Origin of the sequence: Pseudomonas abietaniphila (genome assembly GCF_900100795.1) — a bacterium.
In the GTDB taxonomy this organism is placed as follows: Bacteria; Pseudomonadota; Gammaproteobacteria; order Pseudomonadales; family Pseudomonadaceae; genus Aquipseudomonas; species Aquipseudomonas abietaniphila.
This window is the reverse complement of sequence record NZ_FNCO01000007.1, coordinates 53,900-165,552: the sequence shown is the minus strand read 5'-3', so window position 1 is coordinate 165,552 and position 111,653 is coordinate 53,900. Positions and strand designations below refer to the sequence as shown.

Annotated in this window: 110 protein-coding genes and 2 tRNA genes (2 of these 112 running past the window's edge); 60 read left to right on the top strand and 52 right to left on the bottom strand. The window is 60.3% G+C overall.

Annotated features, from left to right (window positions below; genetic code table 11):
* The 3 genes in view from BLS87_RS15340 to BLS87_RS15330 are tightly spaced (at most 16 nt apart) and all read left to right on the top strand, a layout consistent with a single transcriptional unit that may run on beyond the window.
* Nucleotides 1-268: the final stretch of an SDR family oxidoreductase gene (locus BLS87_RS15340; RefSeq protein WP_074753336.1), read on the top strand. The gene continues 533 nt to the left of window position 1, outside the view; the window shows 268 of its 801 coding nt (coding positions 534-801); the start codon falls outside the window, past its left edge; its stop codon occupies nt 266-268.
* A complete protein-coding gene (locus tag BLS87_RS15335) occupies nt 261-2,120 on the top strand; it encodes a glycoside hydrolase family 15 protein (protein WP_074753335.1) in 1,860 nt (619 codons plus the stop codon). Before BLS87_RS15340 ends, BLS87_RS15335 begins: the two co-directional genes overlap by 8 nt.
* A 16-nt stretch (nt 2,121-2,136) precedes the next feature.
* Nucleotides 2,137-2,334: a hypervirulence associated TUDOR domain-containing protein gene (locus BLS87_RS15330; RefSeq protein WP_074753334.1), complete on the top strand. Its 198-nt coding sequence runs from the start codon at nt 2,137-2,139 to the stop codon at nt 2,332-2,334.
* Nucleotides 2,335-3,108: 774 nt separating this feature from the next.
* Here the strand turns inward: BLS87_RS15330 and BLS87_RS15325 are convergent.
* From BLS87_RS15325 to BLS87_RS15300, 6 genes are all read right to left on the bottom strand, one after another.
* The gene (locus tag BLS87_RS15325; protein ID WP_074753333.1) at nt 3,109-4,539 is read right to left on the bottom strand and encodes a DUF2723 domain-containing protein; all 1,431 of its coding nucleotides are present in this window, start codon (nt 4,537-4,539) and stop codon (nt 3,109-3,111) included.
* A 27-nt stretch (nt 4,540-4,566) separates the two neighbouring features.
* Nucleotides 4,567-5,565 carry a lysylphosphatidylglycerol synthase transmembrane domain-containing protein gene (locus tag BLS87_RS15320; RefSeq protein ID WP_074753332.1) on the bottom strand — a complete coding sequence of 333 codons (999 nt, stop codon included), beginning with the start codon at nt 5,563-5,565 and terminating at the stop codon, nt 4,567-4,569.
* Nucleotides 5,562-6,314 carry an SDR family oxidoreductase gene (locus BLS87_RS15315; protein ID WP_074753331.1) on the bottom strand — a complete coding sequence of 251 codons (753 nt, stop codon included), beginning with the start codon at nt 6,312-6,314 and terminating at the stop codon, nt 5,562-5,564. The genes BLS87_RS15320 and BLS87_RS15315 overlap by 4 nt, the downstream gene beginning before the upstream one ends.
* Nucleotides 6,311-7,627: an FAD-binding oxidoreductase gene (locus tag BLS87_RS15310; protein ID WP_074753330.1), complete on the bottom strand. Its 1,317-nt coding sequence runs from the start codon at nt 7,625-7,627 to the stop codon at nt 6,311-6,313. Before BLS87_RS15310 ends, BLS87_RS15315 begins: the two co-directional genes overlap by 4 nt.
* The gene (locus BLS87_RS15305) at nt 7,624-9,075 is read right to left on the bottom strand and encodes a UbiA family prenyltransferase (RefSeq protein WP_074753329.1); all 1,452 of its coding nucleotides are present in this window, start codon (nt 9,073-9,075) and stop codon (nt 7,624-7,626) included. The genes BLS87_RS15310 and BLS87_RS15305 overlap by 4 nt, the downstream gene beginning before the upstream one ends.
* Before the next feature lie 174 nt (nt 9,076-9,249).
* On the bottom strand, nt 9,250-9,519 hold the full coding sequence (locus BLS87_RS15300; RefSeq protein WP_074753328.1) for a transmembrane sensor/regulator PpyR: 270 nt from the start codon (nt 9,517-9,519) through the stop codon (nt 9,250-9,252).
* A 216-nt stretch (nt 9,520-9,735) separates the two neighbouring features.
* On the opposite strand from BLS87_RS15300, the gene norR reads away from it, so the two are divergent.
* Complete coding sequence (norR, locus tag BLS87_RS15295; RefSeq protein WP_074753327.1) at nt 9,736-11,295, top strand: nitric oxide reductase transcriptional regulator NorR; 1,560 nt, start codon at nt 9,736-9,738, stop codon at nt 11,293-11,295.
* 156 nt (nt 11,296-11,451) lie between these two features.
* On the opposite strand, the gene BLS87_RS15290 is transcribed toward norR, so the two are convergent.
* Together BLS87_RS15290 and BLS87_RS15285 are read right to left on the bottom strand one after the other, a co-directional pair.
* Nucleotides 11,452-11,640: a hypothetical protein gene (locus BLS87_RS15290; protein ID WP_074753326.1), complete on the bottom strand. Its 189-nt coding sequence runs from the start codon at nt 11,638-11,640 to the stop codon at nt 11,452-11,454.
* A gap of 75 nt (nt 11,641-11,715) precedes the next feature.
* Nucleotides 11,716-13,161, bottom strand: a complete 1,446-nt coding sequence (locus BLS87_RS15285; RefSeq protein ID WP_074753325.1) for an MFS transporter — start codon at nt 13,159-13,161, stop codon at nt 11,716-11,718.
* A 115-nt stretch (nt 13,162-13,276) separates the two neighbouring features.
* Between BLS87_RS15285 and BLS87_RS15280 the strand changes: the two genes are divergently transcribed.
* Nucleotides 13,277-14,596: an Nramp family divalent metal transporter gene (locus tag BLS87_RS15280; protein WP_074753324.1), complete on the top strand. Its 1,320-nt coding sequence runs from the start codon at nt 13,277-13,279 to the stop codon at nt 14,594-14,596.
* A 187-nt stretch (nt 14,597-14,783) separates the two neighbouring features.
* On the opposite strand, the gene BLS87_RS15275 is transcribed toward BLS87_RS15280, so the two are convergent.
* Nucleotides 14,784-15,242: a DUF2214 family protein gene (locus BLS87_RS15275; protein ID WP_074753323.1), complete on the bottom strand. Its 459-nt coding sequence runs from the start codon at nt 15,240-15,242 to the stop codon at nt 14,784-14,786.
* Nucleotides 15,243-15,604: 362 nt separating this feature from the next.
* A complete protein-coding gene (locus BLS87_RS15270) occupies nt 15,605-16,714 on the bottom strand; it encodes a GNAT family N-acetyltransferase/peptidase C39 family protein (RefSeq protein ID WP_074753322.1) in 1,110 nt (369 codons plus the stop codon).
* 90 nt (nt 16,715-16,804) lie between these two features.
* Here BLS87_RS15270 and BLS87_RS15265 point away from each other — a divergent pair, with 90 nt between their 5' ends.
* A complete protein-coding gene (locus tag BLS87_RS15265; protein WP_074753321.1) occupies nt 16,805-18,385 on the top strand; it encodes a RimK family protein in 1,581 nt (526 codons plus the stop codon).
* A gap of 4 nt (nt 18,386-18,389) precedes the next feature.
* Complete coding sequence (locus BLS87_RS15260) at nt 18,390-19,322, top strand: magnesium transporter CorA family protein (protein ID WP_074753320.1); 933 nt, start codon at nt 18,390-18,392, stop codon at nt 19,320-19,322.
* 15 nt (nt 19,323-19,337) lie between these two features.
* Here the strand turns inward: BLS87_RS15260 and ehuA are convergent, their stop codons facing one another.
* The 4 genes from ehuA to ehuB form a co-directional block, all read right to left on the bottom strand.
* Nucleotides 19,338-20,132 carry an ectoine/hydroxyectoine ABC transporter ATP-binding protein EhuA gene (gene ehuA, locus BLS87_RS15255; protein WP_074753493.1) on the bottom strand — a complete coding sequence of 265 codons (795 nt, stop codon included), beginning with the start codon at nt 20,130-20,132 and terminating at the stop codon, nt 19,338-19,340.
* An 86-nt stretch (nt 20,133-20,218) separates the two neighbouring features.
* Nucleotides 20,219-20,878: an ectoine/hydroxyectoine ABC transporter permease subunit EhuD gene (ehuD, locus tag BLS87_RS15250; RefSeq protein WP_074753319.1), complete on the bottom strand. Its 660-nt coding sequence runs from the start codon at nt 20,876-20,878 to the stop codon at nt 20,219-20,221.
* Nucleotides 20,875-21,534 (bottom strand): ectoine/hydroxyectoine ABC transporter permease subunit EhuC, encoded by a 660-nt coding sequence (gene ehuC / locus BLS87_RS15245; protein ID WP_074753318.1) that lies wholly within the window; start codon nt 21,532-21,534, stop codon nt 20,875-20,877. Before ehuC ends, ehuD begins: the two co-directional genes overlap by 4 nt.
* Before the next feature lie 82 nt (nt 21,535-21,616).
* Nucleotides 21,617-22,474 carry an ectoine/hydroxyectoine ABC transporter substrate-binding protein EhuB gene (gene ehuB / locus BLS87_RS15240; protein WP_074753317.1) on the bottom strand — a complete coding sequence of 286 codons (858 nt, stop codon included), beginning with the start codon at nt 22,472-22,474 and terminating at the stop codon, nt 21,617-21,619.
* Nucleotides 22,475-22,790: 316 nt separating this feature from the next.
* On the opposite strand from ehuB, the gene ehuR reads away from it, so the two are divergent.
* The 5 genes from ehuR (at nt 22,791) to doeB (ending at nt 28,854) form a co-directional block, all read left to right on the top strand.
* Entirely contained in the window at nt 22,791-24,185 is a 1,395-nt protein-coding gene (gene ehuR, locus BLS87_RS15235) for a MocR-like ectoine utilization transcription factor EhuR (RefSeq protein WP_074753492.1), read from the top strand.
* 464 nt (nt 24,186-24,649) lie between these two features.
* Nucleotides 24,650-25,621, top strand: a complete 972-nt coding sequence (gene eutB / locus BLS87_RS15230) for a hydroxyectoine utilization dehydratase EutB (protein WP_074753316.1) — start codon at nt 24,650-24,652, stop codon at nt 25,619-25,621.
* Nucleotides 25,618-26,610 (top strand): ectoine utilization protein EutC, encoded by a 993-nt coding sequence (eutC, locus tag BLS87_RS15225; protein ID WP_074753315.1) that lies wholly within the window; start codon nt 25,618-25,620, stop codon nt 26,608-26,610. The genes eutB and eutC overlap by 4 nt, the downstream gene beginning before the upstream one ends.
* A 48-nt stretch (nt 26,611-26,658) precedes the next feature.
* Entirely contained in the window at nt 26,659-27,849 is a 1,191-nt protein-coding gene (gene doeA, locus BLS87_RS15220; RefSeq protein ID WP_074753314.1) for an ectoine hydrolase DoeA, read from the top strand.
* Between the two features lie 3 nt (nt 27,850-27,852).
* The gene (gene doeB / locus BLS87_RS15215) at nt 27,853-28,854 is read left to right on the top strand and encodes a N(2)-acetyl-L-2,4-diaminobutanoate deacetylase DoeB (RefSeq protein ID WP_074753313.1); all 1,002 of its coding nucleotides are present in this window, start codon (nt 27,853-27,855) and stop codon (nt 28,852-28,854) included.
* 83 nt (nt 28,855-28,937) lie between these two features.
* Here the strand turns inward: doeB and pbpG are convergent, their stop codons facing one another.
* Nucleotides 28,938-29,873 carry a D-alanyl-D-alanine endopeptidase gene (pbpG, locus tag BLS87_RS15210; protein WP_074753312.1) on the bottom strand — a complete coding sequence of 312 codons (936 nt, stop codon included), beginning with the start codon at nt 29,871-29,873 and terminating at the stop codon, nt 28,938-28,940.
* Nucleotides 29,874-30,154: 281 nt separating this feature from the next.
* On the opposite strand from pbpG, the gene BLS87_RS15205 reads away from it, so the two are divergent.
* Nucleotides 30,155-30,715: a DUF5336 domain-containing protein gene (locus BLS87_RS15205; protein ID WP_074753311.1), complete on the top strand. Its 561-nt coding sequence runs from the start codon at nt 30,155-30,157 to the stop codon at nt 30,713-30,715.
* Nucleotides 30,716-30,817: 102 nt separating this feature from the next.
* On the opposite strand, the gene BLS87_RS15200 is transcribed toward BLS87_RS15205, so the two are convergent.
* The 3 genes from BLS87_RS15200 to BLS87_RS15190 form a co-directional block, all read right to left on the bottom strand.
* Nucleotides 30,818-31,000, bottom strand: a complete 183-nt coding sequence (locus tag BLS87_RS15200; RefSeq protein WP_074753310.1) for a hypothetical protein — start codon at nt 30,998-31,000, stop codon at nt 30,818-30,820.
* 207 nt (nt 31,001-31,207) lie between these two features.
* Nucleotides 31,208-31,402 carry a hypothetical protein gene (locus tag BLS87_RS15195; RefSeq protein WP_074753309.1) on the bottom strand — a complete coding sequence of 65 codons (195 nt, stop codon included), beginning with the start codon at nt 31,400-31,402 and terminating at the stop codon, nt 31,208-31,210.
* 309 nt (nt 31,403-31,711) lie between these two features.
* Nucleotides 31,712-32,077 (bottom strand): hypothetical protein, encoded by a 366-nt coding sequence (locus BLS87_RS15190; RefSeq protein WP_074753308.1) that lies wholly within the window; start codon nt 32,075-32,077, stop codon nt 31,712-31,714.
* Nucleotides 32,078-32,300: 223 nt separating this feature from the next.
* On the opposite strand from BLS87_RS15190, the gene BLS87_RS15185 reads away from it, so the two are divergent.
* Nucleotides 32,301-33,116, top strand: coding sequence for a shikimate 5-dehydrogenase (locus tag BLS87_RS15185; protein ID WP_074753307.1), 816 nt, complete (start codon nt 32,301-32,303; stop codon nt 33,114-33,116).
* Nucleotides 33,117-33,145: 29 nt separating this feature from the next.
* Here BLS87_RS15185 and BLS87_RS15180 read toward each other — a convergent pair whose 3' ends face one another.
* Nucleotides 33,146-33,826 carry a YceH family protein gene (locus BLS87_RS15180; RefSeq protein ID WP_074753306.1) on the bottom strand — a complete coding sequence of 227 codons (681 nt, stop codon included), beginning with the start codon at nt 33,824-33,826 and terminating at the stop codon, nt 33,146-33,148.
* Between the two features lie 119 nt (nt 33,827-33,945).
* Between BLS87_RS15180 and BLS87_RS15175 the strand changes: the two genes are divergently transcribed.
* On the top strand, nt 33,946-34,455 hold the full coding sequence (locus BLS87_RS15175; RefSeq protein WP_074753305.1) for a DUF1993 domain-containing protein: 510 nt from the start codon (nt 33,946-33,948) through the stop codon (nt 34,453-34,455).
* Nucleotides 34,456-34,650: 195 nt separating this feature from the next.
* Complete coding sequence (locus tag BLS87_RS15170) at nt 34,651-35,808, top strand: MFS transporter (RefSeq protein ID WP_074753304.1); 1,158 nt, start codon at nt 34,651-34,653, stop codon at nt 35,806-35,808.
* A 1-nt stretch (nt 35,809) separates the two neighbouring features.
* Here BLS87_RS15170 and nhaR read toward each other — a convergent pair whose 3' ends face one another.
* Entirely contained in the window at nt 35,810-36,706 is an 897-nt protein-coding gene (gene nhaR / locus BLS87_RS15165; protein WP_074753303.1) for a transcriptional activator NhaR, read from the bottom strand.
* 130 nt (nt 36,707-36,836) lie between these two features.
* Here nhaR and BLS87_RS15160 point away from each other — a divergent pair, with 130 nt between their 5' ends.
* Entirely contained in the window at nt 36,837-37,601 is a 765-nt protein-coding gene (locus BLS87_RS15160; RefSeq protein ID WP_074753302.1) for a TerC family protein, read from the top strand.
* Between the two features lie 102 nt (nt 37,602-37,703).
* Here the strand turns inward: BLS87_RS15160 and BLS87_RS34190 are convergent, their stop codons facing one another.
* Nucleotides 37,704-37,880: a hypothetical protein gene (locus BLS87_RS34190; protein WP_167362071.1), complete on the bottom strand. Its 177-nt coding sequence runs from the start codon at nt 37,878-37,880 to the stop codon at nt 37,704-37,706.
* A 218-nt stretch (nt 37,881-38,098) separates the two neighbouring features.
* Between BLS87_RS34190 and BLS87_RS15155 the strand changes: the two genes are divergently transcribed.
* Nucleotides 38,099-38,794, top strand: a complete 696-nt coding sequence (locus BLS87_RS15155; protein WP_074753301.1) for a hypothetical protein — start codon at nt 38,099-38,101, stop codon at nt 38,792-38,794.
* Between the two features lie 30 nt (nt 38,795-38,824).
* Here the strand turns inward: BLS87_RS15155 and BLS87_RS15150 are convergent, their stop codons facing one another.
* Complete coding sequence (locus BLS87_RS15150; protein ID WP_074753300.1) at nt 38,825-40,108, bottom strand: NAD(P)/FAD-dependent oxidoreductase; 1,284 nt, start codon at nt 40,106-40,108, stop codon at nt 38,825-38,827.
* Between the two features lie 204 nt (nt 40,109-40,312).
* Here BLS87_RS15150 and BLS87_RS15145 point away from each other — a divergent pair.
* A tRNA-Val gene (locus BLS87_RS15145) sits at nt 40,313-40,389 on the top strand.
* 90 nt (nt 40,390-40,479) lie between these two features.
* Here BLS87_RS15145 and BLS87_RS15140 read toward each other — a convergent pair.
* The 4 genes from BLS87_RS15140 to BLS87_RS34935 form a co-directional block, all read right to left on the bottom strand.
* A complete protein-coding gene (locus BLS87_RS15140; protein ID WP_244165842.1) occupies nt 40,480-40,713 on the bottom strand; it encodes a hypothetical protein in 234 nt (77 codons plus the stop codon).
* Nucleotides 40,714-40,876: 163 nt separating this feature from the next.
* Complete coding sequence (locus BLS87_RS15135; protein WP_074753299.1) at nt 40,877-41,224, bottom strand: hypothetical protein; 348 nt, start codon at nt 41,222-41,224, stop codon at nt 40,877-40,879.
* Between the two features lie 99 nt (nt 41,225-41,323).
* Entirely contained in the window at nt 41,324-42,343 is a 1,020-nt protein-coding gene (locus BLS87_RS15130) for a hypothetical protein (RefSeq protein WP_143024389.1), read from the bottom strand.
* A complete protein-coding gene (locus tag BLS87_RS34935; protein WP_279616215.1) occupies nt 42,340-42,474 on the bottom strand; it encodes a hypothetical protein in 135 nt (44 codons plus the stop codon). The genes BLS87_RS15130 and BLS87_RS34935 overlap by 4 nt, the downstream gene beginning before the upstream one ends.
* A gap of 102 nt (nt 42,475-42,576) precedes the next feature.
* On the opposite strand from BLS87_RS34935, the gene BLS87_RS15125 reads away from it, so the two are divergent.
* From BLS87_RS15125 to BLS87_RS15115, 3 genes are all read left to right on the top strand, one after another.
* Nucleotides 42,577-42,653: transfer RNA gene (locus tag BLS87_RS15125), tRNA-Val, on the top strand.
* 243 nt (nt 42,654-42,896) lie between these two features.
* A complete protein-coding gene (locus BLS87_RS15120) occupies nt 42,897-43,454 on the top strand; it encodes a DUF4174 domain-containing protein (protein WP_074753298.1) in 558 nt (185 codons plus the stop codon).
* A gap of 81 nt (nt 43,455-43,535) precedes the next feature.
* Nucleotides 43,536-43,880, top strand: a complete 345-nt coding sequence (locus BLS87_RS15115) for a hypothetical protein (protein WP_074753297.1) — start codon at nt 43,536-43,538, stop codon at nt 43,878-43,880.
* A gap of 166 nt (nt 43,881-44,046) precedes the next feature.
* On the opposite strand, the gene BLS87_RS15110 is transcribed toward BLS87_RS15115, so the two are convergent.
* Together BLS87_RS15110 and dacB are read right to left on the bottom strand one after the other, a co-directional pair.
* A complete protein-coding gene (locus BLS87_RS15110) occupies nt 44,047-44,679 on the bottom strand; it encodes a DUF5666 domain-containing protein (protein ID WP_074753296.1) in 633 nt (210 codons plus the stop codon).
* A gap of 263 nt (nt 44,680-44,942) precedes the next feature.
* Nucleotides 44,943-46,409: a D-alanyl-D-alanine carboxypeptidase/D-alanyl-D-alanine endopeptidase gene (dacB, locus tag BLS87_RS15105; protein ID WP_074753295.1), complete on the bottom strand. Its 1,467-nt coding sequence runs from the start codon at nt 46,407-46,409 to the stop codon at nt 44,943-44,945.
* Nucleotides 46,410-46,730: 321 nt separating this feature from the next.
* Here dacB and BLS87_RS15100 point away from each other — a divergent pair, with 321 nt between their 5' ends.
* The gene (locus BLS87_RS15100; protein ID WP_074753294.1) at nt 46,731-47,075 is read left to right on the top strand and encodes a YggL family protein; all 345 of its coding nucleotides are present in this window, start codon (nt 46,731-46,733) and stop codon (nt 47,073-47,075) included.
* 58 nt (nt 47,076-47,133) lie between these two features.
* Here BLS87_RS15100 and BLS87_RS15095 read toward each other — a convergent pair whose 3' ends face one another.
* The 8 genes from BLS87_RS15095 to BLS87_RS15060 all read right to left on the bottom strand — a co-directional run bounded on the left by BLS87_RS15095 (nt 47,134) and on the right by BLS87_RS15060 (nt 56,288).
* On the bottom strand, nt 47,134-50,790 hold the full coding sequence (locus tag BLS87_RS15095) for a transporter substrate-binding domain-containing protein (protein WP_074753293.1): 3,657 nt from the start codon (nt 50,788-50,790) through the stop codon (nt 47,134-47,136).
* Between the two features lie 8 nt (nt 50,791-50,798).
* Nucleotides 50,799-51,425 (bottom strand): response regulator transcription factor, encoded by a 627-nt coding sequence (locus BLS87_RS15090; protein ID WP_074753292.1) that lies wholly within the window; start codon nt 51,423-51,425, stop codon nt 50,799-50,801.
* Between the two features lie 379 nt (nt 51,426-51,804).
* Nucleotides 51,805-52,203, bottom strand: a complete 399-nt coding sequence (locus tag BLS87_RS15085) for a response regulator (protein WP_074753291.1) — start codon at nt 52,201-52,203, stop codon at nt 51,805-51,807.
* 303 nt (nt 52,204-52,506) lie between these two features.
* Nucleotides 52,507-53,838 (bottom strand): deoxyguanosinetriphosphate triphosphohydrolase, encoded by a 1,332-nt coding sequence (locus BLS87_RS15080; protein WP_074753290.1) that lies wholly within the window; start codon nt 53,836-53,838, stop codon nt 52,507-52,509.
* 85 nt (nt 53,839-53,923) lie between these two features.
* Nucleotides 53,924-55,087 carry an EAL domain-containing protein gene (locus BLS87_RS15075; RefSeq protein ID WP_074753289.1) on the bottom strand — a complete coding sequence of 388 codons (1,164 nt, stop codon included), beginning with the start codon at nt 55,085-55,087 and terminating at the stop codon, nt 53,924-53,926.
* Between the two features lie 156 nt (nt 55,088-55,243).
* A complete protein-coding gene (locus BLS87_RS15070; protein ID WP_074753288.1) occupies nt 55,244-55,585 on the bottom strand; it encodes a hypothetical protein in 342 nt (113 codons plus the stop codon).
* The gene (locus BLS87_RS15065) at nt 55,582-55,968 is read right to left on the bottom strand and encodes a phage holin family protein (RefSeq protein ID WP_074753287.1); all 387 of its coding nucleotides are present in this window, start codon (nt 55,966-55,968) and stop codon (nt 55,582-55,584) included. The genes BLS87_RS15070 and BLS87_RS15065 overlap by 4 nt, the downstream gene beginning before the upstream one ends.
* Nucleotides 55,969-55,973: 5 nt before the next feature.
* Complete coding sequence (locus tag BLS87_RS15060; RefSeq protein ID WP_074753286.1) at nt 55,974-56,288, bottom strand: ElaB/YgaM/YqjD family protein; 315 nt, start codon at nt 56,286-56,288, stop codon at nt 55,974-55,976.
* A 357-nt stretch (nt 56,289-56,645) separates the two neighbouring features.
* Here BLS87_RS15060 and BLS87_RS15055 point away from each other — a divergent pair, with 357 nt between their 5' ends.
* From BLS87_RS15055 to BLS87_RS15045, 3 genes are all read left to right on the top strand, one after another.
* Nucleotides 56,646-57,854 (top strand): ammonium transporter, encoded by a 1,209-nt coding sequence (locus BLS87_RS15055; RefSeq protein ID WP_074753285.1) that lies wholly within the window; start codon nt 56,646-56,648, stop codon nt 57,852-57,854.
* Nucleotides 57,855-57,992: 138 nt separating this feature from the next.
* A complete protein-coding gene (locus BLS87_RS15050) occupies nt 57,993-59,078 on the top strand; it encodes an acyltransferase family protein (RefSeq protein WP_074753284.1) in 1,086 nt (361 codons plus the stop codon).
* A gap of 36 nt (nt 59,079-59,114) precedes the next feature.
* Nucleotides 59,115-59,351 (top strand): glutaredoxin family protein, encoded by a 237-nt coding sequence (locus BLS87_RS15045; RefSeq protein WP_074753283.1) that lies wholly within the window; start codon nt 59,115-59,117, stop codon nt 59,349-59,351.
* A 27-nt stretch (nt 59,352-59,378) separates the two neighbouring features.
* On the opposite strand, the gene BLS87_RS15040 is transcribed toward BLS87_RS15045, so the two are convergent.
* Nucleotides 59,379-59,645, bottom strand: a complete 267-nt coding sequence (locus tag BLS87_RS15040) for a hypothetical protein (protein WP_074753282.1) — start codon at nt 59,643-59,645, stop codon at nt 59,379-59,381.
* Between BLS87_RS15040 and BLS87_RS33765 the strand changes: the two genes are divergently transcribed.
* Nucleotides 59,625-59,903, top strand: coding sequence for a hypothetical protein (locus BLS87_RS33765; protein WP_143024388.1), 279 nt, complete (start codon nt 59,625-59,627; stop codon nt 59,901-59,903). The genes BLS87_RS15040 and BLS87_RS33765 overlap by 21 nt on opposite strands.
* A gap of 214 nt (nt 59,904-60,117) precedes the next feature.
* A complete protein-coding gene (locus BLS87_RS15035) occupies nt 60,118-61,008 on the top strand; it encodes a pseudouridine synthase (protein ID WP_074753281.1) in 891 nt (296 codons plus the stop codon).
* A gap of 182 nt (nt 61,009-61,190) precedes the next feature.
* On the opposite strand, the gene BLS87_RS15030 is transcribed toward BLS87_RS15035, so the two are convergent.
* The gene (locus tag BLS87_RS15030) at nt 61,191-61,826 is read right to left on the bottom strand and encodes a histidine phosphatase family protein (RefSeq protein ID WP_074753280.1); all 636 of its coding nucleotides are present in this window, start codon (nt 61,824-61,826) and stop codon (nt 61,191-61,193) included.
* Nucleotides 61,827-62,218: 392 nt separating this feature from the next.
* Between BLS87_RS15030 and BLS87_RS15025 the strand changes: the two genes are divergently transcribed.
* Nucleotides 62,219-63,556, top strand: a complete 1,338-nt coding sequence (locus BLS87_RS15025; RefSeq protein WP_074753279.1) for a PQQ-dependent sugar dehydrogenase — start codon at nt 62,219-62,221, stop codon at nt 63,554-63,556.
* 416 nt (nt 63,557-63,972) lie between these two features.
* Here the strand turns inward: BLS87_RS15025 and BLS87_RS15020 are convergent, their stop codons facing one another.
* Nucleotides 63,973-65,007, bottom strand: a complete 1,035-nt coding sequence (locus BLS87_RS15020) for a LacI family DNA-binding transcriptional regulator (protein WP_074753278.1) — start codon at nt 65,005-65,007, stop codon at nt 63,973-63,975.
* 234 nt (nt 65,008-65,241) lie between these two features.
* Between BLS87_RS15020 and BLS87_RS15015 the strand changes: the two genes are divergently transcribed.
* The gene (locus tag BLS87_RS15015) at nt 65,242-66,135 is read left to right on the top strand and encodes a DMT family transporter (protein ID WP_074753277.1); all 894 of its coding nucleotides are present in this window, start codon (nt 65,242-65,244) and stop codon (nt 66,133-66,135) included.
* A gap of 12 nt (nt 66,136-66,147) precedes the next feature.
* On the opposite strand, the gene BLS87_RS15010 is transcribed toward BLS87_RS15015, so the two are convergent.
* Complete coding sequence (locus tag BLS87_RS15010; protein WP_074753276.1) at nt 66,148-67,044, bottom strand: DMT family transporter; 897 nt, start codon at nt 67,042-67,044, stop codon at nt 66,148-66,150.
* Nucleotides 67,045-67,177: 133 nt separating this feature from the next.
* Between BLS87_RS15010 and BLS87_RS15005 the strand changes: the two genes are divergently transcribed.
* Nucleotides 67,178-68,512 (top strand): aminotransferase-like domain-containing protein, encoded by a 1,335-nt coding sequence (locus tag BLS87_RS15005; protein WP_074753489.1) that lies wholly within the window; start codon nt 67,178-67,180, stop codon nt 68,510-68,512.
* A 176-nt stretch (nt 68,513-68,688) separates the two neighbouring features.
* Nucleotides 68,689-69,372 carry an ATPase gene (locus BLS87_RS15000; RefSeq protein WP_074753275.1) on the top strand — a complete coding sequence of 228 codons (684 nt, stop codon included), beginning with the start codon at nt 68,689-68,691 and terminating at the stop codon, nt 69,370-69,372.
* Nucleotides 69,373-69,621: 249 nt separating this feature from the next.
* Here the strand turns inward: BLS87_RS15000 and BLS87_RS14995 are convergent, their stop codons facing one another.
* Entirely contained in the window at nt 69,622-72,045 is a 2,424-nt protein-coding gene (locus tag BLS87_RS14995) for a glucose/quinate/shikimate family membrane-bound PQQ-dependent dehydrogenase (protein WP_074753274.1), read from the bottom strand.
* 324 nt (nt 72,046-72,369) lie between these two features.
* Here BLS87_RS14995 and BLS87_RS14990 point away from each other — a divergent pair, with 324 nt between their 5' ends.
* Both BLS87_RS14990 and BLS87_RS14985 read left to right on the top strand, forming a co-directional pair.
* Nucleotides 72,370-72,780, top strand: a complete 411-nt coding sequence (locus BLS87_RS14990; RefSeq protein WP_074753273.1) for an ester cyclase — start codon at nt 72,370-72,372, stop codon at nt 72,778-72,780.
* 121 nt (nt 72,781-72,901) lie between these two features.
* Complete coding sequence (locus tag BLS87_RS14985) at nt 72,902-75,112, top strand: bifunctional diguanylate cyclase/phosphodiesterase (protein ID WP_074753272.1); 2,211 nt, start codon at nt 72,902-72,904, stop codon at nt 75,110-75,112.
* Between the two features lie 11 nt (nt 75,113-75,123).
* Here the strand turns inward: BLS87_RS14985 and BLS87_RS14980 are convergent, their stop codons facing one another.
* On the bottom strand, nt 75,124-75,558 hold the full coding sequence (locus tag BLS87_RS14980) for an NUDIX hydrolase (protein WP_074753271.1): 435 nt from the start codon (nt 75,556-75,558) through the stop codon (nt 75,124-75,126).
* A gap of 205 nt (nt 75,559-75,763) precedes the next feature.
* Here BLS87_RS14980 and yghU point away from each other — a divergent pair, with 205 nt between their 5' ends.
* Together yghU and BLS87_RS14970 are read left to right on the top strand one after the other, a co-directional pair.
* Complete coding sequence (gene yghU, locus BLS87_RS14975) at nt 75,764-76,603, top strand: glutathione-dependent disulfide-bond oxidoreductase (protein WP_074753270.1); 840 nt, start codon at nt 75,764-75,766, stop codon at nt 76,601-76,603.
* Between the two features lie 981 nt (nt 76,604-77,584).
* Nucleotides 77,585-78,523, top strand: a complete 939-nt coding sequence (locus tag BLS87_RS14970) for a Dyp-type peroxidase (protein ID WP_074753269.1) — start codon at nt 77,585-77,587, stop codon at nt 78,521-78,523.
* A gap of 63 nt (nt 78,524-78,586) precedes the next feature.
* Here the strand turns inward: BLS87_RS14970 and BLS87_RS14965 are convergent, their stop codons facing one another.
* Complete coding sequence (locus BLS87_RS14965) at nt 78,587-78,940, bottom strand: hypothetical protein (protein ID WP_074753268.1); 354 nt, start codon at nt 78,938-78,940, stop codon at nt 78,587-78,589.
* 277 nt (nt 78,941-79,217) lie between these two features.
* Here BLS87_RS14965 and BLS87_RS14960 point away from each other — a divergent pair, with 277 nt between their 5' ends.
* Nucleotides 79,218-81,422: an OsmC domain/YcaO domain-containing protein gene (locus tag BLS87_RS14960; RefSeq protein WP_074753267.1), complete on the top strand. Its 2,205-nt coding sequence runs from the start codon at nt 79,218-79,220 to the stop codon at nt 81,420-81,422.
* A gap of 100 nt (nt 81,423-81,522) precedes the next feature.
* A complete protein-coding gene (locus tag BLS87_RS14955; protein WP_074753266.1) occupies nt 81,523-81,957 on the top strand; it encodes a GFA family protein in 435 nt (144 codons plus the stop codon).
* A 24-nt stretch (nt 81,958-81,981) separates the two neighbouring features.
* Here the strand turns inward: BLS87_RS14955 and BLS87_RS14950 are convergent, their stop codons facing one another.
* On the bottom strand, nt 81,982-82,443 hold the full coding sequence (locus tag BLS87_RS14950) for an Hsp20 family protein (protein WP_074753265.1): 462 nt from the start codon (nt 82,441-82,443) through the stop codon (nt 81,982-81,984).
* 163 nt (nt 82,444-82,606) lie between these two features.
* On the bottom strand, nt 82,607-83,110 hold the full coding sequence (locus BLS87_RS14945) for a thioredoxin family protein (RefSeq protein ID WP_074753264.1): 504 nt from the start codon (nt 83,108-83,110) through the stop codon (nt 82,607-82,609).
* A 217-nt stretch (nt 83,111-83,327) separates the two neighbouring features.
* Between BLS87_RS14945 and BLS87_RS14940 the strand changes: the two genes are divergently transcribed.
* On the top strand, nt 83,328-84,098 hold the full coding sequence (locus tag BLS87_RS14940) for an SDR family oxidoreductase (RefSeq protein ID WP_074753263.1): 771 nt from the start codon (nt 83,328-83,330) through the stop codon (nt 84,096-84,098).
* A 109-nt stretch (nt 84,099-84,207) separates the two neighbouring features.
* Nucleotides 84,208-85,206 (top strand): NAD(P)H-quinone oxidoreductase, encoded by a 999-nt coding sequence (locus BLS87_RS14935; RefSeq protein WP_074753262.1) that lies wholly within the window; start codon nt 84,208-84,210, stop codon nt 85,204-85,206.
* Nucleotides 85,207-85,259: 53 nt separating this feature from the next.
* On the opposite strand, the gene BLS87_RS14930 is transcribed toward BLS87_RS14935, so the two are convergent.
* Entirely contained in the window at nt 85,260-85,562 is a 303-nt protein-coding gene (locus BLS87_RS14930) for a DUF1330 domain-containing protein (protein ID WP_074753261.1), read from the bottom strand.
* A 120-nt stretch (nt 85,563-85,682) separates the two neighbouring features.
* On the bottom strand, nt 85,683-86,351 hold the full coding sequence (locus BLS87_RS14925; RefSeq protein WP_074753260.1) for a type 1 glutamine amidotransferase domain-containing protein: 669 nt from the start codon (nt 86,349-86,351) through the stop codon (nt 85,683-85,685).
* A 189-nt stretch (nt 86,352-86,540) separates the two neighbouring features.
* Between BLS87_RS14925 and BLS87_RS14920 the strand changes: the two genes are divergently transcribed.
* Nucleotides 86,541-87,449 carry a LysR family transcriptional regulator gene (locus BLS87_RS14920; protein ID WP_074753259.1) on the top strand — a complete coding sequence of 303 codons (909 nt, stop codon included), beginning with the start codon at nt 86,541-86,543 and terminating at the stop codon, nt 87,447-87,449.
* 26 nt (nt 87,450-87,475) lie between these two features.
* On the opposite strand, the gene BLS87_RS14915 is transcribed toward BLS87_RS14920, so the two are convergent.
* Complete coding sequence (locus BLS87_RS14915; RefSeq protein ID WP_074753258.1) at nt 87,476-87,922, bottom strand: GNAT family N-acetyltransferase; 447 nt, start codon at nt 87,920-87,922, stop codon at nt 87,476-87,478.
* Between the two features lie 301 nt (nt 87,923-88,223).
* Between BLS87_RS14915 and katG the strand changes: the two genes are divergently transcribed.
* On the top strand, nt 88,224-90,488 hold the full coding sequence (katG, locus tag BLS87_RS14910; protein ID WP_074753257.1) for a catalase/peroxidase HPI: 2,265 nt from the start codon (nt 88,224-88,226) through the stop codon (nt 90,486-90,488).
* Between the two features lie 233 nt (nt 90,489-90,721).
* Nucleotides 90,722-90,868 carry a hypothetical protein gene (locus BLS87_RS34185; RefSeq protein ID WP_167362067.1) on the top strand — a complete coding sequence of 49 codons (147 nt, stop codon included), beginning with the start codon at nt 90,722-90,724 and terminating at the stop codon, nt 90,866-90,868.
* Between the two features lie 228 nt (nt 90,869-91,096).
* On the opposite strand, the gene moaA is transcribed toward BLS87_RS34185, so the two are convergent.
* Nucleotides 91,097-92,095, bottom strand: a complete 999-nt coding sequence (gene moaA / locus BLS87_RS14905; protein ID WP_074753256.1) for a GTP 3',8-cyclase MoaA — start codon at nt 92,093-92,095, stop codon at nt 91,097-91,099.
* 407 nt (nt 92,096-92,502) lie between these two features.
* Between moaA and BLS87_RS14900 the strand changes: the two genes are divergently transcribed.
* The 5 genes from BLS87_RS14900 (at nt 92,503) to BLS87_RS14880 (ending at nt 97,574) form a co-directional block, all read left to right on the top strand.
* On the top strand, nt 92,503-94,827 hold the full coding sequence (locus BLS87_RS14900) for an FdhF/YdeP family oxidoreductase (protein WP_074753255.1): 2,325 nt from the start codon (nt 92,503-92,505) through the stop codon (nt 94,825-94,827).
* A gap of 182 nt (nt 94,828-95,009) precedes the next feature.
* Entirely contained in the window at nt 95,010-95,582 is a 573-nt protein-coding gene (locus tag BLS87_RS14895) for a DUF3833 domain-containing protein (RefSeq protein ID WP_074753254.1), read from the top strand.
* Complete coding sequence (locus BLS87_RS14890) at nt 95,579-95,890, top strand: DUF6482 family protein (RefSeq protein ID WP_074753253.1); 312 nt, start codon at nt 95,579-95,581, stop codon at nt 95,888-95,890. Before BLS87_RS14895 ends, BLS87_RS14890 begins: the two co-directional genes overlap by 4 nt.
* A complete protein-coding gene (locus tag BLS87_RS14885) occupies nt 95,887-97,425 on the top strand; it encodes a cryptochrome/photolyase family protein (protein ID WP_074753252.1) in 1,539 nt (512 codons plus the stop codon). Before BLS87_RS14890 ends, BLS87_RS14885 begins: the two co-directional genes overlap by 4 nt.
* Nucleotides 97,422-97,574, top strand: coding sequence for a DUF2256 domain-containing protein (locus BLS87_RS14880; protein ID WP_074753251.1), 153 nt, complete (start codon nt 97,422-97,424; stop codon nt 97,572-97,574). The genes BLS87_RS14885 and BLS87_RS14880 overlap by 4 nt, the downstream gene beginning before the upstream one ends.
* Here the strand turns inward: BLS87_RS14880 and BLS87_RS14875 are convergent.
* The gene (locus tag BLS87_RS14875; RefSeq protein WP_074753250.1) at nt 97,565-99,469 is read right to left on the bottom strand and encodes a sigma 54-interacting transcriptional regulator; all 1,905 of its coding nucleotides are present in this window, start codon (nt 99,467-99,469) and stop codon (nt 97,565-97,567) included. The genes BLS87_RS14880 and BLS87_RS14875 overlap by 10 nt on opposite strands.
* A 58-nt stretch (nt 99,470-99,527) precedes the next feature.
* Between BLS87_RS14875 and BLS87_RS34180 the strand changes: the two genes are divergently transcribed.
* From BLS87_RS34180 to BLS87_RS14840, 8 genes are all read left to right on the top strand, one after another.
* Complete coding sequence (locus BLS87_RS34180; RefSeq protein ID WP_167362070.1) at nt 99,528-99,665, top strand: hypothetical protein; 138 nt, start codon at nt 99,528-99,530, stop codon at nt 99,663-99,665.
* A 44-nt stretch (nt 99,666-99,709) separates the two neighbouring features.
* Nucleotides 99,710-100,192 carry an MSMEG_0572/Sll0783 family nitrogen starvation response protein gene (locus BLS87_RS14870; RefSeq protein ID WP_062387355.1) on the top strand — a complete coding sequence of 161 codons (483 nt, stop codon included), beginning with the start codon at nt 99,710-99,712 and terminating at the stop codon, nt 100,190-100,192.
* A 142-nt stretch (nt 100,193-100,334) separates the two neighbouring features.
* On the top strand, nt 100,335-101,327 hold the full coding sequence (locus BLS87_RS14865) for a Nit6803 family nitrilase (RefSeq protein ID WP_074753249.1): 993 nt from the start codon (nt 100,335-100,337) through the stop codon (nt 101,325-101,327).
* Nucleotides 101,314-102,396, top strand: coding sequence for an MSMEG_0568 family radical SAM protein (locus BLS87_RS14860; RefSeq protein ID WP_074753248.1), 1,083 nt, complete (start codon nt 101,314-101,316; stop codon nt 102,394-102,396). Before BLS87_RS14865 ends, BLS87_RS14860 begins: the two co-directional genes overlap by 14 nt.
* Nucleotides 102,397-102,422: 26 nt before the next feature.
* Nucleotides 102,423-102,983, top strand: a complete 561-nt coding sequence (locus BLS87_RS14855) for an MSMEG_0567/Sll0786 family nitrogen starvation N-acetyltransferase (protein WP_074753247.1) — start codon at nt 102,423-102,425, stop codon at nt 102,981-102,983.
* Entirely contained in the window at nt 102,976-104,016 is a 1,041-nt protein-coding gene (locus BLS87_RS14850) for a sll0787 family AIR synthase-like protein (protein ID WP_074753246.1), read from the top strand. Before BLS87_RS14855 ends, BLS87_RS14850 begins: the two co-directional genes overlap by 8 nt.
* Before the next feature lies 1 nt (nt 104,017).
* Complete coding sequence (locus BLS87_RS14845; protein ID WP_074753245.1) at nt 104,018-104,338, top strand: MSMEG_0570 family nitrogen starvation response protein; 321 nt, start codon at nt 104,018-104,020, stop codon at nt 104,336-104,338.
* 186 nt (nt 104,339-104,524) lie between these two features.
* A complete protein-coding gene (locus tag BLS87_RS14840; protein ID WP_074753244.1) occupies nt 104,525-105,805 on the top strand; it encodes an MSMEG_0569 family flavin-dependent oxidoreductase in 1,281 nt (426 codons plus the stop codon).
* 46 nt (nt 105,806-105,851) lie between these two features.
* On the opposite strand, the gene BLS87_RS14835 is transcribed toward BLS87_RS14840, so the two are convergent.
* Nucleotides 105,852-107,201 (bottom strand): endonuclease/exonuclease/phosphatase family protein, encoded by a 1,350-nt coding sequence (locus tag BLS87_RS14835; protein ID WP_074753243.1) that lies wholly within the window; start codon nt 107,199-107,201, stop codon nt 105,852-105,854.
* A 64-nt stretch (nt 107,202-107,265) separates the two neighbouring features.
* On the bottom strand, nt 107,266-108,111 hold the full coding sequence (locus BLS87_RS14830) for a hypothetical protein (RefSeq protein WP_074753242.1): 846 nt from the start codon (nt 108,109-108,111) through the stop codon (nt 107,266-107,268).
* A gap of 250 nt (nt 108,112-108,361) precedes the next feature.
* Here BLS87_RS14830 and BLS87_RS14825 point away from each other — a divergent pair, with 250 nt between their 5' ends.
* From BLS87_RS14825 to BLS87_RS33760, 4 genes are all read left to right on the top strand, one after another.
* Entirely contained in the window at nt 108,362-109,093 is a 732-nt protein-coding gene (locus BLS87_RS14825) for a GntR family transcriptional regulator (RefSeq protein ID WP_074753241.1), read from the top strand.
* A 228-nt stretch (nt 109,094-109,321) separates the two neighbouring features.
* Nucleotides 109,322-110,608, top strand: a complete 1,287-nt coding sequence (locus BLS87_RS14820) for an MFS transporter (RefSeq protein ID WP_074753240.1) — start codon at nt 109,322-109,324, stop codon at nt 110,606-110,608.
* 57 nt (nt 110,609-110,665) lie between these two features.
* A complete protein-coding gene (locus BLS87_RS14815) occupies nt 110,666-111,511 on the top strand; it encodes an amidohydrolase family protein (protein WP_074753239.1) in 846 nt (281 codons plus the stop codon).
* A gap of 19 nt (nt 111,512-111,530) precedes the next feature.
* Nucleotides 111,531-111,653: the 5' end (the start) of a hypothetical protein gene (locus BLS87_RS33760; RefSeq protein ID WP_143024387.1), read on the top strand. The gene runs 240 nt beyond the window's last position; only the first 123 of its 363 coding nucleotides appear in the window; it begins with the start codon at nt 111,531-111,533; its stop codon lies beyond the right edge, outside the window.

The following is a 111,653-nucleotide window of genomic DNA, read 5'->3' as shown; positions in this document are numbered from 1 at the left end:
CATCGCCCAAGAAGTCGGCGAGCAACGGATCCGCGTGAACAGCATTGCGCCCGGCGCGATCCGCACCGCGATCAACACAAAGGCCACCTCCGGTGACGCTGAAAAGAAATTGCTGGAGCTGATTCCCTACGGGCGCGTCGGCGAAGCTGAGGACGTCGCCAATGCAGTGGTCTGGCTGGCGTCCGACGCGTCTGATTATGTCCATGGCACCACGCTGTTCATCGACGGTGGCATGAGCCTGTACCCGGAGTTCCGCAACAATGGTTAACCGTGTGGGACACACTCAAAAGCCTCAGAACGACTTACGCGACGAGGCGCAGAACCCCATCGAGAATCACGGCATCATTGGCGACATGCGCAGCGCTGCGCTGGTGGCCGACACCGGCAGCATCGATTTCTGTTGCTGGCCGGATTTCGACAGTGCCAGCATTTTCAGTGCGCTGCTCGACACGCCGGACGCCGGGATCTTCCAGTTGTCACCGCTGTTGCCTGACGCCCGTCGGCAACAGTTGTACCTGCCGGAAACCAACGTGTTGATGACGCGCTGGATCGCCAAGGATGCGGTCGTCGAGGTCACCGATTTGATGCCGATTGCCTCCGATGTCGACGATTTACCTCGGTTGGTTCGTCGGATTCACGTGCGCTACGGCACGGCGCGCGTGCGCATGCTGTGCCGGGTGCGCCACGACTACAGCCGCGCAGACACGCAGGCTCAAATGGCGGGCGAGGACGTGCTGTTCACCGCCCTTGAGCAGCCGGCCTTGCGTTTGTCTGCCACCACGGCATTGACGATTGAGGGGCAGGCGGCCGTTGCCGAGTTCCAGATGAAGCAAGGCGAAATCGCTGAGTTCATGCTGGGCGGTGCTGGAGACGAACAGGTCAAGGCCAGTCGGTGCGACTGCGACCTCAAGAGCACGGTGAATTTCTGGCAGCACTGGAGCCGACATTCCAACTACCGCGGGCGGTGGCGGGAAACGGTCAATCGCTCGGCGCTGGCGCTCAAGCTGCTGACCTCACGCAAGCACGGTGGAATCGTCGCTGCCGCCACCTTCGGACTTCCGGAAGAAGAGGGCGGCGAGCGCAACTGGGACTATCGCTACACCTGGATTCGCGATGCGTCCTTTACGGTCTACGCGTTCATGCGGCTTGGCTATACCGACGAGGCGAACGACTTCATGAAGTGGGTGCGCGGGCGCATGGGGGACTGCTGTGAAGAGTCCACCCGGCTGGGGATCCTGTACGCGCTGGACGGCCGTGAAGAACTCCCGGAAGAAAACCTTGAACACCTCTCCGGTTATGGCGGCGCAACGCCGGTTCGTATTGGCAATGAAGCGTACAAACAAACGCAACTCGACATCTATGGCGAGCTGATGGATGCGGTGTACCTGGCCAACAAGTACGGTGAAGCCATTTCCCACGAAGGCTGGAAACATGCGAGTCGGCTGGTCAATGAGCTGTGCGAGAGCTGGAACACCAAGGACGTCGGCATCTGGGAAATGCGTGGGGAGGATCAGCACTTCCTTCATTCCAGGTTGATGTGCTGGGTAGCGCTGGACCGCGCGTTGCGTCTGTCGCTGAAGCGTTCACTGCCCGCACCGTTTGAAAAGTGGGACAAGACACGCCAGGCGATCCACGACGACATTTGGGACAACTTCTGGGACCCCGAGCTAGGGCATTTCGTCCAGCACAAGGGCAGCAAGAACCTGGATGCGTCGATGCTGTTGATGCCACTGGTGAGGTTTGTCGGCGCCAGCGACCCCAAGTGGATCAAGACGCTGGAAGCCATCGAGCGCACGCTGGTACGCGACGGCATGGTGTTCCGCTATCGCAACGACGACGATTATGGGGACGGCCTGGAGGGTGACGAAGGCGCCTTTGTGGCGTGCTCGTTCTGGTACGTCGAGTGTCTGGCACGGGCCGGACGCGTCGAGCAGGCGCACCTGGAGTTCGAGCAACTGCTGCGCTACGCCAACCCGCTGGGCCTGTACGCTGAGGAATTCGACACCCACGGCCACCATTTGGGTAACACCCCGCAGGCGTTGAGTCACCTGGCGCTGATCAGCGCGGCGAGCTTTCTCGATCGCAAACTTGAAGGCAGCCAGACACTCTGGCAGCCCTGATTAGAGGAGAAGCATCATGGCTCACGCTTTCAAGGTCGGCGATCACGTGCGCTGGAACTCCGATGTCGGGCATGTTGTGGGGAAAGTCACCAAGGTGCATACCCAGGACTGCGAATTCATGGGCCGCCACCGCCCCGCGCCGCAGTACGAAGTCAAAAGCGACAAGACCGGGCATCTGGCGATGCACAAGGAAGAGGCGTTGGAGAAGGCTTGAGTATGTTGGGTGAGCGCGCTTGGTAGCGCTTCAACCGTCGGCAAGCGCGCTCCTTCGGCCTGCGACCAGAGTCAAGGGCCTAAACGTGTCGCTTGCCCGCTTCTGCCGAAGGCGTAGGAGCGTGGCTTGTCCCGCGATCTGCCGGGGACCGGCAGCAAACCCGGCTGATGCGGTCTCTCTGGCACACCGAGTTGCCTGAATTTACTGCCGCTTCGCGCCAGATCGCGGGACAAGCCACGCTCCTACGGCCTGCGGCCAGAATCAAAAGCCTCGAAACATGTCGTTCGCCCTGCGGCCAGAATCAAAAGCATTGACAGTGTCGTTCGCCCTGCGGCCAGAATCAAAAGCATTGACAGTGTCGTTCGCCCTGCGGCCAGAATCAAAAGCATTGACAGTGTCGTTTGCCCTGCGGCCAGAATCAAAGGCCTTGAAACGTGTCGCTGTTCCGCTTCTGCCGAAGGCGTAGGAGCGTGGCTTGTCCCGCGATCTGCCGGGAACCGGCAGCAAACCCGGCTGATGCGGTCTTTCTGACGCACCGAGTTGCCTGACTTTACTGCCGCTTCGCGCCAGATCGTCCGAATGCGGCCCAGACCAAGCGCGCTCCTACAGCCTGCGGCCAGAATCAAAAGCCTTGAACGTGTCGTTCGATCTGCGGCCGGAATCAAAAGGCTGAAACGCGATGCTCGCCCGCTTCTGCCGAAGGCTTAGGCGCGCCCAGATTCAGGAGCCCAGAAACGTGTCGCTCCCACACCCTGCGGGCGGACGCATTACGCGCTACTTGGCCCTTAACTCGTATCCCAGCGGCAACGTCTGCAGATCGAACCGGTCGGCGATCGTTCCGCAATAACTGGTGCGCGCCAGATACGCGCCTGGCCCTTTCAGATACGTATCTATGTTCTCCACTTCCTCGCACAATTCAAACGTCCGGTTTTGCAGCACGCCCGCGGCCTGCGCCGAGCGCAGAGCCCCGTTTGGCGTCCAGTCGGAGATGATCAGGGCGCCTTGGGGGGCGGATTTTTCGTAGATTAAGACAAATTGTTCGGCGGAGCGATCACGCAGGTAAGGCGCCATGAAGTAGTGGATGTCATCCCGAAACGGCAACGCTTCCTTGTGGGTTGGCAGGTTGACCGCACCGCTGGCGTAGATGGCAAAGACCGCCAGAAGGGTCACCGGCGCCGCGAGCGGTGAGGCATTGACCAGCGCAGCAGCTGCGGTACGTTGCAACAGGGCCTGAAGTTGCATCACGCCGATGATGCTCAACAGTACCGCGCCGGGCAGGAAGAAGGTGAAGCGGTCGGTGACGTTGTAGGAGACCGCGAAGATGAAATTCATCATTGCCGCGCACCACAACAGCCTCAATTTCGGGTTCTTGGGGAACACCAGCAGCCCCACTAGCTGAGGGCCAATCAGCGACAACATCAACAGCATGACGGAGTTCTTCTCGTGCCACATGTCGTCGAAGCGGAACAGCGACCCTTGCCAGCTTTGTTCCGCGGCGCGGTCGGGAATGCCGATCAGGTAGCGATGCCCGATGTCGTACAGCCCGACACCCGCCCGCAGCTCGTTGGCGACGCCGGGGAACGCCACGCTGAAGCCCAAGGCAAACCCCGGCAGCGTCATCAGGGTGCGCCATTTGTGTTGCCACAGCAGTTGCACGTACAGCGGCAACAGCACGATAAAGGTCAACTGATGAATGGCGCCTGCAAGCCCGGTCAGCACGCCGATCAGGAACAACTTCTGCAACGCACCCAGGCGAAACTTTTCATCGACGTGCAGCATGTACGCCAGCGTGACGAGCACCACGTGCAGGAGGTAGACCTCCGCCTTGGTCGACACCCAGAACACGCAATGGCACAGGATCGCGGCGGCGGCGGAGAGCAGGGCGAGCTGCGTCGTGGCGCCTACGCCTTTTGCCAGGCGGTAAATGGCCCACGCCAGTGGGATGAGCAGCAGTGAATTCATGAAACTCAGCACCTGCGGGCCAAATCCGGCATAGAGCGCGGTGGTCACGAACAGGTAGAGCGGATGATCAAGCGGCCCCAGGGTCTGGCTGAAGTACACGCCTTGGGACGCATCGGCGAGAAAGATGCCGTTGTCCATCCATTGAATCGGCCCGCTGGAGGCGAGAAAACTGGCGAGGATTGCCCCGATCACCAGCAGCAACGGAATCACCGTCGCCGCTCGATAACGTACTGCTGCCACCATGAACTGCACTCCTGTCCCTGTCTTAACCTATGAATCGTGTGATTGAAGCGGTTGGCCTTCGGGCGTCTGCTCGCCGTTGAGCCTGAACAACATCAGTGCGCCAATGGCCACGGCGAACCACAGCGTGGCCAGGCGGATCAGCACCGTGGCCGCCACGGCGTCGGCGCTGTTCATGCCTTTCCAGACCAGCAGACCGACCATCACCGCTTCTGCGCCGCCCAGGCCGCCGGGCATGAAACTGACGGCACCGGCCAGCATCGCGAGGGCGTACACGAACACCGCGAAGGTCAGCGGAATGTCGGCGCCCATCCATTTCAGAATCCAGTCGAAGGCTAACGCTTCGGCGCTCCAGGCAATCACGCTGAGGAGCGTCAGGCCGAGCATCAGGCGCAGGCGATGACACTGTTGGGCGTGCAGCAATACTTGCAGCAAGTGCCGCAGCAACCCGATGACCTTTCCGCCCTCGGCCGGCACCCTCAGCGTCAGGCGCTCGAGCAAACGACGCTGCGACAGCACCAGCAAACCGACCATCACCAGTGCGACGCCGACCACGATCATCGGCAGCGCTTCGGGGTACAGCGACAGGCCAAACAGCGTCAGCAGCACCACCGCGAACAGGTCCGACAGTCGCTCGCTGAAAAACGCCGCGAAGCTCTGCGGATACGGCACGCCCCAGCGCTTGAGCAGCACACCGCGCAGGGCCTCGCCGGCCTTGCCGGGGGTGGTGGTCAAGGCGAATCCGGCCAGGTAAATGTTCAGACTCGGGCGCCACGGCATCGGGTGACCAAGTACCTTGAGGTAGGTCTGCCAGCGCACAAAACGCAGGCCGTAGTTGACCGAGGACATGAACAGCGCGATGACGATGCCCACCAGACCGACTTCGCTCACCGCCGCGCCCACCGCGTGCCAACCGCCCCACAGCGAGAAGCCCAGGTAACCCAGCGCGGACCCCACGACCGAGAGCAACACCGCGCGGTAACGCCAGCCGGACAGCTGCAGTCGCTCGTGAGCAGCAGCGGGATTCACAGGTTCAGCCTCTTGAACACCGGTTGCGGGATCGAACGAATGACCAGCATGATCACGCCCCAGAACCCCGGTGCGTAAAGCGTGGGCACTTTGTTGGCGATGCCTTTGACGATCCGTTGCGCAACCTGGGCCGGTTGCGCGAGCAGCGCGGCGGGCAGCGACAGGCCTTGGGTCATCGGTGTGTCGACGAACCCCGGTTTGATCGTGGTGACGTGAACCCCGACCTTGAAAAGGCGCGCCTGCAAGCCTTCGCAATAGGTCGACACGGCGGCCTTGGCGCTGCCATACAGGTAGTTAGAAGGCCGTCCGCGATCGGCGGCCACCGACGAGATAATCGCCAGGCTGCCGCAACGCTGGGTTTCGAACTGCATCGCCAGGCAGGTCAGCAGGGCGATGACCGAGGTGCAATTGTTGGCGAACTCGCGCAGGGCGAGATTGACGTCGCGTTCGCAGGCCTTCTGATCGGGCAGGGTGCCGTGGGCGATCAGGGCAATGTCGATCTGGCCGAGGGCGGTCAGGCATCGCCCCAGCATCAGCGGGTGAGCGTCGATGTCGTTGGCGTCCATTTCGTGCAGGGTCACGTTCTTTGCCCCGCGCGACTTGAGGTCGGCGGCGGTCTGCTGCAGTTTGTCGACGTTGCGCGCCACCAGGAAAAAATCGCTGCCTTCGCTGGCCCACAGACGGGCGCAGGCGCTGGCGATAGCCGAGGTTGCGCCGATGATCAGGACTTTTTTCGATGCGTTTTTCATAACAGTACGCGGCTCCAGAAACGGGACATCAGGGAGGGATCGCGCAGCGCTTCCAGTCGCTCCCAGGCGGGGTACGCCTGACGAAAGTCCGCGCCGCTCATATGGGCATCCTTGGCCGGATACAAGCGGCCTCCCGCCGCCCGGACAATGTCGTCCAGACGCGGGAATACAACGTTTTCCAGGTGTTCGCTCTGCGCAAAGTCCAGCGCCAGTGACGTACCCGGCATCGGGAACGACAACAGGCCCGGTGAACGCATGTCGCCGCAGCGCTTGAGCACGGCCAGAAACGAGCCTTGCCCGGAATCGGCAATCGCCCGCAACAGCTCGCCCATCGCGGCCTCGGCGTTGGCGGTCGGGATCACGCATTGGTACTGCTGGAACCCCCGACGACCGTAGATGCGGTTCCAGTGCAGGATGCGGTCGAGGGGGTAGAAAAACGGCTCGTAGGCGCTGCGGCCTTGAGTACGCTGACTCGGGTGCACGCGCCAATACAGATTGTTGAAGGCACTGAGGGACAGCGAGTTGATCAGCGAAACCGGCGGTGTGATCGGCATGCTCAATTTCGCGCGCTTGCCCACCTCGAGGGAGCCGTAGTGCGCGTGGTCGCCGACGATGAACACCCCACGTCCGGTGTCGGCCCCTTTGGCCAGGCAATCCACCCACGCCACGCTGTATTCGTGTTGGTCGTCGAGCTCGTCGGACAGGCTGAAGAACTCCGCCAGATGGGCGAAGCGCACGGTGGTGGTGTCGATCTGGCTGGCGCGGATTGGCATCAACTGCAGTTGCGCCCAGTGAATGACCCCGGTCAGCCCCAGGCCGCCAATGCTTGCGCAAAACAGCGATGCGTTAACGCTGGGCGAACAGGCCATTTCAGGCTGACCGTGGCGCAACAGCCCGAAGCTGCGGACGTGGCGGCCAAAGGTGCCACGCACGTGATGGTTCTTGCCGTGAACGTCGTTGGCGATGGCGCCGCCCACCGTGGCGAACTGGGTGCCCGGTGTGACGGGCAGAAACCAGCCACGAGGAATGGCCACCGCCAGCACCTCGGCCAGCGTGATGCCGGCCTCGACCTTGAGCACGCCGGTGTCCCAATCCGCCTCGATCAGCCGATCGAGCGAACGCATGTGCAGCACCTGATCGCTGGCCGCCAGACAACTGTCGCCATAGCTGCGGCCATTGCCATAGGGCAGGCTGCTGCTGTGGTCCTCGATGACCCGGTTCAGGTGTGCGGGCAACTCGTCCAGCCAGACGCAACTGTGACCACGTTGCGGACGACGGGGGAAACGCCCCCACGAATACAGCGGTGTGCTCATGCGGCAATCCAGAACATCAGGAGGAATACGGCGCCGATCAACTGGCTGGTGCGGTCGCGAATCGCGAAAACCACCGGGTCTTCATTCATCTGCCCGCGGTGGGTGAGCATCCACACCCGGGTCACCCAGAACAGCAGCAGCGGGCAGGCCAGCCAGATAACGTGAGGCGTTACATACAGGGCAGTGGTCTTGGCGTCCTGGATGTACAGCGCCAGTACCATCACGGCCAGGTAACCCGACGAGGCACCCAGTGAGGCGATCATGTCCAGGTCGCCCGGGTAATAGCCGCGTCCGCGGGCCATGGTGGTGACGTCACGCACCCGCGCATCGCGCAATTCGGCGTAGCGCTTGACCATCGCCAGACTGAGGAAGATGAACATCGAAAACGCGAGGATCCAGAAGGTCAGCGTCAGGTTGAATGCCGCCACCCCGGCGATGATCCGGGAGGTGTACAGCATGGCCAAAACGATCACGTCTACCGCCATCAGGCGTTTGAGTTGGAGGGAATAGGCGAGGGTCAGGGCGTAATACGCCGCCATCACGGCGCTGAACTGCCACGGTAAAAGCAACAGCGCTGCGCCGAATGCCGCGAGCAAGAGCGTGGGCACGGCGATCAGCCCGGCCTTGATCGAGAGGCGACCGCTGGCGAACGGACGATTGCATTTGCTCTTGTGGTGTCGGTCGTCGCACAGGTCCAGCAAGTCATTGAGGATGTAGACGCTGGAGGCGCAGAGGCCGAAGCAGAAGAAGGCAAACACCCCGTCGCGCATCAGGTCGAACTGGGTGAATCGATGGGACGCGAGCAACGGTACGAAGATCAGGGCGTTTTTCAGCCATTGGTGCAAGCGCATCGCCCTGCGCCAGTCGCGCAGGCTCGCCGTGTTGGTGCGCAGGGTCGGCTCGACCTGAGTCATCGCCTTGACCCGCCCTTCGACGCCGGGATCCGGGTTGACCACATAGGCCTGGCGAGACACCTTCCAGATCGGCAAATCATCTTTGGAGTTGCCGATGTAGTCGAACCCGCCTTCGCCATAATGTGCAACTAACAGGTCGCGTTTGTTGCGGCCGGACAAGTTTCGGTTGGCGTTGGACGCCAACACCTGATCAAACAACTGCAAGTGCTCGGCAATACGCTCGGCCAGACTTACGTGGCTGGCCGTGGCGAGCACGATCATCCGGCCGGTGGCTTTTTCGGCAGTGATCAGTTCAATGATCTGCGGATCATAAGGCAGTACGGAAACATCGATCTGTGTCTCCAGGGCCAGGCCTTCCTTGAGCGCAGCCTTGCCCTTGAGCAGCCAGCCCAGCAGCTTGAACACCTTTAACGGCTGGCTTCTGACGAAGGCCATCGCCGTTTCCATGAGCAGATCCGAACGCAGCAGAGTTCCATCCAGATCCACTACCAAAGGTGGAAAAGTCTCTTGAACTCTTCCCTGAATTCTTGCCATGTCGAGTGCTCCGTAGCGAGTCCACTCGACTATAAACAAAAACCTTTTTTCGCAACTTCATTTAAATTAAACGACTTGCCGATACCCGGCGGGCCGTTGGCGTCAGAATAAACGGCGCTGTGCAGGGCTAACTTTTCGCGGTGACAGTTTCACTTTTGAAACACTCGGCGCCGTTTAATTGGCGACCAACTTATGACTGTAAGCGGGTTGAGCCCGGACCTTGCGAAGATTGTGTTGCGACAGCAGGCGCATGACATAACCGATCTTGATGAGGGTCGGGCCAATGATCGTCATGGCGTGCAGACTGACCAACGCGAACAGGTTCAGTTGCAGATCCAGCAGGTAGGCGCCGACGATGCCGGTCAGCAGCATGGCCAGGCCAACCAGCAGGACACGGCTGGACAGGCGCAGTACGTTGGCGGGTTGGAGGAAGAAATCAAACATGACGGTGACTCCTGTTCAGTGAAGGCATGACCATTGCCAATGCCGTTACTCAAGCGGTATCAGGATCCGTGCCAGCTTAATTATTCATTTAATTCATCAGGTTAAGGGAATCGAGTCATAACGACCTCCAAGGCTCGCTGTCGGTTTAACCCACGCGGGTGTCATAATGACCGCATTTTCACGTTCCTGATCTGGATCGCTGCATCTGGAGTGCGCATGACCAATCCCTTGTTGCTGGCGCTTGTCCCTCTGGTGGCCGACCTCTCTCGTGATCTGCCGGATGACGAACGCTACCGCCGTCTGTTGCGCTCGTTGCGTCAGCTGTTGCCGTGTGATGCCGTTGCACTGCTCAAGCTCGAAGACGATGTGTTCGTGCCGCTGTCGGTCGAGGGCTTGAGCCCGGACACGCTGGGGCGCCGTTTCCGTCTGGGCGAACACCCGCGCCTGGACATCATTTCGCAGAACCGAGAGCCGACGCGTTTCTCCACTGACTGCGACTTGCCGGACCCCTATGACGGGCTGGTGGACGGGCTGCACGGGCATCTGGAAGTTCACGATTGTCTGGGCTGTCCTCTGTATGTGCAGGACACATTGTGGGGCTTGATCACACTGGACTCGCTGGACCCCTCCAGTTTTGGCCGCGTGGACCTGGACAATCTGCAGGCGTTCGCCAGTCTGGCGGCGGCCACGGTGATGGCCAGTGAGCGCATCAACCAGTTGGCCCGCAGTTTTGAAGACCAGCGGCAGCTGGCCGAGGTCTACAAGCGGGCGGCGGGCGGGAGAGGGCCACGCGAGCTGATCGGACAAAGCGCGGTGCATAAACGCCTGCAACAAGAAATCCAGCTGGTGGGCAACAGCCCGCTGACCGTGCTGATCACCGGTGAAACGGGCGTCGGCAAAGAATTAGTGGCCGAGGCTATTCATCTGCAATCGCCACGTGCGCAGAAGCCGTTGATCAGTCTTAACTGTGCCGCGCTGCCCGAGATGCTGGTCGAGAGCGAGTTGTTCGGGCATGTCAAAGGCGCGTTTTCGGGCGCTGTGAGTGGGCGAAGCGGCAAATTCGAGCTCGCCGATGGCGGCTCGATCTTCCTCGACGAAGTGGGGGAGTTGCCGCTGCCGGTACAGGCCAAGTTGCTGAGGGTGTTGCAAAGCGGGCAATTGCAGCGCGTCGGTTCCGATCAGGAGCATCACGTTGACGTGCGCATCATCGCCGCGACCAACCGCGACCTCGCCGAAGAAGTCCGCGCCGGGCGTTTCCGTGCCGATCTCTATCACCGCTTGAGCGTGTACCCGCTGGTGGTGCCTCCCTTGCGCGATCGGGGCCGCGACGCCTTGCTGCTGGCCGGTTACTTTCTGGAAGAGAATCGCGCGCGGATGGGGCTGCGCAGCCTGCGCATGAGCCCCGAAGCGCAGAAGGTGCTGCTGGCGTACCCATGGCCGGGCAACGTCCGCGAGCTGGAGCACTTGGTCAGCCGCGCCGTGCTCAAAGCGTTGTCGAGCCACGCTGAAAGGCCGCGAATTCTCACCATCGAACCACCGGCGCTGGGACTGGAAGACGACGTTCAGGTGCCCGCCACCGCGCAACCAACGCTTGCTGGCGCCTTACCGGTGGTCAAGCCGGGAGAAGGGCTGAAGGAAACCGTCGATGCGTTTCAGACAGGGGTGATCAACGATGCGTTGGCCCGCCATCAGGGCAAATGGGCCGAGGTGGCGCGTGAGTTGAACCTGGACCGGGCGAATCTCAGCCGGCTGGCTAAGCGGTTGGGAATTCGCTAGGTAGACAATCTTTAAAACGCAGCAGCAGTGAATGCCATCCGGATACCCTGTGGGCGTGAGCTTGCTCACGAAGCGTAGCGCCAGTCACGATCAACGTGCCTGACCTGCCGAATTCGTGCGCACGCTCACGCCCTCAGGTCTGTTTGTTGGCAACCCTTAACGTTCCGGTCTGGAATGAAAATCCCCTTTCTCCGGCACCATTTCGGTGCCCGGTTCAAAGCCGGTCTCTGGGTTGCAGCCCTCGTCGATCGGGTCGCAGTCTGGCTTCACAGGGTCGGGAACCGTTTCCGGAAAGGCCACGTCCTGCGCATTGACGTCCGGGTTTTCGGGGCGTGAGCCGCTCATGATCTCCTCCAGCCAAAGGTGATAGTGGTTGGAGGAGTCAAGCACATGGATGCCCGGGTCGTGGAATAAAAAGCCTCAGCGGTGGGCAATGTCTTCCAGTGCCAGGTTGCGCGTCCGTGGGCCGAAGGCGCCGATGGTGATGATCACGATCAGCATGCTGACGACGATGAACGTCAGCACGCCGGGCGTGCCGAAGTGGTCGAGGAACATCCCGATCAGCAGGCTGCTGAACACCGTCGAAAGCCGACTGAACGAGTAGCAGAACCCCACGGCGCGGGCGCGGATGTTGGTAGGGAAGAGCTCGCTCTGATACGAGTGGTACGCGAAGCTCAGCCAGGCGTTGCAGAACGTGATCATCACCCCGCAGACAATCAGCCCGGCCGCTGTGCTTTGCTGGGCGAACAGGGTGCCGAAGACCATCGCGCCCAAGGCGGAACCGACGATCTGCCATTTGTTCTCGAAGCGGTTGGCGAACTTCACGAACAGCAGAGGGCCCAGTGGGTAGGCGAGGGTGATGATGAAGGCGTACGCCAGGCTGTGCGTCACGCTCACGCCTTGCCCCGAAAGCAGCGCGGGCAGCCAGTTGCCGAAGCCGAAGAAGCCGATGGCCTGGAACACATGGAACACGATCAGCATCAAGGCGCGGCGGCGATAGGGCGGCTGCCAGATGTCGGCGAATCGGCCTTTGCCTTCGACCGCAACGTTGTGGGTTTCCGGCTCGTCCAACGCCTTGCCGTGATCCTTCACGCAGCGTGCTTCGAGGTCATCCATGATCTTTTCGGCTTCGGCGAAGCGCCCGTGCTGAGCCAGCCAGCGAGGTGACTCGGGCAGCCGCGAGCGCAGCCACCAGATGAACAGCGCGAACACGGCACTGGCCAGCACCACGAAGCGCCAACCGGCGATGCCGAACGGGTCTTGCGGCACCAGCCACCAGGACATCAGCGCCACCGAGGGCACCGACAGAAACTGAATGAAGAAGGCGAACGCGAACGCCGAACTGCGCATGCGTTTAGGCACGAGTTCCGACAGGTAGGCGTCAATCGTCACCAGTTCGATGCCCAGGCCGATGCCCACCAGAAAACGCATGCAGATGATGCCCAGTGCCGAGGTCTGCATGCCCATCAGCACAGTGGCGATGGTGTACCAGATCAACGCGAAGGTGAAAATCGCGCGGCGGCCGAACCGGTCGGCAATCGGGCTGAGCAAGCTGGCGCCGAGGAACAGGCCCAGAAAGGTCGCCGACGCGAAGGCAGCCTGATCGGAGAAACCGAATACGCCTTGCGCACCGGTTGCAAAAAGACCGGCGCGAATCAGACCCGGGCTGATGTAGGCGGTCTGGAACAGGTCGTACAGTTCGAAGAAACCGCCAATGGACAGCAGCGCCACCAGCTTCCAGACCGTTGCCACGGCGGGCAGACGGTCGATGCGGGCGGAAATCAGCGCGGCGCGAACCGGGTCGACGCCATCGGTGGAGGTTTGCGGGGCACCAGAAGTGCCAAAGGTGTGAGACGGGGAGGACATTATTGTTTTCCAGATCCGTGGGACGACGCATGTTAGAGCTTTTACAGAGATTCAAGACAAAACATTTCTGCGAGTTTAAGCTCCGTGGCTGATTAATAGCATTTGCCGGACTCCCGTGAAATACAGACTCCCGACCACCGCAACCGCCCCGTTCTGCCCCTCAGCCGTGACTGACAGCGTGGCCATTCCGGCCAACGCCTCCTTCCTGCGCAAAATGATGCTGTTCGTCGGCCCCGGCCTGCTGATCTCCATCGGCTACATGGACCCTGGCAACTGGGCCACGGCCATCGAGGCGGGCTCGCGCTTTGGCTATGCGCTGCTGTTCGTGGTGGTGCTGGCCAGCCTGTCGGGTATGGTCTTGCAGAACCTGTGTTCGCGGCTGGGCATCGCCACCGGCCGTGACCTCGCCCAACTGTCCGCCGAGCGCTACAGCCACCGGGTCGGGATGGGGCAATGGATTCTGGCCGAACTGTCGATTCTGGCGACCGACCTTGCCGAAGTGCTTGGCGCTGCGCTGGCGTTTCACCTGCTGCTGGGGGTGTCGATCACCACGGGCGTGGCCCTGACCGCGTTCGACACCGTGATCGTGCTCGCGCTTCAAGGCGCCAACTTCCGCCGTCTCGAAGCGATCGTGCTGGGTCTGATCGCGACCATCGCCACCTGCTTCTTTATCGAGCTGGTACTGATCAAACCGTTCTGGCCGGACGTCGTTGCCGGGCTGAAACCGTCATGGGATGTGCTGAGCCATCAGGAGCCGCTGTACATCGCCATCGGTATTTTGGGCGCCACTGTCATGCCGCATAACCTGTACCTGCACTCATCGGTGGTGCAGACCCGGGTCAACGGCACCTCCGTGGAGAGCAAGGCCAGCGCAATTCGCTACGCGCGGGTCGACACGATCGCCTCGTTGAGCATGGCGTTGGTGATCAACGCCGCGATCCTGATCCTCGCCGCTGCCGCGTTCCACGGCACCGGTCATGCCGATGTGGTGGAAATCCAGGACGCTTACCACCTGCTCGACCCGTTGGTGGGCGGCGCACTCGCCAGCGTGCTGTTTGGTGTTGCGTTGCTGGCGGCGGGACAGAGCTCGACGTTTACCGGCACCATCGCCGGTCAGGTCGTGCTCGAAGGTTTCCTCAATGCCAAGATCCCCTGCTGGCAGCGCCGCCTGATCACCCGTGGACTGGCGTTGATTCCGGCGCTGATTGGCGTCATCTGGTTCGGTGACGGCGCGGTGGGCAAGATGCTGGTGCTCAGTCAGGTCGTGCTCAGCCTGCAACTGCCGTTTGCGCTCTGGCCCTTGATTCGCTTCACCAGCGACAAACAACTGATGGGCCCGTTCGCCAACAACGCCCTGACCAAGACACTGGCCTGGGGGTTGTTCGGCTTGATCTCGGCGGCGAACCTGGCGTTGATGTTTTTCTGGGTGAGCTGATCGTTCTCACGCTCACCCAGGCACAGACAGCAATCTGTCGATCAGCGTGCTTTGTGTTGATGGTTCCCACGCTCTGCGTGGTAACCCCGATCCGGACGCTCCGCGTCCCCGGCGGATTGACGCAGAGCGTCAGGGGCTGCATGCCCACGCGGAGCGTGGGCACGATCAAAAAGAGTGTGCCCGACCGTCAACTCAACAATATCCCCCGCGCCATCCCCGTCGCCGCGATGACGATGATCACCATCAATGCCGCTTCCATGTGGCTGATCCGCGCGAAACGCCGTGAGCGGGAGGTGTCGATGGGCTGGTTTCGCTTGAACGCGATGCGCCATTTGATCAGGGCGAACATCGGCACGATTTCCAGCGCGAGAATCGCGATGAATGCCGTCATTTTCAGGTGAAACAGCGGCTGATGCAGGTAATAGAACGAGCCTTTTTCCAGCCCGCCAAACGCCCGAAATGCGCCTGTGATCAGCAGTAGCCCGGCCGATACGCCCCAAATGTTGTCAACCACAAACACATCGCGAAAAGAGCGCGGGTCGTCGGTGCGCAGCCGCCGCAGCGCCCGCCCTCGCGCCAGAACCGCCGCCAACGCAAAGCCGAAAGCCAGCAAGTGCAACGCAGCCACAACCCATTTTATGAGCATGGTTCAACTCCCCCGAGCGATGTCTAAAGCAAGCGTCAACAGAGCAAGCGTAGCGGGTGATTGGCGTTATGCCTTGTTGCACAGCTCACGACGTCGTTATTGAAAGGGTCCGATGCAAATCGTTGTCATCTGTCATGTTTGTCGTGACTTCGGTTACGGTTGGGGTGCACGAAGTCGAAGTAAAAAGCGGAAATGCCAAACACCGATATTGCAGAAACAATAATCAGACCGATGACTGAGTGATCCACGTTGATCATCCATCAAGACGCCCGCAGGCAGAAACGCTATTGATCCCGTTAATGCGCTACGTCGCAATGAATACGACGATCTCTTTACGCGGACGATGAAACGCATGACGCGACTTATACAACGGTGGCGTCCGGCGGATATAAAACCACCGCAGCGCGAAGTTTGTCTGCACCGAAACAACTCATGCCCACGAACGCTTGATGGCTGACCGGCATGTATTGGCAATCCATCGCTCGACGTTGCTGACTGTGATCGACATCCGGGTCATGTAAGTACACGAAGTCTGCGTCGCAACCGGCGACCAGCACCCAGTGCGGGGCCTTGGAGCGGGTCAGCCGATAGCTGCTGATCAGGACCAGCGCGAGCGCATGGCTGGCTTGCAGGTGATCCAGGTTGAGTGCAGCGCTGCCCAAATGGCGCACTCGGCTGTCAGCCAGTTCGCGACTGAACTCCTCGTGCACCAGGCGCATGACCTCGCGTTTTTCCTCGCTGCGCACGCCTGCCAGAAACAGCGGGCCTCTGACCGACACCTGAAGCCCGACCTCGAAGCCGCGCCGCAACGCCGCCAATGCCAGGCCTTGTGGGCTGCAACCGCCATGGCCTGACGTCATGAACACCGTGGTCGCCTCTCGCCAGAGCTGCACCTCCTCGTGGCGCTGCATGGAACGCTCTGGCTGCAAGGCCTTCATGGCCATCAGCAGGCACGCGGGGCCACAACTAAAATCAAGCGTCTGCGCGTAGTAGGGCACTTGTCGGGGAACGCTCACGGCGAAATCGCGGATGCGCTTTTCGTAGCGCAGCGCCGGCGCATGGTCCGCGTAGTAGTCGTCGATGTGATCGAACAGGCGATAGCCGTTGCGCTCATACAGGCGGATCGCCGAGGGGTTATCCGGCCGCACTTCAAGGCGCAGGTAAGCGCACTCGCGACTCACCGCGCACTGCTCGGCCCGCTCAAGCAACTGCTGGCCGAGTCGCTGGCCGCGCGCGCGTTCACTGATGGCGAGGGAGTAAAGCCGGCCCAGCGAGGTGCCGCGATGAAACAGGACCAGCGCGTAACCCGCCAGATGATGATCGGCCTCGGCCACCAACAGGCAAGCGTTGGCACGACTGACCATCCACTGAAAGTTGCGCGCATTCAAGCGATCCGTTTCAAAACATTGATTTTCCAAGGCCAACAGTTCATCCACATCGGACAGTTGGGCCAGGCGATATATAAAGTTCATGTCGGCGACCGTAAAGAGTGAGTAACGAAACGGGACATTTCTACAAAGCCATGTTTTATAGAAAGGACTTGTTTCCCGAAGGATCCACTCATGAATGCGGTGCCGGTGAAGACCGAAGTATTAACACACGCTCAACGTTCAGCAACTTTTAATATTGAATCGCTGCGTGCCGTCACTGGCCAGAGTCAGTTGCTCATTGTGGTGGAGCGTCTTGAGGACTGGTCCTCCTACTTGCCCAGCGAAGACCTCATCACGGCGCAGGACTACCTCGAAAACCCCGTGCAAGGCACCGCTGGCAAACGGGTCCAGGTGATCAATCTGTGTCGCAGCTATCGCTACCTGGGGCATGGTTATTACTGTTCGTTACTGGCCGAAGCGCGGGGGCACAACGTCATTCCGTCGGTGAAGACCATCAGCGAGCTGACGCGTAAATCCCTGTACAGCCTGTCGCTGGATGATCTTGATAAACGTCTGGAGCACACGCTACGCGACCACCCCTACGATGACACTGAAGGTTTCACCCTGACCCTTTACTTCGGGCAGACCGATCTTGTGCCGTTGCAGGACCTGGCCAGGCAAGTGTTCGAAGCCTTTCCCGCACCGATTCTGCTGGTGGAATTTCGCAAGCGCGACAGCTGGCACATCACAGGGATCAAGACGGGGTCCATGACCCGCTTGCGTGATCATCAGCAGGACCAGTTCGCCCAATCGCTGGACAGCTTCAGCCGCAAGATCTGGCGCCAGCCCCGTTCGCGCCGCACGTTCCGCTATGACCTGGCGATCCTGCACGACCCGCAGGAGGTATTGCCGCCCTCCAACCAAAAAGCCCTGGAGAGCTTCATCCGCGTTGGCCAGCAACTGGGCGTCGACGTCGAGCTGATCGAGAAAAAGGACTACGCCAGGCTCGCCGAGTACGACGCATTGCTGATTCGTGAAACCACCAGCGTCGATAACCACACCTACCGGTTTGCCAAAAAAGCCGAAAGCGAGGGCCTGGTGGTGATGGACGATCCGGCCTCGATCCTGCGCTGCACCAACAAGGTGTATTTGACCGACCTGCTCAAGCGTCACGACCTGGGCATGCCCGCCACGGAGGTGCTGTACAAGGAACGACCCGATGAACTGGAGCAGGTGGCCCGCCGCCTGGGGTTTCCGCTGGTGCTGAAAATCCCCGACGGCTGTTTCTCCAAAGGGGTTATCAAGGTGCAGAACGCTCAGGAGATGCAGGAGGCGGCGAGCACGTTGTTCGAGCACTCGGTCTTGTTGCTGGCGCAAGAGTACCTGTACACCGAATATGACTGGCGGATCGGGGTGCTGAACCGCAAACCGATTTTTGCCTGTCAGTACTTCATGTCCAAAGGGCACTGGCAGATCTACAACCACAAGGCCACCGCCACTGACATCAATGGCGAATGCCGTACGCTCGCCATTCACGATGCGCCAAAAGCGGTGGTGGATCTGGCGGTCAGGACCGCCAACCTCATCGGCGACGGCCTCTACGGCGTCGACCTCAAGCAGTCGGGCGAACGGGTGGTGGTGATCGAGGTCAACGACAACCCCAACCTGGACGCGGGCATCGAAGACGCCTGGCTGCAGGACGATCTTTACGTTCTGGTCCTCGAAGAGTTCATACGCCGACTGGACGTCAAGCGTCGCGGTCTGGCGAGCTGAGGCCTTGATCAAGCACCACCGCCTCGAGGCGGGCACCTTGCGCGAGTGCACTGAACAGGACGCGAGCGTGCTTTGGTTCAGTCATCCCGACCCGGCCGAGAAGGCGATGCTGCTGGAGCGCTTTCATCTCGATGATCACGCGCTGGCGTCGGCACTGGACCCTGACGAGGTCTCGCGCATCGAGTTTCATCCCAACGCGCTGTTCATGATCTGGAAGCGCCCGGAAAACTATTCGGGCCAGGACAGCTTCTGTTTCGACGTGTCCTCGTTCGGGCTGTTACTGACTCAGGAGCAGATGGTGTTGATCTGCGCGGATGACAAGCAGATCAGCGATCTGGCGCATTCGCGTCCCATGAGTGAGCCGCTGGATGTCGTGCTCGAAGTGCTGTTTCACAACATCCACCATTACTTGGGGCACCTGAAGGTCATCAAGATGATTGCCCGTGAACTGCAACAGCAGTTCAATGCCTCGATGGACAGCCGCCATCTGGTGCAGATGTTCAACCTCAGCGAAAGCCTGGTCTATTACATCAACGCCATCGACAGCAACGGCTCGGTGCTGACCCGGCTGCGCAATCATGCCCACAAGCATCAGTTTTCCAGCGACAGGTTGAGCCTGATCGAGGACATGATCATCGAGAACGAGCAGTGCCATAAGCAGGCGAAGATCTACTCGACGGTTTTCGCCAGCCTCATGGACGCCCGCGGCAATCTGGTGAACAACAACACCAACAACCTGTTGCGCAAGCTGACGTTGATCAACGTGGTCTTCCTGCCATTGAACCTGTTGGCGGGCATCGGCGGGATGTCGGAATACAGCATGATGACCACGCCGATTCCTTGGTGGATCAGCTACCCGGCCTTGCTGCTGGGCATGGCCGGGCTGGGCGTGGCGATGGTGGTGGTACTCAAGCGCATGGCGAACAGCAAGGCTTGAGCGTGCGGCTTGCGCTCAGTTCGCCTCTTTGACGGCGCTCAGAAATGCACAGGTGCGTTCCTGTTGCGGGTTCTCGAATATCTGCGACGGCGAACCCTGCTCGTGAATCTGGCCCTTGTAGAAGAAACACACGCGGTCGGCAAACTCCCGTGCAAACCCCATCTGGTGGGTGACCATCAGCATGGTCAGCTTGTGTTCGGCGCCGAGCTTGCGAATTACGTTGAGCACTTCACCGCAGAGTTCGGGGTCGAGCGCCGAGGTCACTTCGTCGAACAGCATCACCTTGGGGCGCATGGCCAATGCGCGCGCGATGGCGACGCGCTGTTGCTGACCGCCGGAAAGCTGCGAAGGATAGTGCTCGAGCTTGGCGCCCAGGCCGACCAGTTCCAGCAGGTCGGCGGCACGTTCGCGGGCTTGCTTGGCATTCATGCCCAGCACATGCACTGGCGCTTCGATGACATTCTGCAGCGCGGTCATGTGCGGGAACAGGTTGAAGCTCTGGAACACCATGCCGATCTTGCCGCGCACTTTACGAATGTGGCGGTCATTGGCCGGGACCAGCAGCCCGCCACGACCCGGCATGTGGGTCAGGGATTCGCCATCGACGTAAATCTGCCCTTCGTCGATGCCTTCGAGTGTCATCAGCACCCGCAGCAGGGTGGATTTACCTGAGCCGCTGGGGCCGATGATCGCGACTTTCTCGCCGGGCGCGACGTCCAGGTTGAGGTTGTCGAGCACGGTGAAGTTGCCGTAACGCTTGGTCACGTCCTTGAAACTCACCAGAGGCTGGGCCGCGTCGGACAGGGGCATGGCGTGGGCCTCATGTGGGTGCGCGATCGGCGAGCGCTGTTGACGTTGCGCAAAGGCAGCCGATGCGTTGGATACGGTAGAAGTCATTAGCGTAGCTCCAGGCGCCATTCGAGGCGCCGTACCAGATAGGCCAGAACGATACTCAAAGCCAGGAAGAACAGGCCGACCATGGTGATCGGCTCCAGATAACGGAAGCTTTCCGACCCGATGTTTTTCGCCTGCTGCATGATCTCTACCACCGTGATGGCGGACAGTACCGGGGTGTCCTTGAGCATGGCGATCAGGTAGTTGCCCAGTGGCGGCAGAATCGGCCGGAACGCCTGGGGCAGGATGATGTTGCGGTAGGCGATGTAGGGCGTCATGTTCAACGCGGTAACCGCTTCCCACTGGGCGCGGGGGACGGCGTCCAGACCGCTGCGATAGACCTCGGCGATGTAGCAGGCGTAATGCACGCCGATGCCGATGATCCCCACTTGCATGGCGCTCATGCTGACGCCGTAGTTGGGCAGCACGTAATACAGGAAGTACACCTGAATCAGCAGCGGCGTGCTGCGAATGAACTCGATCACCAGCGTCGTCGGCCAGGACAGCCAGTAGCGCTTGCTGCGACGTCCGATGGCCAGGAACAGACCGAGCACGACGGCGATCAGGAAGCCGATCAGGGTGATGCCCAGCGTGTTGAGGGAGGCGCGCAGCAACTGGGGAAGGATCTGCAGCGCGTACTGCCAGTCGAAAAAGTTGTTCATGACAGCCCTCCGCGCATCCGGCCACGGCTCAGGCGGCGTTCGAAGCGACGCATGGCGAAGTTGATCACCTGCGCCAGAACGAAATACATGATCAGCGCCAGGGTGAAAATCTTCAGGGTTTCGAAGGTGGCCTGATCGAGCTGGCGAGCACGAAAGCTCAGGTCCGACAGGGTGATCAGTGACACCAGCGAGGTGTTCTTCAGTAGCTCGATCAGCAAGTTGGTGCCCGGGGGAATTGCCGCCAGCAGGGCTTGCGGAAGGATGATCCGGCGAAAGCGCGTGAACGCGGTGAAGTTCAGCGCCACCGAGGCCTCGTACTGACCTTTGGCGACCGAGCTGATGGCGCCGCGCATGACCTCGGCCCCGTAAGCGCCGATGTGCAGCCCCAGGCCGACGATCGCGACCGCGAACGGGCTCATCTCGACATTGAAAGGCGGGAGGGGCAGCACGAAGAACAGCCAGAACAGCTGCACCAGCAGCGACGTACCGCGAAACAGTTCGATGTACGCGATGGAAAACCAGCGCACCGGCAGCCAGGGTGACATGCGCCCCAACGCAGCAAGGATCGCGGCGACAATCGCCAGCACCGAGCCGTAAAACGTGACCTGGAGGGTGACCCAGGCGCCCTGTAGCAACAACGGTAGTAATTCGCCCATGGCTCGACCCAACACTCAGGTTAACGCAGGGAATGGGCGCGGTCCGCAGGAGCCGCGCCCGGCGGGGTTCAGCTCGACCGGATCACTGGCCGCACAGCTCGGCGGCGGTCTTGGTCGTGATGTTGTCCTTGTCGAAACCGAACGGAGCCACGGTCTTGAGGTGATCCTCGGTGCCCAGCCATTTCTTCAGCTCGGCATTGACCGCATCGCGCAGGTCCTTGTCTTCCGGGCGGAAGGCCAGGGCGCCATAACCGATGTGTGACGGATCGTCCTTGAAGTCGGTCTCGGCCATCACTTTCTCGCCGCCCTTGCTCGCCAGGCCTTTCATGGTCAGCTGGGTACCGACGGCAGCATCGGCACGACCGGCGCGGACGGCCTGCAACTGCGCCGTGGTGTCCGGTACCTGCAGGATCTGCGAGTCCTTCACGCCGCTGTCGCGGGCATATTGCAGGTTGACGGTGCCTGCCATGATCGCCAGTTTCACGTCAGGATTTTTGGCGATGTCTTCGTAGCTGTGGAGTTTTTTCGGGTTGCCTTTTTCGACCAGCAACGCGTCTGGCAACTGATAGTGCGGGTCGGTGAAGATCACTTGCTTACAGCGGGCCGGGGTGATGTACATCCCCGCAGCAATCACGTCAAAGCGTCCGGCGCGCAGGCCTGGAATCAACGAGCCCCATTCGGTGAGCACGCCATCGACTTTATTGATGCCCATCCTGGCGAAGATGATCTTGGCGATCTCCGGTGATTCGCCGGTGACGTTGCCGTTGGTTTCGGTGTAGGCGAACGGCGATTCGTTGGCATAGCCGATGCGGATGGCGCTGTTGGCCTTGACCGTTTCCAGGGTGGTCGCCGCCTGCGCGCCGGCTGTCATGCCGAGCAACGCACAAGCCACGAACAGGCGACGCAAGGGGAGGGTGACGCTGTGTGCAAAATGGCTCATCGATAAAATCTCCTGTTTCTTGTGGACCCGTTGCAAACGGCTCTGTGTTAGGAGGCAGTGACGCTAAGCGCAAACGTACTGGAGCCGGCGATTGTGTGCCGGTCGTACGGCCAGGCCGTATCAGTACCAGTCGATATGACGTTGTTTGACTGCGTTGATGGCAGTTTTACATCGACCTGTGATTGAGCATACAAAAGGTCTGCCCGTGATGGCATTGCACTAGGACAATTGCCCGCAGCGTATTCTCGGGAGATGCTGTGCCCATGAATCGCAACTCCTCAGTGTGATGGCGTAAATCTAAGGGCAACTGACGATGATGCAGAAATGGCGAGCCGCCGTGGATCAGGCCCGGGGCGGCGAATCCAAATACAAGATTCTGGTGCAGGCCATTGCCAGCGACATTGAGACGGCCGTACTGGTCGACGATCAGCGCCTGCCGCCGCAGCGGCAGGTGGCCGATGCGGTCGGTATCAGCGTGCAGACCGTGACCAATGCCTATAAAGAGCTGGAGCGTCAGGGACTGGTGCGCTGTGAAGTCGGGCGCGGCAGTTTTGTCTCGCGACGCATGAGTGACCGGGTCGCGACGTACATTCTGGACAGCCCCGAGCGGGCGCTGGTTGACTTCTCCACCGCACGGATCATGCACACCCGGGAACATGACCGTTTCTGGCGTGATACCTGCGCCGAATTGAGCACCGAAGAAGACCAGCCGTGGATCCGCGCCTGCAGACCGATTGCCGGGTTCGAATCCCATCGTGAGGCCGCTGCGCACTGGATCGGGCAACAGGGCCTGAACGTCCAGCGTGAAGACATCCTGATCACCAACGGCGCGGCCCACGGCATCTTCCTGGCCCTGGCGTCGCTGGCTGGCCCCGATGACGTGGTGCTCTGTGAAGGCCTCACCGACCATGGCGTGATCGGTGATTCGCAAGTCCTGGGTTTTACGCTCAAAGGCCTGGAAATGGACCGCCACGGCATTGACCCCGAGCATTTCGAGGACATGTGCAGCAACGAACGCATCACGGCACTGGTCTGCACGCCGAACCTGAACAACCCCACCACCAGCCTGATGCCTGACAGCCGCCGTCGAGAGATCGCTGACATTGCCCGGCGTTTCGGCGTGCACATCATCGAAGACGACGTTTACGGGCCCTTGCTCGACGAGGAGCGGGCACCGCCCATCAGCCATTACCTGCCGGAACTGTCGTTCTACTGCACCAGCATGACCAAGTCGATTCTCACCGGCATGCGCATCGGCTTCCTGACCGTGCCCAAACGGCTGGCGCTGCGCACAGAAAGCATCTTGCGGGTGAACAGCTGGATGGCCACGCCGATGATGGCCGAAGTGGCCGCACGCTGGATCCGCGACGGCCGCGCCGACACCTTGCTGCGCCTGCAACGGCGCCTGTTGAACGGGCGGCAGGCGATGGTCAGCGAGTACCTGAGCGAATACATCCAGGGCCAACACCCTAACTCGCTGAACACCTGGCTCGGCATTCCCAAGCATTGGGAGGTGGACAGTCTGGTGCGAACCCTTCGCCAGCGGCACATCGCCGTGGCATCGCCCGACCCGTTTACCGTGCGCGGTGTGCCCCGGGCGCGCGGCATCAGGCTGTGTGTCGGCGCCGAGTGCACCGACGAGGAGATGCGCGATGCGCTGGCCAGCATGCGCGAGATTTTCGGGCAGTACCCGAGCATTCATGAGTTTTAGCCGGCGGTGGGTCAGGCGCATCACGGGTGAATGACCTGCCGCCTTCGTCATCAAGCTGACTCCCACAGGTGATGCAGTGAATCAAAAGGCGCATTTGGCCCAAGGTTTTTGGGGCTTGGTAAGCCAAGTTTTTATCGTGCTCATATCCGTTGTTTTGGGGCGCTCATGGGGTCTGGCTAACGCCAGACCTGTTCCGCCTTCGGCGGGTTACCCCCCGAAGGCGGAACAGTTTGGCCGTTAGGACAAACCAAAACAGCAGCGCCACCCGACATAACGGACATGCACACGATTCAAGACTGGCTTGCCAGGCTCTCACGCCTTTGGCCAGCTTGAAGGCGATCATTCGCAGGTCAGACAGCGATGCGGAATACCAGGCAAGTTTTTCCAGAAAATTGCCCTAGTACATTCATCAGCACAATTTGCGGCTTTTAGACTGCGACCAACACCTCAGTCGGGACGCGGTCATGTCAGGGTTGCAGCTCAACGATGTCTTCCTCGCTCGCCAGCGCATCGCGTCGCAGGTGCGGGTCACGCCCATGGAGCATTCGCCCAGTCTGTCGAGGCGCATGGGCGTTCCGGTTTACCTGAAGCTGGAGTCGCAGCAGATCACCGGCAGCTTCAAGTTGCGTGGCGCGAGCAACGCCATCGCGCAACTGGACACTGAGCAACGCGCCAAAGGCGTGGTCGCCGCATCGACGGGTAATCACGGTCGCGCGCTGGCGTATGCCGCTTCACAACTGAAGGTCAAAGCCACTGTTTGCCTGTCGCACCTCGTGCCGTCGAACAAGGTGCAGGCGATCCGCGATCTCGGCGCCGAGGTCTGCATCGTCGGTCAATCCCAGGATGACGCTCAACGTGAAGCGCAGCGAATGGCTCGCGAACAGGGCGCGGTGCTGCTGCCGCCGTTCGATCACCCCGCAATCATTGCCGGCCAGGGCACTCTCGGTCTGGAAATCATTGAACAACTCCCGGAGGTCGCGCAGGTACTGATTCCGCTGTCCGGTGGCGGCCTGTTCAGTGGTGTTGCCCTCGCACTGAAAGCCGCCAACCCGCACATTCGTCTGCACGGCATCTCCATGCAGCGCGGTGCCGCCATGCACGCCAGTCTTCAGGCCGGTTACCCGGTTGACGTCGAAGAGTTGCCGACCCTCGCCGACTCACTCGGCGGCGGCATTGGCCTGGACAACCGCTTGACCTTTTCCATGACGCGCGCGCTGTGCGATCAGGTTCACCTGCTGGATGAAGCCTCGATCGGCAACGGCATCCGGCACGCCTACTTTCAAGAGCGGCAAGTCGTCGAAGGCGCGGCCGCCGTGGGGATTGCAGCCCTGCTCGATGGCGTGATCGAACCCCGTGGACCCATTGTGGTGGTGGTCAGCGGGCGCAATGTGGACCTCGAACAACACCTGCGTGTACTGGCCGGAGCCAATCAATGAGTGAAGTCACCCTGTTGAGCGAAAGCGATCTGCGCAGCTGCATTGCGCTGGATGTCGCGAGTGTGGACGCCATCGAACACGCGTTTCGTCTGCTCGCCACCGCGGCGGTGGCCATGCCGCCGATCCTGCGTCTGGACATCCCTGAACACAATGGCGAAGTCGATGTGAAGACCGCCTACCTGCCGGGGCTGGAACGCTTCGCGATCAAGGTCAGTCCGGGCTTTTTCGACAACCCCAAGCTCGGTCTGCCGAGCCTGAACGGGATGATGATGCTGCTCTCGGCGCGCACCGGTCTGCTGGACGCGTTGCTGCTGGACAACGGCTATCTCACCGCCGTCAGGACAGCCGCGGCGGGCGCCGTCGCGGCTCGCTGGTTGTCTCGCGAAAACAGCCGCAGCGTGGCGCTGATCGGGGCGGGCGAGCAGGCGGCGTTGCAGTTGCAGGCATTGCGGCTGGTGCGGCCCATCGAAGAAGTCCGCCTTTGGGCGCGGGATGCCGCCAAGGCTGAAGGCTTCGCTGCGCAGTTGGGTGATGAATCCGGCCTGACCATTCGGCTTTGCCAGACCCTTGATGAAGCCATGGACGGCGTCGACATCGCCGTCACCTGCACCCCGAGCCGGGAGCCGCTGATCGAAGCACGCCACCTGCAGCCGGGTTTGCACATCACGGCCATGGGCTCCGATGCTGAACACAAGAACGAAATAGCCCCGCAGGCCCTTGCGCAGGTGGATCGCTACGTCGCCGATCGCCTGAGCCAGACCCGGGTGCTGGGCGAACTGCATCACGCGCTGGCGTCTGGCGCCGTCAGCGATGAGTCGAATTTCGCCGAGCTCGGTCAAGTCATCGCCGGGCACAAGCCGGGCCGCAGTGATGAGCACCAAATCTCCTTGTGCGACCTCACCGGGACCGGCGCTCAGGACACGGCGATCGCCAACCTGGCTTTCGATCGTGCCGTGGAGGCGGGCAAGGGCCTGCGCTTCGGTGGCTGAATTTTCCCCATCCTTTTTATCAGTGCGTCATCTACAGAGGGCATCTGCATGTCTCAGATAGTCGTCAATCTTCCTTTCTCAAGGGATGAATACGCCCAGCGACTGGCCAAGGTGCGCCAGTCGATGCAGGCGCAGGGTATCGAGTTGCTGTTGGTGACCGACCCGTCGAACATGGCCTGGCTGACCGGCTATGACGGGTGGTCGTTCTATGTTCACCAGTGCGTATTGCTGGCGATGGACGGCGAACCGGTGTGGTTCGGCCGTGGTCAGGACGCCAACGGTGCCAAGCGCACGGTCTTCATGCAGCACGACAACATCGTCGGCTACCCGGACTTCTACGTGCAGTCCCGCGAACGCCACCCGATGGATTACCTGTGCCAGGAAGTGCTGGCGCCGCGCGGCTGGTCTGCGTTGAACATCGGTCTGGAAATGGACAATTACTATTTCAGCGCCGCCGCTTATCTGTCGCTGAAAAAACACCTGCCCAGCGCGACGCTGATCGACGCTGTCGGGCTGGTCAACTGGCAGCGCGCAATCAAGTCGCCTCGGGAAATCGAGTACATGCGCATCGCTGCGCGCATCGTCGAAAACATGCACGCGCGCATCTATGAACGCATCGAACCGGGGATGCGCAAGAACGAACTGGTGGCCGAGATCTACAGCACCGGTATCCTCGGCGCCGACGGCTACGGTGGCGATTACCCGGCCATCGTGCCGTTGCTGCCGACTGGCGCCGACGCCAGCGCACCACACCTCACCTGGGACGACACGCCGTTCGAGAAAGGCGCCGGCACCTTCTTCGAGATCGCCGGGTGCTACAAGCGCTATCACTGCCCGTTGTCGCGCACGATCTACCTTGGCACGCCGCCCAAGCGTTTCATCGAAGGTGAAAAAGCCGTCGTGGAAGGCATTGCCGCAGGGCTGGAAGCCGCCAAACCGGGCAACACCACCGGCGACATCGCCAAGGCGTTTTTCGGCGTGCTGGAGAAATTCAACATCCACAAGGACAGCCGTTGCGGTTATCCGATCGGGATCAGTTATCCGCCGGATTGGGGCGAACGCACCATGAGCCTGCGCCCGGGCGACACCAGTGTGTTGCAGCCGGGCATGACCTTCCACTTCATGCCGGGCCTGTGGATGGACGATTGGGGGCTGGAAATCACTGAAAGCATTCTGATCACCGACACCGGCGTCGAAACCCTGTGCAACGTGCCGCGTCAGCTGTTGGTGAAGGACTGATCCATGAATGATTTGACCGACAACCCGATCAGCGCCACCGTCGATTTCGAGCGTGACGGCGTGCAGCACGGCTTTCTCAAGCTGCCGTATTCCCGAGACGACTCGGCGTGGGGCGCGGTGATGATCCCGATCACCGTGATCAAGCGCGGCGCGGGGCCGACCGCGCTGTTGACCGGTGGCAATCACGGCGATGAGTACGAAGGTCCGGTGGCGCTGAGCAAGCTGGCACAACAGCTGAGTGCCGACGAGGTCAGTGGGCGCGTGATCATCGTGCCTTTCATGAACACGCCGGCGTTTCAGGCGGGGAGGCGTACGTCGCCGATCGACAAGGGTAATCTCAATCGCAGTTTTCCTGGCAAGCCGGACGGCACGGTCACGGAAAAGATCGCCGACTATTTTCGGCGGACCCTGCTGCCGCTGGCCGACATCGTACTGGACATCCATTCCGGCGGACGGACGCTGGATTTCCTGCCGTTCGCCGCCTGCCACGTGTTGCCGGATAAGCACCAGCAGGCACAGTGCGAAGCGGGTATGCGCGCGTTCAATGCGCCTTACAGCATGCGCATGCTGGAGCTTGACGCAGGCGCGATGTACGACACGGCCGCCGAACAACAGGGCAAGGTGTTCGTGACCACCGAGCTCGGTGGCGGCGGTTCGTCCAGTGCCCGCAGCGTGGCGATTGCCGAGCGTGGGGTGCATAACCTGCTGGTGCATGCGGGGATTGTCGAGGGCGACATCGCGCTGCGCCCGACCGTGATGCTCGACATGCCCGACGGCGACTGCTTCATGGCAAGTGAACATGACGGCTTGCTGGAAATGTGCCGCGATCTGGGTGAGGAGGTGAGCAAGGGGGAGGTGATCGCGCGGGTGCATGACATCAAGCGCACCGGGGCGGCACCTGTGGAGTACCGGGCCCGTCGCAGCGGCCTGCTCGCCGCCCGGCATTTTCCGGGGCTGGTGCAGTGCGGGGATACGCTGGCAGTGGTGGCTGAGACAGTGGGCTAGGGCAGACACTGTCCTTCTCGGCGTGGGAGTGTGTGCACGCCCCACCCTCAGGGTTTGAACCCTGAGGGTCACGGGTCAGCCGATCACTCGGATGCCTGAAGCCCTTTCTGCTTCATCATCAGGTTCTTTTCCTTCTTGTACTGCAGCGCGACTTCTGGCGCAGGGCCGCTCTTGCCGGTTTCCATCCACAAACGCATGCGGCTGGCGTCGGCGAAGTGGGTGAACTTGCCGAAGGCATCGAGAATCACCACCGACACCTGACGGTTCGCCATGCTGGTCAGCAGCACCAGGCAATGCCCCGCCTGATTGGTGAAGCCGGTTTTGGTCAGCTTGATGTCCCAGTTGGATTTGCGGACCAGATGGTCGGTGTTGCTGAAGCCCAGGCTGTAGGTCGGCTTGCGGAACGTCACGGTTTTTTCCGGGGTCGTGCTCAGCTCGCTCAGCATCGGGTAGCTGCGTGCCGCCAGGGCCAGCTTGGTCAGATCACGCGCGGTCGACACGTTGAACACCGACAGGCCGGTCGGCTCCATATAAACGGTGTGGGTCATGCCCAGCGCCTTGGCCTTGGCGTTCATCGCCTTGATGAACGCCGGATAGCCGCCCGGATAACTGTGGGCGAGGCTCGCCGCGGCACGGTTCTCCGAAGACATCAGGGTGATCAGCAGCATGTCGTGGCGGTTGAGTTCGCTGCCCAGTTTGACCCGGGAAAACACGCCTTTCATTTCAGCGGTCTGCGAGATGTCGACCTTGATCATCTCGTCCATTGGCAGCTTGGCGTCCAGGGTGACCATGGCGGTCATCAGCTTGGTCACCGAGGCAATCGGCACGATCACGTCCGGATTGCTCGAATACAGCACCTGACCGGTTTTCAGGTCGGTGATCATCGCGCTGCCGGACGCCAGATGAAGATTGGCAGGATCACGGTTGAAAGCAGCGGGTTCGTTCGCAAGGGCACCGGTGGGAAGTGCGGAGCCTGTAAGTGCAAATAATAGGCCGATAAGGGATGCGCGAATTTTCAAGAGCAAAGCTCACTTATTAGGGTAACGACGTGGACGGCCGCACTTTAATCAAGCGCGACAACAAGATCGGCGCATTTTAGGAGCAAGTTTCTAAATATGTCGATGGGGTGCGCTGGACGTTTAAGTAATAAAAGCAGGTTGTATGGCATTCGTTCAGGTTAAGGATCCAAAAAGCCTGTATTTAAACGGGTTGCTTCGATATTCATGGCACTGCAGCCGGTCACCGATTAGCATTCCACGCCATCGATGCTCATCACTCAATCTGACCTAGGAGTTGCGCAATGCCCAAAGGGTTTATCAGCAAGGATTACGCCGCGTTGGTGTTCATCGCGGCGATCGTTGCGGTGCTCTTGCTTGTCACAGGCCTGTTTGTAAGACCTTCCGATTGGGCAGGCTGGATTCAGGCGATCGGTTTGATCGTCGGGCTGATGATGGCGGTGGCCGTGCCGGCAATTCAACGTCGTCAGGAGCTGGCGGCTCGGCAAAAACAGGTACGGGACCGGGAAACCGGGTACGCGCGGCGCATGCAGTACCTGTGCGGCGAACTCAATGAGCTGCTGGCGAAAATCACGGTCAATCTCGTTCACCTGCGCGCAACAGACCGGCATCGCCTGCAGCGTACGCTGGAGGATTACCTGCACCGTCTGTTTGAATCGCACAAGCTGGACCAGAACGACGACCGCGTGGTCATTGCCCACGAGCTGAGGCTGGTGGCCAACGAGATGATCGAAGAGCTGGAAAGCGGCCGTTCCGACCGCATAGTGCTGGGTGCCCTGGAAAAACGCCTGCAGAAGTTGGCCCACCGATGCCAGGTCAATGCCACTCAGGCCGAGCGAATCTGATAAGCGCGTCAAATTCAGGGCAAAAAAAAGCCCGCGTCAGGGGATGCGGGCTAAAGGGAAGTGCGGAGCAACGCACGATTTCAGGGAAGAGCGAATTCGGTTTCAGCTGTTGAGCGTTCGGGTCGCCATCTGCTGCGACAGCGCCTGGGCGGCTGGCAAGGACAGGAGTGGACCACTGACGGGCTCGCCGTTCTGCATCAGGTACCAGCAGGCCAGCATACCGCGCTCACGAAGCTGTGCGGGGACTGCGCTACCAACTACCGACATGATTTGAACCTTGGTCATAAGTGCCTCCATCAATCTATGGGGCTACTTTACGGCGCGGTGACAACGAGCAGAAATCACTGCTCTCGATAGTCGTCATTGATGAGCCAGAGGTCAGTTCTTCGGCAGGAAGATGCGTAAAGGCGTGAGACGCGTCACACGGTTGCGTGGCGCTGACTTCAGAAAAGCCTGGACTGCCGATTAGCGCAACGGGGGCGCTTCACCCGGTCAGTCAACGACTTGATCCAGCATGGCGATCACTTCGGACTCGGACAGCAGGCCTTTCTCGACCAGATTCTGCGTCAACAACGACACAAATTTAGCGGTACGGTGGCCTTCCAGACTCTTGAGTTCGGTGAGGGCGTTGTAGACCTTGCTCGAAGTGCAGAGTCCTGTGGCGCGATGCGGGTTTTGTGTCGGCATGGACATCCCTTCTTATTGATGGCTGACCCAACGGCAGCTTTAAGCACAACTTGCCGGAGTATGAACATGCCGATTGATCATCACTGTTCTGTTCGCGACCTGTTTTATCGCAGTGAGCACGTCGTCAGCTGTCCGCCAAATGAAAAAACCTTCATTTCGATCATGTTCAACCGTCGGGGTTTCAATACTCGAGATTCGAGCCCGCTTCAAAACATCACGCCCTGAAAACGATAACCCCGCCTGTTGAGCGGGGTCGTGTATTCAGCTACTGACAATCCGAGACCGGAAGTCGTTATCGCGGGGACGCTGTTACCAGCGACCGCCGCCATGGTAGTAACCGTGCGGCGGGCCGTAGTAGCGGGGTGGGCCATAGTAACGAGGGCCGTACACAACCGGGCGCTCAACTACGTAGGCTGGCTGGTAATAAACCGGCGGTGGCGGCGGCGCGTAATAAACAGGTGCGGGCGCTGCATATACAGGTGGGGGCGCCGCATAAACAGGGGCAGGGGTCGCATAAACAGGACCGGAGGCCACCGCTGCGCCAACCACGCCGCCGACGACTGCGCCAATGACTGCAGCCCCACCCCAGCCTGGGCCGCCGCCATGGGCTTCAGCCTGACCTGCGAGGGCGAGGGCACCTAACAACAAGGCAACCTTGGGGATGTGACGAATCATGACTAATCCTCGATCAGTCCCGTTGTCGCGAGCCTGCGTTACGCTCAGGCACTGCCACGGGATAACTACTCAGACAACGAATTCCGGGATATCTGCGAAGCCGTTGCGTAAATTTTGTGTAAGGTGTTTGATAACTTTAATGACAAATGCTGCGTTGACAGGCGCAAGCAACTGAATTCTACGCCTTTCTCAAGGCGTTACCTAATACCGTTCAGGAGATTTCATGTCCGTTACTGCAAGCAAGGAAACGCTGTTGTGTATGTCGCTCGCCGGCCGACCGGGCAACTTCGGCGTGCGCTTTCATAACCATCTGTATCAACAGTTGGGACTGAACTTCTATTACAAGGCCTTTGCACCCAGCGACCTGCCCGCCGCCATTGCCGGCATGCGTTCGTTGGGAATCCGTGGGTGCGGGGTTTCCATGCCCTTCAAGGAAGCGAGCATTGCCTTGGTCGACGAACTGGACCCGTCGGCCGCCGCCATCGACTCGATCAACACGATCGTCAATACCGGTGGCCATTTAAAGGCCTACAACACGGACTACCTTGCCGTCGCGCAACTCCTCGAGACCCATAACGTGCCCCGCACGCGCTTTGCATTGCGCGGCAGCGGCGGGATGGCCAAGGCGGTGGCATGCGCCATGCGCGATGCCGGGTTCAGCGACGGGCTGATCGTCGCCCGTAATGAACAGGCGGGCAGGGCGTTGGCGCAAACCTGCGGGTTTGAATGGCAAGCCGATCTGGGCAGTGAACGGCCGCCGCTGCTGGTCAATGTTACCCCGCTGGGGATGGCAGGGGATCAAGCTGACACGCTGGCGTTCGAGACGGCGGCCATTGAGGCGGCCGACACGGCTTTCGACGTCGTGGCGACCCCTGCACGCACGCCTTTCATTTGCCACGCCGAACAGTACGGCAAGCGCTTGATCACGGGCGATCAGGTGGCGGCCATTCAGGCGCTGGAACAATTCATCCTGTATACCGGCGTGACCCCGACACAGGAGCAGTATCAGGCGGCTGCGGCGTTTGCGCGGGGCGTCTGACCCCCGCTGCCTGAGCTGGGGTTGCGCGATCAACCTTCGAGTTTGGCCAAACGTTCTTCCAGCGCCGCAATTCTGGCTTCCAGTTCTTCCACCCTGTCCGCCAGCGCCGAGCCACCAACGCTTGAGCGCTCGGACGGGTTCTGGCGAGCGGCCAGAATGACCTCCATGTCGGCCGGATCCCCGATCGCGTGCATGTAACGGTCTTCGCGCTGCCCGGCCTGTTTCGGAATCAGGACCGCCAGGCCGCGCCCAATCAGGCGTTCCAGTTGATGAATGACCGCGTCGGTGTCCTCGAAATCATGCATGCGGTTGCTGCGGGTCAGCAGCTCGTTGACCGTCTGCGGGCCACGTAATAGCAGCAACCCGGTCAGGATGACCTGCGCGGGCACCAGCTCCAGCGTTTTGTCGACCCGGTGCTCCCACCGATCGGCGCGGCTGCCCATGACCAGGCGAGTCAACTGCAGGCTTTCCAGCGCGCGCAGGCTCTGGCCGACCTGACCGGGCGTGAGGTTCATCACCGGTTCGCGGCTGGTTTTCTGATTGCAGGCCAGCACCAGGGCGTTGAGCGTCAGCGGGTAGGTTTCGGGATTGGTCGCCTGCTTCTCGATAAGGCAACCCAGAATGCGTACTTCGGTGCTGTTCAGTTGCAGCGCGTCTGAACCTTCGGCGGTGTTCTCGGCGTTGTTCTCAAAATCCGGCTCGGTCGACATGGCCCTTTCCCTAAGCGTTAAAAAGGCTATGAGGGTAGGGGCTGGATGAGGTAAAAGACAAGCCGCGTTCGCATGCTCGGCATGCCCTTCAATGCGATTCTTCTTATCAGGAACTGCCCATGACTATTTCCCTGTACGCCGCTTCGATTCCTGTCTTCAAGCAAATGCTGACCGCGCTGGGCGCTGTCCTGGCCAAAGGTGAAGCCCACGCCACCGCCAAAAACATCCAACCAGACGCGCTGCTGCAAGCACGCCTGTTCCCGGACATGTTCCCGCTGGTTCGCCAGGTGCAGATTGCTGTCGATTTCGCCAAAGGTGCAGGCGCACGTCTGGCCGGCGTTGAAATGCCGAAGTATGACGACACCGAAACCACCTTTGCCGAACTGCAGGCGCTGCTGTCCAAAGTCCTGGCGTTTCTGGACACCATCACGCCTGATCAGGTCAACGGCAACGAAGAGCGCGAAATCGTTCTGCGTCCGGGCACCGACAAGGAAAAGCGTCTGAGCACCCAGAACTACCTGCTGCATTACTCGCTGCCGCAGTTCTTCTTCCACGTCACCACCACCTACGACCTGCTGCGCCACAACGGCGTTGAAGTCGGCAAACGTGATTACATGGGCACGTTCTGACCTGCTCTCCAGGCAGCGCGGACTGAACGTCTGAACTGCGCCGCCGTCTGAATCTGCTCAGGCGGCGTTTACGCTCATTGCTCTGGATTCGTCGGCCCGCTGCGCGCCGGTCTCTGATACCATCCGCGTTCCGCTTAATGTCACCCTGACCGACCTCTCTTCACTGACGGGTCGTTTTGTCGTTCTGGAGTTTTAATGTTTTTCCCCATCTATCTGTTGTCGGCAGCCGGTTTCACGGTGCTGACCACGGAGTTCGTCATTGTCGGTCTGTTGCCGGCCATCGCTCGCGATCTGGCCGTGACAATCCCTCAAGCCGGCCTGCTGGTCACCTTGTTCGCCTTCACCGTGGCCTGTTTCGGTCCTTTCCTGACGGCGTACTTCTCGCGCTTCGAGCGCAAGCGCCTGTTTATTTCGGTGCTGATCATGTTCGGTTTCGCCAATGCCGTGGCGGCGATGGCGCCGAACATCGGGGTGATGGCGATTGCCCGTTTGATACCGGCGCTCGGCCTGCCGGTGTTCTGGGCGCTCGCCAGCGAGACGGCGGTTGACATTGTCGGGCCGGACCACGCTGGACGCGCGATTGCCAAGATCGGCTTCGGCATCGTCTGCGCCACGGTGTTCGGCATTCCGGTCGGTACGCTGATTTCCGACGCGTTCGGCTGGCGCAGTGCATTTGCGATCCTGTCGGTCGTTGCCTTCGCCAAGGCGTTGCTGCTGTTCATCTACCTGCCGAAAAGCGTGCACAAGGATCAGGCATCCTTTCGCAGTCAGTTCCGGATCCTGCGCAGCCCGGTCATGCAGGGCCATGTCCTGCTGTCGGTGTTGGTCTTCAGCGGCATGTTTACGGCGTACACCTATCTGGCCGACATGCTTGAGCGTCTGGCCGGTTTCAACGGCACCGTCGTGGGCTGGTGCTTGATGGGCTTCGGTGCCGTCGGCTTGTTGGGCAACTCGCTGGGCGGACGTCTGGTGGATCGCCACCCGCTGATTGCCAGCCTGACGTTTTGCACCTTCATGATTGGCGGGATGGTCATGGTGGTGCCGAGCATGCATTCTTTGCCCGCGCTGGCCCTGGCCCTCGCGGTATGGGGCGTGACGCAGGCCGCCTTGTTCCTCGTCAGCCATGTGCGTTTGATGAAGGCGGCGCCACAGGCTCCGGCCTTTGCAGCTTCGCTGAACATTGCCGGGGCCAACTTGGGCATCGGCATTGGCGCGATCATCGGCGGTCGGGTCATCGATCACCTTGGCCTGGCCAGTCTGGGCTTCGCGGCTGCCGGGATCATTCTGTTGTCGATCCTGCTGGCGCTGCTGTTGATGGTCGCCAAGCCAGGCGCTGCGGCCTGCAGCGCCTGATTCAGTCGGTGAACAGCTGGCGTCGGGCGCCCTCGGTGATGGCCACGATGCCGGGGTGCTTGACCTTGCGCTCGACCGAGATCGCGTAAAACGACTCGGTCACGGCGTCGGTCTGACCAATCAGTTCGACGTCGTACTGCTCCATCACCTCATCGGCAATCACGCTCGGCGCAATGAAAATGCCGCTGCCGGACTTACCGAATGCCTTCATCAAGGCGCTGTCATCGAACTCGCCGACGATCTTCGGCTGCACATTCTGCTCGGCGAACCAGCGCATCAAGCGGCTGCGCACCACCGTCTGCTGACCGGGAATCAAGAGGGGCGCGCCCTGCATCCCATGGGGGAAATCCTGGCCATACGTCGCGGCCAGCGCTCGGGTCGCGAAGAAGCTGACGCCGCATTCCCCCAGCTTCTGGCTATAGCCTTTGATGTCCAGGTGCGACGGCATGGGGCTGTCGGATATCACCAGGTCCAGGCGCTGAATCGCCAGGTCCGCCAACAACCGCTCCAGCTGATCCTCGCGGCAGGTAATGCGTATCGGCTCGCTCAGCGCCATCGTAGGCGCGATCAGTCGATAGACGATTGACTTGGGCACGACATCAGCCACTCCCACGCGAAACAGGATCTGCTGCTCTTGCGGTTGCGCGCGCAGCAAGGCTTCGAGGTCGCCGCCCAGTTGAAACATTTGCTCGGCATAGGGAAGGGCGGTGCGACCGGTTTCAGTCAGCTCCAACTGACGCCCGACCCGCTTGAACAACTCCACACCGTAGGTCTGCTCCAGCAGACTGATTTGTCCGCTCACGGTCTGGGGCGTCAGGTTCAACTGCTCGCAGGCCCGCACGATGCTGCCGGTTTTGGCGACCACCCAGAAGTAATGCAGTTGTCGGTAATTGAGCATCTGTCGTCTCGGAACATTGCATACTTCGTAAAAGCCGAAGTATACGCCTAAAAAATACGAATTTTTCTGAAGTGTTTGTCCGTCTAAACTGCCGGCTTATCTCCTCCAACAGAACCTGGACAACCGGTATATGGAATATCTTCTGCAATTGGCGGCCAGCCCCACGGCCTGGGTAGCATTGGCGACCCTGGTGGTCATGGAAATCGTGCTGGGTATCGATAACCTGATCTTTATCTCGATCCTGACCAACAAGCTGCCTGTCCATCAGCGCACCAAGGCGCGTCGTATCGGTATCAGCATGGCGCTGATCCTGCGTCTGGGGTTGCTCACCACCGTGGCGTGGATCGTGCAGTTGACCGAGCCGGTGGTTGAAGTATTCGGCCAGATGTTCTCCTGGAAAGACATGATCCTGATCGCTGGTGGTCTGTTCCTGGTGTGGAAAGCGACCACCGAGATTCACCACAGCGTCGACATCAAGAGCGAAGAAGAGAAGGCGGTGTCCAAGGCCGTCGTTATGGGCATGGCCGCTGCGATCGGTCAGATCCTGATGCTGGACCTGGTGTTCTCCATCGACAGTATCGTCACCGCGGTGGGCATGACCGAACACCTGCCCATCATGATCATCGCCGTGATTTCCGCCGTGATCGTGATGCTGGTGGCCTCGGAGCCATTGGCGAAGTTCATCAACGACAACCCGACCGTGGTCATGCTGGCGCTGGGCTTCCTGATCATGATCGGCATGACGCTGATCGCCGAAGGTTTTGGCGCCCATGTACCTAAAGGCTATGTGTACACCGCCATGGCGTTCTCGGCCTTGATCGAGGGCCTGAACATGTTGGTTCGACGCGCCAGACAGAGGCGCCTCGAAGCCGAGGCTCAGGCAGAGAAAGCCTGACGGCAGGCTGAAATGAAAAACGGTCGGGGATGAAGTTCATCACCGACCGTTTTTTTTTGACTGCGTTTTGAAGGGTTAATCTTGAAAGGTTAAGCACTCGCGTCAATGCGCGGCGGCATGACGGTGTTTGTGCTCTACAACCTGTGCCATCTTTGCTGCATCGGCACTCCGATAGTGCGGATGGTGGCGGCGGGAAATCCGCAGCACACCCCATAGCATGGCCGCGGCAACCGCCAGCCAGCCAACGATCAACATCACAAGGGTCATTCCGAGGCTCATAGGTTCCTCCGGCGTCTTCGCTTTTCGTCTCTTAGTAACCGACAGTCTAGTACGCCGGTTGTTGCTGAAAATTGACCGATGGTATGAATTGCATGACTGATTTGTTCTATCGGCGCGTGCTGACTGCGTATTGAGGCTATACCCGGGGCGTCGGCGGCTCTATGATCGGCTTCCAGGCCGGGTCGTGGGTTGCCCGGCACCTGACAAGTGAGTGAAGCATGTTTCGATCGGATGTCCCTGGAACCAAACGGAAGTGGATGGCGCTGGGCATGGTATTGGCCTTGGCCGGTTGCGCGGATCCCCATGCCTATGAACCGGGCGTTCCGGCGCAATACAAGCGCCTGCCAGACCGTGTCGAGCTCAACTCGGTGCCGTTCTTTCGCGGCAAGGCTTATCAAAGCGGGCCCTTCGCACTGGCCAGCATGTTGAGCGTGCAGGGTGTGCAGACCACGCCGGGTTTGCTTGAGAAGCCGCTGAAGCTGCCAGGCGCTGAAGAAAAGCTTGATCAGAGCATGGCGAACCTGGCGCGTGAATACGGTTTCGTCGTCTACCCGGTCGATCATCAGTTTCCCGACCTTTTGGCTCAAGTCTCTGCGGGTTACCCGGTGCTGCTTCGATTCTCCGAAGGCTCGATGTGGTGGAAAGACCAACGTTACGGTGTGTTGGTGGGCTTCAACCAGAACAAGCGCACCGTGTTGATCTATACCGGGCTCGGTCGCCTGACCGTGAGTTTCGAAGCGTTCACCTCGGACTGGGACAACGCGGGCAATTGGGCCGTGCTGGTGCAGAGCCCTCGTCAGCTTCCGGTCCCGGTCGACCGCGAGCGCTGGCTCAAGGCTGCCAATGATCTGGCTCAGGCCGGGCAAGAGCAGGCCGCGGGCGAAGCGGTCAAGACGCTTAATAGCGCGCATTGATGCTGCGCGTTATCGTTTCTGCTTCTTGAATCAGAACCCAAGCTTATCGCGCAGGCTGTAATACCACGCACCCAAGGCGGTCAGCGGAGTACGCAACATCTGTCCGCCCGGGAACGGGTAGTGAGGCAGGCCGGCGAACGCATCGAAACGCTCGGCCTGTCCGCGCAATGCCTCGGCCAGCACCTTGCCTGCCAGGTGCGTGTACGTCACGCCGTGGCCGCTGCACCCTTGTGAATAATAGATGTTGTCGCCCAGGCGACCGACCTGCGGCAGGCGGGACAAGGTCAAAAGGAAATTGCCTGTCCAGGCGTAATCGATCTTCACATCCTTCAATTGCGGAAACGCCTTGAGCATCTTCGGTCGAATGATCGCTTCGATGTTCGCCGGGTCCCGTGCCCCGTAGACCACACCGCCGCCGAAGATCAGGCGCTTGTCACCTGAGAGTCGGTAGTAGTCGAGCAGGTAATTGCAGTCTTCCACGCAGTAGTCCTGCGGCAGGAGTGTGCTCGCCAGTTCTTCGCTCAGTGGCTCGGTAGTGATGACCTGCGTGCCGCATGGCATCGATTTCGCGGCCAGTTCCGGCACCAGGTTGCCCAGATAGGCGTTGCCGGCAACGATGATGAACTTCGCGCGAACCTTGCCTTGCTCCGTGTAGATCACCGGATTGGCGCCGCGCTCGATGCGAATCGCCGCCGACTGCTCGTAAATCGTACCGCCCAGAGATTCCACAGCGGCGGCTTCGCCCAGCGCCAGGTTCAGCGGGTGGATATGGCCGCCGCTCATGTCGAGCATGCCGCCAATGTATTGGTCGCAGGCCACCACTTCACGAATGCGACGCTGGTCCATCAATTCCAGCTGGGTATGGCCATAGCGCTCCCAGAGCTTTTTCTGTGACTCCAGATGGCCCATCTGCTTGTCAGTGATCGCCGCAAATACGCCACCGTCCTTCAAGTCGCATTGAATTCGATACTGGGCGACGCGCTCGCGGATAATGCGACCGCCTTCGAAAGCCATCATGCCCATCAGCTGCGCTTGCCTGGGTCCGACGGTGCGCTCGATCACATCGATATCGCGGCTGTAACTGTTGACGATCTGGCCACCATTTCGGCCGGACGCCCCGAAGCCGACCTTTGCTGCCTCAAGCACCGTGACCTTGAAACCGTTCTCCAGCAGAAAGAGCGCGCTCGACAGACCGGTGTAACCGGCACCGATGACGCACACATCCGTATCCACTTCACCTTGCAATACCGGTCGGGCAGGGGCGGGGTTGGCGGAGGCAGCGTAGTACGACTGCGGGTATGCGGTGTTGGTCATCCTGAAGGCCCCTGTCTAATATATTTTACGAATGCGCCGATCCTACCTGAGATAAAAAGCCGCCACCAGCGGGCGGGAGGATAAAGTGTCCTAAATATGTGCCACTTGATCGGGAGTCAGATTAAAAAATCAGAAATTTCATGGGTTTACTAAAACGGCACTGTTGACAGTCTGTTGAATATCCGTAGAATGCCGCCCCACAGCAGGCACGTAGCTCAGTTGGTTAGAGCACCACCTTGACATGGTGGGGGTCGTTGGTTCGAGTCCAATCGCGCCTACCAGACAAAATCCGCTCTGCTGGGCGGTAATAAAAAGGGCGACCCGAAAGGGCCGCCCTTTTTGCATTTCGACTCACATTGAGCGATGCGAAATCAGTCTGCCTTGCTGCGCGTGATTCGCCCGGCTTTGATCTCGTCGACGTACGCGCGCAGTCGGTCGGCATCCTTGTATTGTTGATTCATGAGGTGGAGCACGGCCACGACGTCAACGTCTTTAACACGTTCAGCCAAACGACTGATCTCGCCCGCCGTGCTTTCCAGATTCGCGGCAATTGCGTTCAGGTCACGCTTGAGTTCCAGCGCGGATTTCTTTATTCCCACGGTCATCTTCCTCAAAACCGAAAGGGCAGAGCGAACACCGTATCCGCCTTGCTCCTTTTATTAACAGCGCTTTGTAACAGGCCCGTGATGATACGCGACCTGTCGACGGTTTTGAGGTTCACATCCAGGCAAGGTCAGCGTCTGGCCATATGCGCCTAAGCCTTTCGGTCTAGCCTCCTGCACCGCCGGCGCTGGAGGCGCCACCTGCTGAGCCTTTCGATCCGCTGCCTGCGGCGCCGCCTCCCGTGGTGTCACCACCGGGCAGGTCGGCATCATTGCTGCCGCCGGTACCGTTGCTCATTGCGCCGGTGTTCATGCCGCGACGAATGCCGGTAGCCGGGTCGCCTTTGTCCATGTCGGTTCCTTGCCTTTGAATATCGTTGCCCTGGGTCCTTGGGTCGACGCCGGTTTGCGAGGGCGGAGGCCCCATGTCGGGTGACGTGGAGCCAGCCATGGCCGCCAGCGAAGTGAGAGTGAGGGTGCAACCCAGCGCGAATGCCGCAAATGATTTGTTCATCAGGTGATCTCCATGTCTTCGGTCCTAACTGCACATTGGGCCGTCGGACTTCAAACATAGTGCCATCACGGCGACCAGCGGCAGTCGCGCTCAGTGGTTTTACGGGGTGTTCAGGCTGTCCAGCGGTGACGGCAACAAGGGCGCGTCGCCCAGACTGCCTTCAATCTGACCTGCTACGTAATAAACACCGGCCAGCACGCCAAACTCCGGATTGTCGATCAGGCTGCGTTTCTTCTCGTTGAGCGCCGCATAAAGGCTGTTGCGCAGCTGCTCTTCCATTTCGGCCCGCTCATTCTGGTGGGTGATAGCGCCGAAACCCGCCATGCCGACTGAGATCATCAGGCCAGCAACCCGACCCACTGCGGCAGCAATGGCACTGGCCGCTCCGCGCGGGGCGAGGCTGGCTTCCAGCTTCTCGCTGGAGTGGATCGCTACCGAAGAAATGCCGGCATCACGCCGCCCCGCATCGGGTCCGTTGGCTGCTTTATAAACCTGGTCAATGAGCGCGACGAAGGCGGGCATCTTCGCCAGCGGCTCGGCATGGGTCAGTTGATACAGTGTTGCGTTGCTGGTCGCAGGTGGCGCCAGTGTGATGGCGGGAATTCCGTTCAAATGGGCGTCGAACTGCTCGTTCGGAATGTTGTAGCGCTGGGCAATGGAAGGCAGTTGCTGACCCAGCAGCTGGATGTAGTAGGCCGTTGCCTGAGCGGTGACCGCATCGGGATCGATCTGCTCGGACACCGGGTCCAGCACGCGCTCGTGGTATTGCTCCTGTAAGTAGCCGTCCAGACGTTGCGCGGGTGTCTGTTCACCTTTCTGGCTGCTGACTTTGTACCAGCTGACTTTGACGGTCAGCCACTGCTGGGTCCAGTAACCGGTGAACCAGGGGATGAAGTCGGACTCGGTACGCTGATAGACGCTGTCCATCCAGCTGTCCATGGTTTGCGTGGCGTAGCGGCGGGCCGGCGCGGTGGCAGTCTTCGATGCGGCCAGTATTTCCTGGTCGACCTGATGCCACGTTTGGGGCGAAATCTGCACGACTGCGGGCGCGGTTTTCTGGGCGGACGTGCAGCCTGTCAGGATCACCAGCAGCGTAACGATCAGGGTGCGCACGTTCACGATGGCAATCCCTTGAATGTGGCGAGGGCGATGGATCCTTCGACGTCGATCAGCGCGTCGCCCTGCGGTTTTTTCAGTATAGGAGGCGAAAAGTGCGGGGCGCCGGACGCACCGTTGACGTTGTCTGCCATTGCGGGCGTCGGTAGCTGCAAAAAATTCGCATATTCATAGGGTTAGTGTGAAAAAAAGACGTTGACAGCTATCTGAATATCCGTAGAATGCCGACCCACAGCAGGCACGTAGCTCAGTTGGTTAGAGCACCACCTTGACATGGTGGGGGTCGTTGGTTCGAGTCCAATCGCGCCTACCAAACAAAATCCGCTCTGCTGGGCGGTCCGAAAAAGGGCGAATCGAAAGATTCGCCCTTTTTTGTTGTTCACGATTTTCTCCCCATGGCAATCGCTCACCTTCAACCGTGCTGGTCCTCTCACGGCTTTCCTGCGGTTTTTTACCGCCAGCGCTTCAGAAAAAAATCCTGATTTTTCAACCAATCGCCTGGACCTTTTGCCACGATGCGCGATCATCAGTGCATGGATATCGAAAGGAGGTGCGTATGTTAAGTCGGTCACTGACCCTCGCCATTCTGTTTGCCGTGTCCAGCCCGTTGCTGGCGGCAGACAGTGATACCCCGCTGGGACAAGAGCGGGGCAGGTCCCGTCCGTTGATCATCATTGCCTCGAGTTCGGTGGATCCGACGTTGGTGAGTCTCAAGAAGAGTCTTGATGAGCCGGCCAACAAGGAGGCCTTTGCCAAGCGCAGCATGGTGCTCTACACGATCGTCAACATGATCGGCCAGCGTAACGGCAAGGACATGGATGCGCAGTCGACCATGGCGTTGATACGTGATCTGAAACTCGGCGCGCGGCCGGGTGATCAAGCGCAGGTGCTTCTGGTCGGCAAGGACGGAGAAATCAAGATCGACCGTAAAGGCAGCATCGATCCCAAGGAAATCTTCAGCACCATTGACCAGATGCCGATGGCCGAGAAGGAAGCCGCCGCGGCAGCGCCGGTCGCGCCAGCTGCCGAACCTAAATCGACAGCGCAGGGTGGCAAGCCCGGTAAGGGAGGGAAGGCGGCTCCGGCTGCGCCAGCCGCGCAACCTGACGATTGATTGGCTGTAATCAACCCACCCGTCGGCGCGGCGCTTGGCCTTTGCTGCTAATATCGCTCCTTTTTTATCGAAAGGACTGTCATGAAACACTGGGCGGGAGCAGTAGCGCTGGCAATGCTGGCGGGTTGCATGAGCTTGAATCACACGCGCTCGGCGGGTCCGGCACAGGTGTACACCAGCCAGAAGCCGGCTGCGGCGGTCGCTGAGTGCATTAAAGTGACCTGGGCCAACGTGCAACTGTTCGGTGATGTCGCCGACGTGTTCATGGATAAAGGCAATTCTGGCGAATTCACCGTCTACACCACCGAAGGCGAGTACTTCGCTGACGTGATAGGCAAAGGGGCGTCAACCACCATCAATTTCTATGGCAAGGCGGGCGCCAAGGCCGTCGACCAGCGCGGTGCCGTGTTGGCGACCTGCCTGTAACGGGTCATCCGGACGCAGCAGAAGGGCGTTCATTCGCGGGGTTGGGGGCGGGGATGCTTGCGTATCGCCTCACCGTATTTGCCGCGAATGATTTCCCCCTCAAGCTCATTGGCAAGCCGTCGTTCCTTCTGCTGATTGCTTATGCTGATTGCTTACGTCGGCTTCCTCACATCGGCGGTGTCACGCCATTCTCTCCCGCAGAAATCGACACAGCGTTCAACGCACCGTCATCGGTTTTCTGTGCCTGCAACACCACCTTCACGCCAGGCTTGAGCAGGCTTCGGTCGGCGGGTACCAAGTTGACGATGGGCACGTCATCGGGGATGACGATCTTCTTTTGACCGCCTTTGTAATTCACCGTGATGGTGCGACCGTTACTCGTCACCAGATCCCCCACCGAGCCGTTGGTCATGGTGCTGTCCTTGCCCAGATCGAATGCCCGGTGGCCATCGCCAGTACCGGCCATTTCCGGCGGGAACACATGAACCTCGAGTGCCTTGAGCGTGCCATCTGCCTGTGGAACTGCCGCTGAGCCAATGTAGCTGCCGGGTTTGATCTCGGACACTTGGGCGAGGGTCACGCCACGTACCTGGGTCTCCTTGGTCAAGTTGATCTGCAGGTCCTCACCCCGGTTGCTATGCACCTTCAGCAGGTCACCTTCGACGGCGGTAATCGCGCCGCGTACCCGGGTCGGCTTGGCGTCTTCGGCTTGGGAAGGTGTGGCGATCATCAGCGCCGACACCAGCAGGCTTGAAACCAGCAAGGTGTCACGCAGTCGTTTGCCAGTGGATGTTTTCATGAATGTCACAGTCCTGTGTGGGTTGACGAGCGCCGAGCTTAGCGCTGCTCGCGACAGGCGTGGATGACATCCTTGTCAGAAACGTCGGATTGCGTCTGCCCGGTGCCGAATGACATGGCCTGAGCGGCAGGTCTTGGGATGATCGTATCTGCTGGACGTGCGCAAGCAGGTCCTCGGTCCTCTGAGGGTGGGCGGGCGCTGACCGCTGGCAGGAGACGTCGTGCGCGCTGTGTTGAACGGCAGCGCGCACGAGGCTTGAAAGGTTACTGCTGCAACGAGATGGCGGTATTGGCCAGTTTTGGCTGATTGAACATGCTCACCAATACTTCATCGAGCACCGACGACGCGCCCCATGGACGTGGGTCGTTAAGGATGGCGACGACGACCCAGGTGTTGCCGTTGCTGTCGCGGCTGAAGCCCGCGATCGCACGGACCGTATTCAAGGTGCCGGTCTTGATGTGCGCTTCGCCGCGCAAGGCGGTCCGTTTCAGGCGCTTGCGCATGGTGCCGTCCATGCCTGCCAGCGGCAGCGAACTCATGAACTCTGCCTGATACGGGCTGTTCCACGCGGCCTGAAGCATCTGTGCCATCTCACGGGCGCTGACGCGTTCAGCGCGGGAAAGCCCCGATCCGTTTTCCATGACCAGATGCGGCGCAGTAATGCCTTTCTTTGCCAGCCACTGACGAATCACGCGCTGTGCGGCCTTTGCGTCATCGCCGTCGGCTTCATTGCGGAACTCCGACCCCAGGCTCAGGAACAACTGCTGGGCCATGGTGTTGTTACTGAATTTGTTGATGTCGCGAATGATCTCGGCCAGGTCTGGCGAGTAGGCTTTGGCCAGCAACTTTGCGCCGCCAGGCACGACGTCCAGACGGTCCTTGCCGAGGATCGTGCCGCCCAGTTCTTGCCAGATGGCGCGAACGGCACCTGCGGTGTAGGTCGGATGATCGAGCAGCGACAGATACGTCTGCGAGTTGCAACCGTCGCCCAGCTGGCCGGAAACCGTAACCGTGATACCGCCATCGGCTTCCGGAACCGGGTTGTACAGCACATCGCCCGTGCACTTGTTCGAGGACAGCGCCTTGACCTGATTATTGATGTGGATCGCGGCAATCGGCGGCTCCACCGACACCAGAATCTTGCCGCCGTCGTTGCGAGTCACGAAGCGCAGGGCCTTGAGGTTGACCATCAACGAGTCCGGGCGAACCAGGAACGGCTTGTTCTTGTCATTGCCGTCGTCATCGAACACCGGCAATTGCGGCTGAATGAAGTGGCTACGGTCCAGGACCAGGTCCCCCGTGATCTGCTGCACACCGTTGGCGCGCAGATCTCGCATCAACAGCCAGAGCTTCTCCATGTTCAGCTTCGGATCGCCACCTCCCTTGAGGTAGAGGTTGCCGCGCAACACGCCGTTGCTCAGGGTGCCATCGGTGTAGAACTCGGTTTTCCATTGATGGGTCGGGCCGAGCATTTCCAGCGCGGCGTACGTGGTCACCAGCTTCATGGTCGAAGCAGGGTTGACCGAAACGTCGGCGTTGAAGACGGTCGGAGTGCCAGGCCCTGTGACAGGCAGCATGACCAGCGAAAGGGCGTTGTTATCGAGTTTGCTTGCCTTGATGGCTTCCTGGACCTTGGGAGGCAGGGCAGTATTAATCGGGGCAGCAGAAACGGAGATTGAAATCGGCAGAAGCAGGGTGGCAAAAAACAGCGGACGCAAAGACTTGATCATTCAATAAAACCCTACTGCGTAAAGAGGGGAACATAGGAGGGGATGGATTCCCTCGTGACGTAAAAAAGGTAGCCGAAAAATAGTGTCTCCCCTAAGCGGCTGAAACATGGCGACCTGATAAAGCGGCATTATGCCCCAAGCTTTCGTGACTTGCGCCGGGGTAGGGCCGTCAAACCGGGCTATTTTTTCAAATGCCACCGGATTGTCACGTTAAAACGCGATTTTCTGTGCTGCGTCGTCGCCTGATGGCGCGGGTTTCGGGCTTTTGTGCGGCCAAGCTGGTAGAGTGCCGCCCGATATTTTACTTTTGAGGATGTTTCCATGGCGACTAACCGTTCCCGCCGTCTGCGCAAAAAACTCTGCGTGGATGAATTCCAGGAGCTGGGTTTTGAACTGAACCTGGATTTCAAGGAAAACCTGGGCGACGAGGAGATCGAAGCGTTCCTCGACGCCTTCCTGGAAGAAGCGATGGATGCCAACGGTCTGGATTACGTCGGTGGCGATGACTACGGTCTGGTCTGCCTCGCGAACCGTGGTTCGGTTACCGAAGAGCAACGCGCAACCGTTGAGAGCTGGTTGAAGGCTCGTGAAGAGTTGACCAAGGTTGAAGTCAGCCCGCTGCTGGACGCCTGGTACCCGGAAAAGCAAATCAACAAGCCTGCCTGATCGCAGTCAAGTGGGCAAAAAGGGAAGCAGGCGACGAGCCTGCTTCCCTTTTTTATGTTTACCCTTCTGTAAAACCCTGGCGTGCGGGCTGCCGGTGCTTCAACAGGCCGAGTTCGAGCGCGGCCATTGCCTTCACCAACGCTTCGGTATGGGCCGAAAGGGTCGACCCTGAAGCGGCGGCGTCACACGCCTCCTCGAGTCGTTCGCACAGATCGATGACAGTGCGGGCGCTGATGATCCGGGCCGCACCTTTGATCTTGTGCGCGACGTCCTTGATCGCTTCGGTGCTGCCTCGCGCGCTCACTTCGCACAATTCTTCGACATCGTCCCGACTGCTGGTGATCAGTTGGCTGATCAGGTGCTGAATCATCTCGGGGCGATTACCGGTCAATGCCACGATGCTTGCCATGTCGAACGCCGCAACGTCTGCCGTCTGGTTCTGGTTGGCTGGCCTGGCGGCGACTCGGGACAGTCGGTCGTTGAGCGCGGTCAGACTGATCGGTTTGAAGAGGCAGTCGTCCATTCCCGCATCACGGCAACGCTGTTTCTCCTCTGGCTGCGCGTTGGCGGTGAAACCGAGCACGGTGCATGGCGCCTGTGCATGCCCCCGTTCATGGGTGCGTATGGCCCGGGTCAGGTCGTAACCATTCATCACCGGCATGTTGCAGTCGACGATCACCAGATCGAACGGGCGGGCCAGCCACCGCTCCAGGCCTTGAGCGCCTTGTTCGGCGACGTCGCAGCGATGGCCCAGAAAGCCCAGCTGCTGGCACAGCAGCAGGCGATTGGCCGGATGATCGTCGACCACCAAAATGTCCAGTGTCGCGCAGGCGCGCTCGTCGTCCTCCCGCACGGGCGCCAGATTTGCGACCGGGTCGAGTGAGGTCAGTTCGAACATCATTTGAACCTGTGTGCCCTGGCCTGGCTGGCTGTGGAGGGCCAGTGTGCCGCCCATCATTTCGCACAGGCTGCGGCAAATGACGAGCCCGAGCCCTGCGCCTGTCCGGGCGAGGTGACCGCTGTTGTCGGCTTGTGCAAAAGGGGCAAAGAGGCGCAACTGGTCGTCTTCGGTGATGCCGATACCGCTGTCCTGAATGATCACTTCAAGACGGATCTGTTGTTCGTGGGAAGAGTCTTCGACCTGCAGGCTGATGCGGACCTGGCCCTCCTGGGTGAACTTGATGGCGTTGCTGATCAGGTTGGAGAGAATCTGTTTGAACCGCAGGGGATCGATCAGTACGTCGACGTTGATTCGGCTGTCCAGATCCAGTTGCAGCGTCAGGCTCTTCTGACGCGCGAGGCCATCGAACACCCTGACCACCGACTCCACGAGCTGGCGCAGGTTGGCACGCTCGGGGCTCAAGGTCAGGCGCCCGGATTCGATACGGGCGATGTCGAGAATGTCGCCGATCAGTTCCAGCAGATCCTTGGCCGAACTGTAGGCGACCTCGATGGCGGGGCGATCGAGTTGACCTTGATCCGCCCGTTTGAGCGCGAGCTCCAGCATCCCGATGACTGCGTTCATCGGCGTGCGTATCTCATGGCTCATGGTGGCGAGAAAGGTGCTTTTGGCGCGGTTGGCGTCATCGGCTTGCTGTTTGGCGGTCTGCAATTCCTCGATCAACTGACGTCGCTCACTGATGTCTATCCAGCCGCCGATGATGCCCTGGACTTTACCGAGCGAATCGCGAAAAGGCAGGATCCAGTGATAGATGGTCAACGACCGGTCGCCGATGTGCAGTGATCGATCAAGGATCAGTGGCGTGTCCTGCTCCATGACGGTCTGGTAGTCCGCCACATACTGTTGTGCTTCCTGGACATCGCTCAGCACGCCTTCCAGGATGGTCATGCCGATCACCTCTTCGCGCTTGGCGGAGAACGCCGTCAGGTAGCTTTCGTTGCACATCTGCAGCAGGCCGTTGCGGTCCCGTACGTATATGGGGTGCGGCGTGCCGTTGACCAATGCGCTCATGAACTCGAACTGGTCGCTCAAGGCGCGTTCGGCGCGTTCGCGTTGTTTGATCTGGCGGCGCATCCACGCATTCCAGGCAAGCGACCCAAACAGCAGCAGGCTGGCGCCGGCGACGATCTGATAGACCAGTAGCTGGTAGTCCTGCCATCCACCGCGGCCAGGTGGAATGTAGGTCCGCCAACGGTTGTTGATCACCGCAAGGTCTTCGGGTGCGATGCTTGATAGCGCCTTGTCGATAATGGCGCTGAGTTCCGTGGCATTGCGGGAGGTCGCCATGGCGATGCGGGCGGGCTCCTGGCCAACGGTGACGCGCATCTGCAAGGCATCGTGAAGGGCGCGCGAGGACAGGAAATAACTGGCGCTGAACAGCGAGGTGATGGTGCCTTCCACGCGGCCATGAGCGAGCATGTCCAGTGCCTGTGCGGGGTTGTCGACCTCCACGGGATAAATGCCCGGGTATGCCTGCTGCAGGTACGGCAGGATCGGGCTGCCCAGGGTCAAGGCGATGCGTTTGCCGTCCAGTTGATCAAGGTTGGCGGGGCTGGATGTTTCCTTGCGGGTCACCAGCACGAACGGGTTGTCCATGTAAGGGCGACTGAAGTTGAAGCGATTTTCACGTTCGTCGCTCGGGACCATCGCACCGATCAGATCGGCCTGCCCCTGACTGAGCCGGTTCATCATGTCGTTCATGCTGGGCGCATGGGTGACCTCGAATCGCAATCCGGTCCTGAGTCTGATCAGGTCGAGCAGGTCGGCTGTCACGCCGCGAAAATTACCGCTGGCGTCAAAGAAGGTGAGCGGGGCGTAGGCATCGTTGATCACCACCCGGATCGTCGGGTGCTGGGCGATCCAGCGCTCTTCACGCTGGGTCAGCTGTAACTTCTGATCGGTCAGCATCAGGTCGCTGCCAGCGCCCCAGCGCTTGGAAATCGCGATGCGCTCCTCGATGGGAATGCCCTTGAGGATCAGGTTCACGATCTCCAGCAACGCGGTGTTACCGGTGCGCACCGCGAAGCTGAAACCATTGGCTTCGTGCTTGCCGAAATTGGCCATCTGCACGTTATTGAGGTAACCCTTGTTGATGACGTAATGCGTGGAAATGGCGTCGCCCAGGAAGACATCTGCCTGATTGAAGGCCACGGCATTGATCGCGCTCTGAAACGAGGGAAAGGTCTGCAGGCGCGCTTTGGGGTACAGCGCTGCAATCTCTTCGGGGGGCAGGTAGTGATAGGCCATGCTCAGGCGCAGGGCGTTGAGGCCCTCGGTCAACGGGCGGCTTTCGCCGACACGCGTCACCAGTACCGGTTGGTCGACCGCATAGGGTAATGACAACGTGATATTTTGCGCGGCCGCTTCGTAGCCGTTGGCGCTGCCGAGCAGATCGATCTCGCCGTTCGACAGCGCCTGGATGGCGAGGTCGCGGGATCCATAGCGCAGCACCCGGACTGGCAGATCCAGTGCGCGACCGAGGATGCCGACGTAATCTGCCGTGAAGCCTTCGTAGTCGTGACCGGTGAGGGTCATGTCGAAAGGGGGGTAGTCAGGCGCCGAGGTGCCTAGAACCAATTCGCGTTTGTTACGTACCCACTGCCATTGGGTTCGGTCCAGCGTCACGTCCATGTGCGCGGGGTTGGAGCGACTCAGCAGGGTATAGCGTTCGGCAGCAACGGATTGAGCCTGGGGCGTGATGCTCAGGCAAACAAGTACGGCCGCTATCCAATAGTCCTTTATCCCCTTCGACATCCTGTTTCTCACACTAGCGCGTTACGTTTTGCCATCTCGATAAGTTCTACCAGAGTTTTGGCTTTGAGTTTTTGCATCAGACGGGTTTTGTATGTACTCACGGTCTTGTTGCTGAGAAACATGCCCTTGGCGATTTCCTTGTTTGTCCGGCCCTGGGCAAATAACTGCAAGACCATGAGTTCGCGGTCATTGACCAGCTTGAAACGTTCGAGTTCGTTAGGGTCACCGATTTGTGTGGTGGCAGTGGCGAGCGCCTGGCTCGGGAAATAATTGTAGCCGGAAAGTACGGCTTTCACCGAACTGACAAGTTCTGTGAGGTCTTCCTGCTTGCAGACATATCCCGCCGCGCCCGATTGCATGCAGCGTATTGCGAACAGGCTGGGCGCTTGCGCCGTCAGCACAAGAATCTTTGCCGGAAGGTTCATCGCATTGAAGCGCGACAGCACTTCCAGGCCATCGAGTTTGGGGATGCTGATATCGAGAATGATGAGGTCTGGCATGCATTCGCGCACCATCTGCATGGCGTCCACGCCATTATCGGTCTCGCCGACAATCTCGTAATTTTCGTTTTCCAGCAGCATTCGGATGGCCATGCGAATGACCGGGTGATCGTCAATGATAAAAACTGAGTTCATGATTCAATCCATAACAAGCAGCGAAGAATGCACGCACCATATCCCAGATGTTGGAAGGCGCACATGAAGAGAACAGGCCTGCAACGGTATATGGGAAAGATCCTACAAAAATTACCGCATTGACGTACGTCAATATCCATGGGGACCATAAATGTTTAAAAAAGTCGAGGTTTTCTACGTTGAAAAAGTTATCAGAATAAATATGTTTATTTCGAACAGTCTTGATCCTGCACGGGCGTATATCGGCGGCGCTCCCTCTAAGCGATTGATGTTTTCAGACAGCAAGCCTGTGCGGGATGTCCGCGAAAACTTAGCGTAAAAACATAGTCGTTATTCGCAGTCGGGTGCAGTTAAGTGTCCGTGAGATGTTCAAGAAGCGTCAGGGGTCACTGTCCGTGGGCGTAATGAGTCGTAAGAGTTCCAGCGTGTTCAGTGGCTTGTTCAGGCAGCCCAATAATGGGACGCCTCGCGCCCGGGCCTCGCGTTCGATGTCGGCCAGTTGCGAGGCATCGAGACCGCTGAGCAGCACGGCGTGATCGACCCATCCATGCTGGCTGGCTTTCTCCACCAGTTCGATGCCGCACATGTCCGGCAGACGCTGATCGCACAGCAGCAGGTCGTAGGGTTTGTCGCTGCGTTCCAGCGCGGCGAGCGCCTCACGGGCATTCAAGGCCGGTGTCAGCAGGTAAAGGCCATGGTTGTTGAGCAAAATCTGCAGGGCGATGAGCTGGAACGGGTGGTCCTCTACCAGCAGGATTCGCAGGTTGCGTTTGAACATCGGTCTTTCCAGGCTGAGCGACAAACCCTGATCGGGCGCAGCCACGGGACGGGGCGCTCGACAGGAGTGGTTGCGAATGAGGTCGGCGAGCAGGTAATGACTCGAGTCTGCCGGCGTTAACGAGCTGGCGGATTATTCGGTAGAGGTGTGAGGGCGGCGATAGGACGAGTCTGATTGGTGCGTGGGAAACATCCGAAGATTCGGTTTTCTTTTCCGGATGTCATGAAAAGAAAAGCCCAAACTCCTGACGGAATTCGGGCTGCTGAACGATCAGGCTGATTCGGTCGCGTCAGCCCTGGCGGTTCAGATCGGGCTCGAACGGCCCGTCATCTCGCGAGCCATTTCGCTGGCGTAACTGTCAGTCATGCCCGCGATGAAATCGATGACCCGCAGGAAGGACGTGTGCAGGGGCGCCTTCGGATCCGGCGCGCTGTTGCCCAGCAGATCCAGAATGCGTCGGCTTTTGAACGACGGTGTATGGCCGCCAAATTGCTCCAGTGCGGCGCCACAGAACGCGTTCAACAGAATCTCCAGCGTGGTGTAGGCGCCGATCTCGTGCAGGGTCTTGCGTTTGTCCTGGAAGATTTTCTTGCGTGCCATGTCCTTGGCATTCAGGACGCAGCGCTTGGCCGGTCCGTGCATGTGCTCTACCAAGTCGCCCTGCAACGTGCCCGCAAGCAATGCATCCTGTTGCTCGACGAAGGCGCGTGCGGCTGCATTGGTCAGGTGTTCGATCGCTTTGCCGCGCAGGATCGCCAGCTTGCGTCGACGGGAATCACCCGGGCCGAGTTGACGATAGGTCTCGGGCAGGTCGTCGCCTACCAGGCCCAGCAGCAGGGATTCCACTTCCGGGTAGGTCAGCAACTCCATCTCCAGCCCGTCCTCAAGGTCAATCAAGGCGTAACAGATGTCGTCAGCCGCCTCCATGAGATAGACCAGTGGGTGGCGTGCCCAGCGCTGTTCTTCCAGCTGCGGAAGGCCGAGCTTGTGAGCGATCTGCTCCAGGATCGGCAGCTCGCTCTGATAGCAGCCGAACTTGTGCTTCTTGTACCCAAGAGAGTCGGCGTGCCGGGCGGTCCACGGGTATTTCAGGTAGGTGCCCAGTGTCGCGTAGGTGAGCCGGGTGCCACCTTCGAACTGGTGATATTCGAGCTGGGTCAGGACCCGGAAACCCTGGGCGTTGCCTTCGAAGTTAAGGAAGTCGTTGCGCTCAACCTCGCTCATGCCATCCAGCCAGCCGCGTCCGGCCGCTTGCTTGAACCAGTTGCGAATCGCGTCTTCGCCGGAGTGGCCGAACGGTGGATTGCCAATGTCGTGGGCCAGACACGCCGATTGCACGACCATGCCCAGATCGCTCGGCTCACACCAGTCGGGCAGCGCGCTGCGCAGGGTTTCGCCGACACGCATGCCCAGCGAACGGCCCACGCAGCTGACTTCCAGTGAGTGGGTCAACCGTGTGTGAATGTGGTCATTACTGGTGACCGGGTGAACCTGGGTCTTACGTCCGAGTCGGCGAAAGGCGCCGGAGAAAATGATCCGGTCGTGGTCCTTGTGGAACGGGCTGCGCCCCAGTTCTTCAGGGCTGTGCAGGGTTTTGCCAAGGCGCTCGCGGGTGAGCAGGGTTTGCCAATCCAAGGCCGGTACTCCATCGGGTGATTACCGGCCTAGCTTCCCGGTTCGTCCGTCGGGCTGCAAGCAGAAGATGGGGTCGAGTGCGGGATTAAAATCCCGCCGCGTCGACGTCGATCAGCAACAGTCGCTGTCCGTTGTCGAAGAACTGCCCGGCGGTGAGGCAGTACTGGTTGCTGGTGGCGTCACGGTAGGTGTTGGACAGCGTCAACCGCCGCTCATGCCAACCCTCTGCAAGCAGATGATAGAAGTAGGGGCGCCACGACCAGTTATGGCCCAGGTAGCGGGTATCGGCCGTCCACGCGCCGTTGCGCCGCTCGACGTTGGGGGTGAGTTGCGTGCCGTGTCGGTCACACTGGTAGAACCGCAGAAGCCAGGGGTACTCCTGAACGTTCGGCAACTCGTCCAAAGGGGCATCGCCCTCGGCCCAGGCTTGCAGGCGCAGCATCAGCTGACTGAGCTGTTTGCGCAGATTCATCAGGCGCTCGCGCTCGACCACTTTCTGCATCACGTAGCGATCGCGCAGTTCGGCGAATCGTTCGACAAACGCATCGGCCGCGAAGAACTCCATTTCTGCCTTGGCGAACAGAAAGCCCTGCACGTAGCGTGAGCCGCACTCCAGTGCGAAGTGGAGTTCGGCCTCGGTTTCGACACCTTCGGCGATGATCCAGCAGCCCGTTTTTTCAGCCATCTGGGCCAGGGCCCTGACCACATCGCTGCTGGGTCCGCCGCGGGCAGCGGCCTGAAACAGGCGCATGTCCAGCTTGAGAATGTCCGGTTGCAATGCGAGGACGCGATCCAGTTGCGAATAACCGGCGCCGAAGTCGTCGATGGCGATGCGCGCCCCGGCTTCACGGTAACGCGCCACGACGTCACTCAAGCGCTGACTGTCGCCGCCCAGTTCGGTGATTTCGAAGACGATGCGCTGAGGTGGGATGCCATGACGTTGCAACTGTTTGAGGCTTGGCAGCGGTTGGCCGGGGCGCAGACGGCTGATCCAGCGCGGTGAAATATTGAGGCTCAGGAACCAGTCGCCAGGAACCTCATGCAGACGCCCCAGAGCGTTATCCCGAATCAGGCGGTCCAGTCGACGCAACTCGGCAGCGGGCCGTTTGGGGTCTGCGAACAGGGGGCCGACCGATTGCAGGCGGCCGTCATCCTGACGCAGGCGTCCCAACGCTTCTATCCCGGCAATACGGCCTGTGGCGGTATCGATGAACGGCTGAAAGCAAGCTAGCGGTTGCCCATCGATCACATGGCCTCCTCATGAGTGGTTATTGGCTTTGTTGTTCTTGCACAACGTTGCTGCGCGCAGCATTTTCTGACGCGACGACGCGCTTTTGTCCAATGTGAACCATTGGACAAAGGCGCGGGTCAGGTTTGTTTGCAAGAATGCAGCCAAATGGCCAGCTCAGGGACGGCGACCGCGGCTCTGAAGGATGAGTCTAATCAGCGGCATGAGGGTGGCGCTGAGTTTGACCAGTCGCGTGACGCTGCCGGTTCGTTTGCTCCGCGCACCTTTGCCGGTCAGGAAGCCCAGCAGGGAAACGATGCCGACTCCCCACAGCGGCGCGTGTTTGATACCCAGTGAACCGGGGAAGTCGTGGGCCATACCGCGCATACGATGCAGCGGACGCATCAGTTGGGCCGATTCGTGGCGAATCTCCTGGCGATGCATTTCCATGCGCAGGCGAATCAACGCCTTTCGCAGTTCTCGACGATTATGGGTCTGAGGCAATTCAGGCAGGCTCATGGCATCAGTCGCTCGCGGTCGTTGGCCAGTTCTTCCAGCGTCGAATGGAAGGGTGAAGACTCATCGAAAATCGCTGCCTTGAGGCGCATGGCACAAAACAGCGCGGCAAGCGTATAGAACACGCACAAGCCAATGATGCCGGCCAGGCGGTAGCTGTCCCACACCAGAATCAACAACAATGCCGACAGCCCGATGAGCAGCAGAAGGGCGAATACCAACGCCAGCCCGGCGAACAACAACAGGCTGACGGTGCGGGCTTTCTGCTCCTGCAGTTCAATGCCGAACAACTCGACATGGCTGTGCAGCAGGCCCAGGAAGGCCGCACCCAGACGGCGCGGCGACGACGTGTGATCGGTCTCGGATGGACCTGTTCCCGGCGTCATATCAATCAGCGCCTTGTGGCCAGCAGGCCCAGAAGGAACCCGACACCGGCGGCAATGCCGACGGACTGCCACGGGTTGTTCTGAACGTATTCTTCGGTCGCAACGACCGCTTCCTTACCGCGTTCGCGAAGGGTTTCTTCGGCAAGGGCCAGGGTTTCACGGGCGCGCTGCAGGCTTTCATTGATCTGATCGCGCAGGACGTCAGCTTGATCGCCTGCGAGGGAGGCCGTGTGCGCCAGCAGTTTCTCCGTGTCGGCAACCAGTGTCTGGAAGTCTGCCATCAAAATGTCCTGGGCTTTCTCTGCTGTTGGGCGAGCCATGGTGTTCTCCGTTGGGGTGACGATATGGGATTTCGAGTATGGCGCATTACTGAAGGTTCATTCCAATTCCCGCAACTTGTCTGCATCGTGACTGGTACAGCTTTTGCTGTGGGATGGTGCGCCAGGGAGGCGGCGCGCTCCAAAGAAGAGCGCGCAGTGTCGGCAACGTCAACGAGACGTTGATTCATCACCTTAAAATCGAGAAAACCACTCAGGCGTGCAATTTTTTGGTCTGTGGTCGTGCACCAAAGCGGGTGGGCTAACCCTTTCCTTGCTCTGTATTGGTGCTATTTGCGTGCGACGACGGAAGGATTGTCCTGCCTTGGTGCTTTTCATTAATTGCAGGCCTGCCCCTCGATGGAAAATGTCCCAAGTGCGGTGGACACTCTCGTCCACAGCACCAATACCCTGTTCATTCTGATCGGCGCCGTCATGGTCCTGGCCATGCACGCCGGTTTCGCCTTTCTTGAAGTTGGAACCGTTCGGCAAAAGAACCAGGTCAATGCCCTGTCGAAAATCCTCAGTGATTTCGCGGTATCGACCCTGGCGTACTTTTTCATTGGCTACTGGATTTCCTATGGCGTGAGTTTCCTGCAGCCGGCGGCGGTCCTGGCCACTGATCACGGCTACAGCCTCGTCAAGTTCTTCTTCCTGCTGACCTTCGCTGCCGCGATCCCCGCGATCATCTCCGGCGGTATTGCCGAACGGGCGCGTTTCGCCCCGCAATTGTGCGCGACGGTGCTGATCGTGGCGTTTGTCTATCCCTTCTTCGAGGGCATGGTCTGGAATGGCAACTTTGGCCTGCAGTCATGGTTGCGAAACACGTTCGGCGCCAGCTTCCATGATTTCGCAGGCTCCGTGGTGGTGCATGCCATGGGCGGCTGGCTGGCGTTGGCGGCGGTGACCTTGTTGGGGGCGCGCCACGGCCGATATCGCGACGGCAAGCTGGTCGCGTATCCGCCTTCCAGCATTCCCTTTCTCGCCCTCGGGTCATGGATTCTCATTGTCGGCTGGTTCGGGTTCAACGTGATGAGCGCCCAGACGCTGGACGGCGTGAGCGGCCTGGTGGCGGTCAACTCGTTGATGGCGATGGTCGGCGGCACGGTGGCGGCCTTGCTCGTGGGTCGCAATGACCCCGGCTTCTTGCACAACGGACCGTTGGCGGGACTGGTGGCGGTCTGCGCAGGATCTGATTTGATGCACCCGGTCGGCGCCCTGGTCACCGGTGTTATCGCGGGAGCCCTGTTCGTCTGGTGTTTCACGGCCGCGCAGGTACGCTGGAAAATCGACGATGTATTGGGCGTCTGGCCGCTGCATGGGCTCTGTGGTGTGTGGGGTGGTGTTGCCTGCGGCATCTTTGGCCAGACAGCGTTCGGGGGAATCGGCGGGGTCAGTCTGGTCAGCCAGCTGATTGGCAGCGCACTGGGCGTGCTGATCGCGCTGGCAGGCGGATTCCTTGTCTATGGCGTGATCAAGCTGTGCCTGGGGCTGCGATTGAGTCAGGAGCAGGAGTATTACGGCGCCGACCTGTCGATCCACAAGATCGGTGCCGTCAGCCACGATTGAGGCGTGATGTTGGCGCTTGGCTATGCTTATCCGCGAACGGGTAAGCACGGCCTTGCGCAGCGTAGCGCCGGATGTTTGCCCGTCGACCTTCCTGATTTGTCGCCATCCTGTGGATCGCGTCCGTTGTAGGAGCAGTCGATGGAACGCATTTATTCCCTTCAGGGGCTGAGGGGCGTTGCCGTGTTGGGCGTGGTGCTCTTTCACATGACGGCGGTGGAACACAAATATTCGGGCGGGGACATTTTGTTGCCGCCTTTGCTGGATTTCTTCCAGCTGGGTGTCGATCTGTTCTTTATTGTCAGCGGCTTCGTCATGGTGATCGTCAGCCGCGGGCGGTTCCAGAGCGTGGCCGAGTCGAAGCGTTTTTTGTTCAATCGCGTGTCGCGCATCTACCCGACCTACTGGCTGTATTACGGCCTGACACTGGCCGTGCTGCTGGTGCAGCCGGGCATGGTCAACAGCACCCACGGCTCGTCCAACCTGCTGATGTCATTCCTGTTGCTGCCCAACGATAAAGTGCTGCTGGTGATGGTGGCCTGGTCGCTGCTGTTCGAACTGTGGTTTTACCTGGTGTTCACCGGCCTCATGTGCTTTCGCGAGCGCTGGCTCCCTGCGTTGCTTGTCGGTTGGGCAGCGATGCTGGTGATCTTCAACAGCGTTCAGGATTGGCAGGACTACAGTCCGGCCTTGCAGATCATGCTGCATCCGTATGGGCTTGAGTTCATCGTCGGCGTTGCGCTGGCGTTGCTGTTTTACAGTCGTCTCAGCGCGAGGATTCCGACATCGCTCGTCGGTGCTGCGCTGGTTGCCGCGCTGCTGCCGGGTATTGGACTGATCGGCTATTACCGACTGTTCGACGGCGTGGGAATGCTGCGCATGCTGGCCGTGAGCGCCGTGTTCGGCACGCTGATTCTGGGCTTGGCGGTTTTGGAGCGCCGTAGGCACCTTCGAATGCCTGCTTTTTTGGTCGCCGTGGGCGACATGTCCTACACCGTGTACCTGTCGCACCTGCTGGTGCTGGGGGTGATCGGGCGTGTCTGGCAAATGCTTGGCGCGCGCCCTGACTCGCTGCTGGACAATGTGCTGTTCTCGGCGCTGATGATGACGGCGGTGTTGTGTTATGGCTGGGTCGGTTATCGCTGTTTCGAAAAACCGGTGCTGGACCGTTCCAGCGCGTTTTCCAGACGGCGCTTCAGACTCGACGGCATTTCAGGGCAGGCCTAAACTGGCATTCCCGTGTCTTGCTCGAAGGGTCTCGTCATGCCGCCGGAATGCCAACTGTTCAGTACGCTGGGTTGTCACTTGTGCGAAGTCGCAGAGGCCGAGTTGATGCCATTGGTCGAGCATGGACTGTTGGTGGAATTGATCGATATCGCTGAGAGCGAAGCCATGAACGATGCCTATGGCCTGCGCATCCCGGTGTTGCGGCGCACTGACACCGGTGCCGAACTGGACTGGCCGTTCGACACCGGGCAGGTGGTGATGTTTTTGCGTTAGGCCAGAGCGGCCTTGCAGACAGCGGCCTTACAGGTACTGAGTGTCCACGACCATGGCCTTGGCCACGGCTTCTTTTTGCGCTTCGCTCATGCCATCCCAGACGTGGACTTTGGCGTAGTAGCCAAGGCCGGCGACGACGTAGAGGCTCAGGGTGAAGACGATGGACACCGACATGAAGGTCCAGCGACCGACATCGCGCTCTTCGTCAGAGAACGATTGCGAATAGCTGTCTTCGCTCTCGGCAGTGGTACCGGTGGACAGGCGTTTGATCCATTGAAACAGTTGACCGAGCATGGCGAAACCTCAAAGTTTGAAATAGAAAATCTGTCGTGGGCAGTGCAAGACACCGGGTGTCTCGAGTCTTCAGTGCCGACGTTGCAAGTCCGGCGTGGGCGCATGGCGCGCTGTACAAACGCTGAAAACGAAAAAAGCCCGTCGAGGACGGGCTTTCTTTTTATGAGTTCAGGTCTGGCAGGCGTTTTCGAAGTCGACCTTGAAAAAGGTCGTTCACCTTCGGTTTCGCGCCTGCTTGCCGATTTAGAAACATTTTAGAACAAATCAAATCCGCCATCTACCGCTGTCATGTAGATGTCAGACAACTGGTACGCGATTGGCCTGCGACATTTCGTCACGCGCACGCGAAGGGCCTGGAAACACAGGCTCAACGGGGTGAGGGACCTGCCTTGGCCGCGTCGCTCGCACGAGTCCAAGGCGCTGGGTAATAATGCAGCGCTTGTCGCGTCTGCCATCCCGATCCGAGTTACCCATGTCCGAACCCGTTTTCACGCCCGCTCACCGTCAGGCCAGCACCCTTTATTTACCGCCGGGACCTTGGCCGACGGTACTCGATTGCCTGTGCGAACGGTTCAATGCGATCCCCCGTGAGCAGTGGCTCGATCGTATTGCCCGGGGCCGCGTGCTGGACGGTGAGGGAAATCCGATTGCAGTGGATCTGGCGTATCGCGAGGGACTGCGGATTCATTACTTCCGTGAAGTGCCCAACGAAACGGTGATTCCGGTGCAGGAGACCATCCTGTATGCCGACGAACATCTGGTGGTCGCGGACAAGCCGCACTTTTTGCCGGTGACGCCCGCCGGTGAATACGTCGAACAGACCCTGCTGCGGCGTTTGATACGCACGCTCGACAACCCGGACCTGGTGCCGCTGCACCGAATCGATCGGCACACGGCGGGTCTGGTGTTGTTCTCCGCCAACAAGCAAACCCGTTCGGCGTATCAAGCCTTGTTCCCCACCCGCCAGATCGAGAAGCGATACGAGGCCATTGCCCGTGCGCTGCCCGAACTTGAATTCCCGCGGGTGCACAAAACCCGACTGGTCGATGGCGAACCATTCTTCCGCATGCAGGAAGGGGAAGGGCAGAGCAACACCGAAACCCGGATCGAAGTGTGCGAGAAAAACGGCGAACTGTGGCGCTATGGTCTTTACCCGGTGACCGGCAAGAAGCATCAACTGCGGGTGCACATGGCGGCGCTCGGAGCGGGCATCTGTAACGACCCGTTCTATCCCGAGGTGATCAAGGACGCGGTGGATGATTACGACAAACCGTTGAAGCTCTTGGCCCAAGGCTTGCGCTTTGTCGATCCGGTCAGCGGCCAGGAGCGGTTTTTTGAGAGCCGGATCACGCTGGATTGGTGAAAGGTGTTCGTGCATGTCATGGAACATTCGCGAAGCGGTTTTTCTTCAGGCACTCAGCATCTGTGGGAGTGAGCGTGCTCACGAAGAAGCCAGTCCATCATCCCTGCTGAACGCCCGACCATCAGCCTGCCTGAGCAAACTCACTCCCACCGTTAAGTGCTCGGTCCTGCCCATCATTCAGCTCACTGACAGCGAAGGCCCTCTGCCGCCAGGCTGACCCGCATCCAGGCAAACCTGCCGCCGCGAATCACCAGCACCTGATCCTGAGGAATTTCCAGCAAGGGGACCTCGGCGTCGGGCACCTCAGTCAACAACGCCAGGCAGCTTCGTAGCACGCCCGCATGGGCCACCAATACGGTGTCGCGCTGCAGCGCCTTGAGCAGGTTGCCGACGCGTTCAAACACGTGTGGATAGTTTTCACCGTCTTTGGGAATGAAATTCAGCGGGTCGGCCTGACGCGCCACGAAGCGTTCAGGCTGACGCTCGGCGATTTGTTGCCAGTCCATGCCTTCCCACTCACCAAAATTGATTTCAATCAGGCGGTCGTCAGTGCGGTAGTCCGCCGCATCAAGGCCCAGTTGCCGACGAACGATTTCCATGGTCTGGCGGGTTCTGCTCAACGGGCTGGCGATGAAGTCCACTGACGCATTCACGGGTAACAGCCACTTCAGGCAAGTCCCTGAAACCACGGCCTGACCCTGGCCGACCTCATTAAGTGGGATGTCCCGGCGACCTTGCAGCAGGCGCCTGGCGTTCCAGTCGGTTTCACCGTGGCGGATCAGGTAGAGCGTTGGAGCATTGGGGTCGTTGATGTCCATCAAAAATTCCGGTTATGAAAACGGTCTGTGCGTGCTTGTCCAGCACTGCGTGAACTCTTAACGCAAATTGTCTTGGCAACGTTAATAAATAATAGAAATGGTAAAAATCCACAGGGCTAATCGTGTTGCGTAGGCTCGTCTCGCTGATGCTGAGCGAACTGCGCGCAGAACTCGGTCCTGCGCCTGGCCTGGTGAGCGGATACGAGCGTGCCGGGTGGGTTGCGCATGAAGCGTTGAACCGATGCCTCGACGACACGGTCGGTAGATTCGTGCCTGAAAAACAAATCTGATGTGTGCCCCGCACGCTGTTTGACGTCAGGCGACATGGCCATACTTCGAAAGACGTTGATTTTTAAACACTGGCCCACGGATGGCCGTCGCGAGGTTACAAGATGATTGTGTTGCGCCGATGTGCACTGCTGATGACCGCTGCTGCGTTGCTCAGCGCCTGTGGTGAGTCTTCCAAGTTGCCTTTTCAGGCCGGTGTTGGTCCCAAGCCGCAATTGCCCGAGCCTGTCAGCTCTGTCATCCCGACCTTGAAAGTGTCCAAGGCGGTAGGCTGGAGCGGGAGCGAGACGCCGAAAGCGCCCGACGGTTTCAAGGTCCAGGCGCTGGGGGACAATCTTCAGCACCCGCGCTGGCTGTACAGCCTGCCGAACGGCGACGTGCTGGTGGCCGAAAGCAACACGCCGCCCAAGCCTGAAGGTGTCACCGATGGCGGGACGGGGTTGATGGCCTGGGTCAAGCGCACGGCGTCGGGCATTGTGATGAGCCGCGTCGGTGCTGAAGCCCCGAGTGCCAATCGCATCACGATCCTTCGTGACGCTGATGGCGATGGCAAGGCCGAGGTGCACAAGGTGTTCGTCAGCGGACTCATGTCGCCCTTCGGCATGGCGCTGATCGGTAACGAGCTGTTTATTGCCAACGCCGATGCGATCGTCAAGGTGCCTTACACGGACGGCCAGACCGAGATCAGCGCGACGCCGGTAAAGGTCACTGATCTGCCGGCGGGCCTGAACCATCACTGGACCAAAAACATCGTGGCCAACCGTGATGGCTCCAAGCTGTATGTCACCGTGGGTTCCAACAGCAATGTCGGTGAAAACGGCCTTGAGGCGGAAGAAGGCCGGGCGGCCATTTGGGAGGTCGACGTCAAGAGCGGGCAGAAACGCCTGTTCGCCAGCGGCCTGCGCAACCCTAACGGGCTGATCTGGAAGCCAGGCAGCGATGAACTGTGGACGGTGGTCAACGAGCGCGACGAAATCGGCAGTGACCTGGTGCCTGATTACCTCACGTCGGTGAAAGACGGGGCGTTTTATGGGTGGCCGTGGAGCTATTACGGCAACCACGTCGACAGCCGCGTGCAGCCGCCGCGTCCTGACATGGTCGCCAAAGCCATCGCCCCCGATTACGCGCTGGGCACCCATGTGGCCCCGTTGGGCCTGACCTACTCCGACGCCCGCGGTATGCCACACAACTTTGCCGAGGGTGTGTTCGTCGGCGAGCACGGCTCGTGGAACCGCAATCCGCAGGCGGGTTACAAGGTGGTGTTCATTGGCTTCAAGGACGGCCAGCCATCAGGGATGCCGGTGGATTTCCTGACCGGGTTCCTGAATGCCGACGGCGACGCGCAAGGCCGGCCGGTAGGCGTGATCCTCGACAAGCAAGGTTCGTTGTTGGTGGCCGACGATGTGGGGAATCGGGTCTGGCGTGTGAGCCGTAGTCGATAGGAGAGGCTTCGGGATGCCAGGTGTTTGATGTTGGGCGGTGGTCGTCACCTGGCGTGCCATCGATCTGCGGAGTAAGGGCAGCGAAGTCGGCGACCGCGGTGTATCTGGAGCGTCGATGCGGCTGGCTTTACTGCCGCTGCGCGCCAGATCGCGGCCGTCGTAACCTCCGACTGCTCCCACGCCCTCCGGGCAGAAGCGGGATTGCGGTTTGCCTGCACGCCTTCTGGGCGATAGCAACGTCGCAATAGGCGTGACGGTATGCGATTGGTTTTTTATTCTCGCCGCAGTCCGTAGGAGCGTGGCTTGTCCCGCGATCTGGCGCGCAGCGGCAGTAGACCTGCAAACACGGTCAGCCTGGCTCACCGTGCTGGATGATTTAAGGACCGCTGCGCGGCCCTTCACGGCAGGCTAACGCGTCAGGTGCTTTCTCTGGCCAGGATTTCGTACCCCGTCACCACCACCGCTGAAGGCCGCGGCAGGCCTTCGCGGCGGGCGTTGGCGCCTGCCAGCAGCAGCTCTCCCGCACGACGGCCGATGTCATAAGGGTCAACGGCAATCGTGGTGATGCTCGGCGTGCAATAGCGTGAAACTTCGAAGTCGCCGAATCCGGCCACGGCAATGTCACGCGGCACGTTCAGGCCTCGGCGATGGCATTCCATGATCGCGCCGAACGCTGAGAGATCGCTCACGCACATCACGGCATCCGTGTCGGGCCATTTCTCAAACAGCAGTGCCACAGATTCGCCGCCATGACTCATGGTGATCGGCGATTCCCCATGTTCGATGATCCGCGGTTCCAGCCCCAGGGCGGTCAGGGCGGTCAGGTAGCCCCGCTGGCGCTGTTGGCCGCGATGGTCGAGCATCGAAGCGCCGCCGATGAACGCGATGCGCCGATACCCCTTGTCGTACAGATGACGAACCATGGTCGCGGCGGCGTCGGCGTTGGAAAAACCCACGGACTGTTCGATGGGGTCGTCGGGCACGTCCCAGGTTTCGACCACCGGGACCTGCGCCTGGCGCAGCATCTGCCGGGTGCTGTCCAGGTGCGAACTGCCCGTGAGCATCACCCCCAGCGGGCGGTGCCGCAGCAAGGTGCGGACCAGCAGCGCTTCCTGTTCAAGGTGGTAATCGGTGTCGCCGAGCAACAGGCACAAGCCCTGTTTGCTAACCACGTCGTTGAGGCCGCGCACGGTGTCGGCAAAGTTGGAACTGACCAGCGAGGGCACCAGCGCGACGACGAACTCGGAGCGTCCGCTCGACAGCATCCCGGCCGAGGCGTCCGGCAAGTAGCCGAGGCTATCGATCGCTGCTTGCACCCGTTGAGTCGTCGAGGGCGACACATCCCGCCCGGCCAGCACCCGCGACACGGTCATTTTGGAGACGCCCGCCAGTTTGGCGACATCGGCCATTCGCGGCACGGCGCCGGATTTTTCGGGTTCCTTGACACTCATATCGTGTGGCGACTTCCTGAAGGGGACGGGCGAGGGCGGGCAATCGAGCGCACGCGGAGGCGATTATATAGGCTGAAATTGACCGCCGGGTCGCTGCTGCGCATCTGGCGCGCGTTTTCAGACTACCCGAGGTGGCGCAAACCCGGCAGTTTAGGCTGCGCATTGGACGCGGTGCCTGCTTGTGGTGTACTCCGCCCGGTGTTCCCGTCTTTCACTCCATCCCCGGTTGGCCCGATGAATTCGTCTACCCGTTCCCACCGTCATGTCATCGGTATGTGGTTGATGGCCAGCGTAGCGCTGGCGTTTGCCAGTCACGATACGGTGTCCAAAGTCCTGATTCTTGCGCTTCCCGTGATATTCGTGGCGTGGGCGCGCTACCTGATTCACACCGTGCTGGTGACCAGTGTCATCCTCCGGAACCGTGCGAAGAGTGGCGACAAAAACGTCTTTCACACCCAACGTCCCTGGCTGCATCTGCTCAGAGCGGTGGTGCTGCTGGCCGACAGCCTGACCTTTTTATTTGGCCTCACCCATGTGCCGTTGGCGGAGTCGACAGCACTGGTGTTTCTCGCGCCGGCCTTCGTCACGCTCCTGTCGCCCTTGCTGTTCGGCATCAAGGCGGATCGCTTGCAGTGGTTGTCGGTGATCGTGGGCTTTGTCGGCGTGCTCGTGGTGATCAACCCGACGGGGGATGGCTTCTCGCTGTGGATGTTATTTCCGCTGGCAACGGCGTTCTTCTTCGCCCTGTATCAACTGCTGACGCAGCTGGCGAGCGAGTCTGACAGCCCGTGGATGTGCAGCTTTTACGTCGGCGTGTTCAGCACTGCGTTGCTGAGCCTGGTCGTGCCCTTTTACTGGGTGTCGCCCAGTGCATTGCAATGGGTGCTGCTGTTGATTCTGGGTGGCATGGGGCTGTCGGCGCACTTCCTGATCTCCAAGGCCTACCAGTACGCGTCGTCCTCCTTGCTTGCTCCGCTGGGTTACTTGCAGATCGTTTTCGCGACCGGGTACGGCATGGTGTTTTTCGACAGTTATCCGGTCATGTCGTCGGTGTTCGGCATGGTGCTGATCTGTTTGAGCGGTTTGCTGGTGTACATCAAGCGCGCCTCGAACGCCCTGGCGAACTGAGTCCGCTCAGGCTCAGCGGGAAAACCGGCGCGCACCCGCCACACACAGGATCACCGCGACGGTCACTGCCAACATGCCGGGGCTGACCTGCTCGTGCAGCAGGGTTGCGGCCAGGGCCAGTCCGAAAAACGGTTGCAGCAATTGAAGCTGGCCGACGGCGGCGGTACCGCCCTGCACCAGACCCCGGTACCAGAACACAAACCCGATCAGCATGCTGAACAGCGACACGTAACCCAGGCTGAGCCAGGCAGGCAGCGAAATGTGCGAAAGCGAAGGGGGCGCGGTGAACCCCGTCAGGATCAGCATGACCGGCAATGACAGCACCAGTGCCCAGCAGATCACTTGCCATCCGCCCAGTGTCTTGGAGAGCTTCGCACCTTCGGCGTAGCCCAGGCCGCACACCAGGATCGCCAGCAGCATCAACAGATCGCCAACCGGCGAGGCCGTCAGCCCCTGCGAGACGGCAAATCCCACCACCACCGTACTGCCCAATGTCGAAAACACCCAGAACACCGGCCTCGGACGTTCGCCACCCCGCAACACGGCAAAAGCTGCCGTGGCCAACGGCAGCAGGCCGACAAAGACGATCGAGTGCGCCGAAGTCACGTATCGCAGTGCCAATGCGGTCAGCAGGGGAAAGCCGACCACCACGCCCATCGCGACGATGAACAAGGGCAGCAGCTGTGAGCGCGCGGGGCGTTTCTGTTTCAGCAGCAGTAGCACGCACAACGCCACGACGCCTGCAATGGAGGCTCGGGCCACCGTCAGAAAGACCGGCGCGAACTCCAGCACGGCGATGCGGGTTGCGGGCAGTGAACCACTGAAGATGATCACGCCGATCAGTCCGTTGAGCCATCCACTCGATGTCTTGTCAATGCTGCGCTGCTGCAGGTTCGATGCCTGTTCCATGTGCGACGGACTCGATAATGACCGGCACGCAAGGCGCGATGACTATCGCGTTCGGTGAAGCGGTCGGTTGTGCGGGATCAATCCTAGGGTGCAGAATCATTACAATCAAAAAATTGTCATGGATACATCGCCCGTGCCCCGTGCTCGTTACAAACTCATCGTCGACCGCTTCGCAAGCGAGATCGCGTCCGGTGCGCTGCCGCCCGGTACGCGTTTGCCCACTCACCGGCAGCTGGCTGAAGAGCAGGGCCTGGCGCTGGTGACGGCCTCCAGGGTCTACGCGGAGCTTGAGGCAATGGGCCTGGTCAGCGGTGAAACCGGGCGAGGAACATTCGTCCGGGAAATCGCCCTGCCGCTCAGCCATGGCGTTGATCAACAGGCCACGGCCGCCGGCATGCTGGACCTCAACTTCAACTACCCGGCGTTGCCCGGGCAGGCTGAGTTGCTGCGTGGCGGCTTGCGGCAGTTGGCGTTGTCGGGGGATCTTGAGGCGTTGTTGCGTTATCAGCCGCACGCCGGACGAGGGCATGAGCGTGCGTGCATCGCCCGGCACCTGGCGGATCGTGGGCTGACGGTCGAGCCAGAGGAATTGCTCATCGTCAGTGGCGCGCAGCACGGCCTGGCCACCGTGGTGATGGCGTTGCTGAAGCCGGGGGATGTGGTGGCGGTCGATGCGCTGACGTATTCCGGTTTCAAGGTCATCGCCGAGGCGTATCGGCTGGAGCTGGTCCCGATTCCGCTGACCGGGAATGGCCCTGATCTGGAGGGACTGGAGAGGCTGTGTCACAAGCGACGAGTCAAGGCCGTCTACACGATGCCGACCCTGCACAATCCCATGGGTTGGGTGATGGATGGGCCGTGGCGCCAACGTCTGGTCGACATCGCGCGGACTCATGGCTTGATGCTCATCGAAGACGCCGCTTACGCCTTTCTCGCCGACGGGGCGCCTGCACCCTTGAGGGCGTTGGCGCCGGAACTGACGGTTTACGTATCGGGTTTCTCCAAGAACATCGCCACTGGATTGCGGGTGGGTTACGTGGTCGCGCCGCTGCAGTGGGTGCCTGCCATGGAGCGCGCCATCAGGGCGACCACCTGGAACACACCGGGCGTCATGACGGCGCTGGTCTGCGGCTGGATCGAAGACGGCACGGTCGCCAGGCTGGAGGCGCAGAAACGCGTCGATGCCCGGCACCGCCAGACGCTGGCCGCGAAGGCCCTGGCGGGGCTGCAAATGATCAGCCATCCGTCTTCGTATTTTCTGTGGCTGCCCTTGCCGGAGGAGGTACGTGCCGATCAGGTGGCCGTCGCGCTGCTGTCGGAGAATATCGCCGTGTCCACCGCCGAGCCGTTCGCGGTTTCCACGCCGGTGCCCCATGCGATTCGTCTCGCGCTGGGCTCCCTCGAACCGGGCGCCTTAGTGCAGGCGCTGCATAAAGTTCGCCAAGTCATCGGCAACTTTGCCTGGTGAGTTAGTCTGGATAAGCATATTGAAAAGTTGCTTTATTCAGGAAAACGTAAAGGACTCTTTCTGTGCACGTACCATTCGTGCAATCGATAGTTAACATCAAGGATTGAGAGTTCTTTTTTTCCAGCAAAGGAGCAGGATAGAGCCATACCGAACTGGCTTCAGAAGGATGCCCCGCGATGAGAATTTCAACGTTACTGACTCTTGTCGCTGTACTGGCAGGTGGCGCCGCTGCCACTGTTCCGGCCTACGCTTCCGACTACGTTTCCAAGGAGCAGGCGTGCCACTTCCTTCCGGTGGCGGACAGCACCTTTGCCCTGAAGCACACTCAGTCTGTCGGTGTGCTTTACAGTGAAAACACCGTCGCCACCCTTGAGTACCTTGAGCGTTACCACGCGGTTGCGTTGAAAGGGGTCAAGAACGGTGCACTGGATTCACGTATTCGCAATGCCTTCGTCAACAGCTCCGATCCCAAACTCGCCATTGAGTGGTTGCACGGCTCGCTGGCGAAGGAATTTGCTTCGGTCACGGTCTACGACAACCTGGATGCACTGATGAAGGCGCGTCCGGATGTGGTGGTGATGCTCGACACGTACAGCCAGTTGGTGACCCAACGTAACAGCCAGGTCGAGGCGCGGTTCGTTGCCAAGTTCTATGACTCGAACCTGCAGTACATCGGCAAAGCGCAAGGCGTCGGTGCCAAGGCGCTGACGTCGGTCTGGGTGCATGACAAGGCAGCGCCGGAAATCGCCGCTCAGATTGATTCGCAACGTGACCTGCAGATCAATGCGCTGAAGCAGTTCGACATGTCCCTCAAAGCCCTGGTGACCTCGGGTGAGGTGGCTCAGGTTGCCGGCAACTGATCGTCTGCTGGGATAAAAAAACCGCTGTCTTGACGACAGCGGTTTTTTTTTGACGGCGCCTGATCAGGTTGATCATTCTTCCGCTCCGCGTGGTAATGCTCGACAGGACGCTCCGCGTCTCAATTGACGCAGAGCGTCAGTACCTGCGTGACCACGCGGAGCGTGGGAACGATCAATCACAGGGTTGGGTGCTCGCGGAGCAGTTTCGCTGACAGGTCCAACCCATCACTGCTCCGCCAACCTCATCTGTCAGTGACTGTCCGGCAACCCATAAGCAATCACGTAGTCCCCGCGATCCGCTGACTGACGCGCACCGCCTGCGGTGATCACGATGTACTGCTTGCCGGTCTTCGGCGACACAAAGGTCATCGGCCCACCCTGGCTGCCCACAGGGAGACGGGCTTTCCAGGCTTCCTCACCGTTGGCGCTGTTGAAGGCGCGCAGATAGTAGTCCTGCGTCCCGGCGATGAAGATCAGGCCGCCCTGAGTCGAGAGCGTGCCACCCAGCGTCGGCATGCCGATCGGCAGTTGCATGTGCATCTTGATGCCCATCGGGCCGGTGTCCTGCACGGTGCCGACCGGTACCTGCCAGGCAATCTTCTGCGTCTTCATGTCAATGGCGGTCAAGGTCCCGAACGGTGGCGCCTGGCACGGAATGCCGGCGACCGACAGGAAGCGGTTCTTGTTCACCGCATACGGAGTGCCCTTAAGTGGCACAGCGCCCATGCCGGTGTTCAGCGCTTCGCCGCCGGACGATGCTTTCGCGTCTTTTTGCTGCGGCACCATCTGGCTCCACAGGCCCAGACGCATGTCGTTGACGAAGATGAAACCGTGCACCGGATCGGTCGACAGGCTGCCCCAGTTCATGCCGCCCAGCGAGCCCGGGAAGCTCAGGGAAACGTCGGTGCCCGGCGCGGTGTACAGACCGTCATAACGCATTTTCTTGAACGAGATACGGCATAGCAACTGATCGAACGGGGTCGCGCCCCACATGTCCGACTCGGTCAGGGTTTGCGCGCCGATTTGCGGCATGCCCACCGATTTCGGCTGGGTCGGCGAGTACGGCTCGTTCGGGATGTTGGACGGCTTGACCGGCACTTCCTTGACCTCGGTCAGCGGCTGGCCGGTGTGGCGATCCAGCACATAGATCTGACCGGCTTTGGTGCCGATGACGACTGCCGGAACCTTGCTGCCGTCCTTCTTGGTGAAGTCGATCAGGCTTGGCTGCATCGGCAGGTCGAAGTCCCACAGGTCATTGTGGACGGTCTGATACACCCACTTCTGCTCACCGGTGGTCGCGTTCAGCGCCAGTACCGAGGCGCCGTAAGTGTGATCGAGCTGGGTGCGTTCAACGCCGTAAATGTCAGTGGACGAACTGCCCATCGGCAGGAATACGGTGTTCATGGCCGGATCGTAAGACATCGGCGCCCAGCTGTTCGGTGTACTGCGCACGTAGGTGCTGTCGGCCGCAGGGGCTTTCTTGTCTTCAGGGTTGCCCGGGTCGAACGCCCAACGCATCTCGCCGGTGACGACATCGAAACCACGGATAACGCCGCCTGGCATGTCGGTCTGCACGTTGTCGGCAACGCGACCGCCCACCACCACGGTAGTGCCTGCCATCAACGGCGCGGACGACAATTGATAGTAGGAGTCCGGTACCTTGCCCAGGCCGGCTTTCAAATCCACCTGGCCGTTGTTGCCGAAGCCTTTGCAGAACTCGCCGGTGTCGGCGTCGACAGCAATCAGACGCGCGTCGATGGTGTTGGTCAGCAAACGGCGCTGGCAGTTGGCACCGGCCGGTACGGTCACGGGAGCCGCCGGGGTGCTGCCGTCAGTCGGCTGAGCGACGGCGGCGGTGGCGTCGAAATACGCAAGCCCGCGGCAACGCTGCCACACCGCCGACTTGGCGTTGATTTCGTTCTTCCACAGCTGTTTGCCACTGTCGGCATCCAGGGCGATGACGTTGTTGTGCGGCGTGCAGATGAACACTTTGTCGCCGACCTGAAGCGGGGTCATCTGGTCTTCCGCACCGTTGCCGTCACTGAGGGCGACGTCGCCTGTGTGGTAGGTCCAGACCGGCACCAGTTTGGCGACGTTACTGCGGTTGATCTGGTCCAGCGCCGCAAAACGGCTGCCGCCTTCGTCGTTACCGTAATGGGCCCAGTTTTTCTGCGCCTTGGCCGGATCGACCTTGGTCAGGGCAGGGCCGTCACCGGTAGGGGGCACCGACGCGTGAGGCTGAAACATGCCCCAGAAACCGGCTGCCATGGCAATCGCCAGAAGGCCGCCCAACAGGTAACCGCCTTGACCGCCCGGCAGACCGTTGGCCTTGCGCAGTGTCGGGTAGACCAGCGCCACCAGCAGGCTCAATACCGCCAGTGCGAACAGGCGCGAGACCAGTGGCCAGAACACCAGTCCAGCATCCGCCAGCGCCCAGATCACGGTCAGTACCATGATCGCGGCGAACAGCCAGGCGCCCGAGACGCGCTGTTTGAACAGCAGAAACGCCGAGGCGATCATACCGAGACCGGCCAGCAGGAAGTACCAGCTGCCACCCAGTGTGACGAGGTAGCCGCCACCCGCTGCGAAAAGTAATCCAAAAACAAGCACGCCCAGTGCGACGACCCAGATGGGCCAGCGACTGACGGATGCCGAAGGTCGAGACGTTGTCATGTTGCGTGATCCTGCTGACGATGAGCGTTGTGCATGCGCTCAAGGGATTGGGGAGAACGGTTTTTCAGCACGACGGCCGCCCGGTTGTCAGCGCCGGAGGGATGTCGGAGGGTAATTAACCAGTTAGTTAATTTGGTAAAGATAGCAAAAATTGGCCGGGCTGCGGCAAATTGTCCGGGATAAACAGTGTTGCGCAACGGGTAACAATGTGGGGTAGAGCGTTGATTAACCCCCAGCGGCCAGTGCGCCGATTTGAACCATCACGCCCGCCGGGCGCCCTAAACTCTCGAGTGCTAATGGCGCAACTGCAGAAGGGTGCTTCCCATGGATAAGCAGGAACTGAGTGATCGCTATCGCGGTTACATCGATTGTCTCAATCGTCAGGACTGGCCCGCACTGGGTGAGTTCGTCGATCAGGACGTTCATTACAACGGCCAACGCATCGGGTTATCCGGCTATCGAACGATGCTCGAAAACGATTTTCGCGCCATCCCGGACCTGCATTTCACCCTTGACCTGCTCATCACCGACCCGCCGCATGTGGCCGTGCGGCTTTGCTTTGACTGCACACCGGTCGGTGAGCTTTTTGGTCTGCCGGTCAACGGAAGGCGTATTCAATTCACCGAGAACGTGTTCTATGCGTTCAGGCAGGGGCGTGTCTGTAACGTCCATTCGGTCATCGACAAAGCAGCCATCGCATCGCAGCTTCTGCCTCTGAAGCCAAATGATGGCTAGCTCCTGCATAAACAGCCAGTTACGATAGCCATTCGCAATCATTGGCCGGTATGACGAAGCGTATCGTCAGTCGAGCCTGACGCGCTGCCCATCGTTGTTCTCGATGTATTCAGGTGTCCGCATGTCCACACCCACCCCCACGCTGACCGGCTGGGTTGCCACCCGTCGAAGCCGACAGCTGATCCTGCGCCTGTTTCCAGCGATTCTTGCGTTGCTGTTGCTCATTGGTCTGGGCGGTTACCTGCTGGTCAAGAACGCCCTGAGCCAGGACCTGGACGTGCAGCAGCGCTCGCGCACATTCATCTCGCGCACGATGGAGCAGGTGCGTAACGAAGTGGGGCGCAACATCATCAATTACGCGAAATGGGGTGAGGCGTACAAACACCTGCACATGACCGTGGACAAGACCTGGGCGGACGATCAGCGCAACGTCGGCCCTATTCCGTTCGAGCTGTACGGCTACAACGGCGTGCTGGTGATCAACGCCCAGGACCGCACCGTGTACGCGGTCATCGACGGCACGCCCTCGATGCTGCAAGCCAGTGACTGGCTGGAAGGGGACTTGAATGGGTTAATCGCCGACGCCCGGCAATCGACCCAGGAGAACGATGGTGTCGTGCGTGCGCTCAAGGTCGGCGGGCAGCCGGCACTTGCCGCGGCGGCCACGATCAGTCCGGGATGGGACCCGCTGATCCAGCCCGTGCCAGGGCCGGCTTCAGTCATGATGTTCGTCACCGTCCTCGATGCCGACAAGCTTGCGCATCTGAGTGAAACCTACGGATTGCCGACCATTTCCGTTTCGACCGGGCCGCAGCGCGGCGTCGATTCAATGCCGTTGCTGGGGTCGGGCATTCAATTGAGCTGGATGCCGCCAAGCCCCGGCATGGACCTGCTGCGGCAAACGTTGCCGCTGTTCATCGCCGGTGTTCTGGCGCTGGCGATCGTGCTGACCATGTTGGTGCGATACGCCCTGGCGTCGGCCCGGCAGATCGACGCTCAGTTCGAAGCGTTGCACGCCAGCCAGAAAGAACTCACGCAACTGTCGTTGCACGATTCGCTCACTGGATTACCCAACCGTTTTCGGCTTCATCAGTTTCTGGGTGAGCATCTGGACAGTGCGGTCAGGTCGCCGCTGGCGGTATTGAGTCTGGACCTGGATCGCTTCAAACCGATCAACGACGCGCTGGGCCATGCCTTTGGCGACCGGGTCTTGCAAGAAGTCGCCGAACGTCTGCTCCGCCATGTGCCCTCGGACGGTATGGTCGCGCGGCTGGGCGGCGATGAATTCATCGTGGTGCGGCTCGGCAGTTTCGATCAGACCGAGGTCGGGGCGATGTGCGCGGCGCTGGTCGATGACCTCTGCCAGCCCTTCGATCTGGACACGCAAACGGTGTTCATCGGCACCAGCGTCGGTATCGCGCTGGCGCCGACTCATGCGCAGACGCCCGCCGAGTTGCTGCGAATGAGCGACATCGCGCTGTACCAGGCCAAGGCGGCCGGGCGCAACACCTGGCGGATCTACGTCGACGGCATGAATGCCCACTTGCTGGCGCGGCGTCAACTCGAACAGGCGTTGCGCCAGGCGTTGGCCGAGGAGCAACTGCGTATTCACTATCAGCCCCGCTACACAACCCTCGGCGGCTCGTTGCGCAGCTTCGAGGCATTGGTGCGCTGGCAGCACCCGGAACGTGGCCTGTTGCCGCCCGATACCTTTATTCCGCTGGCCGAAGAAACCGGCCTGATTCAGCCGCTGGGCCGCTGGGTGCTGGAACATGCCTGTCGCGAGGCCATGACCTGGCCGAGCGATATTGGCCTGTCGGTGAACCTTTCGCCTGGTCAGCTGGCGGAAAACGAGGACGTGGTGGCCGTCGTGGCGAGCGCGCTGCACAGCAGCGGATTACCGGCCAGCCGGCTTGAACTGGAGATCACTGAGCGGGTGCTCCTCGACCACGCCCACAGTGCGCTGAAAACCCTTACCGCCTTGAGGGCCCTGGGCGTTCGCCTCAGCCTCGACGATTTCGGCACCGGGTTTTCTTCGCTGGCGTACTTGCGCAAATACCCGTTGGACGGCATCAAGATTGATCGCAGCTTCATCGCGCACCTGACCGAGCGCGGCAACGATCAGGCGATCGTACAGGCGATGATCGACCTGGGGCGCTCGCTGGGCATGACGGTGACGGCCGAGGGCGTGGAAACGCTGGAACAACTGGAATGTCTGCAACGCCACCCGTGTGATGAAGTTCAGGGGTTTCATTTCAGTAAAGCGGTGCCAGCGGATCAGCTTGGGCCCCTGTTCGCAAAATCGGTGGCGGGTGAGCCCGGCCCGGTCTGACATACCCCGGATCAGGTGTCATCGGACAGGCATTCGTGCAGTCGCTGCTGCAAGTGGGGAATGGCCTGGTCCATGTCCAGATAGGCGCTTACCGTCTTGATTTCCCAGCGCTGACCCTCGTCGCCAAATATCACCCGCTCAAAGGTTCCGGCCGGCACATGGGCGACGAAGAACCAGGTGTCGAGGCCGTTCGCGCCTTGTCCGGGGTACCTCCGTTTCCAGACAATCCAGGCAGGGTCGAGTATCAGGCCGAACTCTTCGTGGGTTTCCCGCAGCGCGCATTGCTCGGGCGTTTCTTCGCCCTCACGGCCCCCGCCGGGCAGGTCCCACAGACCGGGCCAGGGGATCGCGGGCGTGTCGTCGCGCAGGTAAGTCAGCAGACGGCCTTCGCATATCACGGCGATTTTGGCGCCGGAGAAGGGCGGATGGTAAAGGGACTCGGGCATGGGAACAACTCACCTCAATGCGGCAATGTGAAGAACAGGGCGTCGATGGCAGGCAGTGAAATGTCACTTGAGCGCCAGCACGGTAAACACATACCCTGAACCGCTCTCACTTCTGGCCGGTCTCATCATGACCCACAGTGTCGTCCCGCGGCGATACGTGTGATCCAGTGATCAACCTTAATGGCCCCACAAAGAGGTTTGTTTCGTGACTAAAGCAGCTTACGTTCCCCCGAAAGTCTGGAAAAACGAGGCCGAGTCCGGTGGTCAGTTTGCAAGCATCAACCGTCCCGTGGCCGGTCCTACCCACGACAAAGTCCTGCCTGTCGGCAAGCATGCGCTGCAGCTGTATTCGCTGGCCACGCCCAACGGTGTCAAGGTCACCATCATGCTTGAGGAGCTGCTGGCGCTCGGGCACAAGGACGCTGAGTACGATGCCTGGCTGATTCGCATCGGCGAAGGCGACCAGTTCTCCAGTGGTTTCGTCGACATCAACCCCAACTCCAAGATTCCGGCGTTGCTGGACCACAGCACCACGCCACCGACTCGCGTGTTCGAGTCCGGTTCGATCCTGCTGTACCTTGCCGAAAAGTTCGGCGCACTCTTGCCGACCGATTTGGCGGGACGTACCGAAACCTTGAACTGGTTGTTCTGGCAGATGGGTGCGGCGCCGTATCTGGGGGGCGGGTTCGGGCATTTCTATGCCTATGCGCCGGAGAAGATCGAATACGCGATCAACCGCTTCACCATGGAAGCGAAGCGTCAGCTGGACGTGCTGGATCGTCGCCTAGCCGAAAGCCCATACATGGCGGGCGACACCTTCACCATCGCCGACATCGCGATCTGGTCCTGGTACGGTCAACTGGCACTCGGCAACGTTTATTCGGCAGCCGAATTCCTGGCGGCCGACGAGTACACCCACGTGCAGCGCTGGGCGAAAGAAATCGCCCGGCGACCCGCGGTGGTCCGAGGCCTGCGGGTGAACCGCACCTGGGGTGATGAAGACAAACAGGTGCCAGAGCGACATGCTGCGTCGGACATCAGCTGAGTTGGGTAAGGTCTGTCTGTAAGCTTCGATGTGTCTGATGCAGCCTTCGCCAGCCAGCCGGCTCTTACAGAGTCTGTGCCAGCCCCGAATCCAGATTACGCCGCGATAACTGTAGGAGACGTCCGAGGTTACGAGGGCAGCGAATGCGATGGGACAGCCGATGACGATGTCGGCTGACATGACGCCTTCGCCAGCAAGCCGGCTCCTACAAAGTCTGTGTTAGCCCCGAATCCAGATTACGCCGCGATAACTGTAGGAGACGTCGGAGGTTACGACGGCAGCGAATGCGGTGTGTCAGCCAATGATGATGTCGGCTGACCTGACGCGTTCGCCAGCAAGCCGGCTCCTACAGAGTCTGTGTTAGCCCCGAATCCAGATGATGATGTCGGCTGGCCTGACGCCTTCGCCAGCCAGCCGGCTCCTACAGAGTCTGTGTCAGCCGCGAATCCAGATTACGCCGCGATAACTGTAGGAGACGTCGGAGGTTACGACGGCAGCGAATGCGATGGGACAGCCGATGACGATGTCGGCTGACATGACGCCTTCGCCAGCAAGCCGGCTCCTACAGAGTCTGTGCCAGCCACGAATCTAGATTACGCCGCGATAACTGTAGGAGACGTCGGAGGTTACGACGGCAGCGAATGCAGTGTGTCAGCCAAGGGTGACGTCGGCTGACATGACGCCTTCGCCAGCAAGCCGGCTCCTACAGAGTCTGTGTCAGCCCCGAATCCAGATTACGCCGCGATAACTGTAGGGGACGTCGGAGGTTACGAGGGCAGCGAATGCGGTGTCTCAGCCAATGACGATGTCGGCTGACATGACGCCTTCGCCAGCAAGCCGGCTCCTACAGAGTCTGTGTCAGCCGCGAATCCGAGTGACGCCGCGATAACTGTAGGAGACGTCCGAAGCGCGTGCAGGAGTGGTAATCTCCCTCGGTCCATCGTCAGGCGATGGTTGGAGTCGTCGAGGAATGCACGGGCCATGATGAAAAACACTCCTTATCCGCAGGGCGTCGACACGCCGATTACCAGCAGCGCGATCTTCATGGTGGCGACGCTGTCCTCCGGTGAAGAGGCTGCACAAGCAGTCAGAAGCTGGTGCGCGGACATTGCCGGGCTCGTGCGCGCTGTCGGCAAGCGTGTACCCGACGGCAATTTATCCTGCGTGTGCGGGTTCAGCTTCAATGCCTGGGGCATTCTGTTCGGTAGCACCCGGCCGGCTTCTCTGCACACCTTTCGCGAATTCGGCGTGGAAGGGCGCAAGGCAATCGCCACGCCGGGCGACATCCTGCTGCATCTGCGTGCCGACCGCATGGACCTCTGCTTTGAGCTCGCCACGCAACTCTTGGCGCCCTTGGGCGACGCGGTTCAGGTGGTTGACGAGGTGCACGGGTTCCGCAATTTCGACATGCGCAGCATGGTCGGCTTCGTCGATGGCACCGAGAACCCGGTCGGCAACAAAGCCGTCGAGGCGACGATTGTGGGTGACGAGGATCCGACGTTTGCCGGAGGCAGTTATGTGATCGTGCAGAAGTACCTGCACGACATGAACGCCTGGAACCGTCTGACCGTGGAGCAACAGGAACTCGTCATCGGTCGCAAGAAGCTGTCCGATATCGAGCTCGATGATTCGGTGAAACCGAGCAACTCTCACAGTGCGCTGACGGTGATCGAAAAAGACGGGAAAGAGGTCAAGATCCTGCGGGACAACATGCCGTTCGGCCGTCCCGGGTCGAATGAATTCGGCACCTATTTCATCGGTTACGCCCGATCGCCGGAGCCACTGGAGCAGATGCTCGAAAACATGTTCGTCGGGCGGCCCGTCGGCCATTACGACCGATTGCTGGATTTCAGCAAAGCGGTCAGCGGGACGCTGTTTTTTGTCCCATCCTCGGACTTTCTTGAAGCGCTGGGCGACTGACAGATCGGAGGCGTCAACGGTGGTGGCAGCGTGAGGGATCCGCTGCCACGGATGTCTTCCCTGTCAGCTTCTCAGGTCCGTGCGCTTGTCGCCGGACGGCACCTTGTCCTTCTCGTCCGGGAGAAACTCACCTTCCAGTTGCAGTTCGCCGATGCGCACGTTCAGGGCCTGCTCGACATGGCTGACCGCTGGCTTGTCGTGCAGATCATCGACCAGCAGCCACAAGCGGGGCAGGTTCTGAAAATACACATCGTCGATTTCCACGTCCCGGGTCAATTCACGGTCGGCTCGCCAGAGGCACACCCGTTGTGCCGTTTCCGGATCCTGAGGCCAACGCTCTGAAGTCGTCAGCCAGACCTCGTGATAATCCTGCAGATCAATCTCTTCGAGCTTTTCCAGCGCAATAAATGTATTCACCGTGTCACCTGTAAGCGAGTGGATTCCATAAGCACAGCGTCGTGCGCTCTGTGCCTGCCCCCATGCATCAGCACCGTTTCAGAGGCGTACAGGGTATAGGGCCGGAATTGTGCCCATGAGTTCCATGAATATGCCGTTCGTCAGGCACTCGACGCCCGATCTGGCAGCCAGGTGAATGCAGGGCCTGCCGACAGCCGCCGTCCGACGAAAACCAAGACTTCCGCCTGAAAAGCCGGATAATGGCCGCCAAATCGTTTTCTCGTTTCGGTAATCCCCCATGGAAATCAAGGTCAACTTTCTCGACAATCTCCGACTTGAAGCCAAGTTCGACGACTTCACGGTGATTGCCGATCAGCCCATTCGCTATAAGGGTGATGGTTCGGCACCGGGGCCGTTCGATTACTTTCTGGCGTCTTCGGCGCTGTGCGCGGCCTACTTCGTGAAGTTGTACTGCGACACGCGCAACATCCCGACCGAGCACATTCGTCTCTCGCAGAACAACATCGTTGACCCTGAAAACCGCTACAACCAGATCTTCAAGATTCAGGTCGAACTGCCTGCCGACATCTCCGACAAGGACCGCCAGGGCATCTTGCGCTCCATCGACCGCTGCACCGTCAAGAAGGTCGTGCAGGCCGGGCCCGAGTTTGTGATCGAGGAAGTCGAGAGCCTGGACGCCGACGCCCAGGCGCTGTTGATGCCCTCATCGACTTCAGAGGCCGGCACCTACATTGCCGGCAAGGACCTGCCGTTGGAGCAGACCATCGCCAACATGTCGGGCATCCTGGCCGGCCTGGGCATGAAGATCGAAATCGCTTCATGGCGCAATATCGTGCCCAACGTGTGGTCGCTGCACATCCGTGACGCTCACTCGCCAATGTGCTTTACCAACGGCAAGGGCGCCACCAAGGAAAGCGCGCTCGCCTCGGCACTGGGCGAATTCATCGAGCGCCTCAATTGCAACTTCTTCTACAACGATCAATTCTGGGGCGAAGACATCGCCAACGCGGCGTTCGTGCATTACCCGGACGAGCGCTGGTTCAAGCCCGGCCCCAACGATGCGCTGCCGACCGAGATCCTCGACGACTACTGCCTGGCGATTTACAACCCGGACGGTGAGCTCTCGGGATCGCACCTGTACGACACCAACTCCGGCAACACCCAGCGCGGCATCTGTTCGTTGCCTTTCGTGCGGCAGTCGGATGGCGAGACGGTCTATTTCCCGTCCAACCTGATCGAGAACCTGTACCTGAGCAACGGCATGAGCGCGGGCAACACGCTGGCCGAAGCGCAGGTGCAGTGCTTGTCGGAAATCTTCGAGCGCGCGGTCAAGCGCGAAATCCTTGAGGGTGAAATGGCGCTGCCGGATGTGCCGCAGGACGTGCTGGCCAAATACCCGAGCATCCTGGCGGGCATCAAGGGTCTGGAAGAGCAGGGCTTCCCCGTGTTGGTGAAGGACGCATCGCTCGGCGGAGAATTTCCGGTGATGTGCGTGACCTTGATGAACCCGCGCACGGGCGGTGTGTTCGCTTCGTTCGGCGCCCACCCGAGCCTTGAGATCGCGCTGGAGCGCAGCCTGACCGAATTGTTGCAAGGGCGCAGTTTCGAAGGCTTGAACGACCTGCCGCAACCGACTTTTGAAGGTCAGGCGGTGATCGAGCCGAACAACTTCGTCGAGCACTTCATTGATTCCAGCGGTGTGGTGTCGTGGCGGTTCTTCAGCGCCAAGCCGGATTTCGAATTCGTCGAGTGGGACTTCTCCGGCTGCGGTGAAGACTCCAATGACCAGGAAGCGGCCACCCTGTTCGGCATCCTCGAAGGCATGGGCAAAGAAGTGTACATGGCGGTCTACGAGCACATCGGTGCCAAGGCCTGCCGCATTCTGGTGCCGGATTACTCGGAGATCTACCCGATCGATGACCTGATCTGGGACAACACCAACAAGGCCCTGCAGTTCCGCGCCGACATCCTGAACCTGCACAGCCTGAGCAAGGTCGGCTTGCGCACGCTGGCCAAGCGTCTGGAAGACAGCGAACTGGACGATTACACCGACATCAAGACGTTGATCGGCATCGAGTTCGACGACAACACCGCGTGGGGTCAGTTGACCATTCTGGAGTTGCGGCTGCTGATCTACCTCGCGCTGCAGAAGTACGAGCAGGCCAAAGATCTGGTGGAAGCGTTCCTGCAATACAACGACAACACGGTCGAGCGCGGCTTGTTCTATCAGGCCGTCAACGTCGTGCTGGAGATGGAGCTGGATGACGATCTGGAGCTGGCCGACTACGAGGTGAACTTCCGTCGGATGTTCGGCCACGAGCGCATGGACGCCGCCATCGGTTCGGTGAACGGCAGCGTGCGTTTCTACGGCCTGACCCCGACCAGCATGAAGCTCGAAGGGCTCGACCGGCATCTGCGGTTGATCGAAAGCTATCAGAAACTGCATTCGGCCAGGGCTGCCACCGTGGTGGCGTCCAGCTGATTGCAGTGACAGAAAAAGCACCCTCGGGTGCTTTTTTGTCAAGAGCATCGCGGCTTGGCATGCGCAGGCCGAACGACCCGAGGTCAGGAGGAGGACGATCATGAACAAAGACATTGAACGCATCAACGGGCAGTGCCATTGCGGCACGGTGCGTTTTGAGGTGCGGTTGACCGATGGCCTGCACTCCGCACGCCGTTGTAACTGCTCGTATTGCCGCATGCGCGGCGCGGTGGTGGTGAGCGCGCAACTGTCGGATCTGACGATTACGGCTGGCGAGGAGGCGCTGACGCTCTACCAGTTCAATACCGGCGCTGCGAAACATTTCTTCTGCTCTGTCTGTGGCATCTATACCCATCATCAACGCCGCTCAAGCCCCGATCAGTACGGGATCAACGCAGCGTGCCTGGACGGGATCAGCCCGTTCGATTTCGAAGAAGTGCCGGTCAATGACGGCGTCCGTCATCCGCTGGACAACCCGGAACGGGGCAATGATGGGGTGGTCGGCACATTGAAGTTCATTCCGGGCGCCTCCTGATCTTCGTCAGCTGTCAACCGGCGTTCAGTGGCGATTGATCGATCGTCGGTCGGGACCGTCGCCGGGGCGATTGATAGGAATGCGCCGCGGCTTGGCCTCATCAGGCACCACACGCAGCAGGAAGACGATCAGCAAACCGTTTTCGAACGTCGCACCTTGAACTTCGATGTGGTCCGCCAGGTGGAACACCAGCCGAAATGCGCCATGGGCAATGCCCTGATGCAGATAGGTCACGCCCCCGTCGGACTCCCGCTTGCCGCCGCAAATGGTCAGTACGCCTCTCTCGATCTGCAAGTCCAGGTCGTCTGCCGAGAGGCCGGCGGCGGCGACCGCGATCCGGTAATGGTCGTCGCCGTACCGTTCAACGTTATGAGGGGGATAGCAATGGGCTGCTTCAGTGTGCAGCGCCGACTCGAAAAAATCGTTGAAACGGTCGAAGCCCACGGATTGTCGAAACAGCGGTGCCAATGTACTTGCAATAGCCATGTCAAAATCTCCTGGGCGTGGCGCAAGTGATCAAGACGCGAGTCGGTTTTCGGCTCAGCACGCTACTCAGTAAGGCTCACCGGCTGGATAACACAAGCGGCTCCGCGAAATTTCGTCACCATCACACGCCGCACCCGGGCATCCGCACGCGCCGTAATCAGCGTCAGACAGCGGCCTCGAAAATGTCGAGCAAGTCCTGCACGGTGCTTTCCAGATACCCGCCAGCCCGGTAACCCGGTTTCACGGCATCGCCACCGTCGATGACGGCGCGCGGCTGTTCGACGAAGCGACCAACGGGCTGAAATTGATCGTTCAGCACCAGCACGAACGGAATCGAAATCCGCTCAAGTTCCAGCCGCTGTTTCAGCTCGTTTTCGGCGCGCCCCTTGGTGATGACCCCGAGCTGGATGTTCGGTTGGGTGCGTTGCAGGTAATCCATGACCGTGACGTTGATCTGGCAATCGGGGCACCACATTTCGCCTGCCACGAGCAGATGAAAACGGCCTTTGACGTCCCGCACGCGCTGCAGCGTTTGCGGCTTGATCGCGTCAGGTTCGTCGATCCTGGCCTTTATCTCGGCCACAGCGGCGATTTCCGTCGGCAGGCCGCGACGGACAAACGAGTCGAAACCCTCGGCGAATTCGAACAGGTCCTGATACGACAGCATGCTGATGACTCTCTGAAGGAAAGGGTCACATCCCAGCAGAATTGTCGGCAGGCGACAAGCGCTTCAAGGCGTACGGCTGCGCGCCGTGTGGCGCTTGCGCAGAAGACTGAACGGACCGGATGGTGCGCGGATTCACTGTTTTCCGCGTGTTGCTCTGGCGTAATGTGGCCTTCGTTTCAGGGTGGCTGACACCTTCTCAAATCAAGGAAACAGGGTCATGAAGAGCTTTGACGCAAAGGTTGTGCTGGTCACGGGCGGTTCCAAAGGCATCGGGCTGGCGTGTGCCGCGCAGTTTCTCGCAGAAGGTGCCCGTGTCGTGATCAGCTCACGCTCGCAAGCCAACATCGATGCTGCATTGGCGACGTTGCCGGGCGCTGTCGGGTTCAGTGCGGATGTGTCCGACGAGGCGTTTGCCGCGGCGTTGGTGCAACGCGTCGAGCAGGAAGTCGGCCCTATCGATGTGCTGGTCAACTCGGCCGGTGCGGCGAAGCGTTCTCCACCCGAAGACCTCACCCCGGCATTCTGGCGCGCGGCGATGGACGCCAAGTTCTTCTCGACGATCAATGTGCTCGATCCCGTGGTGAAACGCATGGCTGCGCGCGGTCAGGGCGTGGCCATCAACATCATCGGTGCGGGTGGCAAAGTCGCCAAACCCATTCACCTCGCCGGCGGGTCGGCCAACGCCGCGCTAATGCTCGCTACAGCGGGCCTTGGGAACGCCTATGCGGGCGCGGGCGTGAGGGTCGTGGGCATCAACCCCGGCTTGACCGAAACCGGACGTGTCGCCGAAGGCATGGCCGCCGATGCCCAGCACTCTGGCATCACCGTCGAGGCCGCGATTGAGCGCAGCGTCCAGAAAATCCCCATGGGGCGGATGGCCAGACCGGAAGAAATCGCCGATCTGGTGCTGTTCCTGGCGTCTGACAAGGCGAGCTACATCACCGGGACTGTCATCACCATGGACGGCGCGGAACACCCGATCGTGTGAGGCCTGTGTCGTCGCTGCGCAGGCAGGCGAGAGCAGATCGAGCAAGTATCTTGAATGCCTTGGACGAACCCCTGTCAGAGCTCGTAACCCGTTCTTGTGAGGAGCACCCATGAATATGCCCAAACGCATGCGCTACATCGAAATTACCCAGCCCGGCGGTCCGGAGGTGTTGAATCTGGCCGAGGCGGACGTTCCGCAACCCGCTGAGCATGAGCTGCTGATCAAGGTTCACGCGGCGGGCATCAACCGTCCTGACGTCATCCAGCGCGCGGGGCACTATCCGATGAAGCCTGGCATGAGCCCCGTGCCCGGCCTTGAAGTGGCCGGCGAAGTCGTGGCACTGGGTTCGGCGGTTTCCGGTTTCAGCGTGGGCGACCGGGTCTGTGCGTTGACCAACGGCGGAGGCTACGCCGAGTACTGCGTGGTGCCCGCGTCTCAGGCGCTGCCGGTTCCGGAGGGCGTCGAGATGATCCAGGCGGCGGCCATTCCTGAAACCTTCTTCACCGTGTGGGCCAACCTGTTCGAGCTGGGCCAGGCTCGCGAAGGCTCAACCGTGTTGATCCATGGCGGCACGAGTGGGATCGGGACGACCGCGTTGATGTTGTGCAAGGCGTTGGGGATCAAAGCGTTTGCCACGGCGGGGAGCGAAGCCAAATGCGAGCAGATCCGCGCATTGGGCGGCGAGGCGATCAACTACCGTGAAGCTGCGTTCGACGACGTCATCTCTCGGCAGACCGGTGGCAAGGGCGTTGACGTGATTCTCGACATCATGGGCGGCAGCTATTTTGAGCGTAACCTCGCGTCTCTGGCGCGGCGTGGACGGCTGGTGGTCATCGGCTTTCTGGGCGGCGCTCACGTCAAGGACCTGAACCTGGCGGCGCTGAGCGACAAACAGGCGTCGGTCACCGGCTCCATGATGCGTTCGCGCAGCAAAGAGGAAAAGGCCGAGATCGCCCAGGCGGTGCACACCTCGGTCTGGCCGCTGTTAAAGCAGGGCCAATGCCTGCCGATCATCGACCGGGTTTACCCGCTGGCGGAGGCGGCCAATGCCCATCGGCGAATGGAAGAGGGCGAACATATCGGCAAGATTGTGCTGAAGGTTGTGTGAGGGCACCACGACCGGCGCGCCGACGATGGGCCGGCGCGCCTGCCAGACCTGGGTCAGACCGGTAACGCGTCAACCCCTTCAACCAGCAGCATGCGGTACTCGGCGCCTTTGAAGCGATGCTGACGCGCCGCCTCATAAGCCGGGCTGTCATACCAGGCGCGGGCGGCGGCCATGTCGGGGAAACGCAGGATCGCGACGCCTTCGGCCGATGGACCTTCCAGCACGTCGAGTTGGCCATAAAATGCCAGGCGGGTGATGTCGTGACCCGCGCGCGCGGCCGGTGCGGTTTCTGCGTACTGCTGCATTTCTGCCGCATCGGTGGTTTTTTCGCGGATGAAGATAACGTAGGCGGACATGTTGGTTTCCTCGGTGAATTCAGCAATAACACACTGTGTTGTCGGAATCGACGACCCAACCGGTGTCGGGTCTTGGGTGACACCCGGCGCGGCATCCGCCGGGTTCGACGCCTGCGTTTTTCAGCGCAGGGCCTGGACCATCGCTTTGGCCAGCGCACCACCCGATCCCGGGTTCTGCCCGGTCATCAGGCGACCGTCTACGACGATGTTCTCCTGCCAGACTTCGGCCGCCGAATATACGGCACCTTCCGCGCGCAGCGCATCTTCCAGCAGAAACGGAACATCCGCCTGGGCGTAACCCAGCTCTTCAGCGTTCGAGAACCCGGTCAGCTTGCGACCTTGAACCAGCGGCGTACCGTCTTCGAGTTTCACACCCAGCAGGGCAGCGGGCCCGTGGCAAACAGCGGCGACGATCTTGCCACCTTGCCAGGCGCGTTCAATGGCGCGCTGGATCTGTGGGTTGTTGGCAATGTCGACCATCGGACCCAGGCCGCCAGGGAAGAAGATCGCGTCGTAATCCAGGACATCGACCTGCGACAGCGGGCGGCTGTTGCCCATGCGGCGGAAGGAGTCGCTGTGACGGAACGCCACTTGTGCAGGGTCGGTGTCGTCATACCCGTCTTCCGGCGGGGTGCCGCCCAGCAGCGACGCGTATTCCACCGCGATGCCCGCTTCGGCGAAGACCTCGAATGGGTGAGCGATTTCAGGGAAGAAATACCCGGTGCTGCGGCGGTTCGGGCCGATTTCAGCGGTGTTGGTCACAACGAACAGCACGTGTTTGATGCTCATGGTCATTTCCTCGAACGTTAAGAAGGTCTGGGTTGAAGGTCAGCGTTGAAGCGCTTTGCATCGGATCGATGCCGGATCGTCTCTCGCTTGAGTTGGCCGATCCCGTTGAATGCGCTAACTTTGCCCCACGCCCAGATATTCGAGAAATTTACTTATCTGATTCTAGATATTCACAGAGCGTTATGAGTCATGCGATACGACCTCAATCTTTTGCCGGTTTTCATGGCGCTGATGGAAGAGCGCAGCGTCACGCGCGCCGCTGCGCGTCTGGGCATCACCCAGCCTGCGTTGTCGAACGCACTCAACCGGCTGCGCGACACGCTCAAGGACCCGCTGTTCATCCGTGAACGCTATGGCATCAAGCCCACGCCATTCGCCGAGGAAATCGGCCCGGTGATCCTGGAAACACTGGCGAAGCTGGATGACGTCATTCTGGGGCGGCAGCATTTCGATGCCGGGACCTCTACCCGTGTGTTCAACATTGCGCCGAACAGTTATGTCGAGATCGTGCTGATTCCGAGCGTGGTGGCAAGGCTTCGTCAGTTGGCCCCTGGGATCAAGGTCTCGCTGGCGCCATTTGGCGCGGACCTGACCGAAGCAGGATTGGTGTCAGGCACGACGGACATGGCACTGGGCCGGATCGTCGACCCGCCCGACAACCTGGTTGTTCAGCACCTGATGGACGATGGACTGGCGTGCGTGGTGCGCGCCGACCATCCCGATGTCGGCGACAGCCTGTCGCGAGAACAGTATGAGCAACTGCGGCATGTCAACGTGTTGCCGCCGGGGCGCATGAGGGTCGGCCTGTTTCAGGCACTGGAACGGCAGGGGTTGCGGCGTGAACTGGCGATTTCAGTGACGCATTTTCTGGCGGTGCCGGAAATCATCGCGGTCACCGACTACTGCGCGACGTTGCCTCGGCTGATCTGCAAACAGATCGCCAAGGACCCGCGACTCAAGGTCATTGAATCGCCGGTGGACCTTGGCACCTTTCCGGTGGACATTGCCTGGCACGTTCGCTATCGCAACGACCCGGCGCACCAGTGGTTTCGCCAGTTATTGGTTGAAACGGCGGCTGAGCTGGCGGACAACCACTGATCGGCAAACAGAGGCCCCGTGCAGGCTCAGGCGTTCTCGTTGCCGGGCCGGGTGAACGAATAGCGGTCGATGTCGACCCGCAGCGTCCAGCCCTGATGCTGCCAGTAGCGCGCAGCGGATTCATTGGTTTTGAACACGTCGAGGTGGCACTTGCCGATGCCCAGGGCGTCCAGACTCGACAGGCAGCGTTCAACCAGTCGGTTAGCGATGCCCTGACGCCGATACTCGGGCAGTACCAGCAGGTGTTGCAGGTAGCCGCGACGCCCGTCGTGGCCCGACATGATGCACCCGCAGAGGCCCGTTTCGCCTCCAGCCACAACGTCAGCCACAAAGCTCAGGCCGGGGTTGCGTTGCAGATAGCGGGCGGTCGCTTCGCGGGAGTCGGCGTCGCGCAGCGAGATACCCGGGGTGTGACTCATGAGGGCGATGACGGCATCGTAGTCGTCCATCGTCATGACACGGATGTTGATCATGGGGGAACCTGTCGACAGTCGGGACGGGCAGGGTAGCAGAGCGCTGCGCCGCTGTTATGACACGCGGCGTGTCAGCCCCGCCCTGAGGGCTGAAAGTCTCCCTCTATCAGCCACCAATGCTTTGACTATTAGAACTCTGGCCGATCGGGTCTACCCTTGATCTAGCGTCGGCTTGGGCCGTCCAGTTGAAACCTGATAAGGCGATAACAATAAGCACCTTGTGCTACTGAGTTCCCTCGTCGCTGTCTTGAGCCTGTAAGGGGCGGGCAGTCGATGGACACGACCAAAGGTAGATCAAAACATGGCAACTGAATCGAAATGCCCGTTCAACCACGCTGCTGGCGGCGGCACAACGAACCGCGACTGGTGGCCGAATCAACTGAATCTGAAAATTCTGCATCAGCATTCCTCGCTGTCTGACCCGATGGGCGAGGGGTTCGACTACGCCAAGGAGTTCAAGAGCCTGGACTTCGACGCGGTGAAGAAAGACCTGCTGGCTGTCATGACCCAGTCGCAGGACTGGTGGCCAGCGGATTTCGGGCACTACGGCCCGTTTTTCGTCCGCATGGCCTGGCACAGCGCGGGGACGTACCGCACCGCCGATGGTCGTGGTGGCGCCGGTTCGGGGCAACAGCGCTTTGCACCGCTCAACAGCTGGCCCGACAACGTCAGCCTCGACAAGGCCCGTCGGCTGATCTGGCCGGTGAAGCAGAAGTACGGGCGCAAGATTTCCTGGGCGGACCTGATTGTCCTTACCGGCAATGTGGCGCTGGAGTCCATGGGCTTCAAGACCTTCGGTTTTTCCGGCGGTCGTCCTGACGTCTGGGAGCCTGACGAAGACGTGTACTGGGGTTCTGAAACCACATGGCTGGGGGGCGAAGAGCGCTACGGTGCGCACAAGGAGATGGAGCAGCCCGGTCACGGCGATCTGGTCGCCGAACCGTCCAAACACGGTGAACAGCAAAGCCGTACCGAGGGTGAACGTAACCTCGAAAACCCGCTCGCTGCGGTGCAGATGGGGCTGATTTACGTCAATCCGGAAGGCCCGGAGGGTCACCCTGATCCGGTCCAGTCGGCCCATGACATTCGGGAAACCTTCGGCCGCATGGCGATGAATGACGAGGAAACCGTGGCGCTGATCGCCGGTGGTCATGCCTTCGGCAAGACACACGGTGCCGGTCCCGCCGACAACGTGGGGCCAGAGCCCGAAGCCGCAGGTCTTGAAGAGCAGGGGCTTGGCTGGCGCAACGCCTTTGGCAGCGGGAAGGGCGGCGATGCCATTACCAGCGGCCTGGAAGTGACCTGGACGTCCACGCCCACCCGGTGGAGTAACGAGTACTTCGAAAACCTCTTCGGCTTCGAGTGGGAATTGACCAAAAGCCCGGCCGGTGCCCATCAGTGGAAGCCAAAAGGCGGTGCAGGGGCTGGCAAAATCCCTCATGCCCACGACCCGAACAAACGTCAGGAACCGCGCATGCTGACGTCGGACCTGGCCCTGCGTTTCGACCCGGCGTATGAGCAGATTTCGCGGCGTTTCCTGGCCAATCCCGATCAACTGTCCGATGCATTCGCCCGTGCCTGGTTCAAGCTGACCCACCGTGACATGGGCCCGCTGGCTCGGTATCTCGGGCCTGAAACACCCACTGAAGAACTGCTCTGGCAGGATCCCCTTCCTGAGGCCAGTCATCCGCTGATCGACCACGACGATGCGTCTGCCCTGAAGAGCAAGATCCTCGAATCGGGTCTGACCGTCTCGCAACTGGTCTCGACGGCCTGGGCGGCTGCCTCCACCTTCCGTGGCTCGGACAAGCGCGGCGGCGCCAACGGCGGGCGTTTGCGCCTGGCACCGCAGAAAGACTGGGCGGCGAATCAGCCTGAACAACTGGCGAACGTGCTGCGGACCCTGGAGCGGATTCAGGGCGAGTTCAATGGCGGGTCCAGTGGCAAGAAAGTTTCGCTGGCGGATCTGATCGTTCTCGCGGGTAACGCGGGTGTCGAACAGGCCTCGAAAAATGCCGGGCAGACGGTCAGCGTTCGCTTCTCGCCGGGCCGCACGGACGCGTCTCAGGCGCAGACGGATGTGGAGTCTTTCGGCTTTCTGGAGCCCATCGCCGACGGTTTCCGCAATTACCTCAAAGGCCAGTATCGGGTGCCGGCCGAGAAACTGCTCATCGACAAGGCTCAACTGCTGACCCTGTCCGCGCCGGAAATGACGGTGTTGCTGGGTGGCTTGCGCGTCCTGGGCGCTAACGTGGGGGGAAGTAAGCACGGTGTCTTCACCACGCGGCCTGAGGCGCTGACGAACGACTTCTTCAAGAACCTGCTGGACATGAGCGTGGAGTGGAAGCCGACGTCGGCCAGCAACGACACCTTCGAAGCGCGCGACCGCAAAACCGGTGAGGTGAAGTGGACAGGCACCCGTGTCGATCTGGTGTTCGGTTCCCACGCGCAGTTGCGGGCATTAAGTGAGGTGTATGGCAGCGCGGACGCCCACGAGAAGTTCGTCAGGGACTTCGTGGCCGCCTGGTCCAAAGTCATGGAGCTGGACCGTTTCGACCTTCGCTGATACGCAGGCCGACCTGTAAAACAACGCCTCCCGTGTGGAGGCGTTGTCGTGTCTGCCCTGCGGCGCTGTGTATCAGGTTGGCTGCGGCAGTCAACCCTGCAAACGCGGTCAACCTGATCCACCACCCTGAAAATGTGCATCTGATCCGTATTTTTTAGTCAAACCTGGCGCTGTATTGAAACAGTGATCCGCTCCACACTGGCAACCACTCCAGACCTCCCAAGCGAGGCCGAATGGAGCAAATGATGCGGTGTGCATTCATCTGCACCGCAAACCTGTCGTTGAGAGGAGGCCTTATGGCCAAGATGACGATTTTCCTGTTGGGCTTCCTGGCCCTGACCATCACCATTGGCATGCTAGCGACCATTCCGCCGGGCTGATGCAGCCATGGCGTCCCTGCAGCTCGGCCCACTCTTCGCCATCTGCGTTCAGCCTGCACCCAGGTCGCGCTTTGTCGTATCTGTGCTGCTGCGGTATGAAGATCAAAAGCAAAGCCCGCTTTAGCGAAGCGCGTTTTGCGCTTTTAGCGGCCAGAGCAATTGTGACTGCCCAAACATACAACCTGTGGGAATGAGCGTGCTGACAAATGCCGTGACTTCAATAAGCGATCAACCCCCGGTCATGTTCATGAAGCGGACAACTTGAACATCGTCATTGACTTCAAAGTGATGCCGATATGGTTTTAGTTTCATCGCTTCAATGATGCACGCTTCAAGTTTCCCCTGATCGCCCGGAAAGTTGCGCAGCACGCTTTTCAAGTCTGCGGAATGTTCATTGCCAAGGCACAGTAATAACCGGCCTTCAACGGTCAAGCGCACCCGGTTACAGGTCGCGCAGAAGTTGTGGCTGTGCGGAGAAATGAAACCGATACGCATGTGGGGTGCGTCGGCAGGGCGGCAATATCGAGAGGGCCCGCGGGTGGATTCTGCCGAGTCGATCAGCGTGTGTTTTTCAGCAATCAACCTCCGGACCTGGTCGCTCGAAAAGAACGATTCGGCGCGACGGTGTTCGCTGATGGCGCCTAGCGGCATTTCTTCGATGAAGGTGATGTCCAGGTGTCGGGCGATGGCGAAGTCGACCAGATCATTGATTTCGTGGTCGTTGCGGCCCTTCATCACGACGCAGTTGAGTTTGGTGTTTCTAAACCCTGCGTCCCACGCGGCGTCCAGTCCTTCGATGACCTTGTCCAGGTCGCCGGTGCGCGTCAACTCCCGGAAGCGTGCCGGGTCAAGGCTGTCCAGGCTCACGTTCAGCCGTTTCAAACCGGCTGCGCGCAAGGGATGGGCGAGTTTTTCCAGCTGCGAGCCGTTGGTGGTCATGCACAGTTCCTGCAACCCCGGCAGTTCGGCGATGCGTGCACACAGCTCGACGATACCCGGGCGCACCAGCGGCTCTCCGCCGGTCAGGCGAATCTTGCGGGTGCCCAGTGCGACGAAGCCCTGTGCGACCTGAAACAACTCATCGGTGCTGAGCACCTGCTGACGGGGCAGAAAGGTCATGTCCTCGGCCATGCAGTACACGCAGCGGAAGTCGCACCGGTCCGTGACCGACATCCTCAGATAATCCACGGTTCTGGCAAAGCCATCGGTGAGCACGCGCTGGGACATGTCAGCCTCTTTTGGTGATGGGGTGCGGGGCGTGATCGTGCATTTCAACACGTCTCGATAAATGGCCCGGCGTCGGTCTATCAGGCGGGCAGGGTAAACAGCGACTATTCAACTGTCCAATCACTATGAATGACCACACGATAAGCCGTATCTATGAGGTGTGCTATTTAACCATTCGTAGCGGCGCTTAACCCTTATGTATAGGTTTTTCCGGGTGATAGATGTCGCTTATTGTTTGGTCATTCCTAGCGATTGGACAGCGTTTTAGTGCGCGCGTACTGTCGTCTAAGGCCAGATTAGTTCAAGCACTTAGAATGCACTGGCTCCTCTTTTAATGAAGTAAAAACGTTATAAGTCCGTCCCTGATACAGGTCGCGTATTCGATTGCGCGACCCTGGAGAACTCGCATGAGCCAGGTTGACCGTTATAAGCCCTATAAAGGGGCTGCCGCTGGATGGGGCGCTTTAATTGCCGTGACCAAGAACTGGCTGGGCAGTGAAAACGCATTCAAGAACATTCGCGCGATGCTCAAAACCAACCAGAACGGCGGTTTTGACTGCCCGGGCTGTGCCTGGGGCGAATCGCCGGAAAGCGGCATGGTCAAGTTCTGCGAGAACGGCGCCAAGGCGGTGAACTGGGAAGCGACCGGTCGCCACGTCGATCCAGCGTTCTTTGCCAAATACAGCGTCTCGGCGTTGTTGGAGCAGTCTGATTACTGGCTGGAGTATCAGGGGCGGCTGACCCATCCGATGCGTTACGACGCGGCGACCGATCACTACGTGGAAACCAGTTGGGAAGAGGCGTTCGCACTGATCGCCCGTCACCTCAAGCAGCTGGGTTCGCCTGATCAGGCCGAGTTCTACACCTCGGGCAGGGCCAGCAATGAGGCCGCGTTCCTCTACCAGCTCTTCGTGCGCGCCTACGGCACCAACAACTTTCCGGACTGCTCGAACATGTGCCACGAGGCCAGTGCCGTCGGCATGTTCGAATCCATCGGGGTGGGCAAAGGCACGGTCGTGTTCCATGACCTGGAGAAGGCCGATGCAATCTTCGTGATTGGCCAGAATCCCGGCACCAACCATCCGCGCATGCTCGAACCATTGCGCGAGGCGGTGAAGCGTGGCGCTCAGGTGGTGGTGTTCAACCCGCTCAAGGAGCGGGGTCTGGAGCGCTTCCAACACCCGCAACACCCGCTTGAGATGCTCAGCAACGGCTCGGAACCCACGAACACGGCCTACTTCCGTCCTGCCTTGGGGGGCGACATGGCAGCGATTCGCGGCATGGCGAAGTTTTTGCTGGCGTGGGAAATGGAGTCGCTGGCCACCGGCGGCGAACCGGTGTTCGACCGTGCGTTCATCCGCGACCAGACGTCCGGTCTGGATGAGTACCTGCGTGCCGTCGAAGCCACGCCGTGGGCGCTGATCGAAGAACAGTCCGGCATGGCGTTGTCGGACATCGAACGGGCGGCGCGCATGTACGCCAAGGCCAAGCGCGTGATCATCTGCTGGGCCATGGGCCTGACCCAGCACACGCACTCGGTGCCGACCATTCAGGAAGTGATCAACCTGCAACTGTTGCGCGGCAATATGGGTCGCGAAGGGGCGGGCGTCTCTCCGGTGCGAGGTCACAGCAACGTGCAAGGCGACCGCACCATGGGCATCAACGAGATTCCGCCGAAATGGTTGCTCGACGCGATCGAAACCCGCTTCGCGTTCAAAGTGCCGCGCGAAGAAGGGCACAACACCGTGACCGCGATCAAGGCGATGGAAGCCGGCCGGTCCAAAGTCTTTATCGCCCTGGGCGGCAACTTTTCGCAAGCGACCCCGGACAGCCCTCGCACCCATGCCGCGCTGCGCAATTGCGACCTGACCGTGCAGATGTCGACCAAGCTCAACCGCAGCCACCTCGTGATTGGCAAGGACGCTCTGATCCTGCCCGCGCTGGGCCGTACCGACATCGACCTGCAAGCAACCGGGCCCCAAGGCATCACGGTTGAAGACACCTTCAGCATGGTTCACATTTCCCACGGTCAGTTGCGTCCCAAGTCCGGATTGATGAAGTCCGAGCCTGCGATCATTGCCGGCATTGCTGCTGCCACGCTGGGTGAGCACCCTATTGACTGGCATTGGGTGGTGGAGGATTACAGCCGTATTCGCAACCTGATCGCCGACGTGATTCCGGGTTTCAAGAACTTCAATCAGCGGTTGCTCAATCCAGGCGGTTTTCACCTTGGCAACCCGGTCGCCGACCGTCAATGGCACACCACCACGCAGAAGGCTCGGTTCATGCCCAACGCGTTGCCTGAACACCTGGTCAATGCCGCCATTCGCAGCCTCAAGGACACACCCGATTTGATCCTGCAGACCCTGCGCTCCCACGATCAGTACAACACCACGTTGTACGGGCTGGACGACCGCTATCGCGGGGTCTACGGCATGCGTGAAGTGGTGTTCGCCAACGAAGAAGACATCCGCCGTCTGGGCTTCGAACCGGGCGAGAAAGTCGACATGATTTCGCTGTGGGACGACGGTCGCGAGCGTCGGGTGTCGGGCTTTACCCTGATTGCCTACGACATTCCCAAAGGGCAGGCAGCGGCGTATTACCCGGAAACCAACCCGCTGGTGCCGCTCGACAGTTACGGCGACCGCACATTTACCCCGACCTCGAAGTTCATCGCCATCAAGTTTGCCAAGGCAGCGCAGAGCAGTGTGATCGTGTCTTCGGTCGCCTGATACACCGGTTGCCCGTTTTTATCCCCTCGCTGCCCGTCATTCTCAAAGCGCCCTCCGGCGCTTTTTTTTTTGCGGTTGCAACGGATGCCTATAACTTGTACAACACGACAATCTTGTACAGGTATTGGCCGGCCTGCCAACAAACCGCCCTGATCGGCAGATGCCGAAAGTTGGAGAAAATCATGCTCAAGCGTTTGCTGCTGTGGATATGCGTCGGGTTGGCGGGGTGTTCAAGTGTCGATGTCCAGCAATACCGGCAGGAAAAGCCGACGCTTGAGCTTCGCCGGTTTTTTACCGGGCATCTCGAGGCCTGGGGCATGTTTCAGAAACGATCGGGGGAGGTCACCAAGCGCTTTGTCGTGAAGATCCACGGTTATCCCCGTGGCGACCAGATGATCCTCGAAGAAAACTTCACCTACAGCGACGGTACTCGCCAGCAACGGATCTGGACGCTGACGCCCGACGGGGAAGGGCGCTGGCGTGGACGTGCTGCCGACGTGGTCGGCGAAGCGCTGGGTGAAGTCGCAGGGAATACGCTGCACTGGAAATACGTGCTCAGCCTGCCGGTGGACGGCAAGGTGTATCAGGTCGATTTCGACGACTGGATGTACCTGATGGACGACAGCACGATGATCAACCGGTCGTCCATGAGCAAGTTCGGGGTCGAGGCCGGTCAGGTGACCCTGTTTTTCCGCAAGCAACCTGAGGCGCCAACCCCCGTTGCCGCGCCTGATGCGCAGGAGATCGAGCAATGACCCTGACCGAATTGTGTGCCTGGGTGGCGTCCGGGCAGGAACCGCTGGAGCTTGAGCTGCTGTCGATCGAGGGTGGCATTTATCTGCTGCAAGCGCGTGTCGGGTCGGCCGTTCATCCGATCAGGACCCGCACGGGGCAGGCCCTGCAACTTCGTTCAGTGACACACGCACGGGAGGTGCTCGAGGATTTGCCAGCGCCCGTGCCGTTCTATCTGGTGCATTGCGTGGTGCACACCGAAATGTGCGGGTTTGACCATGGGCCGCAAGAGCCCCTGCGTGTGCCCCTGGCGCTGGACTCGGCCTGGTGACGACGGTGCGCAGGTTGTGTCTGGTCCTTGGCGATCAGCTGTCCTTTGAGCTGGCCTCGCTGCAGGACGCGGACCCTGAGGTGGACGAAATCCTGCTGGCGGAAGTGGTCGAGGAAGCCACCCACGTTGCGCACCATCCGCAAAAGATCGTGCTGGTGTTCAGTGCCATGCGTCATTTCGCCCAGGCGTTGGCGCAGCGCGGTTTTCGCGTGCATTACGTCACCCTGGAGGACGAGCAGAACACCGGCTCGCTGGCAGGCGAGCTGCAGCGCTGGCAGACGCTCTTGCAGCCCCGGGAAGTTCATCTCACCGAGTGCGGCGACTGGCGCCTGGAGTTGTCACTCAAGCACGGTGGCCTGGTGACCCATTGGCACAGTGACACGCGCTTTCTCAGTTCCCGCGCCGATTTTGCCGCGTGGGCGAAAGGCAAGAAGCAACTGCGCATGGAGTTTTTTTACCGGGAGATGCGACGCAAGGGCCATGTGTTGCTCAACGGTGACGGCACTCCGGTCGGCGGCGCGTGGAATTTCGATGCCGAAAATCGAAAACCGTTGCCCAAAGGCGTGACCGCGCCCTCGCCGGCGCGCTTCTCCACGGATGCCATCACTGACGAGGTGCTCGCGCTGGTCGGCAAACGCTTTGCTGATCACTACGGCTCGCTCAAGGATTTTGATTACCCGGTCGACCACGCGGGCGCGCAGACGCTCTGGGCGCATTTTCTCGACCATGGGCTGGCGTCTTTCGGCGACTACCAGGACGCAATGGCCACTGACGAAGCCTTTCTCTTTCACTCGCGCATCAGCGCTGCCTTGAATATCGGCCTGCTGAACGTGCGTCAGCTGTGTGCCGATGTCGAGGCAGCGTATTGGTCGGGACGCGTCGCCCTCAACGCCGCCGAAGGCTTCATTCGGCAATTGATCGGCTGGCGGGAGTACGTGCGTGGGGTCTACTGGCTGCTGATGCCCGATTACGCCGAGCGTAACGCCTTCAACAACGGCAGGCCGCTCCCTGAGTTCTACTGGACGGGCGACACCCGAATGAACTGCATGAGCCAGGCCATCGGCCAGAGCCTGCAGCATGGCTATGCCCATCACATCCAGCGCCTGATGGTGACCGGCAATTTCGCGCTGCTGGCGGGCATTTCGCCGCCGCAGATCTGCGAGTGGTACCTGGCGATCTACATCGATGCCTTCGACTGGGTTGAACTGCCCAACACGTTGGGCATGGTGATGCATGCCGACGGTGGTTTCCTGGGTTCCAAGCCTTACTGCGCAAGCGGTCAGTACATCAACCGCATGTCCGATTATTGCCGGGGTTGTGCGTACAAAGTCAGTGAAAGCACCGGCGAGAATGCGTGCCCCTTCAACGCCCTGTACTGGCATTTCCTGATGCGCCACCGTGATCTCCTTCAGCACAATCACCGCATGGCGATCATCTACAAAAACCTTGGCCGTATGAACGAAGACAAACAACAAGCGTTGTGGCAGCGCGGCGAAGATCTCCTTGCCAGACTCGACGCAGGGCAGTCGCTGTGAAGAAGAGCGAACTGCCATCCAAGGTCTGCGTCGTCTGCGGGCTGCCCTTTACCTGGCGCAAGAAGTGGGAGCGCTGTTGGGATGAGGTGTGTTACTGCTCCGAGCGCTGTCGGCGCAGCAAGCGCTCGTCGGCAGGCGGTCAGTCGTGAAGGATATCCAGCCGCTTCAACCGTGATGCCAGCGTGGTGGGTTTGACACCCAGCAACTCAGCCGCGCCGCCTTTGCCAAACAGCTTGCCGTTCGCCGCTTTGAGCGCGGCGTGAATGTTGTTGCGTTCCAGTTCGCGCATCTGGTCCTCGGTGAGGAAACCCTGTTCCGGGAGCGTGCTTTGGGAGGCCTTCGGGGCGACCTTGGGCTCGTCTGGCAGGTCGAGGTTCAGGTCGGCACCGGTCGAGGTGATCAGCGCGCGTTCGATGACGTTCTGCAGTTCGCGGATGTTGCCCGGCCAGGAGTAATGCTGCAGCCGCTCGATGTCGCTGTTGCGCAGGCGGCGCCCGGGCATGTTCAGACGTTTGCCGACCTGCTTGAGGAAATGCGCGGCGAGCGGCGCGATGTCCATCGGGCGGTCGCGCAGGGCAGGGGACTGGATGGGAAAGACATTGAGCCGGAAGTACAGGTCCTCACGAAAATGCTTGGCCCCGACTTCCTGGCGCAGGTCGCGGTTGGTGGCGGCGATGATGCGCACGTCGACCTTGCGCGTGCGTTCTTCGCCGACGCGTTCGAACTGACCTTCCTGCAGCACCCGCAACAGTTTGCTTTGCAGCTCCAACGGGATTTCGCCGATCTCGTCGAGAAACAGCGTGCCGCCGTCCGCCAGCTCGAAACGCCCGACGCGGTCACGCACCGCGCCGGTGAACGCGCCGCGTATATGACCGAAGAACTCACTCTCGAACAGCTCGGTCGGAATGGCCGCACAGTTGACCCGGATCAGTGGGTGCGCGCTGCGACGGCTGGCCTGGTGAATGGCCCGGGCAATGAGTTCTTTGCCGGTGCCGGACTCGCCGTTGATCAACACGCTGGCGTCGGTAGGCGCGACCACGTCGATCTGTTTGATGATTTTCAGGATCGGCGCGCTCTGGCCGACGATTTCACGGAAGTTGTGCTCGATATGGATTTCTTCCTGCAAGTAGGCGTTCTGGTCTTCCAGGCGCTGCTTGAGGTTTTTCAGTTCATCGAGGGCAGTTTGCAGTTGGGTTTCGGTGCTGCGCCGCTCGGTGATGTCGCGAAAGACCACCACTGCCCCCGCGATACGGCCATCGGAGATCACCGGTGTACTGGTGAATTCCACCGGGAAGAAGCTGCCATCGCGGCGCCAGAACACTTCCTGTCGACCTTCATGCACGACGCCGTCGTGCACGGCCTTGTAGATCGGGCATTGCTCGACCGGATAGTGGCTGCCGTCCTCATGGCTGTGGTGATGAATGCGGTGGATGTTCTTGCCAATCATGTCCTTGACTTCCCAACCGAGCATGCGCGCCCCGGCGGGGTTGACGAAGGTCGCCAGGCCCTCGCTGTCGATGGCGTAGATGCCATCGCCCACCGAGCTGAGCAGCAACTGGTTGTCGCGTTCCGACTCCTGAAACAGGTTGAGGATGTTGCGCCATTCGATCAGGCCGCCGCGCATGGTGCGTTCGGTGTGGGCCTGATCCTGCTGGTACTTCTGCTGACTCGCCTCGCGCATGACCAGAATCAGCTGCGGGCTGTTTTTGACCTGCAGCGTCGTGGCGGAAATCTCCAGCTCAATGCGCTCGCCGGTCTTGATGTTGCAGCTCAAGTCATCGGTCCAGCCTCGGCCCTTGTCCATCACCGCCTGGGTGAACACGATCAGGTCCGCCAATTGATGACCGAACAGTTTGCTTACCGGCAACGCCAGCAGCTCTTGCCGCGGGTAACCGAGCAGCTTGCAGGCGGCGATGTTGAGGTCGCCAAAGTGGTCGGTGAACGGGTCGAGCAGGGCGATGGCTTCGGCGCAGTGCTCGAACACCATGTGCCGGGAGGAGTAGGCGAGGTCGGCCCAACCGGTCAGCGAGTCTGGCTCGTTCATGATTACGAAATCTCGTGATAGGTCGCTACGAATATTCGTATTTCTACGGGAATGCGTAATGCCCGGAAAGCATCAGAACGTGGGTAAATCACCGGATCAGATCAGCATCTTCTTCGAAATCAAGCGGTTAACCCGTGATGAAAATGGCTTTTATTTTTTGGCACGGCGTTCGCTCTACCTCAGTGTCACCCGGTGAACGATCCAGAACACCGACAACACCTGAACGAACGGAGCGACGACATGCCAAGCGTAGACATCAACCACTATCAAGACGGCGACTTCCTGGTCAATTACGAAGAGAAGGTCTTCGAGGACGTCAAAGCCGAGCCGGGCGAAAAAGCCCTGCTGACCTTTCACACCATCGCGTTCGAAGGTTCGATTGGCCTGGTCAACATGCTTCAGGCCAAGCGTCTGTTGCGCAAAGGCTTCGAAACCAAGGTCCTCCTCTACGGACCGGGCGTGCAACTGGGCGTGCAACGTGGCTTCCCGACGCTGGGTGCCGAGGCGTTCCCGGGTCACCTCGCTGTGAACAATCAGATCAAGGCGTTCATGGCCGAAGGCGGTGAGGTGTACGCCTGTCGATTCGCGTTGCAGGCACTGTATGGCCAGACCGAAAAGGCGCTGATCGAAGGCATCCGTCCGATCAACCCGCTGGACGTGATGGACCTGCGTCTGCTGATGCGCCGTGAGGGCGCGATGATCATTGATACCTGGACGGCGTAACACTCGACGCCGCCGATTGGGCAGGCTGACGCCAATCCCTGTGGGAGCCGGCTTGGTCGCGAAAGCGATTGACCGACCCACAGAGAATCTCCCACAAGGTCCGCGCAAGACCCTCATCACAACGCACGACCAGGACAACCCCATGACCACCATCCGCGCCGCCGCCGTTCAGTTCAGCCCCGTGCTGTACTCCCGCGAAGCCACCGTCGCCAAGCTGTGCAACACCCTGCTGGCGCTGGGTCGCGAGGGTGTGCAATTCGCGGTTTTCCCGGAAACCGTGGTGCCGTATTACCCCTATTTCTCTTTCGTGCAGCCGCCGTTCGCGATGGGCAAGGAACACCTGCAACTGCTGGAACAATCGGTCACCGTGCCCTCTGATGTCACCCGCCAGATAGGCGAGGCCTGCCGTGAAGCGGGCATCGTCGCATCCATCGGCGTGAATGAGCGCGAAGGCGGCACGATCTACAACGCGCAGCTGCTGTTCGATGCCGACGGCACGCTGATTCAACACCGCCGCAAGATCACCCCGACCTACCACGAACGCATGGTCTGGGGGCAGGGCGACGGTTCCGGCCTGCGCGCGGTGGACAGTGCCGTAGGCCGCATCGGCTCGCTGGCCTGCTGGGAGCATTACAACCCGCTCGCCCGTTACGCCTTGATGGCCGATCGCGAGCAGATCCACGTGGCGATGTTCCCGGGCTCGCTGGTAGGCGACATCTTCGCCGAACAGATCGAAGTCACCATCCGCCATCATGCCCTGGAGTCCGGCTGTTTCGTGGTCAACGCCACCGCGTGGCTCGACGCCGATCAGCAAGGGCAGATCATGCAGGACACTGGCTGCGCGTTGGGCCCGATTTCCGGCGGCTGCTTCACCGCTATCGTCTCGCCGGAAGGCAAGTTGCTCGGCGAACCGTTGCGCAAGGGAGAGGGCTGGGTGGTCGCCGACCTCGACCTCAAGCTGATCGATAAGCGCAAACGCATGATGGATTCGGTCGGGCATTACAGCCGCCCGGAGCTGCTCAGCCTGCTGATCGACCGCACGCCGACGGCCAAGGTCCACGAACGCGCGGCGCATCACATGGCCGTGTTTCCCACCGCTGCCAGTGCCGAGGAACTCGATCATGCAAACCAATGAACTGCTCGCCGACCTGCAATGCCACGGCGTGCGATGGCCCGCCGCGCAAAACGGCCTGTCGCGCCAGGGTGGCGCCGGGCCTTCTGATCACAAGGCGCTGACCTTTGGCGACCGGACCATGATGGTGCCGATCCTCAACCAGGCGTCGCAAAGCTCGCCGTACCAGGCTCAACCCAGCGCGGACGGCAGCCTGGCGCTGATCTTCCGCGAAGGCGTTCAGGTCGGTCAGGTGAAGATGCCCGGCGTGCCGAACTTCTACAGCCGCAGCACCGTCGACGGCATTCCCTATTGGAAGATCGCGACCCTGCACAGCAGCGATGTGCTGGCGACCACCGTCTTGCAGCACTGCATTCGGTTCAATGATCGCAGCACCTCCTGCCAGTTCTGCGCCATCGGCCAGTCCCTCGCCGCCGGCAAGACCATCGCCCGTAAACGCCCGCAGCAACTGGCCGAGGTGGCAAAAGCTGCCGTGGAGCTCGATGGCGTCAAACACATGGTGATGACCACCGGCACGCCGCAGACCCCGGACCGTGGCGCTGCGATTCTCTGTGAGTCGGCCGCCGCAGTGACGGCGGCCGTCGACCTGCCGATTCAGGCGCAGTGCGAGCCCCCGGACGACGACATCTGGTTCGAGCGCCTGGCCGACAGCGGCGTGGTCTCATTGGGCATGCACCTGGAAGCCGTCACCGATGAAGTGCGTCAGCGAATCATGCCGGGCAAGGCCGACGTCCCGTTGAGCCGCTATTTCGAAGCCTTCGAAGCAGCGGTCAAGGTGTTCGGCCGCGGTCAGGTCAGCACCTACATCCTTGCTGGCCTGGGTGACAGCGAACGGGCAATCACCGACATGAGCGAACGCCTGAGCGCCATGGGCGTGTACCCGTTCGTGGTGCCGTTCGTGCCCATCGACGGTACGCCGCTGGCGCATCACCCCAAACCCGACAGCGCGATGATGGCCCGGCTGTATCCGCAGATTGGCGCCAGCCTGCGTCGGCACGGATTGCACTCGGAAAATATCAATGCGGGCTGCGCCAAGTGCGGTGCGTGCTCGGCCTTGAAGAATCACGAATAGGCCTTTTGCGCCTCGGGAGACGGATCATGCAGAACCTGGCCTTTGCCCTTGTAGACAGCACCTTCGAACCCTTCCGTGCCGGTGAACTGGTGGTCAAGCCCGCCACGGAACACTGGGAAAAACAGGCCTATTTCGCGTTGCGTCGGTCGGTGTTTTCCGATGAGCAGCAACTGCTGCCACAGGACAAGGACAGCCACGACTTTCAGGCCATTGCCATCGTGGCCCTGGCGGGCAGTTGCGGGATGGCGGATCAGGTGGTCGGCGCCGTTCGTATCTATCAGCGCGAGCCGGGACTGTGGTTCGGCGGGCGTTTATGCGTGGCCCAGGCTTACCGCCGTCACAGCATGATTGGCAAGGCACTGGTCAATGAGGCGGTCTCTCGGGCAAAAGACCTGGGCTGCGAAGTGTTCCACGCCACGGTGCAAGCGCCCAACGAGGCGTACTTTCATGCCCTCCAATGGCAGACGCTGGAGCACCTCGAACTGCTCGGCCAGCCGCACTGCCTGATGCAGGCCGACCTCGCGCGTTACCCGCTGATGCCGCGTCAGGTGTCGTTGCGTGCGTTGAAGGTGGCTCGCCATGACTGACTCGGTTGATTTGAGCGCACTGATGGACGTCCTGCGCAACACGCCGGCCATGCTGTCCAAACAGGCGATCCAGCAACCGGCCCGGGTGATAGGCCGCACTGAAAAACAGCTGACCCGGGCTCAGCTGTATGCGTTGCCCGGGGACGACACCGCGGCGATTGCGTGTGGCGATCATTTTCAGCTGCTGGCGATCGAAGGCATGCTGCCGGGCTTTGTCAAGGCCGCGCCCTGGTTCGCCGGTTGGTCGGCGGTCATGGCCAATGTCAGCGACATCACGGCCATGGGCGGACGCGCAACAGCGGTGGTCAATGCGTACTGGCACCACGACGATGCCGCCGCGCAGGAGATCCTCGCCGGCATCCGCGCGGCGTGCGACGCCTACGGCCTCATGCTGGCGGGCGGGCACACCAGCCTTTCAGAGCACAACCCAACGGCGCTGGCGGTGGCGATCACCGGTGTTGCCAGCAAGCTGCTGTCGACCCTGCACGTCAAGCCGGGTCAGGTGATCGCCATGGCGGTGGATCTGGAAGGCGATTGGCATGCCGACAGCACCTACTGGAAAGCCTTCGAAGGTGTACCCGCCGAGCGTCTGCGCAGCAAGCTGGAAGTCCTGCCGCGACTGGCCGAAGCGCAGTGGCTGCACGCCGCCAAGGACATCAGCAATGCCGGCGTGTTGGGCAGCTTGTTGATGCTGCTGGAGACCACCGGTTGCGGCGCAGACATCGATTTGCAACGGCTACCGTGCCCCAACGATGCCGAGGCTGATTTCGACTGGGCCCGCTGGCTGAAAGTGTTCCCCAGCTACGGCTTTCTCATGACCCTGGACGAAGCCGACTGGCCCAATGTTCAGGCGGCGTTCGCCTTTGAGGGCCTGCGCTGCGAGCGCATTGGCAGCGTCACCGACAGCGCCGAGCTCACGGTGCAACACGGCCTCCAGCGCCGCACGTTCTGGGACCTCAACGAGCAGCCATTCACCGGATTCAGTTATCGCGATCTCGACCTTTCCCCTTTGACTACCCATCAGGAGCACTGACATGCCTGCCGTCAATTTCAATATTCGCTGGCCCAACGGCAAAGAGGCCGCCGGCTATTCGCCTTCCACGGTGATCTACGAGCACTTGCAGGAGGGCGCCCGTTACCCGCTCGCGGAGTTTCTGCAGCGCATCGAAGGGGGCCTGAACAACGCGTCCGAGCGGGTGAAGGAGGTCAAGGGCTTCTACTGCAGTTCGGCCATGGACACCCTGAGTTCGCTCAAGGGCCAGGCTCACTATCAAGAGGACGGGCCGGTGGAAATTCTCAGCATGCGCACCGAAGGCGGTGGCCGGGTGACGGGCGCCGGGTGGAGTTCTTTTTGATTCAACACGATCCCCTGTGGGAGCGAATTCATTCGCGAGCGGCCGGTACATCCGAACCCTTTCGGTTGGTTGCAACACTGCGTCGCGAATGAATTCGCTCCCACAGAAAGATCGCGACTCTGCCGCACAAATTTCCGTAGCCCATACATGTTGACTTTCATGATTTGCACCCTGGAGACCCCGACCATGCCCACCTCAATCACTTCCCTCAAAACACCCCACCACAGCGTCATCGTCGTTGGCGGCGGGCAGGCCGGGTTGTCGGCCAGTTACTACCTGCAACAGCAGGGCGTCGACCATCTGGTGCTGGAGAAACACAGCGTGACCCACACCTGGCGCAACCAGCGCTGGGACGCTTTCAGCCTGGTCACGCCGAACTGGCAGTGCGCGTTGCCGGGTTATCGCTACAGCGAGGAACATGGCGGCAAGGACCCTCACGGGTTCATGAAGAAAGACCAGATCAACGACTACCTCGCCGGCTTCGTCAAGGCGGTCAACGCCCCGGTTCGGGAAGGGGTTGCCGTCAGGCGTGTAATCCCGCGTGCCGCCGGTGGCTTTGAGGTGCACACCTCCCATGGCGAGTTCACCGCCGATCAGGTGATCTGCGCGTCTGGCGGTTATCACACGCCCATCATTCCGCGTCTGGCCGAGCGTCTGCCGGTCGGTATCACCCAGATTCATTCCGAGCAATACCGCAATCCTCAAGCCCTGCCGCAAGGTAACGTGCTGGTCGTCGGTTCCGGTCAGTCGGGCGCGCAGATCGCCGAAGACCTGCATCTGGCAGGCCGCAAGGTCTATCTGGCAGTGGGCGATGCACCCCGCTGCGCGCGTTTCTATCGCGGCAAGGACGTGGTCGACTGGCTCGCAGAAATGGGTTACTACCAGATCGGCGTCGACACCCATCCGCTGCGCGAAGGCGTGCGTGACAACACCAACCACTACGTGACCGGACGCGACGGCGGGCGTGACATTGACCTGCGCAAGTTCGCCCTCGAAGGCATGGAATTGTTCGGCCGACTGGAAGGGTTGCAGGGCGACGTGCTGCAGTTCTCCGGCAACCTGAGCGAAAGCCTCGACAGTGCCGACGCGGTCTATAACCGGATCAACGGCTCCATCGATAAATACATCGCCGAACACGGCATCGACGCGCCTGCTGGCGAGCGTTACGAGCCGGTGTGGGCGCCATCGCAGGAGCGTGGCGAACTGAATCTGGCGGAGCAGGGCATCACCAGCATTATCTGGTGCATTGGCTTTACCCCGGACTTCACGTGGGTCGAAGCGCCGGTGTTTAACGGTCGAGGCCATCCGGGGCACGTGCGAGGCGTGACGGCGCAGCCTGGCCTGTATTTCCTCGGCCTGCCGTGGCTGTACACCTGGGGCTCGGGCCGTTTCTCGGGCGTGGCACGGGACGCGGAGTATGTGGTGGAGCATCTTGTGCGCGCTCAGGCCAAGCACAAGGTGGCTTGAGTGGGTGAGACCGTGTCGGTCCTGCTGACACGGTCTCGGCAAGCGGTTACGGGAAGCTGAACTCGAAACTTGCTGCGCGATGGTCCGACGGTCCCGGTTCGTTCACCGTGCCCGTGGGCGTCATGGCGGTCGTCCCGTTGGTCACCGCGTAATCGAGCATGTTCTGCGGGGCAGTGCTGGGGTGAGTGGCGCTTGTGGACTGCACCAGTTGTGCGATATCGGGAGGCGATACCCAGTTCCCGCGCCTGGCGGGAAACGCTGGGTCGGGTTCCCTCGGATCCCTGTTGAAATCACCCACCACCGCGAACCGCGTAGGTGTATACCAACTGATCTCCCTGAGCATGCGCGGGGCGTTAACACCCCCTCCCGAGATGGCGTGGAAGTTAAAGACCGTAACGGTTTCCGTCGAGACACCCGAGACGCTGGACCTGCGTATCTCCAGCCCGAGCGCTGGCCGATACGTCGGGGCACCCTGCGCATCGGGGAGGCCGTCGGAAATGACCACCGGACCGATGATGTTGATGTCTCGATAGTCGGCGACGAGTATGGCGAGGTTGACTCTGAAGCGACCTACATTGAAAAAGAACACCTGATACTGCTCAGAGCGCGAGGTGGTTCCTGCCTCCCACAAATAGTGCTGGACGGTGTGCGGGTAGCCGAATTGGTCCATGAGGGTTATGTCCTCAACATGGTGCGCGGACGCCGGGCGAACCCCTGCTTCCTGCAGCGCCACAACGTCATTGCTGCGCGCCAGCGCCAACACCTGATTGCGCCATTTGGTGTCGGTCGCCTCCGATGAGCCCTGCATGTTCCAGGTCGCTACTCGCAACGGCCTGCCCGCCACTCCCGGCAATCTGCCTACCTCTATCTGCAAACCGTTGGGTCTTTCAAGAATCCGCACATGGTGATAGTCCCTGATAGCGCCGTGCAGTCGAATATGCGCATGCCAAGGGCCATAAGCGGCGCCCACGATGATTTGCAGCATTCTCAAGGCGTCCGCGTGATCCAGTCGTTCAGGACCCGAGGGTGCCCGCAGCCCGTTCATGATGAAGGCGTGATGGACGTGGTAAAGCAGTACCAGCAACGAGCGACCCTGTTGAGGTGCCCCGGAAGCGACGGCTTGAATGATGTCGGCTTCGTGGTACAGGCGACGAAAGAGGGAGGTCACCGCATCGGAATAATCGAGTTGAAGGCGGTCGTTGTCACTGCGCATATAGTTCAGTGACAAGAAGTAACAGAGGTAGCCGGCGGCGTGTGTTGCGCCGGACGGGTCCGTCTGAAACTGGTGGAATATATTAATGATCACGACCTCCAGTTGCGTTTGAAAGTCGGCGGCTGAGAGGGGGGGCGCCAGTTGTTGCTCAATGTAGTTGCGAATACGCGGGTGCACGGGCATTTGGATGTTCTCTGCGTCGGTGATACGGGACTCTGAGCGTGTGTGTGCAGGCGGAGCTGCCGGGTCACTTCGCACCTGAATAAAGAGCGGTCAGAAACCCGTCCTGCACTGCCAGCGCCGGGCTTGCCGTATCACACTTCAAGGACGTACTCGGTACCAGTGGGCTGACTGCGTTACCGTCATAGGCATATTGGTGAAGAACATGGGAAGCATCGGTGTAAATCAGCTTGAGCAACCCGTTGTGCACCGCAATGCCCGGTGAGTGCGCGTACTGTCTGGCGATCAATCGCGCAGGCCCGCTCCAGGCGCCTCCGTCGTTTTTTTGCAGGTGGCTTTCGCCGCTGACGTCGTCCTGATAAATGAGGTGGATCAGATTTTGATAGGTGATAGCCACCGGGCTTAGTTCGGTAATCGCCGTGTTGACGCCATCTGTTTTTATGATCGGCTGTGCTGTCCAATCGCGTACGTCGGTGGTTCGCTGGTGATAGATGTTCCTGCCCGATGGCCCTTTGTAAAACATGTGCAACACGCCGTTCAACTCGGCGAACGCCGGTGTCTCCGTCACGACGACATCGAGTTGGTCAGTTTGTTTGAACTTGCCCAGGCCTTCGTCATATGTGCACACGTAGGTGACATCGTTTGCGGCTTTATAGAACAGGTAAAGCGTGCCGTTGAACGACACCAGTGAAGGAAGTTCGATAGAGCTCATTCTGCTTTGGGGTTCCGGGCTCTGCCAGGCTTCACCCTGTGGTTTTTTGATGAGGTGCACACGGCCGAAAGTGTCTGCGCGGTAGACGCAATACAGCGTGCCGTTATGAACGGTTGCCCTGCAGCCCGCTGCAATATTGGGAGCTATTGAAATGGAGCCGCTCAAAATACCCTGGCTGTTGGTAGTGACTTGCAGATTCATGATGGTCTCGTGACTTGTGAGAGGAACCGCGACGTAATCTCGAATCTGAAGATGGGCATATCGGACGGGAGAGAGGGGAGGTGTAGGAGAACCTGACGCTGCCGGTAAGCTTCGCTGATCCCGGTGCGATGTTTCACGCGGTGGGCTGCAGTCGGAATTTGACCAGCGTCACTTGACGGCTATTTGTAACGGGACAATACTTCGCTCAGATTCATATAGATGACTACATAACTACAACAGCGAAGCGCCTATGAACCGTCTATCCAGTGATGTCCGTCTGCCGCTCTACCAACGTCTGCGTGATCAATTGGCTGAGCAGATCGCCAATAATCGCTGGCGTCCGGGTGAAGCCATTCCTACCGAAGCCGCTTTGTCGAGCGAGTATTGCCTGTCCACCGGCACGGTGCGCAAGGCCATCGACATGTTGGTCAATGAGAACATTCTGGAGCGCCAGCAGGGGCGGGGCACGTTCATTCGTCGCCCGCAGTTCCAGTCTTCGCTGTTCCGTTTCTTCCGTTTTCAGAGCGTGTCCGGCGAGCGTCAGGTGCCGGAGAGCCGCATTCTGTCCATTGAGCCGGTGACGGCGCCGTCCGCTGTGTCCCAGGCGTTGGGGCTGCCGCTCGACGCGCCGGTGATTCGCATGATCCGCTTGCGTCTGCTGGACGCCCAGCCAGTGCTGGCCGAAGAAATCTGGCTGCCACAGGTTCAATTCCAGACCCTGCTGGACACTGATCTGAGTCGGCACGGCCCGTTGTTGTACCCCATCTACGAGGAGCTTTGCGGCCAGGTGGTGGCCTATGCGGAAGAGACATTGACCGCCGAGTCGATCAACGAGGTGCATGCGCGCTTGCTGCAAGTGCCGGTCAACAGCGCGGTGGTGGTGATCGAGCGCCTGGCCCGCAATTACGCTGGCGAGCCACTGGAATGGCGCCGGTCGCGCGGGCACGCCAGCCATTTCCGCTACAGCGTTGATATTCGATAACACGGCCCGTCCGGTTACATGCGAACTGGCCAGGCATCGCTGATCTTGTGGGCGCGAATTCATTCGCGAGAGGCCATCGGGATCAAGACAATGCTGCCGTTTGGAAGATCTTTCGCGAATGAATTCGCTCCCACAGGAACGCCGTTCGCCACAGGGATTTGCATAAAGCCCGTCATTGAGAGCGGGCTCAAACAACTGCCGCTTCACACCTTCATAAGGACAAGAATCATGTTCAACTGGTATCGCCAAGTCACTCCTCGGGAGCGTAAAACGTTCTGGGCCTGTTTCGGCGGATGGTCGCTGGACGCCCTTGAAGTCCAGATGTTCGGTCTGGCCATCCCGGCACTGATCGCCGCTTTCGCCTTGAGCAAGGGCGATGCAGGCCTGATCAGCGGTGTGACGTTGGTCACCTCGGCCCTGGGCGGTTGGGTCGGCGGGACGCTGTCTGACCGGTACGGTCGCGTGCGCACCCTGCAATGGATGATCCTCTGGTTCTCGTTTTTCACCTTTCTGTCCGCGTTCGTCACCGGCTTCAGTTCGCTGCTGGTGGTCAAGGCCTTGCAGGGCTTCGGCATCGGCGGTGAATGGGCGGCCGGCGCGGTGCTGATGGCTGAAACCATCAACCCGAAATACCGTGGCAAGGTCATGGGCACTGTGCAGAGCGCATGGGCCGTGGGCTGGGGCCTGGCGGTGGGCGTGTTCACACTGATTTATTCGTTCGTGCCACAGGACATGGCCTGGCGCGTGATGTTCCTGGTCGGCCTGCTGCCATCGCTGCTGATCATCTGGGTGCGTCGCAATGTCGAAGAGCCCGACAGCTTCCAGCGCCTGCAGAAAGAGAAAGCCATTCCGCAGAGCTTCTTCAAATCCCTGGCCGGCATCTTCCGTCCTGAACTGATCCGCGTGACGCTGCTCGGCGGCTTGCTTGGCCTTGGTGCTCACGGCGGCTACCACGCGGTCATGACCTGGCTGCCCACCTTCCTGAAAACCGAACGCAACCTGTCGGTGCTCAACTCCGGTGGTTATCTGGCCGTGATCATCGTTGCCTTCTGGTGCGGCTGTGTGGCCAGTGGTTTTCTGATTGACCGCATCGGTCGTCGCATGAACATCGTGCTGTTCGCCCTGTGCTGCGTCATCACCGTGCAGTGCTACGTGTTCCTCCCGCTGACCAACACCCAGATGCTGTTCCTCGGATTCCCGCTGGGCTTCTTCGCGGCAGGCATCCCGGCCAGCCTCGGCGCGTTGTTCAACGAACTCTATCCGGCCGACGTGCGCGGGGCAGGGGTGGGCTTTTGCTACAACTTCGGCCGTGTGCTGTCGTCAGTGTTCCCGTTTCTGGTCGGCCACATGAGTGAGTCGATGTCGCTGGGTTCGGCGATCGGCATCGACGCTGGCATCGCCTACGGCGTGGCTGTGATTGCCGCCCTTTGCCTGCCGGAAACCCGTGGCCGCAGTCTGGAAAACAGCCCCGCCGCCGCACAAGGCTCAGTCAGCAGCGAAACCGCTCGCGCCTGATGCGTTTTACCTGCGCGGTGTGCATTGCACCGCGCTTTTCTTCGATAGATGAGACCCATGTCCGATACCTTTCCCGCGTCGATTCTAGGCATCGACGGCCACGCACACGTATTCAGCAGGGAGCTGGATCTGACATCGGCACGACGCTATTCACCTGATTACGACGCCACCCTGGCGATGTATCAACACAACCTGCAGAGCCATGGACTGAGCCATGGCGTGCTGGTGCAGCCGAGTTTTCTCGGCACCGATAACCGCTACCTGCTCAATGCCCTGCGCCAAGCGCCGGAGCAGTTGCGCGGCGTGGTGGTGGTTGACCGCCAGATCAGCCGCAGTGAACTGGACGAGATGGACCGCCTGGGCGTAGTCGGTATTCGTCTGAACCTGATGGGCAAGGCGCTGCCGGATTTTTCCGAGCCTCAGTGGGCCGTGCTGTTCAGTCACATCGCCGAGCTGGACTGGCACGTCGAACTGCATCGTCATGTCGCCGATTTACCGGGTTTGATCCGAGCCCTGATGCCCTTTGGCGTGAAGGTCGTCATCGACCATTTCGGTCGGCCGGATGCGCGGCTGGGCCTCGACCAGCCGGGGTTTCGCGAGCTGCTCGAACTGGGCCTAGGCGGGCGCTTATGGATGAAGGTCTCCGGCATTTATCGACTCGAAGGCAGCGAACAGGAGAACCTCGATTTCTCCCGTGCCGCCTTGCCGTTGTTGCTCCAGAGCTTTGGTCAGCAGCGCCTGGTCTGGGGCAGTGACTGGCCTCACACTCAACATGAAAACCGCGTGAGTTATGGTTCTGTGGTCGAGCAGTTGCGGGCGCTGGACTGCTCGCCGCAAGTGATGCGCTCCTTGCTGATCGAAGCGCCGCAGGTGTTGTTTGATTTTATGGTGGTTGAAGCGTGAGCTGAACCCCGATTTCTGAATGCGGATGACCCTGTGGGAGATTCTATGGTTCTCAAAACAGGGGTGTCTGTCCGCATGCGTCACATTCCGGATGACGCAGAGCGTCATTGAATGTGTTACCACGCGGAGCGTGGGAACAATC

What these genes read in the sequence shown, in the direction of transcription:
- katG (WP_074753257.1), top strand. Translation starts at nt 88,224, where the DNA reads ATGGCAACTGAATCGAAATGCCCGTTCAACCACGCTGCTGGCGGCGGC.
- BLS87_RS15135 (WP_074753299.1), bottom strand. Translation starts at nt 41,224, where the DNA reads ATGAACAAATCATTTGCGGCATTCGCGCTGGGTTGCACCCTCACTCTC.
- BLS87_RS15285 (WP_074753325.1), bottom strand. Translation starts at nt 13,161, where the DNA reads ATGTCCTCCCCGTCTCACACCTTTGGCACTTCTGGTGCCCCGCAAACC.
- BLS87_RS15160 (WP_074753302.1), top strand. Translation starts at nt 36,837, where the DNA reads ATGGAATATCTTCTGCAATTGGCGGCCAGCCCCACGGCCTGGGTAGCA.
- BLS87_RS14850 (WP_074753246.1), top strand. Translation starts at nt 102,976, where the DNA reads ATGACTGACTCGGTTGATTTGAGCGCACTGATGGACGTCCTGCGCAAC.
- BLS87_RS15335 (WP_074753335.1), top strand. Translation starts at nt 261, where the DNA reads ATGGTTAACCGTGTGGGACACACTCAAAAGCCTCAGAACGACTTACGC.
- BLS87_RS15190 (WP_074753308.1), bottom strand. Translation starts at nt 32,077, where the DNA reads ATGATTCGTCACATCCCCAAGGTTGCCTTGTTGTTAGGTGCCCTCGCC.
- BLS87_RS15065 (WP_074753287.1), bottom strand. Translation starts at nt 55,968, where the DNA reads ATGACGCCGGGAACAGGTCCATCCGAGACCGATCACACGTCGTCGCCG.
- BLS87_RS15070 (WP_074753288.1), bottom strand. Translation starts at nt 55,585, where the DNA reads ATGAGCCTGCCTGAATTGCCTCAGACCCATAATCGTCGAGAACTGCGA.
- BLS87_RS15330 (WP_074753334.1), top strand. Translation starts at nt 2,137, where the DNA reads ATGGCTCACGCTTTCAAGGTCGGCGATCACGTGCGCTGGAACTCCGAT.
- BLS87_RS15085 (WP_074753291.1), bottom strand. Translation starts at nt 52,203, where the DNA reads ATGTTCAAACGCAACCTGCGAATCCTGCTGGTAGAGGACCACCCGTTC.
- BLS87_RS34185 (WP_167362067.1), top strand. Translation starts at nt 90,722, where the DNA reads ATGGAGCAAATGATGCGGTGTGCATTCATCTGCACCGCAAACCTGTCG.
- BLS87_RS14985 (WP_074753272.1), top strand. Translation starts at nt 72,902, where the DNA reads ATGTCCACACCCACCCCCACGCTGACCGGCTGGGTTGCCACCCGTCGA.
- BLS87_RS14860 (WP_074753248.1), top strand. Translation starts at nt 101,314, where the DNA reads ATGCAAACCAATGAACTGCTCGCCGACCTGCAATGCCACGGCGTGCGA.
- BLS87_RS15040 (WP_074753282.1), bottom strand. Translation starts at nt 59,645, where the DNA reads ATGCTCGGTCAACTGTTTCAATGGATCAAACGCCTGTCCACCGGTACC.
- moaA (WP_074753256.1), bottom strand. Translation starts at nt 92,095, where the DNA reads ATGTCCCAGCGCGTGCTCACCGATGGCTTTGCCAGAACCGTGGATTAT.
- BLS87_RS15140 (WP_244165842.1), bottom strand. Translation starts at nt 40,713, where the DNA reads ATGACCGTGGGAATAAAGAAATCCGCGCTGGAACTCAAGCGTGACCTG.
- eutB (WP_074753316.1), top strand. Translation starts at nt 24,650, where the DNA reads ATGTCAGGGTTGCAGCTCAACGATGTCTTCCTCGCTCGCCAGCGCATC.
- BLS87_RS15290 (WP_074753326.1), bottom strand. Translation starts at nt 11,640, where the DNA reads ATGAGCGGCTCACGCCCCGAAAACCCGGACGTCAATGCGCAGGACGTG.
- BLS87_RS15265 (WP_074753321.1), top strand. Translation starts at nt 16,805, where the DNA reads ATGAATGCGGTGCCGGTGAAGACCGAAGTATTAACACACGCTCAACGT.
- BLS87_RS14920 (WP_074753259.1), top strand. Translation starts at nt 86,541, where the DNA reads ATGCGATACGACCTCAATCTTTTGCCGGTTTTCATGGCGCTGATGGAA.
- BLS87_RS14980 (WP_074753271.1), bottom strand. Translation starts at nt 75,558, where the DNA reads ATGCCCGAGTCCCTTTACCATCCGCCCTTCTCCGGCGCCAAAATCGCC.
- BLS87_RS15315 (WP_074753331.1), bottom strand. Translation starts at nt 6,314, where the DNA reads ATGAAAAACGCATCGAAAAAAGTCCTGATCATCGGCGCAACCTCGGCT.
- BLS87_RS34935 (WP_279616215.1), bottom strand. Translation starts at nt 42,474, where the DNA reads ATGGCAGACAACGTCAACGGTGCGTCCGGCGCCCCGCACTTTTCGCCT.
- doeA (WP_074753314.1), top strand. Translation starts at nt 26,659, where the DNA reads ATGTCTCAGATAGTCGTCAATCTTCCTTTCTCAAGGGATGAATACGCC.
- BLS87_RS15045 (WP_074753283.1), top strand. Translation starts at nt 59,115, where the DNA reads ATGCCGCCGGAATGCCAACTGTTCAGTACGCTGGGTTGTCACTTGTGC.
- BLS87_RS15015 (WP_074753277.1), top strand. Translation starts at nt 65,242, where the DNA reads ATGAATTCGTCTACCCGTTCCCACCGTCATGTCATCGGTATGTGGTTG.
- BLS87_RS14950 (WP_074753265.1), bottom strand. Translation starts at nt 82,443, where the DNA reads ATGGCTATTGCAAGTACATTGGCACCGCTGTTTCGACAATCCGTGGGC.
- BLS87_RS15020 (WP_074753278.1), bottom strand. Translation starts at nt 65,007, where the DNA reads ATGAGTGTCAAGGAACCCGAAAAATCCGGCGCCGTGCCGCGAATGGCC.
- BLS87_RS14855 (WP_074753247.1), top strand. Translation starts at nt 102,423, where the DNA reads ATGCAGAACCTGGCCTTTGCCCTTGTAGACAGCACCTTCGAACCCTTC.
- BLS87_RS15055 (WP_074753285.1), top strand. Translation starts at nt 56,646, where the DNA reads ATGGAAAATGTCCCAAGTGCGGTGGACACTCTCGTCCACAGCACCAAT.
- BLS87_RS14955 (WP_074753266.1), top strand. Translation starts at nt 81,523, where the DNA reads ATGAACAAAGACATTGAACGCATCAACGGGCAGTGCCATTGCGGCACG.
- BLS87_RS14990 (WP_074753273.1), top strand. Translation starts at nt 72,370, where the DNA reads ATGGATAAGCAGGAACTGAGTGATCGCTATCGCGGTTACATCGATTGT.
- BLS87_RS15180 (WP_074753306.1), bottom strand. Translation starts at nt 33,826, where the DNA reads ATGTCGACCGAGCCGGATTTTGAGAACAACGCCGAGAACACCGCCGAA.
- BLS87_RS14935 (WP_074753262.1), top strand. Translation starts at nt 84,208, where the DNA reads ATGAATATGCCCAAACGCATGCGCTACATCGAAATTACCCAGCCCGGC.
- BLS87_RS15000 (WP_074753275.1), top strand. Translation starts at nt 68,689, where the DNA reads ATGAGAATTTCAACGTTACTGACTCTTGTCGCTGTACTGGCAGGTGGC.
- BLS87_RS15300 (WP_074753328.1), bottom strand. Translation starts at nt 9,519, where the DNA reads ATGTTTGATTTCTTCCTCCAACCCGCCAACGTACTGCGCCTGTCCAGC.
- BLS87_RS15010 (WP_074753276.1), bottom strand. Translation starts at nt 67,044, where the DNA reads ATGGAACAGGCATCGAACCTGCAGCAGCGCAGCATTGACAAGACATCG.
- BLS87_RS15060 (WP_074753286.1), bottom strand. Translation starts at nt 56,288, where the DNA reads ATGGCTCGCCCAACAGCAGAGAAAGCCCAGGACATTTTGATGGCAGAC.
- ehuA (WP_074753493.1), bottom strand. Translation starts at nt 20,132, where the DNA reads ATGCCCCTGTCCGACGCGGCCCAGCCTCTGGTGAGTTTCAAGGACGTG.
- BLS87_RS14865 (WP_074753249.1), top strand. Translation starts at nt 100,335, where the DNA reads ATGACCACCATCCGCGCCGCCGCCGTTCAGTTCAGCCCCGTGCTGTAC.
- BLS87_RS15035 (WP_074753281.1), top strand. Translation starts at nt 60,118, where the DNA reads ATGTCCGAACCCGTTTTCACGCCCGCTCACCGTCAGGCCAGCACCCTT.
- BLS87_RS14970 (WP_074753269.1), top strand. Translation starts at nt 77,585, where the DNA reads ATGATGAAAAACACTCCTTATCCGCAGGGCGTCGACACGCCGATTACC.
- BLS87_RS14900 (WP_074753255.1), top strand. Translation starts at nt 92,503, where the DNA reads ATGAGCCAGGTTGACCGTTATAAGCCCTATAAAGGGGCTGCCGCTGGA.
- BLS87_RS15195 (WP_074753309.1), bottom strand. Translation starts at nt 31,402, where the DNA reads ATGCCGACACAAAACCCGCATCGCGCCACAGGACTCTGCACTTCGAGC.
- BLS87_RS15175 (WP_074753305.1), top strand. Translation starts at nt 33,946, where the DNA reads ATGACTATTTCCCTGTACGCCGCTTCGATTCCTGTCTTCAAGCAAATG.
- BLS87_RS15025 (WP_074753279.1), top strand. Translation starts at nt 62,219, where the DNA reads ATGATTGTGTTGCGCCGATGTGCACTGCTGATGACCGCTGCTGCGTTG.
- doeB (WP_074753313.1), top strand. Translation starts at nt 27,853, where the DNA reads ATGAATGATTTGACCGACAACCCGATCAGCGCCACCGTCGATTTCGAG.
- BLS87_RS34180 (WP_167362070.1), top strand. Translation starts at nt 99,528, where the DNA reads ATGCCCGGAAAGCATCAGAACGTGGGTAAATCACCGGATCAGATCAGC.
- BLS87_RS15090 (WP_074753292.1), bottom strand. Translation starts at nt 51,425, where the DNA reads ATGAACTCAGTTTTTATCATTGACGATCACCCGGTCATTCGCATGGCC.
- BLS87_RS34190 (WP_167362071.1), bottom strand. Translation starts at nt 37,880, where the DNA reads ATGAGCCTCGGAATGACCCTTGTGATGTTGATCGTTGGCTGGCTGGCG.
- BLS87_RS15110 (WP_074753296.1), bottom strand. Translation starts at nt 44,679, where the DNA reads ATGAAAACATCCACTGGCAAACGACTGCGTGACACCTTGCTGGTTTCA.
- BLS87_RS14915 (WP_074753258.1), bottom strand. Translation starts at nt 87,922, where the DNA reads ATGATCAACATCCGTGTCATGACGATGGACGACTACGATGCCGTCATC.
- BLS87_RS15200 (WP_074753310.1), bottom strand. Translation starts at nt 31,000, where the DNA reads ATGACCAAGGTTCAAATCATGTCGGTAGTTGGTAGCGCAGTCCCCGCA.
- BLS87_RS14930 (WP_074753261.1), bottom strand. Translation starts at nt 85,562, where the DNA reads ATGTCCGCCTACGTTATCTTCATCCGCGAAAAAACCACCGATGCGGCA.
- eutC (WP_074753315.1), top strand. Translation starts at nt 25,618, where the DNA reads ATGAGTGAAGTCACCCTGTTGAGCGAAAGCGATCTGCGCAGCTGCATT.
- BLS87_RS14820 (WP_074753240.1), top strand. Translation starts at nt 109,322, where the DNA reads ATGTTCAACTGGTATCGCCAAGTCACTCCTCGGGAGCGTAAAACGTTC.
- BLS87_RS14825 (WP_074753241.1), top strand. Translation starts at nt 108,362, where the DNA reads ATGAACCGTCTATCCAGTGATGTCCGTCTGCCGCTCTACCAACGTCTG.
- BLS87_RS15305 (WP_074753329.1), bottom strand. Translation starts at nt 9,075, where the DNA reads ATGGCAAGAATTCAGGGAAGAGTTCAAGAGACTTTTCCACCTTTGGTA.
- BLS87_RS15030 (WP_074753280.1), bottom strand. Translation starts at nt 61,826, where the DNA reads ATGGACATCAACGACCCCAATGCTCCAACGCTCTACCTGATCCGCCAC.
- BLS87_RS14845 (WP_074753245.1), top strand. Translation starts at nt 104,018, where the DNA reads ATGCCTGCCGTCAATTTCAATATTCGCTGGCCCAACGGCAAAGAGGCC.
- ehuC (WP_074753318.1), bottom strand. Translation starts at nt 21,534, where the DNA reads ATGGGCGAATTACTACCGTTGTTGCTACAGGGCGCCTGGGTCACCCTC.
- nhaR (WP_074753303.1), bottom strand. Translation starts at nt 36,706, where the DNA reads ATGCTCAATTACCGACAACTGCATTACTTCTGGGTGGTCGCCAAAACC.
- BLS87_RS15150 (WP_074753300.1), bottom strand. Translation starts at nt 40,108, where the DNA reads ATGACCAACACCGCATACCCGCAGTCGTACTACGCTGCCTCCGCCAAC.
- BLS87_RS14840 (WP_074753244.1), top strand. Translation starts at nt 104,525, where the DNA reads ATGCCCACCTCAATCACTTCCCTCAAAACACCCCACCACAGCGTCATC.
- BLS87_RS14895 (WP_074753254.1), top strand. Translation starts at nt 95,010, where the DNA reads ATGCTCAAGCGTTTGCTGCTGTGGATATGCGTCGGGTTGGCGGGGTGT.
- BLS87_RS15120 (WP_074753298.1), top strand. Translation starts at nt 42,897, where the DNA reads ATGTTAAGTCGGTCACTGACCCTCGCCATTCTGTTTGCCGTGTCCAGC.
- BLS87_RS15185 (WP_074753307.1), top strand. Translation starts at nt 32,301, where the DNA reads ATGTCCGTTACTGCAAGCAAGGAAACGCTGTTGTGTATGTCGCTCGCC.
- BLS87_RS14945 (WP_074753264.1), bottom strand. Translation starts at nt 83,110, where the DNA reads ATGCTGTCGTATCAGGACCTGTTCGAATTCGCCGAGGGTTTCGACTCG.
- BLS87_RS15115 (WP_074753297.1), top strand. Translation starts at nt 43,536, where the DNA reads ATGAAACACTGGGCGGGAGCAGTAGCGCTGGCAATGCTGGCGGGTTGC.
- BLS87_RS14940 (WP_074753263.1), top strand. Translation starts at nt 83,328, where the DNA reads ATGAAGAGCTTTGACGCAAAGGTTGTGCTGGTCACGGGCGGTTCCAAA.
- BLS87_RS14835 (WP_074753243.1), bottom strand. Translation starts at nt 107,201, where the DNA reads ATGCCCGTGCACCCGCGTATTCGCAACTACATTGAGCAACAACTGGCG.
- BLS87_RS14830 (WP_074753242.1), bottom strand. Translation starts at nt 108,111, where the DNA reads ATGAATCTGCAAGTCACTACCAACAGCCAGGGTATTTTGAGCGGCTCC.
- BLS87_RS14995 (WP_074753274.1), bottom strand. Translation starts at nt 72,045, where the DNA reads ATGACAACGTCTCGACCTTCGGCATCCGTCAGTCGCTGGCCCATCTGG.
- BLS87_RS15275 (WP_074753323.1), bottom strand. Translation starts at nt 15,242, where the DNA reads ATGCTCATAAAATGGGTTGTGGCTGCGTTGCACTTGCTGGCTTTCGGC.
- BLS87_RS15310 (WP_074753330.1), bottom strand. Translation starts at nt 7,627, where the DNA reads ATGAGCACACCGCTGTATTCGTGGGGGCGTTTCCCCCGTCGTCCGCAA.
- BLS87_RS15095 (WP_074753293.1), bottom strand. Translation starts at nt 50,790, where the DNA reads ATGTCGAAGGGGATAAAGGACTATTGGATAGCGGCCGTACTTGTTTGC.
- ehuR (WP_074753492.1), top strand. Translation starts at nt 22,791, where the DNA reads ATGCAGAAATGGCGAGCCGCCGTGGATCAGGCCCGGGGCGGCGAATCC.
- BLS87_RS14870 (WP_062387355.1), top strand. Translation starts at nt 99,710, where the DNA reads ATGCCAAGCGTAGACATCAACCACTATCAAGACGGCGACTTCCTGGTC.
- BLS87_RS14815 (WP_074753239.1), top strand. Translation starts at nt 110,666, where the DNA reads ATGTCCGATACCTTTCCCGCGTCGATTCTAGGCATCGACGGCCACGCA.
- BLS87_RS14890 (WP_074753253.1), top strand. Translation starts at nt 95,579, where the DNA reads ATGACCCTGACCGAATTGTGTGCCTGGGTGGCGTCCGGGCAGGAACCG.
- BLS87_RS15205 (WP_074753311.1), top strand. Translation starts at nt 30,155, where the DNA reads ATGCCCAAAGGGTTTATCAGCAAGGATTACGCCGCGTTGGTGTTCATC.
- ehuD (WP_074753319.1), bottom strand. Translation starts at nt 20,878, where the DNA reads ATGAACAACTTTTTCGACTGGCAGTACGCGCTGCAGATCCTTCCCCAG.
- BLS87_RS14925 (WP_074753260.1), bottom strand. Translation starts at nt 86,351, where the DNA reads ATGAGCATCAAACACGTGCTGTTCGTTGTGACCAACACCGCTGAAATC.
- BLS87_RS15100 (WP_074753294.1), top strand. Translation starts at nt 46,731, where the DNA reads ATGGCGACTAACCGTTCCCGCCGTCTGCGCAAAAAACTCTGCGTGGAT.
- dacB (WP_074753295.1), bottom strand. Translation starts at nt 46,409, where the DNA reads ATGATCAAGTCTTTGCGTCCGCTGTTTTTTGCCACCCTGCTTCTGCCG.
- BLS87_RS15170 (WP_074753304.1), top strand. Translation starts at nt 34,651, where the DNA reads ATGTTTTTCCCCATCTATCTGTTGTCGGCAGCCGGTTTCACGGTGCTG.
- norR (WP_074753327.1), top strand. Translation starts at nt 9,736, where the DNA reads ATGACCAATCCCTTGTTGCTGGCGCTTGTCCCTCTGGTGGCCGACCTC.
- BLS87_RS15270 (WP_074753322.1), bottom strand. Translation starts at nt 16,714, where the DNA reads ATGAACTTTATATATCGCCTGGCCCAACTGTCCGATGTGGATGAACTG.
- BLS87_RS14875 (WP_074753250.1), bottom strand. Translation starts at nt 99,469, where the DNA reads ATGAACGAGCCAGACTCGCTGACCGGTTGGGCCGACCTCGCCTACTCC.
- ehuB (WP_074753317.1), bottom strand. Translation starts at nt 22,474, where the DNA reads ATGAGCCATTTTGCACACAGCGTCACCCTCCCCTTGCGTCGCCTGTTC.
- BLS87_RS15325 (WP_074753333.1), bottom strand. Translation starts at nt 4,539, where the DNA reads ATGGTGGCAGCAGTACGTTATCGAGCGGCGACGGTGATTCCGTTGCTG.
- BLS87_RS14960 (WP_074753267.1), top strand. Translation starts at nt 79,218, where the DNA reads ATGGAAATCAAGGTCAACTTTCTCGACAATCTCCGACTTGAAGCCAAG.
- BLS87_RS15050 (WP_074753284.1), top strand. Translation starts at nt 57,993, where the DNA reads ATGGAACGCATTTATTCCCTTCAGGGGCTGAGGGGCGTTGCCGTGTTG.
- BLS87_RS15155 (WP_074753301.1), top strand. Translation starts at nt 38,099, where the DNA reads ATGTTTCGATCGGATGTCCCTGGAACCAAACGGAAGTGGATGGCGCTG.